102 protein-coding genes and 3 pseudogenes (2 of these 105 running past the window's edge) are annotated in these 115,343 nt (G+C 46.4%); 78 read left to right on the forward strand and 27 right to left on the reverse strand.

All coding sequences use genetic code 11. The annotated features are described in order from the left end of the window. The 9 genes from BHK98_RS10890 to BHK98_RS10930 all read left to right on the forward strand — a co-directional run. Positions 1-627: the 3' portion of a substrate-binding domain-containing protein gene (locus tag BHK98_RS10890; protein WP_245796876.1), read on the forward strand. 267 nt of this gene lie to the left of the window's left edge; 627 of the gene's 894 nt are visible here — the last part of the coding sequence; the start codon falls outside the window, past its left edge; its stop codon occupies positions 625-627. 27 nt (positions 628-654) lie between these two features. Next, positions 655-1,515: a phosphate ABC transporter permease subunit PstC gene (gene pstC, locus BHK98_RS10895; protein ID WP_075714205.1), complete on the forward strand. Its 861-nt coding sequence runs from the start codon at positions 655-657 to the stop codon at positions 1,513-1,515. Continuing rightward, positions 1,508-2,356, forward strand: coding sequence for a phosphate ABC transporter permease PstA (gene pstA, locus BHK98_RS10900; RefSeq protein WP_075714207.1), 849 nt, complete (start codon positions 1,508-1,510; stop codon positions 2,354-2,356). Before pstC ends, pstA begins: the two co-directional genes overlap by 8 nt. A 2-nt stretch (positions 2,357-2,358) precedes the next feature. Further along, the gene (pstB, locus tag BHK98_RS10905; protein WP_075714209.1) at positions 2,359-3,111 is read left to right on the forward strand and encodes a phosphate ABC transporter ATP-binding protein PstB; all 753 of its coding nucleotides are present in this window, start codon (positions 2,359-2,361) and stop codon (positions 3,109-3,111) included. Next, positions 3,111-3,797: a phosphate signaling complex protein PhoU gene (gene phoU, locus BHK98_RS10910; RefSeq protein WP_075714211.1), complete on the forward strand. Its 687-nt coding sequence runs from the start codon at positions 3,111-3,113 to the stop codon at positions 3,795-3,797. Before pstB ends, phoU begins: the two co-directional genes overlap by 1 nt. Positions 3,798-3,993: 196 nt before the next feature. After that, on the forward strand, positions 3,994-6,081 hold the full coding sequence (locus BHK98_RS13855) for a sigma-54 interaction domain-containing protein (protein ID WP_075714213.1): 2,088 nt from the start codon (positions 3,994-3,996) through the stop codon (positions 6,079-6,081). Positions 6,082-6,098: 17 nt separating this feature from the next. Beyond that, entirely contained in the window at positions 6,099-10,895 is a 4,797-nt protein-coding gene (locus BHK98_RS10920; protein ID WP_075714215.1) for a nicotinate-nicotinamide nucleotide adenylyltransferase, read from the forward strand. Then, a complete protein-coding gene (locus BHK98_RS10925; RefSeq protein WP_075714217.1) occupies positions 10,892-11,944 on the forward strand; it encodes a Rossmann-fold NAD(P)-binding domain-containing protein in 1,053 nt (350 codons plus the stop codon). Before BHK98_RS10920 ends, BHK98_RS10925 begins: the two co-directional genes overlap by 4 nt. Before the next feature lie 20 nt (positions 11,945-11,964). Next, positions 11,965-13,059 (forward strand): flavodoxin family protein, encoded by a 1,095-nt coding sequence (locus BHK98_RS10930; protein WP_075714219.1) that lies wholly within the window; start codon positions 11,965-11,967, stop codon positions 13,057-13,059. Here BHK98_RS10930 and BHK98_RS10935 read toward each other — a convergent pair. Continuing rightward, positions 13,041-13,613, reverse strand: coding sequence for a metallophosphoesterase family protein (locus BHK98_RS10935; RefSeq protein WP_075714221.1), 573 nt, complete (start codon positions 13,611-13,613; stop codon positions 13,041-13,043). The genes BHK98_RS10930 and BHK98_RS10935 overlap by 19 nt on opposite strands. 156 nt (positions 13,614-13,769) lie before the next feature. Between BHK98_RS10935 and BHK98_RS10940 the strand changes: the two genes are divergently transcribed. The 6 genes from BHK98_RS10940 to whiA all read left to right on the forward strand — a co-directional run bounded on the left by BHK98_RS10940 (position 13,770) and on the right by whiA (position 19,397). Beyond that, positions 13,770-15,005, forward strand: coding sequence for an AI-2E family transporter (locus tag BHK98_RS10940; RefSeq protein WP_075714223.1), 1,236 nt, complete (start codon positions 13,770-13,772; stop codon positions 15,003-15,005). After that, a complete protein-coding gene (gene murB / locus BHK98_RS10945; RefSeq protein WP_075714225.1) occupies positions 15,002-15,868 on the forward strand; it encodes a UDP-N-acetylmuramate dehydrogenase in 867 nt (288 codons plus the stop codon). Before BHK98_RS10940 ends, murB begins: the two co-directional genes overlap by 4 nt. Before the next feature lie 16 nt (positions 15,869-15,884). Beyond that, positions 15,885-16,622 (forward strand): PHP domain-containing protein, encoded by a 738-nt coding sequence (locus tag BHK98_RS10950; protein WP_075715164.1) that lies wholly within the window; start codon positions 15,885-15,887, stop codon positions 16,620-16,622. A 3-nt stretch (positions 16,623-16,625) separates the two neighbouring features. Further along, a complete protein-coding gene (rapZ, locus tag BHK98_RS10955; protein WP_245796878.1) occupies positions 16,626-17,498 on the forward strand; it encodes an RNase adapter RapZ in 873 nt (290 codons plus the stop codon). Positions 17,499-17,563: 65 nt separating this feature from the next. Continuing rightward, positions 17,564-18,394, forward strand: a complete 831-nt coding sequence (kce, locus tag BHK98_RS10960; protein WP_075714227.1) for a 3-keto-5-aminohexanoate cleavage enzyme — start codon at positions 17,564-17,566, stop codon at positions 18,392-18,394. Between the two features lie 61 nt (positions 18,395-18,455). Next, positions 18,456-19,397: a DNA-binding protein WhiA gene (gene whiA, locus BHK98_RS10965; protein ID WP_075714229.1), complete on the forward strand. Its 942-nt coding sequence runs from the start codon at positions 18,456-18,458 to the stop codon at positions 19,395-19,397. A gap of 124 nt (positions 19,398-19,521) precedes the next feature. Here whiA and BHK98_RS10970 read toward each other — a convergent pair whose 3' ends face one another. After that, positions 19,522-20,130 carry a TetR/AcrR family transcriptional regulator gene (locus BHK98_RS10970; RefSeq protein ID WP_075714231.1) on the reverse strand — a complete coding sequence of 203 codons (609 nt, stop codon included), beginning with the start codon at positions 20,128-20,130 and terminating at the stop codon, positions 19,522-19,524. 387 nt (positions 20,131-20,517) lie between these two features. Between BHK98_RS10970 and BHK98_RS10980 the strand changes: the two genes are divergently transcribed. The 26 genes and pseudogenes from BHK98_RS10980 to BHK98_RS11115 all read left to right on the forward strand — a co-directional run bounded on the left by BHK98_RS10980 (position 20,518) and on the right by BHK98_RS11115 (position 48,975). Beyond that, the gene (locus BHK98_RS10980) at positions 20,518-22,647 is read left to right on the forward strand and encodes an efflux RND transporter permease subunit (RefSeq protein WP_075714235.1); all 2,130 of its coding nucleotides are present in this window, start codon (positions 20,518-20,520) and stop codon (positions 22,645-22,647) included. Between the two features lie 118 nt (positions 22,648-22,765). Beyond that, entirely contained in the window at positions 22,766-24,823 is a 2,058-nt protein-coding gene (locus BHK98_RS10985; RefSeq protein WP_075714237.1) for a YhgE/Pip domain-containing protein, read from the forward strand. Positions 24,824-25,140: 317 nt separating this feature from the next. Continuing rightward, a complete protein-coding gene (locus BHK98_RS10990; RefSeq protein ID WP_075714239.1) occupies positions 25,141-25,416 on the forward strand; it encodes a hypothetical protein in 276 nt (91 codons plus the stop codon). Positions 25,417-26,502: 1,086 nt separating this feature from the next. Next, positions 26,503-26,829 carry a V-type ATPase subunit subunit G family protein gene (locus BHK98_RS11000; protein ID WP_075714243.1) on the forward strand — a complete coding sequence of 109 codons (327 nt, stop codon included), beginning with the start codon at positions 26,503-26,505 and terminating at the stop codon, positions 26,827-26,829. Next, positions 26,816-28,807, forward strand: a complete 1,992-nt coding sequence (locus BHK98_RS11005; RefSeq protein ID WP_075714244.1) for a V-type ATP synthase subunit I — start codon at positions 26,816-26,818, stop codon at positions 28,805-28,807. Before BHK98_RS11000 ends, BHK98_RS11005 begins: the two co-directional genes overlap by 14 nt. Further along, positions 28,804-29,274, forward strand: coding sequence for a V-type ATP synthase subunit K (locus BHK98_RS11010; protein WP_075714246.1), 471 nt, complete (start codon positions 28,804-28,806; stop codon positions 29,272-29,274). The genes BHK98_RS11005 and BHK98_RS11010 overlap by 4 nt, the downstream gene beginning before the upstream one ends. 21 nt (positions 29,275-29,295) lie before the next feature. Continuing rightward, positions 29,296-29,880 carry a V-type ATP synthase subunit E gene (locus BHK98_RS11015; protein WP_075714248.1) on the forward strand — a complete coding sequence of 195 codons (585 nt, stop codon included), beginning with the start codon at positions 29,296-29,298 and terminating at the stop codon, positions 29,878-29,880. Positions 29,881-29,892: 12 nt separating this feature from the next. After that, complete coding sequence (locus BHK98_RS11020) at positions 29,893-30,900, forward strand: V-type ATPase subunit (RefSeq protein ID WP_075714249.1); 1,008 nt, start codon at positions 29,893-29,895, stop codon at positions 30,898-30,900. Then, on the forward strand, positions 30,893-31,216 hold the full coding sequence (locus tag BHK98_RS11025) for a V-type ATP synthase subunit F (protein ID WP_075714251.1): 324 nt from the start codon (positions 30,893-30,895) through the stop codon (positions 31,214-31,216). Before BHK98_RS11020 ends, BHK98_RS11025 begins: the two co-directional genes overlap by 8 nt. Next, a complete protein-coding gene (locus tag BHK98_RS11030; protein WP_075714253.1) occupies positions 31,216-32,994 on the forward strand; it encodes a V-type ATP synthase subunit A in 1,779 nt (592 codons plus the stop codon). The genes BHK98_RS11025 and BHK98_RS11030 overlap by 1 nt, the downstream gene beginning before the upstream one ends. Then, positions 32,987-34,384 (forward strand): V-type ATP synthase subunit B, encoded by a 1,398-nt coding sequence (locus BHK98_RS11035; RefSeq protein WP_075714255.1) that lies wholly within the window; start codon positions 32,987-32,989, stop codon positions 34,382-34,384. The genes BHK98_RS11030 and BHK98_RS11035 overlap by 8 nt, the downstream gene beginning before the upstream one ends. 3 nt (positions 34,385-34,387) lie before the next feature. Next, positions 34,388-35,086, forward strand: coding sequence for a V-type ATP synthase subunit D (locus tag BHK98_RS11040; RefSeq protein WP_075714257.1), 699 nt, complete (start codon positions 34,388-34,390; stop codon positions 35,084-35,086). Positions 35,087-35,281: 195 nt separating this feature from the next. Next, complete coding sequence (gene rlmD / locus BHK98_RS11045; RefSeq protein WP_075715168.1) at positions 35,282-37,042, forward strand: 23S rRNA (uracil(1939)-C(5))-methyltransferase RlmD; 1,761 nt, start codon at positions 35,282-35,284, stop codon at positions 37,040-37,042. A 27-nt stretch (positions 37,043-37,069) separates the two neighbouring features. Beyond that, the gene (locus BHK98_RS11050; protein WP_245796920.1) at positions 37,070-37,342 is read left to right on the forward strand and encodes a CD1845 family protein; all 273 of its coding nucleotides are present in this window, start codon (positions 37,070-37,072) and stop codon (positions 37,340-37,342) included. Between the two features lie 128 nt (positions 37,343-37,470). After that, positions 37,471-39,078, forward strand: coding sequence for a hypothetical protein (locus BHK98_RS11055; protein ID WP_075714259.1), 1,608 nt, complete (start codon positions 37,471-37,473; stop codon positions 39,076-39,078). Positions 39,079-39,293: 215 nt separating this feature from the next. Continuing rightward, positions 39,294-40,073, forward strand: a complete 780-nt coding sequence (locus BHK98_RS11060) for a replication initiator protein A (RefSeq protein WP_075714261.1) — start codon at positions 39,294-39,296, stop codon at positions 40,071-40,073. Then, positions 40,070-40,921 carry an ATP-binding protein gene (locus tag BHK98_RS11065; RefSeq protein WP_075714264.1) on the forward strand — a complete coding sequence of 284 codons (852 nt, stop codon included), beginning with the start codon at positions 40,070-40,072 and terminating at the stop codon, positions 40,919-40,921. Before BHK98_RS11060 ends, BHK98_RS11065 begins: the two co-directional genes overlap by 4 nt. Next, positions 40,918-41,403: a PcfB family protein gene (locus BHK98_RS11070; protein WP_075714266.1), complete on the forward strand. Its 486-nt coding sequence runs from the start codon at positions 40,918-40,920 to the stop codon at positions 41,401-41,403. Before BHK98_RS11065 ends, BHK98_RS11070 begins: the two co-directional genes overlap by 4 nt. Then, positions 41,400-43,181: a VirD4-like conjugal transfer protein, CD1115 family gene (locus BHK98_RS11075; RefSeq protein ID WP_075714268.1), complete on the forward strand. Its 1,782-nt coding sequence runs from the start codon at positions 41,400-41,402 to the stop codon at positions 43,179-43,181. The genes BHK98_RS11070 and BHK98_RS11075 overlap by 4 nt, the downstream gene beginning before the upstream one ends. Positions 43,182-43,261: 80 nt before the next feature. Then, the gene (locus BHK98_RS11080; protein WP_001033924.1) at positions 43,262-43,690 is read left to right on the forward strand and encodes a VOC family protein; all 429 of its coding nucleotides are present in this window, start codon (positions 43,262-43,264) and stop codon (positions 43,688-43,690) included. A gap of 64 nt (positions 43,691-43,754) precedes the next feature. Further along, entirely contained in the window at positions 43,755-44,069 is a 315-nt protein-coding gene (locus BHK98_RS11085; protein WP_049476047.1) for a TfoX/Sxy family protein, read from the forward strand. A gap of 349 nt (positions 44,070-44,418) precedes the next feature. Continuing rightward, a complete protein-coding gene (locus BHK98_RS11095) occupies positions 44,419-44,730 on the forward strand; it encodes a single-stranded DNA-binding protein (protein ID WP_075714270.1) in 312 nt (103 codons plus the stop codon). A 3-nt stretch (positions 44,731-44,733) separates the two neighbouring features. Then, positions 44,734-44,862 (forward strand): annotated as a pseudogene (locus BHK98_RS11100) (Maff2 family mobile element protein); the annotation flags it as partial. A 657-nt stretch (positions 44,863-45,519) separates the two neighbouring features. Next, entirely contained in the window at positions 45,520-47,439 is a 1,920-nt protein-coding gene (gene tet(W) / locus BHK98_RS11105) for a tetracycline resistance ribosomal protection protein Tet(W) (protein WP_000691721.1), read from the forward strand. Positions 47,440-47,520: 81 nt separating this feature from the next. Then, on the forward strand, positions 47,521-47,976 hold the full coding sequence (locus BHK98_RS11110; protein WP_001071126.1) for an XRE family transcriptional regulator: 456 nt from the start codon (positions 47,521-47,523) through the stop codon (positions 47,974-47,976). A gap of 231 nt (positions 47,977-48,207) precedes the next feature. After that, positions 48,208-48,975: a class I SAM-dependent methyltransferase gene (locus tag BHK98_RS11115; RefSeq protein ID WP_000456787.1), complete on the forward strand. Its 768-nt coding sequence runs from the start codon at positions 48,208-48,210 to the stop codon at positions 48,973-48,975. A 41-nt stretch (positions 48,976-49,016) separates the two neighbouring features. Here the strand turns inward: BHK98_RS11115 and BHK98_RS14215 are convergent, their stop codons facing one another. Next, positions 49,017-49,478, reverse strand: a complete 462-nt coding sequence (locus tag BHK98_RS14215; protein ID WP_021659603.1) for a hypothetical protein — start codon at positions 49,476-49,478, stop codon at positions 49,017-49,019. A gap of 82 nt (positions 49,479-49,560) precedes the next feature. Between BHK98_RS14215 and BHK98_RS11125 the strand changes: the two genes are divergently transcribed. The 24 genes and pseudogenes from BHK98_RS11125 to BHK98_RS11240 all read left to right on the forward strand — a co-directional run bounded on the left by BHK98_RS11125 (position 49,561) and on the right by BHK98_RS11240 (position 82,055). Beyond that, positions 49,561-49,758 (forward strand): helix-turn-helix domain-containing protein, encoded by a 198-nt coding sequence (locus tag BHK98_RS11125; protein ID WP_001909500.1) that lies wholly within the window; start codon positions 49,561-49,563, stop codon positions 49,756-49,758. Between the two features lie 131 nt (positions 49,759-49,889). Next, entirely contained in the window at positions 49,890-50,081 is a 192-nt protein-coding gene (locus BHK98_RS13700; RefSeq protein ID WP_000841357.1) for a hypothetical protein, read from the forward strand. Positions 50,082-50,727: 646 nt separating this feature from the next. Next, positions 50,728-51,126 carry a plasmid mobilization protein gene (locus tag BHK98_RS11135; protein ID WP_001126628.1) on the forward strand — a complete coding sequence of 133 codons (399 nt, stop codon included), beginning with the start codon at positions 50,728-50,730 and terminating at the stop codon, positions 51,124-51,126. Then, entirely contained in the window at positions 51,089-52,765 is a 1,677-nt protein-coding gene (locus BHK98_RS11140) for a relaxase/mobilization nuclease domain-containing protein (protein WP_003695449.1), read from the forward strand. The genes BHK98_RS11135 and BHK98_RS11140 overlap by 38 nt, the downstream gene beginning before the upstream one ends. Next, positions 52,755-53,141 (forward strand): cysteine-rich VLP domain-containing protein, encoded by a 387-nt coding sequence (locus BHK98_RS11145; RefSeq protein WP_000998386.1) that lies wholly within the window; start codon positions 52,755-52,757, stop codon positions 53,139-53,141. Before BHK98_RS11140 ends, BHK98_RS11145 begins: the two co-directional genes overlap by 11 nt. A gap of 15 nt (positions 53,142-53,156) precedes the next feature. Then, the gene (locus tag BHK98_RS11150; protein ID WP_003695447.1) at positions 53,157-54,008 is read left to right on the forward strand and encodes a replication initiator protein A; all 852 of its coding nucleotides are present in this window, start codon (positions 53,157-53,159) and stop codon (positions 54,006-54,008) included. Beyond that, positions 54,005-54,844, forward strand: coding sequence for an ATP-binding protein (locus tag BHK98_RS11155; RefSeq protein WP_000200031.1), 840 nt, complete (start codon positions 54,005-54,007; stop codon positions 54,842-54,844). The genes BHK98_RS11150 and BHK98_RS11155 overlap by 4 nt, the downstream gene beginning before the upstream one ends. A gap of 14 nt (positions 54,845-54,858) precedes the next feature. Continuing rightward, positions 54,859-55,047, forward strand: coding sequence for a transposon-encoded TnpW family protein (locus tag BHK98_RS11160; protein WP_000427739.1), 189 nt, complete (start codon positions 54,859-54,861; stop codon positions 55,045-55,047). Positions 55,048-55,158: 111 nt separating this feature from the next. Then, entirely contained in the window at positions 55,159-56,778 is a 1,620-nt protein-coding gene (locus tag BHK98_RS11165) for a recombinase family protein (RefSeq protein ID WP_000945966.1), read from the forward strand. An 85-nt stretch (positions 56,779-56,863) separates the two neighbouring features. Then, positions 56,864-56,959 (forward strand): annotated as a pseudogene (locus tag BHK98_RS14015) (Maff2 family mobile element protein); the annotation flags it as partial. 19 nt (positions 56,960-56,978) lie between these two features. Further along, positions 56,979-57,845 (forward strand): VirB6/TrbL-like conjugal transfer protein, CD1112 family, encoded by an 867-nt coding sequence (locus tag BHK98_RS11175; protein WP_075714272.1) that lies wholly within the window; start codon positions 56,979-56,981, stop codon positions 57,843-57,845. A gap of 18 nt (positions 57,846-57,863) precedes the next feature. Continuing rightward, positions 57,864-58,127 carry a conjugal transfer protein gene (locus BHK98_RS11180; RefSeq protein WP_075714274.1) on the forward strand — a complete coding sequence of 88 codons (264 nt, stop codon included), beginning with the start codon at positions 57,864-57,866 and terminating at the stop codon, positions 58,125-58,127. Positions 58,128-58,130: 3 nt separating this feature from the next. Then, positions 58,131-58,520, forward strand: coding sequence for a PrgI family protein (locus BHK98_RS11185; protein WP_075714276.1), 390 nt, complete (start codon positions 58,131-58,133; stop codon positions 58,518-58,520). After that, complete coding sequence (locus tag BHK98_RS11190; RefSeq protein WP_075714278.1) at positions 58,432-60,861, forward strand: VirB4-like conjugal transfer ATPase, CD1110 family; 2,430 nt, start codon at positions 58,432-58,434, stop codon at positions 60,859-60,861. Before BHK98_RS11185 ends, BHK98_RS11190 begins: the two co-directional genes overlap by 89 nt. A gap of 3 nt (positions 60,862-60,864) precedes the next feature. Next, positions 60,865-62,987 (forward strand): annotated as a pseudogene (locus BHK98_RS11195) (CHAP domain-containing protein). 12 nt (positions 62,988-62,999) lie between these two features. After that, complete coding sequence (locus BHK98_RS11200) at positions 63,000-63,239, forward strand: conjugal transfer protein (RefSeq protein ID WP_075714280.1); 240 nt, start codon at positions 63,000-63,002, stop codon at positions 63,237-63,239. Further along, on the forward strand, positions 63,214-64,776 hold the full coding sequence (locus tag BHK98_RS11205; protein ID WP_075714282.1) for a CD1107 family mobile element protein: 1,563 nt from the start codon (positions 63,214-63,216) through the stop codon (positions 64,774-64,776). The genes BHK98_RS11200 and BHK98_RS11205 overlap by 26 nt, the downstream gene beginning before the upstream one ends. A 97-nt stretch (positions 64,777-64,873) precedes the next feature. Further along, the gene (locus tag BHK98_RS11210; RefSeq protein WP_075714284.1) at positions 64,874-66,580 is read left to right on the forward strand and encodes a DNA topoisomerase 3; all 1,707 of its coding nucleotides are present in this window, start codon (positions 64,874-64,876) and stop codon (positions 66,578-66,580) included. Positions 66,581-66,660: 80 nt separating this feature from the next. Continuing rightward, positions 66,661-68,196, forward strand: a complete 1,536-nt coding sequence (locus BHK98_RS11215; protein WP_075714286.1) for an AlbA family DNA-binding domain-containing protein — start codon at positions 66,661-66,663, stop codon at positions 68,194-68,196. Positions 68,197-68,272: 76 nt separating this feature from the next. Then, positions 68,273-77,023 carry a helicase-related protein gene (locus tag BHK98_RS11220; protein ID WP_075714288.1) on the forward strand — a complete coding sequence of 2,917 codons (8,751 nt, stop codon included), beginning with the start codon at positions 68,273-68,275 and terminating at the stop codon, positions 77,021-77,023. Between the two features lie 43 nt (positions 77,024-77,066). Next, positions 77,067-77,726, forward strand: a complete 660-nt coding sequence (locus tag BHK98_RS11225) for a DNA-binding protein (protein WP_075714290.1) — start codon at positions 77,067-77,069, stop codon at positions 77,724-77,726. Positions 77,727-77,867: 141 nt separating this feature from the next. Then, a complete protein-coding gene (locus BHK98_RS11230) occupies positions 77,868-78,074 on the forward strand; it encodes a helix-turn-helix domain-containing protein (protein WP_075714292.1) in 207 nt (68 codons plus the stop codon). Positions 78,075-78,093: 19 nt separating this feature from the next. Continuing rightward, positions 78,094-80,160, forward strand: coding sequence for an ATP-dependent nuclease (locus BHK98_RS11235; RefSeq protein WP_075714294.1), 2,067 nt, complete (start codon positions 78,094-78,096; stop codon positions 80,158-80,160). Beyond that, on the forward strand, positions 80,148-82,055 hold the full coding sequence (locus tag BHK98_RS11240) for a UvrD-helicase domain-containing protein (protein ID WP_075714296.1): 1,908 nt from the start codon (positions 80,148-80,150) through the stop codon (positions 82,053-82,055). Before BHK98_RS11235 ends, BHK98_RS11240 begins: the two co-directional genes overlap by 13 nt. A gap of 9 nt (positions 82,056-82,064) precedes the next feature. On the opposite strand, the gene BHK98_RS11245 is transcribed toward BHK98_RS11240, so the two are convergent. Both BHK98_RS11245 and BHK98_RS11250 read right to left on the reverse strand, forming a co-directional pair. Then, positions 82,065-83,396 (reverse strand): relaxase/mobilization nuclease domain-containing protein, encoded by a 1,332-nt coding sequence (locus BHK98_RS11245; RefSeq protein WP_075714298.1) that lies wholly within the window; start codon positions 83,394-83,396, stop codon positions 82,065-82,067. 5 nt (positions 83,397-83,401) lie between these two features. After that, a complete protein-coding gene (locus BHK98_RS11250; protein ID WP_075714300.1) occupies positions 83,402-83,752 on the reverse strand; it encodes a plasmid mobilization protein in 351 nt (116 codons plus the stop codon). 302 nt (positions 83,753-84,054) lie between these two features. Here BHK98_RS11250 and BHK98_RS11255 point away from each other — a divergent pair, with 302 nt between their 5' ends. The 9 genes from BHK98_RS11255 to BHK98_RS11300 all read left to right on the forward strand — a co-directional run bounded on the left by BHK98_RS11255 (position 84,055) and on the right by BHK98_RS11300 (position 90,911). Beyond that, positions 84,055-84,954 carry a helix-turn-helix transcriptional regulator gene (locus BHK98_RS11255; protein ID WP_012678199.1) on the forward strand — a complete coding sequence of 300 codons (900 nt, stop codon included), beginning with the start codon at positions 84,055-84,057 and terminating at the stop codon, positions 84,952-84,954. 61 nt (positions 84,955-85,015) lie between these two features. Next, positions 85,016-85,279 (forward strand): zinc ribbon domain-containing protein, encoded by a 264-nt coding sequence (locus BHK98_RS11260; RefSeq protein WP_075714301.1) that lies wholly within the window; start codon positions 85,016-85,018, stop codon positions 85,277-85,279. 6 nt (positions 85,280-85,285) lie between these two features. Continuing rightward, positions 85,286-85,828 (forward strand): ClbS/DfsB family four-helix bundle protein, encoded by a 543-nt coding sequence (locus BHK98_RS11265; protein ID WP_012678198.1) that lies wholly within the window; start codon positions 85,286-85,288, stop codon positions 85,826-85,828. An 18-nt stretch (positions 85,829-85,846) separates the two neighbouring features. Then, positions 85,847-86,725, forward strand: a complete 879-nt coding sequence (locus BHK98_RS11270) for an SPL family radical SAM protein (protein WP_012678197.1) — start codon at positions 85,847-85,849, stop codon at positions 86,723-86,725. Between the two features lie 242 nt (positions 86,726-86,967). After that, positions 86,968-87,378: a sigma-70 family RNA polymerase sigma factor gene (locus BHK98_RS11280; RefSeq protein WP_018365290.1), complete on the forward strand. Its 411-nt coding sequence runs from the start codon at positions 86,968-86,970 to the stop codon at positions 87,376-87,378. Between the two features lie 488 nt (positions 87,379-87,866). Then, positions 87,867-88,034 carry a hypothetical protein gene (locus tag BHK98_RS13650; RefSeq protein ID WP_018365289.1) on the forward strand — a complete coding sequence of 56 codons (168 nt, stop codon included), beginning with the start codon at positions 87,867-87,869 and terminating at the stop codon, positions 88,032-88,034. Between the two features lie 84 nt (positions 88,035-88,118). Beyond that, the gene (locus BHK98_RS11290; RefSeq protein ID WP_075714305.1) at positions 88,119-89,804 is read left to right on the forward strand and encodes a recombinase family protein; all 1,686 of its coding nucleotides are present in this window, start codon (positions 88,119-88,121) and stop codon (positions 89,802-89,804) included. A 209-nt stretch (positions 89,805-90,013) separates the two neighbouring features. Continuing rightward, positions 90,014-90,328: a TfoX/Sxy family protein gene (locus BHK98_RS11295; RefSeq protein WP_075714307.1), complete on the forward strand. Its 315-nt coding sequence runs from the start codon at positions 90,014-90,016 to the stop codon at positions 90,326-90,328. A gap of 70 nt (positions 90,329-90,398) precedes the next feature. Then, positions 90,399-90,911: a flavodoxin family protein gene (locus BHK98_RS11300; protein ID WP_075714309.1), complete on the forward strand. Its 513-nt coding sequence runs from the start codon at positions 90,399-90,401 to the stop codon at positions 90,909-90,911. 103 nt (positions 90,912-91,014) lie between these two features. Here the strand turns inward: BHK98_RS11300 and BHK98_RS11305 are convergent, their stop codons facing one another. From BHK98_RS11305 to BHK98_RS11320, 4 genes are read right to left on the reverse strand one after another with little or no spacing between them, the layout of a single operon-like run. Further along, complete coding sequence (locus tag BHK98_RS11305; protein WP_075714311.1) at positions 91,015-92,583, reverse strand: recombinase family protein; 1,569 nt, start codon at positions 92,581-92,583, stop codon at positions 91,015-91,017. Beyond that, a complete protein-coding gene (locus BHK98_RS11310; RefSeq protein WP_075714313.1) occupies positions 92,583-92,999 on the reverse strand; it encodes an integrase in 417 nt (138 codons plus the stop codon). Before BHK98_RS11310 ends, BHK98_RS11305 begins: the two co-directional genes overlap by 1 nt. A gap of 4 nt (positions 93,000-93,003) precedes the next feature. After that, positions 93,004-94,563, reverse strand: coding sequence for a recombinase family protein (locus tag BHK98_RS11315; protein ID WP_075714315.1), 1,560 nt, complete (start codon positions 94,561-94,563; stop codon positions 93,004-93,006). A 52-nt stretch (positions 94,564-94,615) separates the two neighbouring features. After that, entirely contained in the window at positions 94,616-94,822 is a 207-nt protein-coding gene (locus BHK98_RS11320) for an SHOCT domain-containing protein (protein ID WP_075714317.1), read from the reverse strand. 160 nt (positions 94,823-94,982) lie between these two features. Between BHK98_RS11320 and BHK98_RS11325 the strand changes: the two genes are divergently transcribed. The 4 genes from BHK98_RS11325 to BHK98_RS11340 are packed head-to-tail and all read left to right on the forward strand — an operon-like array spanning position 94,983 to position 97,861. Continuing rightward, positions 94,983-95,336 (forward strand): ArsR/SmtB family transcription factor, encoded by a 354-nt coding sequence (locus tag BHK98_RS11325; protein ID WP_075714319.1) that lies wholly within the window; start codon positions 94,983-94,985, stop codon positions 95,334-95,336. A 1-nt stretch (position 95,337) separates the two neighbouring features. After that, positions 95,338-96,150 (forward strand): MBL fold metallo-hydrolase, encoded by an 813-nt coding sequence (locus BHK98_RS11330; protein ID WP_075714321.1) that lies wholly within the window; start codon positions 95,338-95,340, stop codon positions 96,148-96,150. Further along, a complete protein-coding gene (locus tag BHK98_RS11335) occupies positions 96,140-97,189 on the forward strand; it encodes an NADH:flavin oxidoreductase (protein ID WP_206779522.1) in 1,050 nt (349 codons plus the stop codon). Before BHK98_RS11330 ends, BHK98_RS11335 begins: the two co-directional genes overlap by 11 nt. Positions 97,190-97,201: 12 nt before the next feature. After that, positions 97,202-97,861, forward strand: coding sequence for a nitroreductase family protein (locus tag BHK98_RS11340; protein ID WP_075714323.1), 660 nt, complete (start codon positions 97,202-97,204; stop codon positions 97,859-97,861). A gap of 47 nt (positions 97,862-97,908) precedes the next feature. Here the strand turns inward: BHK98_RS11340 and BHK98_RS14020 are convergent, their stop codons facing one another. The 18 genes from BHK98_RS14020 to BHK98_RS11430 all read right to left on the reverse strand — a co-directional run. After that, positions 97,909-99,396: a GH25 family lysozyme gene (locus tag BHK98_RS14020; RefSeq protein ID WP_075714325.1), complete on the reverse strand. Its 1,488-nt coding sequence runs from the start codon at positions 99,394-99,396 to the stop codon at positions 97,909-97,911. 1 nt (position 99,397) lies between these two features. Then, a complete protein-coding gene (locus tag BHK98_RS11350; RefSeq protein ID WP_075714327.1) occupies positions 99,398-99,811 on the reverse strand; it encodes a phage holin family protein in 414 nt (137 codons plus the stop codon). Between the two features lie 79 nt (positions 99,812-99,890). Then, positions 99,891-102,362, reverse strand: a complete 2,472-nt coding sequence (locus BHK98_RS11355; RefSeq protein ID WP_075714329.1) for a glycosyl hydrolase family 18 protein — start codon at positions 102,360-102,362, stop codon at positions 99,891-99,893. Next, positions 102,359-102,937 carry a hypothetical protein gene (locus BHK98_RS11360; RefSeq protein ID WP_075714331.1) on the reverse strand — a complete coding sequence of 193 codons (579 nt, stop codon included), beginning with the start codon at positions 102,935-102,937 and terminating at the stop codon, positions 102,359-102,361. Before BHK98_RS11360 ends, BHK98_RS11355 begins: the two co-directional genes overlap by 4 nt. Continuing rightward, positions 102,938-103,129, reverse strand: a complete 192-nt coding sequence (locus BHK98_RS11365; protein ID WP_022117855.1) for a hypothetical protein — start codon at positions 103,127-103,129, stop codon at positions 102,938-102,940. A 13-nt stretch (positions 103,130-103,142) separates the two neighbouring features. Next, positions 103,143-105,665, reverse strand: a complete 2,523-nt coding sequence (locus BHK98_RS11370; RefSeq protein ID WP_075714334.1) for a phage tail spike protein — start codon at positions 105,663-105,665, stop codon at positions 103,143-103,145. A 5-nt stretch (positions 105,666-105,670) separates the two neighbouring features. Beyond that, a complete protein-coding gene (locus BHK98_RS11375; protein ID WP_009242880.1) occupies positions 105,671-106,450 on the reverse strand; it encodes a distal tail protein Dit in 780 nt (259 codons plus the stop codon). Position 106,451: 1 nt separating this feature from the next. Next, positions 106,452-109,172 (reverse strand): phage tail tape measure protein, encoded by a 2,721-nt coding sequence (locus tag BHK98_RS11380; protein ID WP_075714336.1) that lies wholly within the window; start codon positions 109,170-109,172, stop codon positions 106,452-106,454. Between the two features lie 121 nt (positions 109,173-109,293). Next, on the reverse strand, positions 109,294-109,728 hold the full coding sequence (locus BHK98_RS11385; protein ID WP_245796883.1) for a hypothetical protein: 435 nt from the start codon (positions 109,726-109,728) through the stop codon (positions 109,294-109,296). A gap of 11 nt (positions 109,729-109,739) precedes the next feature. Next, on the reverse strand, positions 109,740-110,324 hold the full coding sequence (locus BHK98_RS11390; protein WP_075714338.1) for a major tail protein: 585 nt from the start codon (positions 110,322-110,324) through the stop codon (positions 109,740-109,742). Positions 110,325-110,330: 6 nt separating this feature from the next. Next, the gene (locus tag BHK98_RS11395; protein ID WP_075714340.1) at positions 110,331-110,657 is read right to left on the reverse strand and encodes a hypothetical protein; all 327 of its coding nucleotides are present in this window, start codon (positions 110,655-110,657) and stop codon (positions 110,331-110,333) included. Further along, entirely contained in the window at positions 110,654-111,040 is a 387-nt protein-coding gene (locus BHK98_RS11400) for an HK97 gp10 family phage protein (RefSeq protein ID WP_075714342.1), read from the reverse strand. Before BHK98_RS11400 ends, BHK98_RS11395 begins: the two co-directional genes overlap by 4 nt. Beyond that, positions 111,037-111,369, reverse strand: a complete 333-nt coding sequence (locus BHK98_RS11405; protein ID WP_075714344.1) for a phage head closure protein — start codon at positions 111,367-111,369, stop codon at positions 111,037-111,039. Before BHK98_RS11405 ends, BHK98_RS11400 begins: the two co-directional genes overlap by 4 nt. Further along, positions 111,366-111,701, reverse strand: coding sequence for a head-tail connector protein (locus tag BHK98_RS11410; RefSeq protein WP_009242872.1), 336 nt, complete (start codon positions 111,699-111,701; stop codon positions 111,366-111,368). Before BHK98_RS11410 ends, BHK98_RS11405 begins: the two co-directional genes overlap by 4 nt. Before the next feature lie 19 nt (positions 111,702-111,720). Beyond that, positions 111,721-112,956, reverse strand: coding sequence for a phage major capsid protein (locus BHK98_RS11415; RefSeq protein WP_075714346.1), 1,236 nt, complete (start codon positions 112,954-112,956; stop codon positions 111,721-111,723). A 15-nt stretch (positions 112,957-112,971) separates the two neighbouring features. Then, positions 112,972-113,700 carry a head maturation protease, ClpP-related gene (locus BHK98_RS11420; protein WP_031475236.1) on the reverse strand — a complete coding sequence of 243 codons (729 nt, stop codon included), beginning with the start codon at positions 113,698-113,700 and terminating at the stop codon, positions 112,972-112,974. Beyond that, entirely contained in the window at positions 113,697-115,070 is a 1,374-nt protein-coding gene (locus tag BHK98_RS11425; RefSeq protein WP_465250949.1) for a phage portal protein, read from the reverse strand. The genes BHK98_RS11420 and BHK98_RS11425 overlap by 4 nt, the downstream gene beginning before the upstream one ends. After that, positions 115,042-115,343, reverse strand: partial view of a terminase large subunit gene (locus BHK98_RS11430; RefSeq protein WP_075714350.1) — the 3' portion only. Its footprint extends 1,300 nt past the window's final position; the window shows 302 of its 1,602 coding nt (coding positions 1,301-1,602); its start codon lies off the right edge, out of view — the gene reads right to left on this strand; it ends in the stop codon at positions 115,042-115,044. Before BHK98_RS11430 ends, BHK98_RS11425 begins: the two co-directional genes overlap by 29 nt.

Below are 115,343 nucleotides of genomic sequence, written 5' to 3' on the forward strand. Positions count from 1 at the left end.
ATCCAGACTGTTCAGGGTAACAAATCCGCCATCGGTTACATCTCGCTGGGGTCTTTGGCAAGCTCTGTAAAGGCTCTGAAGGTTGACGGAAATGAGGCGTCTGTCGAGAACGTCAAGAAGGGGACCTACAAGGTATCGAGACCGTTCAACATCGTTATCGGAAAGAAGACCAACGCCGCTTCGAAGGACTTCATCAACTACATCATGAGCAAGGAAGGCCAGAAAATCGTTGAGAAGGAAGGCTACGTTCCGGAAGACACAAGCAAATCCTACACCAAGAGCGACGCGTCCGGAAAGATTTCAGTAGCGGGCTCCTCTTCCGTAACTCCGCTGATGGAGAAGCTGGCGGAAGCCTATCAGAAGGTGAACAGCGATGTCAAGGTCGAGGTACAGGAGTCTGACTCCACCACCGGCATCACCTCCGCGACCGAGGGTGTCTGCAACATCGGCATGGCGTCCAGAGACCTGGAGAAGGAAGAGACCGACAAGGGCGTCAAGTCCAAGGAAATTGCCAGAGACGGAATCGCGGTCATCGTCAACAAAGACAACAGCGTCTCGGAGATCACCAGCGAGCAGGTTCAGAAAATCTACACCGGTGAAATCACCAAATGGGACGAGCTGAAATAAGACGTGAAATAAGACGGAGTAACGTAAATGGACAATAGCTTGAAAGAAAGGGGCATGCGGCTGGTATTCCTACTGGCGGCATGCGCCTCTATTATAGCCGTCGCGCTGATCTGCATCTTTATCTTCGGAAACGGCGTGCCGGCTATTCATGAAATCGGATTTGTCCGGTTCCTGACCGGAGTCAACTGGGAACCGTCCCGGGATGTATACGAGATCCTACCGATGATTATCGGAAGTATCTACGTAACCGCAGGCGCGATTATCATCGGAGTGCCGGTGGGGATCCTCTGCGCCACCTTTATGGCCAGATTCTGCAATGACCGGCTGCATCGGCTTCTGAAACCGGCGATCGATCTGCTCGCGGGCATTCCGTCCATCGTCTACGGATTTTTCGGACTGACGGTGATCGTGCCTCTCATTCAGCAGATGTTCGGAACAAACGGAAAGGGCATCCTGACTGCCTCGCTGATGCTGGGCATGATGATCCTTCCGACGATTATCGCGGTTTCGGAATCCTCCATCCGGGCCGTGCCGGAAAGTTACTATGAGGGCTCCCTCGCACTGGGAGCGACCCATGAGAGAAGCGTGTTCTGCGCGGTTCTTCCGGCGGCGAAGTCGGGAATCGTGGCGGCGGTGATCCTCGGAATCGGACGCGCCATCGGAGAGACGCTGGCGGTGTCCATGGTAATCGGGAATCAGGCGCTGGTGCCGGACAGCGTGCTGGCCGGAGCCCGGACCATGACGACCAATATCGTACTGGAAATGGGCTACGCCACCGGTCTGCACAGGAGAGCGCTGATCGCCACGGCGGTGGTGCTGTTCACCTTCATTCTGATCATCAATCTGCTGTTTGCCATCGCGAAGGAAAGAGGTGAGAAGAATGACTGAGTATTACAGAAATCACAAAGGATCACTGGTGCTGCGGCTTCTGGTCTATCTTTCTGCGGTGCTGACAGTGCTGGTGCTGGCGGTTCTGATCGGATATATTCTGATTAAAGGAATCCCCAACATCACGCCGGAGCAGTTCCAGTGGAAGTACACGACCCAGAATGTCTCCATGATGCCGGCCATCTTCAATACATTGACAATTACCGTTCTGTCACTGCTGGTAGCCGTACCCTTCGGGGTGTTTTCCGCGGTTTACCTGGTAGAGTATGCGGAGCGGGGAAATAAACTGGTGCGGGTGATCCGTCTGACCACGGAAACCCTGTCCGGAATTCCATCCATCGTCTACGGACTGTTTGGATTCCTGTTCTTTGTCGTCGCCCTGGGATGGGGGCTTTCCATCCTGGCGGGAACCATGACGCTGGCAATTATGATTCTGCCGCTGATTATGAGAACGACAGAGGAAGCGCTGAAGTCTGTACCGGACAGTTACCGGGAGGGCAGCTTCGGCCTTGGTGCGGGAAAGCTGAGAACCGTTTTCCATATCGTACTGCCATCAGCAGTGCCGGGAATACTGGCCGGTGTTATACTTGGAATCGGCAGAATTGTTGGTGAAACGGCGGCTTTAATTTATACAGCAGGTACAGTTACAGGCGTTGCGACGGGTCTGCTCCATTCCGGAAGGACCTTGTCTGTTCACATGTACGCGCTCTTATCAGAGGGTCTTTACATGAAGCAGGCCTACGCAACGGCTGTGATTTTGCTGGTTATGGTAATTATTATCAATGCGGTCTCCGGTCTGATTGCCGGAAAGGTCGCCGGAAAGAATAAAAAGGAAAACTAGAAATGGACAAATTTACGATAAGGGATTTGAATCTGTATTACAGCAGCTTTCATGCGCTGAAGTCCATCAATCTGAACCTGCCGTCCAATGAGATCACAGCGTTTATCGGGCCCTCCGGCTGCGGGAAATCCACGCTGCTGAAGACACTGAACCGCATGAACGATCTGGTTGAGGGCTGCCGCATCGAGGGAGATGTGCTGCTGGACGGACAGGATATCTACGATTCACGGATGGACGTGAACCACCTGAGAAAGCGCGTCGGAATGGTGTTTCAGAAGGCGAATCCCTTTCCGATGAGTATTTATGACAATGTCGCCTACGGTCCCCGTACACATGGCGTCAAGAACAAAACACAGCTGGACGAGATTGTGGAATCCTCGCTGCGGGGAGCCGCCATCTGGGACGAGCTGAAGGACCGGCTGAAGAAAAACGCGATGGGACTGTCCGGAGGACAGCAGCAGCGGCTCTGTATCGCACGAGCCCTGGCCGTGCAGCCGGAGGTACTTCTGATGGACGAGGCGACCAGCGCCCTGGATCCGATCTCCACCTCCAAGATTGAAGATCTGGTTCTGGAACTGAAGAAGAAATACACGATCATCATGGTGACGCACAATATGCAGCAGGCGCTGCGTGTCGCGGACAACACGGCGTTCTTCCTGCTGGGCGAGATGATCGAATACGACCGGACGGAGAAGCTGTTCTCAGTACCGTCGAACAAGAAGACAGAAGAGTATATTACAGGGAGGTTTGGCTGATGAGAAACCGATTTGACGCTCAGCTCGCTCAGCTCAATGTGGAGCTGATCAAGATGGGAAGCCTTTGCGAGCTGGTGATCTCCAACTCGATGAACGGACTGCTGGAGGATAATGACGAGCTGCTGAAAATCGTCGAGGAGACGGATCCGGAAATTGATGAGAAGGAACGTGAAATCGAGACGATGTGTTTCAAGCTGATGCTTCAGCAGCAGCCGGTAGCGCGGGATCTCCGGACGATTTCCGCTGCGCTGAAGATGATTACGGACATGGAGCGGATCGGCGATCAGGCGTCGGATATCGCGGAGATCGCGAAATACATAGAGGGCGAGGATTCCAAGCATCATACTCACTTGAAGGCGATGGCGGAATCTGCTGCAGATATGGTCACCAGAGCGATCCGCTCCTTTGTGGAGAGGGATCTGGATCTGGCCTATGAGGTCATGAAATCGGACGATGTGGTAGACCGGCATTTCGATGAAATGCGGGAAGACCTCATCTCCATGATCCGCAGCGGGGAGGATTCTCCGGAGCTGTGTCTGGATCTGCTGATGATCGCCAAATACTGCGAGCGCATCGGAGACCATGCGGTCAACATTGCCGAATGGGTGGAATTCGCGATTACCGGCGTGCATATCAGCGAGGAGCTCAGAAACGAGAATGCGAATCCGGGGACTGAAACAAAATAATTCCGACCCGAAAATGGAACAAAAAACACAACACTCCTGTTATCTATGCTATAATAAACTGTGTCTGCCCGTTAAATCCCTGCCGGATTTAATGGCGCTGACGTCGGTTTATCGGCAGCTCTGCGGCGCACAATCCGCACAATACGGTGGAAGGGCGCGTGAATGACTGCATAGCTGAGGACAGGAGTGTTTTTTTATGGAACGGGAATTTGGACTGGGCAGAGTACTGGAGCCGAAGGGAGTCTTTCCGCCTATCGCCTGGAGACTGGATACGGACCGGAAAATCCGGCGGGGAGAGGCGCGGATCCGACTCGAACTGATAAACATAGAGTGGGACAGTTTTCAGCAGATCTGCAGCAGCAGCGGTTATGCGGAGGACAAAATCCGGGCGCGCATCTTCGACATCGTGGAGAAGAGGGGCAAGCTGCAGAATCCGTTTACCCGTTCCGGCGGCGTGCTGATGGGAACTGTAGAGGAGGTGTCGCCTGACTTCGACGCAGGCGTTGCGATTCAGCCGGGTGACCGGATCTACTGTCTGACCTCGCTGACATCTCTTCCCCTTCACATCGACGAAATTACAGAAATCGACTTCGACTACGGACAGATCCGCTGCTCCGGCTACGGAATCATCTTTGAAACCTCGCCGGTATACCGGCCGCACAGACTTCTGAATCTGAGCGACAAAGCCATGCTGGCGGCCTTTGACGAGTCAGGCAGCATTTACGGCTCCTACATCGCCGCACAGGAGCAGGACTGCCGTACGGTGGCGATTCTGGGGAACAATCTCCATACGATGCTGCTGTACGCGGCGTCCATGCGGGAGGCCATCGGACCGGAATATCAGGTCATCGGAATCGTGGACGATTATTATAACGACAACATTTCCAGAGAGGAGATCGTCCGCGTGCTGACGCCACTGATTAAGGAAATTCATTTTGTGAACTTCAGCGAGCCGGTGAAAACCTACGAAACTCTGAAACAGGATCTGAAGATACGCAGCCCGATCGACATGGTGATCGTCACTGACGATATCGCAGGAACGGAAACGATGGCCGTAGAGCTGGTGAAAAACCGGGGAGCCATTTACTTTACTTCCTTTGACAGCAATTACAACATCGCGGCGCTCTGTGCGGAGGCCCTCGGAAAGATGGTAATCAGCTACGCCTTCGACCAGTTCATTGACGGGTTTCTGGACTTTTCCCGGCAGATTCTGTATGTGCTGGCGCCCAAGCTGGAGGAAATCGACGGAATGTACCGGAGTTATTCCGGAAGCCGGCACCAGGTGCAGAGCAGGGCGAAGAGTCGGGCCGTGGAGAACGCGGGACGGGACGACGGCTTCATTTATCAGGACATTGTGACCCGCAATATGGTAGAGGACGTTCTGAATATCGCCCATTACGACTGTAACGTGATCATTCAGGGAGAGACCGGCGTCGGAAAAGAGAAGGTGCTGGAGCTGATTCATCAGAACAGCGAGCGCTGTGCCAAGCCCTGCGTCCGGATTAACTGCGCCACGATTCAGGAGAATCTGGCGGAATCCGAATTCTTCGGGTACGAGTCCGGCGCGTTCACCGGGGCGCAGGCCGGAGGAAAAGCCGGATACTTCGAGGCGGCCAACGAGGGTATTCTGTTCCTGGATGAGATCGGAACTCTTTCCATGAACATGCAGTCCAAGCTGCTGCGGGTGCTCCAGGAAAACCAGTTCTACCGGGTGGGCGGAACGAAACAGATCAGCGTGAACGTGCGTGTGATCTGCGCCAACAACGTGCCGCTGCGTCAACTGGTGGATCAGGGCAAATTCCGTGAAGACCTGTACTACCGGCTGAATATCTGCACCATCGAGGTTCCGCCGCTGCGGGAACGGCGGGCGGACATCCTCGTGATGGCGGAATTCTTTGTGGAGAAATGCAACAAGCGGTACGGAACGGCCAAGGAACTTTCCCCCGGGGCGCTGAACCGGCTGTACGACTACTACTGGCCCGGTAATGTCCGGGAACTGGAGAACGTGGTGCACCGTCTGGTGATCAGTACCAGAGGTAATGTCATCGGCGACGAGGATGTGGATGCGCTTCTGAATGAAAGCGCCTACGGCGATCTGGTCCGGAGTATCCGCAAGACCTACGACCGGAACGACCGGCTGGATTTCCATCAGATCATGGAGCAGCAGGAAAAGCGTTTAATCGAATACGCACTGAAGAAAGAGAAGACCACGCGCAAGGCGGCGGATCTGCTGGGACTTCCCCAGACGACGCTGGCGCGAAAGAAACTGAAATACGGGCTGTAGCAGGCCGGAGGAAATCGATGAGAAGAGAATCTCTGATTTACAGAGCATTGAACAAAGCCTTGCTGGATCGGGCGTTTCTGAAGGAGACAGGGATGACCCGCAGGGAGATGGAAAGAAAAATCGCGTCGGCAGGTCTGTGGGAGATGGCGCAGGAGCTGTCGGATCTTCTGCTGAAGAACCCGCGGTTTGACTCCCGGGAGGTGGTGAAGGTCGCCGCGGAATATTTCGGCACGCTGAACGAGGAGCCTCCCGAGGGATGGCTGTCCTGGTGCTTCAGGGATATCCTCCACCAGCTTTTCGAGACGATGCCGGAGCCGGAGCGCCGGATGGTTTATGAGGAGGGGAGCGTGCTGCTCCTCCAGATTCTGAGGGGTCTGTACGCCTATGAGGAGGAGAATCTTCCCTTTGATCCGACCCGCAGCATGGTGTTTCTGACAGACGACGAAATTGAAGAGGGCGGCTATACGCGGGAATACATCAAGCTTCATCATCTGGTGAAGCATCGCTATTTTTACGAGTTCATGCGTATCGGCACGGACATCACGCCGTTCAACACCCTGGGTCACATCGGCGGCGTGCACTATGTCGCAATGCATGTGGCCCGCCAGCTTGCGGAGGCCGGAGCCCCTGTGGATCTGGGCATCGTATCCGGCGCGGCGGCGGGGCACGATATCGGAAAATACGGCTGCCGCAAAAGCGAGGAACGGCGCATCCCGTATCTCCACTACTATTACACGGACCGGTGCTACGACCGGTTCGGAATGCCGACCATCGGCCATATCGCAGCCAATCATTCAACCTGGGATCTGGAGCTGGAGAATCTGTCCGCGGAATCCCTGATCCTGATTTATGCGGATTTCCGGGTAAAGAGCTGCCGGGACGGGAACGGCAGGGAGCGTGTCTGTTTCTATACGCTGGCGGACGCCTTCGATGTGATCCTGAACAAGCTGGATAATGTGGACGAGACAAAGAAACAGCGGTATCAGAGGGTGTACGACAAGCTGGCGGACTTCGAGGACTATATGAAGGAACGGGGAGTGGACGTTGTCCTGCCGGAGATCCCGTCCCGCTATCCTGCTCACTGCGGGAAACCCCGGAAACAGGAGATGGTGCTGCTGGAGGGCGAAGAGGTTATCGAGCAGCTCCGGTACAAGGCCATCGACCACAACATCCGTCTGATGAGCCGTTTTCATGTGGACGCTGAATTCGGAAACCTGATTGAGGCGGCCCGCAGCGAACAGAACTGGAAGAACATCCGGACCTACGTGAGCATTCTCGGAGAATACTCCACCTACATGACCGAGCGTCAGAAGCTGATGACCATCCGTTTTCTGTACGAGCTGCTGGCTCATAAGGAGGGTGATATCCGGAGCCAGGCGGCGGAGCTTCTGGGACAGATTGTAGGAACATTCAACGAGGAATACAAAAAAGAACTGCCGGAGGGTGAATCCCTCCCAGACAAGGCCGTGACGAACCTCACTTTGTTCGCGGAGTATCTCGAAAAGATCATCGAGCCTGACTATAAGCTGACGGATCAGCATAAGAAGTGGATCCGCAACAGCCTGAACAGCTTCGCGGCCTCGGTGCTCCGCTTCTGCAAGCCCAGCTGCCTGTACAACTACATGAACATCCTGATCGGCTATTACCGGAGAACGGATTATGATGAGGAAATCACCATGATCCTGCTGAAAACCGTTATGGAGCTGAGGGAGGAGGAGTGCTCCCGGCAGGAAATCGCGATTCTGGACGAGTTCATCCGCAGTGCCGGCGAGAGTGGAACGGAGAAGCTGGCTGTCGCCGCGGTTCATGCGGACAGCGCGCTGCACGGACGGGGTGTGGGCCGGGAGCATGTGGAGCATCTGAAAAGAGTCGTCGGGATCACCGAGGAGCAGTCCTTCACGGAGCGCATGAGCAATATGTTCCTGGATGACCTGAAGGCCGGAACGCCCTGGGTTGTCAAGGTGGCCAACATCGAGATGATGATCGATTACGTGATACGGCCGGAGAACAAAGGCGAAATTCTCCATGTGGCGACGCATCTCTCCAACCTGATTAAGGTCAGTGAGACGGTGACGGTGCGGAGGACCGCAGGGCGCGGGCTGCTCACGATTGTGGATCGGATGAGCCCGGAGCAGCGGAATGAGCTTTCGGTGGAGCTGTTCAACGGACTGGAAATCGGCGACTATCAGTTTTCCAAGTATATTCCGGATTATCTGGGAAATGTGGTGCTCCGCCTGCCGCCTCAGGAACTGGATGAGTTCATCAACACGCTGGAACGCGTCGTCGGAACGGGGAACGACAAGCTGATCTCTGCGACCATCAACACCATCGGAGTGATTCTGGAGAACTACAGGGAATACAGAGCCCGCTTCCGCGAGCCGGAGAAGGACTGGAACCGGCGGCGCATCCGTCTGCTGTACATGCTGATAAGAGGGTACGCCAACTACGATAAGCTGGCGAGCCGCGAGGCCTTCTGGGTCATGGGGAAATACCTCTTCGGGAGCACGGAGATGTCTCTCGACGAGAAGGACGAGCTGTTTCTGCACTGCCACAAAAAACTCCTGGCGCTGCTGCATGAGAAAACCGAGGACGCTCTGGAATTCTATAACAACGCAGCTGTGCTGAACAGCCTCTACCGGTACATCTGCGAGCACCGGGCGCAGAGGGGGGGATTCCGCTTCCCGGCCCGGCGGAAGGTCGCGTTTTATCCCGGCACCTTCGACCCGTTCAGTCTGGGACACAAGGCGGTGGCCAGAACTATTCGTGATATGGGGTTCGATGTGTACCTGGCGCTGGATGAGTTTTCCTGGTCCAAGAACACGCAGCCGCGGCTCCAGCGCCGCAAGATCATGAATATGTCGGTGGCGGATGAAGAGGGGATCTATCCGTTCCCGGACGATTTTTCCGTGAACATCGCGAACAATGACGATGTGCGGAGACTGAAGCAGGCCTTTGAGGGACGGGAGCTTTACATCGCGGTGGGATCCGACGTGGTCCGCCACGCCTCCTGCTACAGGAAGACGCCGGCGGAGGATTCCATCCACGGGATGAATCATATCGTCTTCGCCAGAGAATCCAAGGAGCAGGAACGCGGACCGCAGGACGCCAGGATCTATCCGATTACCGGAAAGGTGATCACGCTGACCCTGAAAAAGTATTACGAGGACATCAGCTCCACCAGGATTCGCGAGAATATTGACCTTAACCGGGATATTTCCAATCTCATCGATCCGGTGGCGCAGAACTATATCTATGAGAGAAGCCTGTATCTGCGGGAGCCTGCGTACAAGCACGTGCTGCAGGCCAGAGAAATCAGCATCAGCTCATATAACCGCCAGTCTCCGGAGACGCTTGAGCCGATCCGCAGAGATCTGGAGGGAATGGGATATGACTTCGGGAAAATCGCGGAATATCTGGAACGGGAGGAGACCCGGGGGCTTTATATCGAATCCGCGGGCCGCAGCAGGCGGTGTGTCGCGTATGCGGCGGCTCACCGGCTGGAAACCAATCAGCTGCTGAGGGAATTCGGCGACCTGAAGATCGCCTCGCATATCCGGGAGGCCGCGGCGGGCGGCATCGCAGCGATCGGGTTTTTGTACACAAAAAAGAGCCGGAGCATCTCCAACATCAGCCAGATTGTGCTGACGGAAATTCTGACGGAGCTGATCTCCCGGGATTTTGCCTATGCGGTATATCATCCTGTGGACGCCGCCGGGATGAACCCGAGAATCATCGACGCTCTGAAGAAGCAGGGGTTTGTGAACATCGCGGAGGGACGCGGCGGAAAGCCTGTCTATGCGGTGGACATGCGTTCCCCCATCGTGATTTTCCGGGATGTGGAGACGATGATCAAGAACCCTCTGAACAAGCGGTCTGCCGTGCTCCGGGCGATTGACGAGGCCCACGGAAATCTGCTGAGGGTGATGACGGAGATTCATCCGGGGCAGCTGGTGCTTTCCTTTAACACCAGCGCGGTGCACAACAAAATCATCCGGAGGGTGGCGGAGATTAACGGAGTCCCTCCGGTGCACGACAAGAGCGGGCTGCGGGGACCGTATATGACCGTACCCTTCGGAAAGGCGCTGGCTGACGTGCTTGTGCCGAACACTGTGACCAAGGTGCTGCACACGGAAAAGTATTTCAACTCGGATCTGGACGGCTTCACGATCCGGGAGTCCCGATATTACTCGCCGCTGGATTCTCAGGCGAGAGCCATCCGGTCCTTTGACCGGCCGGTGATTCTCATCGATGATCTCCTGCACAAAGGATACCGGATGAACATCATTGACCCGATTCTGAAGAAGAATGAGGTGGACGTCCGGAAGATCGTGGTGGGAGTCATGACCGGAAACGCAAGAGACGCCATGGAGGTGCGGGGACGCGAGGTGGAGAGCGCATATTTCCTGCCGACGCTGAAGATCTGGCTGAATGAGCGGGACTGCTATCCCTTTATCGGCGGGGACAGTCTGACGCCGGCGAACGACAAGGACGGGCTCAGGAGCGGTTCAATCAATCTGATCATGCCTTATACCACGCCGGTGTTTATCGCGGACGGAAATGTCAGCGAAATTTTCAGGTATTCCATGACGTGTCTGGAAAACGCCCGGAATATCTGGCAGGTCATTGAAAAGGAATATCAGTCAATTTATGAACGGAAGCTGACGCTGAAGAGAATCGGCGAGGTGATCACCTATCCGCGAATCCCGGAGATGGGAACCGGAATCGAACTGGACGGAAACCTGGCGCCGACCGCCTTTATCGATAACGCGATCGCCCGGCTGATCCGGCTGAAATGGGGGAAGAAAAAGGCATGAGAAAAATAAGCGAGATTCTGGGGGAGCAGGGACTGGACGCCGGCGCGGTTTCCGGTCTGGATCCCCGGAGAGGAAAGAAAAAGCTGCGGCTGAATATCATCGCCCTCGGCGATGTGGGAACCACCATGCTCATCGGGCTTCGTCTGCTGGGCGGAGATGTGCTGGAGAGCATCGGAATCTGCGATCTGAATGAAGCCAATCTGGCCCGTCTGGAGATGGAAATGAATCAGATCCGGTATCCGGGGCCGGAGGAAGCCCGCACCGCGGAGGAGACCGCGGAAGGAATCCGGGCGTCTGAGGAGCATGCTGAATCAGGGGCTGCTGCATACCCCACGCTCCCGCCGGTCCGGGTCGTTCCTCAGGAGCGGGTCTGTGACTGTGACGTTCTGGTCTTCTGTGCCAGCAGGGGAGTTCCGGCGATCGGCGCGGAGGGCGATGTGCGGATGGCGCAGCTTGAGGCGAACCGCACTCTGGTACGGCATTACGGAGCAATGGCCGGAGAAGTGGATTTTTCAGGGCTCGTAGCGGTGGTGTCGGATCCTGTGGATCCCCTCGCGAAGGTCTTTGTACGGAGCTCAGGCCTGGACGCCCGGCAGTTCCGCGGCTACGGCCTCGGCGTGATGAACGCCCGGGCGGCGTACTACGCGGAGCGGGACGACCGCTTTTCCGCCTATCTGACAGAGGGACGGGCCTTTGGTCCCCACGGACAGGATCTGGTCATCGCGAACAGCATCGAACACTATGACGACGGGCTGTCCCGGGAGCTGACCGATCTGACGGTGAACGCGAATCAGATTGTGCGGCGGATGGGATATAAACCGTACATTGCGCCGGCTCTCTCCTCGGCGGCGATTTCAATTCTGCTGACGCTGCGGGGACAGTGGCATTACAGCTCTCTCTGGTTCGGGAACAGAGACGGAGACGGCGCGTTCCTCGGAATTCGCAACCGGCTGACCGGCCGCGGAAATGAGTTCGAGGATCTTGCGGTAGAGGATGTTCTGTATGAACGGATCCGCAGCGCGTATATGCACCTGCGGGAACTGGAATAGGAAAGAAATGAGGCGAAGAGATGTTGACGGTTCTGAAGATCGGATGGGAGGAAGGCGGAAACACGCGGCGCATCGATTATGTGCTGAACCGCGCCCTGCGGGAAATCCCCGCGGAGGAATTTCGCGGATGCGAGGCGTTTACCGGAGCGCTTGAGAAGAAGCGCTGGCACGGCGGTCCCCTGCTCATCGCCGTATGTCTTCCGCATTGCGGCGTATGTCTGGACGCGCAGAGACTGATCGGCTGGCTGAATGAGAACCGGGACAGTCTGCGGGGGACGACGGCGGGTATCCTGATCGACGGAAAGGGCGAACTGTATACCAAGAATCTGGCGCGGCAGGTGGTGTTCTCTGCGAACAGGGCCGGCGCGGCGTTTCCCGGCAAAGCGCTGGTGGAAGCCACCGGAGACATGTATAATTTCAACGTGATAAGTAAAATCAGTCAGGTGGGGCACTATGAAGCCTACGCCCGCAGTGTGGAAAATCTGGTGCATAAGCTTCTGTCCTTCCGGATGCCGTTCGTTCCGCGGCCGGAGGTTCTGGCGGTACACGCCAGCAACAGCACCACCTCCAATTCCCTTCTTCTGTGGGAAATGATCCGGCAGGGCATCGGAGGCCGCTGCAATATCACGGAAATCTCTCTGCGCAACGGAACCGTGGTGGACTGCAGCGGATGCAGCTACGAGACCTGTGTCCACTTCGGCGAGCAGGGGGACTGCCTGTACGGCGGCGTCATGGTGGAGCAGGTGTATCCCGCCATCCTGCGCTGCGACACTCTGGTCATGATCTGCCCCAACTACAACGATGCGGTCAGCGCCAACATCACCGCCTTTATCAACCGGCTGACGGCACTGTTCCGCACCAACGACTTTTCCGGGAAAAAGGTGTATGCGCTGGTCGTTTCCGGATACAGCGGCGGCGACATCGTGGCGGAACAGATTATCGGCGCGATGTGCTTCAACAAAAGCTTTATTCTGCCCGGCAACTTCGCGCTGGTGGAGACTGCCAACGATCCCGGAAGCATTCTGGAGAGACTGCGCATCCAGAAGCGCGCGGCGGAGATGGCGGCCAGAATCTGCGGAAAAGAAAAAGCGGCAGATCAGAATCTGTCGCTGTAATTAATCATCCCCCGGAGGAACCCTCCCCGGGATTTTTTTCTGTCCTTTTCGCCGAAAAGGTTTTCGTAATAGTAAATGCCGCCGTCGAACCCGTTCTCCGTGGCGTTCAGCAGGGCGCAGGAGCCGGTGGTTCCGTCCCGGGGAAAGGTCAGGCTTCCCGGATTAACCATCAGAACGCCGCCGATATCCTCGAATACCGGAACGTGAGTATGCCCGCAGCACGCGGCTCGGCAGCCGTTTTCCTGCGCCAGATAGCGAAGAGCGGACATGTCGTAATCGACTCCTTCCATATGCCCGTGCGTAATCAGAATATTTCCGGCGGGAGACGGAACGACCCGGAAATCCCGCTTCCGGCAGCCGTCGCAGTTCCCGGCGACGGAAACCGCCGGCACGGCCAGCCGCTCTCCGATGATTTCTCCGTCCCGAAGGTGATCTCCGCAGTGGAGAATCATATCGATCGGCTTTCCGTCGGTGGTCATTTCAGACAGGCGGTCAAACATGTCGTAGACCCTTTCCAGATGTCCGTGTGTATCGCTTATTACAAAAAAATTCATAGTCTGCTCCTTTTCCGGTTTCTCATTGTATCACAAAAACGTGAAAAGTCATAGAGGGATATAAAAAGTCACTGCGGGGCCGGAAGGACTGTGGCAAAGACTGTTTTTTTGTGGTAGAATAACCGTGAATACATAATATTGAAGAGAGGTAGCAAATTGAAAGAGCGCTTCGACGAAAAAAATCTGAAGCTTGGGGCGACGCTGTTCCTGACGGCGGTGGCGATCATTCTGTTTTACTTTATACTGCAGAATATGTCCCACATCTCATCGGCCATCGGCACGCTGGTCAATATTCTGAAGCCGTTCATTTACGGCCTTGTCATGGCGTATCTTTTGTGCCCGGTATTCAATCTGGTCACCAGAAGAACCTACCACAGGCTGGAGAACCGATGCAAAAACAAAAGAAAAGCCTTCATCTTCGCGAAGGTCATGGGAACCACTGCGGCGCTGGCCGTTCTGATCGCCGTGTTCGCGGCGGTGGCGGCGCTTCTGGTTCCTCAGATTGTGAAGAGCATCGTGGCGCTGGTGACGGTGATGCCGGATCGGGTTCAGGATTTCAGCCAGTGGGTGACGAAGCTGCTGGCGGGAAGCCGATATGAAGCGCTGTCGGATTCCCTGACCAATACGGTGAACCATGCTTCTGAATATCTGATGAAATTCATCCAGAAGAGAGTTATGCCGAACGTGGGCGGATACGTGGAAATGATTTCCCAGGGACTGTATATGACAATCAAGACATTCCTGAACATCCTGATCGGAATCATCGTCGCCGTATACTTCCTGAACAGCAAAGAAAAATTCAAGGCGGAGGCCTGCAAAATCATCTACGCGGCGTTCCGGCGGGACAGAGCGGAGGAAATCTTTGAATTCGGCAACTTTACCAACAGAACCTTCGGCGGATTCATCAACGGCAAGATCATCGATTCACTGATTATCGGGATTATCTGCTTCGTGCTGATGGAGATTCTGGGGCTGCCTTATGTGGCGCTGTGCTCCACCATCGTGGGAGTGACGAACATCATTCCGTTCTTCGGTCCGTTTATCGGTGCGATTCCGTCGGCCATCATCATCTGCGTCATCGATCCGATCAAGGCCGGGGAATTTCTGATTATGATCTTCGCGCTGCAGCAGTTCGACGGAAACATTCTGGGACCGAAAATTCTGGGCGGAACCACGGGGCTGTCCAGCTTCTGGGTCATGTTCGCCATCATTCTGGGCGGCGGGCTGTTCGGATTCCTGGGGATGATTCTGGGCGTTCCGGTGTTCGCCATCATTTATCACTATTTCAAGCGCTATACGGAAAAACGGCTGAGACGGAAGGGGCTCGCTGCGGAAACAAAGGATTATCAGGAATTTAATAAATATGACATCGATCGAAGGGATATTTTATGAGAAAGCTTTATGATGTTGATATGAGAGAATATACGACGTTCCGGGCCGGGGGGAGAGCCGCGGAGCTTGTGATCTGCGATACAGCTGAGGAGCTCGCGGAGACGGTTCTGGCTCTGAAAAGGGAGCAGAAGCCCTGCGTCATGCTCGGAAACGGCTCGAACACGCTGTTCACGGACGGGGGGTACAAAGGAACCGTGATCCGCCTCGGCGGAGACTTCCGCAGTGTCGCTGTTCACGGGACCTCCGTGGTCTGTGGCGCCGACGTGCCGGTTTCCGCGGCGGCGAAGGCGGCCCTCGCGGCGGATCTGACAGGATTCGAGTTCGCCAGCGGGATTCCGGGAAGCATCGGCGGAGCGCTGTTCATGGACGCCGGCGCCTACGGCGGAGAAATGAAGGATGTGGTGACGGAGGCGCAGGTTCTGCGCGTCGAAACGGGACAGATTGACACCGTCGCCGTTTCAGAGATGGAGCTGTCCTATCGCCGCAGTATTTTTCAGACCTCCGGGGATATCATCCTTTCGGTGACGCTGGAACTGAAGCCGGGTGATCACGACGCCATCGCGGCAGAGATGAACGAGCTTACCCGCAGGCGGAACGCAAAGCAGCCGGTGCAGTATCCCAGTGCCGGAAGCTTCTTCAAGCGGCCGGAGGGCTATTTCGCCGGAAAACTGATTCAGGATGCGGGGCTCAAGGGACTGTCAGTGGGCGGAGCGCAGATTTCCGAGCAGCACTGCGGATTCATCATCAACAAAGGAGACGCCACGGCTGACGACATCATCCGTCTGATGCACCTGGTGCAGAACACGGTAAAGGATAAGTTCGGCGTCACACTGGAACCGGAGGTTCGCATCATTGGAGACTGATTTCAGCAGATACAGAATGACTTTTGATTTTCATACCCATACTGTGTACTCGCCCGGAACCTTCCGGCCGCACGGGAAGGGTACCATGGAGGAAAATGTGCGGGCGGCAGTGGAGAAGGGACTGGACGCCGTTGCGATTTCCGATCACGGTCCGGGTCACCTGTTCTACGGCGAGGACCGGAATAAGCTTCCGGAGATGCGGGAGGAGATCCGGCGCCTGCAGGAGAAATATCCTCAGATCCGCATCTTTCTCAGCGTCGAGGCGAATGTGATACAGAATCACGGAAACTGCCTGGACGTGCAGCCGGAGGAGTTCAGCCGGTATGACTTTGTTCTCGCGGGATATCATTTCGGCACACTTCATGCGCACATGCTGGGAAACTGGATGGACAGCCGCGGGATCCGGCTCCCGGGAACGCGGCGGGCTCTTACGCGGGCCAATACCGCCATGAACATCGCGGCGGTCCGCAGCAACAATCTCAGGATGCTGACACACCCGGGGGACAAAGGAAGGGTCGATATGGCCGCGCTGGCGCGGGCCTGTGCGGAGACGGACACCTGGATGGAGATCAGCACCTGGCACAGCCATCTGACGGTTGAGGAGATCCGGATCGCGATGAAGGAGGACGTGAAATTCGTCATCAGCAGCGACGCCCATACGCCGGACCGGGTCGGAAGCTTTGAGGGCGGACTGGCGAGAGCCTTCGAGGCGGGACTCCCGACGGAACGGATCGTGAACATAGAGGAGAGATAGCTCATGAGTAAAGAAGAGAAAATGAAGGTAGTCATCATATCCGGACTTTCCGGCGCGGGAAAGACCCACGCTGCGGACTGGTTTGAGGATCACGGATACTACTGTATTGACAATATGCCTCCGGCGCTGATCAAGAGCTTTCTGGATCTCGCCATGTTCCGGACAATCCGGATGACGAAGGCGGCCTTTGTTGTAGACATCCGCAGCGATGAATTCTTCAGCGGACTGAATGAAACCATCGACTATCTCAGGATGCGGGAGGACATCGAATTCAGCATTCTGTTCATCGAGGCCTCGGACTCCACGCTGATCCGGCGGTACAACGAGACACGGCGGAATCATCCTTTGTCCACGGGAAGGACAAGCAAGGAAGTGATTGAAAAGGAGCGGAGCATGCTGGCGGATCTCCGGGCAAGGGCCAATCATGTCCTGGACACCACCAACCTGAAGGTCGCGCAGTTCAATCTGGAGATGAGCAAACTCTACAATCCCGACGGCGACCTCAGCAGTGCCTTTGCGATTAACGTGATCTCCTTCGGCTTTAAATACGGCATCCCCCAGGAGACCGACATGGTGTTCGACGTGCGGTTCATCCCGAATCCCTATTATGTGGAGAGCCTGAAGCATCTCACCGGCAACAACAAAAAAGTGCAGCGTTACGTGCTGCGCCACGAGATCGCTCAGAAATTCATCGAGCAGCTCACCGTGATGATCGATACCATCGTTCCCTGCTACGTGAAGGAGGGGAAGAATCATCTGAATATCGCCTTCGGATGCACCGGAGGGCAGCACCGCTCGGTGACGCTCGCCAACGAGATGGCGAGAATCTTCCGTGAGGAAGGTTATCGTGTTACACTTGAACACCGGGAGCTTTAGTGATAGAATATGTGTGTAGAACCAATCAACCAAATCATATTTTATTGTTAAAGGAGTAATCAGTTATGGAAAAGTTAATCATCAGTGCCTGTATCTGCGGCGCGGAAGTTACGAAGGAACAGAATCCGAACGTGCCTTATACGGTGGAGGAGATCGTCAGAGAGGCCAAGTCGGCTTATGATGCCGGCGCTGCGCTGATTCATCTTCACGTCAGAGAGGATGACGGAACTCCGACGCAGAGCAAGGAGCGTTTCCAGGTCTGCGTGGACGCGATCCGCAAGGAATGTCCGGACGCTATCATTCAGCCGTCCACCGGCGGAGCGGTAGGCATGACCGACCTGGAGAGACTGGAATCCACTGAGATCACGCCGACGCCCGAGATGGCGACGCTGGACTGCGGCACATGCAACTTCGGCGGAGACGATATCTTCGTCAACACCAACACCACGATTGAAAACTTCGCGAAGATCCTGAAGGAGAGAGGGATCAAGCCGGAACTGGAGGTGTTCGACAAGGGCATGATCGACCTGGCGATGAAGGTTGCGGACCGCAAGGGACTTCTGGTTCACCCGCTGCACTGGGACTTCGTGCTGGGCGTGCAGATGAACGCGACCATTGAGGATCTGGTGATCATGAAGAATGCCATTCCGGCAGGATCCACCTGGACTGCGACCGGAATCGGCAAGACCGCGTGGGATATCGCGGCGGGGACCATCGCCATGGGCGGACACGTCAGAGTCGGATTCGAGGACAATCTGTACCTGGAGAAGGGCGTTCTGGCCAAGAGCAACGGCGAGATGGTCGCCAAGGCTGTGGAAATCGCGAAGCTTCTGGGAAGACCTATCGCGACGCCGGCAGAGGCAAGGGAGATCCTGAGCCTGCCGCCGCTGAAATAATCATAGCAGACACGAGGGCAGCCGGTTCGGCTGCCCGATTTTTTTTTCAGGAGAGCAGGAAATGTCGTTTTCATCGGAAACAAAGAATGAGCTGGCGCGTATAGAGCCGGAGCGCAAGTGCTGCCAGCTGGCGGAAATCGCGGGATTTCTCCGCGTGTCCGGCAGTATCCGGCTGACGGGCGGCGGGAAATTTCAGATTGTCGTCACCACTGACAGCCCGGCAGTAGCCCGGCACTATAAAAAAATGCTTCAGGAGTATTTCCGTATTGAGGCGGAGTTGCTGATCGGTGAAGCCGCGGCGCTGAAAAAGGGACACACCTATATGCTGACGATCGATCCTGAGATGCGCAGTGAATCGATTCTCCGCGAAACCGGAATCCTGCTGGTCCGCGAAGGGAACAACTATATCAGTGACGGGATCTATGACGGAATCGTGAAGACCCGGTGCTGCCGGAAGGCGTACCTGAGGGGGATCTTCCTGGGAACCGGAAGCGTGAATTCTCCGGAGAAGGGCTACCATCTGGAGTTTGTCTGCGGCAGTGAAAATCTCGCCAGGGATTTGCGGCGGCTGATTAACACCTTTGACGATCTGTCCGCCAAAATCACGCAGAGAAAGGACCGGTATGTGGTCTACATGAAAAACTCGCAGTACATCAGCGACACGTTGGCGATTATGGGCGCTCATTCCAAGGTTCTGGAATATGAGGATGTGAAGATAAAAAAGGAGCTGGTGAATCAGGCGGTGCGGATGACGAACTGCGACACGGCCAATACGGACCGGACGCTGGACGCCTCTCAGCGGCAGCTTGAAGCGATCCGCCGTATCGAGAGAACCGGCGGTCTGGACGCGCTGCCCCCCAAGCTGCGGGAACTGGCGCTTCTGCGGCAGTATAATCCGGAAGCGAGTCTGACCCAGCTGGGGGAAATGATGAGCCCGCCGCTGAAAAAATCCGGCGTGAATAACCGGATGAAGAGGATTCTCGATTTCGCCGCAAAGCTGTAGGCCGGCGTGCCGGCCCGGCGGTTTCTGCGGCCGGACTCGCACCGTGCAAACGGCCGGTGACGGCGCCTCGTGTTCGCACCGTGCAAATGGCCGGTGGCGGCCGGCCCGGGCTTACTGCCCGGCGCTACTCCGGGTCGAAAAGTCTGCGGATGCAGCGGAAAAGGTAGGGCTTGTATTCGCTCAGGGTTACAGGCTCACCGTTGAGGATCACGCTGTAGCAGGTGGAGCCGACCAGCTCTATGGTGGTGAAAATGGCGAGCTCCATCTCTCTGGTGGGCTGTACATTGTCCTCCTCCAGCAGCTGCCGGATGAAGTCCCGGAAGCTCAGCGGCGCGCTGTTCTCGCCCGCCGGCTGATAAAGATTCGAACGGGTGAAGAGCCCCCAGGACAGGTTCTTGGCGATGAAACGCAGCAGGGCGATATCACGGGACAGACAGGTGATCACATAATCCACGATGTAGATTAATTTGTCGAGGGGGGACATCTCCCGGGGCGCATGCTCCAGCTCCGCAAGCGCTGCAGTCAGAAGCTCCGAAGACTTCGCGATGATCAGAGCGTTGCGTATGTCCTCCTTGTCTCTGAACCACAGATAGAAGGTTCCTTTGGCAACTCCGGCGCGGAGAGCAATGGCCATGATGGTGGTCTTATGAAAGCCCACCGTGGTAAACAGATCATAGGCACTGTTCATCAGCGCCGTTTTTTTCTGCTGTTTTTTTTCTTCAACTCTGCCCATCTTATTTTCTCCTTATCCGAATGAGACGGCCGTCTGTAGCGATGCAGCGCGTTTTGCCGGAATCCGCCGACTGTATGCCGTGCGCCTCGGTTCTGCGTTTTTTGTCGACGACATGTGACCGGCCGTCTGCCTGCCGTCCGACGCGGCGCTTTTTTCGGATTCCGCCGCCTTCTCTTAATATGATAGTAACATCGAATTGACTTTTGGTCAAGTTAATCGAAGAAAACTCATGCGATGCGTATATACGCTGGAAACACAGCGCTACGACAGATTTGCGATATTGTATAAAAAAAGAATATGGACAATTATTGACTAACGGTCAATAATGTGGTAATGTGTTCTGTGAAATGAGGGAGAAGACCTTTGTAGTATTATTTGGAGGACAGAATGAAATTCGGACGTGGATTTGGCAAGAAAGTGGTAAAGTACAGGATCGTGATCCTGGTGGTGAGCCTGCTGCTTCTGATTCCGTCGGTGTTCGGGTATCTCAACACGCATATCAATTACGACATGCTGACATACCTTCCGGATACCATGGAAACCATGAAGGGACAGGATCTTCTGCTGAAGGACTTCCATAAAGGAGGTTTCACCATCGTCGTTACGGAGAACATGAGCAAGAGCGATGTGAGCCGTATGGCGAAAAAGTACAAGACAATCAAGCATGTGGATTCAGTGGTCAATCTGCAGGACGTTATCGATCCGTCGGTGCCCCGCAGTATGTATCCGAAACAGGTGAGAGAGAACTTTGACAACGAGGACGCTTCCATGATCGTGGTGTTCTTTAACCGCTCCACCTCGGACGAGGGCTCGCTGAACGCCATCAAGGAGATCCGGAAGGTCAGCACCAAGCAGTGCTACGTGTCCGGCATGAGCGCCTGCGTGCAGGATCTGAAGGCTCTGTGCGAGCAGGAGGAAGCCAAGTATGTGTTTATCGCGGTAATCCTTTCGCTGATCGCGATGATGCTTCTGCTGGATTCCTATCTGGCGCCGTTCCTGTTCCTGGCAAGCATCGGCATGGCGATCATGTACAACCTCGGGTCGAACATTTTCATGGGGGAGATATCCTATGTAACAAAGGCTATCGCGGCGGTGCTGCAGCTGGGCGTTACAATGGATTATTCCATTTTCCTCTGGCACAGCTATGAAGAACGGCTGGACAAGGGAGAAGAGGATCTGAAGGCTATGGCCAACGCCATCGACGATACGCTGGTTTCGGTGGCCGGAAGCTCCATCACCACCATCGCCGGATTCCTGGCACTGTGCTTCATGACTTATACGATGGGCCGGGATCTTGGAATCGTAATGGCGAAGGGCGTTATCTTCGGCGTGCTGGCCAGCGTTACGGTTCTGCCGTCTCTGATGATGCTTTTCAACAGACTGCTGAAAAAGACGAGGCACCGCGGACTGATTCCGAACACGGAGAAACTGGCCCACGGACTGACCGCCCGTTACGGGGTATATATCCTGATTTTCTGCATACTGCTGTTCCCGGCGATTTACGGCTACAATCATGACAATACCGTCTATGATTTCGCCAAGATCCTGAACGGAAGCCAGGGACTCTCGGAGAAACAGGCCCCCTTCCTGAAGGCGAATGACAAGCTGGAGGAGGATTTCCACATCGGCACGACGCACATGGTTATCGCGGACGCGAATCTCTCATCCGAGAAGGGCTATGCGATGAGCAAGGATATGGAGAATGTCAAGGGCGTTGAAAACGTACTGGGACTGGACGCCTTCACCGGCACCGCCGTTCCGAAGGAGATTCTGCCCAACGAGATTACCAATGCGATGATTGCCAAGGACCATCAGCTGATTATGGTCAACTCCAACTATAAAGTCTCGACGGATGCGTGTAATACACAGATCAAGACGCTGAAGAAGGTGGTCGCCAAGTACGATCCCACAGCCAAGGTCATCGGCGAGGGACCGGCGACCATGGATCTGATCAACCTGACCGCCAAGGATTTCCGTGTGGTGAACATCATATCCATCGCCGCGGTGTTCCTGATCATCCTCATCGTGTTGCGATCCGTGACCCTGCCGTTCATTCTGGTGGCGGTCATCGAGTTCGCGATTTACGTGAACCTGGGAATTTCAGGATTCACCGGCCTGGAGCTGGCGTTCATCGTTCCGGTCTGCATCAGCACGATTCAGCTGGGCTCTACGGTCGATTACGCGATTCTGACATCCACCCGGTACAAGACGGAGCGGCTGGCCGGCAAGGCCAAGCGGGACGCGATTATGATCGCCTCCTCCACGTCGATGCCGTCTGTAATCACCAGCGCGGTGGGATTCTTCACCGCAACCTTCGGCGTATCGCTGTATTCCGATATCGGCGTCATCAGCGTCCTCTGCGGACTGATGGCCCGGGGCGCGATTATCAGTATGCTGACCGTAATCTTCATCCTGCCGTCCATGCTCATGGCGTTTGACAAGCTCATCTGCAGGACGACCGGCGGGCTGAGAGATATTTACAAAAAAGAGAAGAAGCAGGCCGCTCAGGGGGCCTGAGCACAAAGAACAAGTACGGAGAGGTTTCCTCGCGGAGCCCGGCGGGTTTTCTTTGTAACCGCCGCCGCAGAGGAACTCAAAGGTATAAAAAGTAAGTATTATTGGAGGAGTAAGTAAAATGAAAGGGAAAGGAATCACAGAGAAAAGCAGGCTCACCGCCGCACTGGCGGTAACGCTGATCGTCGCAGTCGTCTGCTTCTTCAGCCTGAACAGTTTCTCCTTTGGCGCGACCTCGGAAAAGAGCGGCAAGAGCAGCTCGGACAAGGTTTCGACAACGGACAGTTCCGGCGGAAACGACGGAAAAGAGACGGTTTACATCATGCAGAAGGCTGACGGGAATGAGTATAAACGCGTGGTCAGCGACGAGGGCAACCTGAAGTACAAAGGCTATGACGACGCGCAGTTGCCGGTCACCATGAAGGTGTCCTACACGCTGGACGGCAAAGCCATCTCTCCTGCCGACCTTGCGGGGGAAAGCGGCCATGTGAAAATTCACATCACATATACGAATAACATCAAAAGGGATAATGTCTACGTGCCGTTCGCGGTCATGACGGCATTTATCTTTGACAACGATGATTTCTCCAATGTGTCCGTCGATAACGGCAAGGTGATCGACGACGGAACCAGAAACACGGTGGTCGGATACGCCCTTCCGGGGCTGAGCGAGAGCCTGAGCCTGAATCTGTCGGAGCTGGATTCCGGTGCGAAGGACATCGATATTCCGGAGAGCGTCACGATAGAGTGCGATACCACAAAGTATAATGTGGAGAATGCTTATTCTGTAGTCACTGATGAAATGTTCCAGGATATCGATATGTCCGACGTCAACAACGCTTCGGATCTGAAGGATAAAATGGACGAGGTGAAGAGTGCCGCGAAGAAACTGGCGAATGGAACGAGCCAGCTTTCGAACGGCGCGGACAAGGTCGCTTCAGGAGCAGGAAAGCTTTCTGCGGCCAGCAAGACCATCAGAAACGGCGCTAAGGGAGTGGCGAACGGAACAAAACAGCTCCAGTCCGGCACGCCGGCACTGACCGGCGGAATCAGCAAGCTGGCCGCCGGCTCCAAGAAGGTCTCGGACGGCAACGCGGCTCTGCTTGCAGGACTGCAGAAGATGTACGGCACCGCACCGAAAAAGGCGGATCTCAGCGACGGCAGCGGCACACTGAAGCTGGTCGCCGGAGCGAAGGTCCTGAATTCTGAGGTGCAGGCTCTGAACCTGTCGAAGGTTTCGCTGACCGAGGAGCAGAAGACGAAAATTCAGACTGCGGCAGCATCCTCGGCCAAGGATTCCGGAGCGGCGACGCAGCTGTCCTCCGGAATCGGAGCCGGCGTTGCAGGTAAGCTGAAGTCCACGATCAGTTCGGATTCTACGAAGTCCGCGACAGCGTCCAAGGTGCTTGCAGATGGGGACATTCAGAAGGCTGTCAAAGCACTTGAAGCAGCGGGATATACAGAAGACCAGGCGAAAGCTGTTTTCAGCGGTGTTGTTTCAACGACGCTGGACGGCGCGGCGTCACAGATAAGCGCTGACACAGTCACGAGCAGCATTTCAGGCAATGTGGAAACTGCTGTGCAGCAGGTGGCCGGAGCAGCGGCCGTCAGCGGCGCGCAGGGGGTTGTGGATGAGACGAATAAGACGATTGCGGGCTACTCCGGAAAGATCACCGCGTTGAAATCCGCAACCAAACAGTTGCAGGAAGGTACTGAGGAGGTCAATGTCGGTCTTGCCGGAAAAGACGGCAAGGGGGAAGGCGAAGACAATCTGATCGGCGCGGCCAAGGAACTGACTGCCGGATCCTCTAAGGTTTACAGCGGAATCACCGCTCTGCAGGGCGGAAGCACAGAGTTGGTCAGCGGCGTGAACAAGCTGGCGTCCGGCTCCATGCAGTTGTACAACGGCACAGTGACCTTCAGCAGCAAGGAGGCTGAGCTGGCCTCCGGTGCGGCAGCGCTGGCGAAAGGCGCGAAGACTCTGGATAAGAGCGTTGACAGTGCTATGAACAAAGCAAAGAGCGAGATTGACAAGCTGAGCGCCAGCAATCTGCTGGACGTGGTGGACAACGCCAAGGCCATCCAGAAGGCTGCGCAGAACTACAACAGCTTCGGCAATACAAAAACTTACAAATCAGTAACCTTCATCTACAAGATGGATGAAGTTTCTCCCAAATAATACTAACTAAATGGAAAATCTCCGGCGTTCAGTACGTCGGGGATTTTTCATTTGGTTGAGTTTCGCTTCTGAAGAAAGAGAGAGGCCGCAAAGCATCGGATTCAGGATTTCTTTGTGCCTTACCCCTGTGTTCCCCGACGCAGCGCAGACCGCGCAGAAATACAATGTGTAAAAGACAGGTTAAAATATTGTATAAATTTTTTAATTCACGTGTACAAAAACAGAGTTTGGTGTATATTATAAACAAGGAGAGGTGTACTAACAGTGTGAAGCAGAATATATTCGTTGTTTCGTGGAATTTGAACAGGAGGGTAGTTATGCAGCAGTTACCATTTAAATTCCGGATTGTAGAGTATGCCGTCAGTCTGGGCAGACCGCTGACATCCATCGATGTCTGCAGAGGTCTGAAGAATGAGTATCAGGAAAAACAGTGTAACGCGAGGAACATCGAGGACATCATGCAGACGCTGCAGAAGACCGGCATCCTGACGGGGGTGGATCAATATTTCGACAGAGAAGGACGGATCAGAACCCGGTATGCGGTTACTGATCAGGGCAGAGCCTATTACATGGGCACGCCGCAGGAGTCCTGAAAATTCAAGCTTTGTGAAGGGAACTGCTGAACGCCGGCAGTTCTCTTTTTTTTGTGCGCCAGACACCGGTGTCTTCTGAAAGGTGAAAACTGCACTTTTAAATAAAGCGAATGGTAAGCTGGAAACAACGAAGTTCAAGGCGGTAGAACGTCTACAAGTCAACAAGTATCTGGTTACACAAATGTTGATCCATGGTAGAAAAATTCCTCTTCGGCAATCCCGATAATAGAATTATTAAAAAAATAGAAATAAAGAAAAATTTCTTGGAATAATATTTTTGATATGATAGACTGCTGTTATAAGAGAATGTTGCTTGCAGAATAATGAGGATTGTGTAAAAGGTATCTTTGTTGAGTTATGTGAGGAGGGGGCGTGTTTTGGAATTTTCTTTTTCGCCGGGAATAGCAGATTTTGTTGCATTACTAATCGTCTTGATGCCGTCATTCGTAGGTGTTATGGCCGTGGTTTTTATCAGGAAAATATACAGGACATTGCAGATGATAGTTGAGAAAGAGGAGAAATTAAACTATGAAAACTTTAAAAAGATTTTTTGTTCAAAACTTCGCTAAACAGATGGCAGTCATGTGAAATTTATAAGCAGTAAGGGAATGATTTACAGAACAGGAAGGTGTCGGGATGCTGGCATATAATATTTATCTTTTTGTTATGCAGATGATTGTTCGTTTTGTGCCGTTGGTTTGCATCATCATCGTGTGCATTTATATCTATCGAATCATTCTGCTTTTAAGGAATAACAAAATTGACAGCAAAGATGATTTTTAATATCGCAGAAGCTTCCCTCACATTGTAATGCAAGGAACATTGAGGCTGTCATTAGGGAACTGCTGAACGCCGGCAGTTCTCTTTTTTTTGTTCCGGCCTCGCGGTTCCCGTACAGAATTGAAAAAATGTACATATATTTGTTGCTGAACAACAAATCACATGGGGTGATTTGTTCTTGACAAACTAATAACTATCGTTGATTCCTGGCGGGAAATAAAGTATACTATAGATTAAGAATTGTGCGCATTTTATTTTGTTAAAGGAAGACGTGTTAAAGAATTTTATGAAAGGGAGGTGAGCAGCGTGTTCGTCGAGGAACTCTCGAAGATAAAAGAGTGTGAAGACCGGGCGGATCAGGTGCAGCGGGACGCGCGCACGGAGGCTCGGAAACGAATCGAAGACGCAGAAGCGGAAGCCGGAAGGATCGCAGAGGAGGCGCAGACTAAAGCGAAGGATATCTACGACGCCTTTATGAAGGAAGGACAGGAGGAATCGGACCAGAAGTACGCCGCCGCCATGAAGCAGGCAGAAACGGACAGTACACGGCTGGTCGAAGCGGCGAAGAAGAATGAAGAAAAAGCTATCGGTCTGATAGTAGAAAGGATTGTGAGCACCAGTGTCAATCGCTAAAATGGAAAAAGTGGCTGTCATTGGCCTTGACACGGTGAAGGAAGAGCTGATTTCCAGACTGATGGATCTGGGAATGGTGGAGATAACGGATCAGTCGGCACGGCTGGCGGAGGAAGACTGGGTCGGTCTGGGTGTCCGGGACGGAAATGAAGATGAGGTCGCCGCACTGGACGCGGAGATCAACCGGGTCGATACAGCGATCGAGCTTCTTGAGAAGTACAGTACCGCCAGGTCACCTCTGTTCTTTACAAGAAAAGCCATGAAGAAGTCGGAGTTCGAAAGGATCATGAAGGACAAGGACCGGATCTCGCAGAATGTCGACTATATCATGGGACTGAACGAGAGGCTCCATTCCTGCAGGGAAATCATCAACAAGAGGAATTCAGAGCTCGCCTCATTAACGCCGTGGGTCAACTACGATCTGCCGCTGGAGATCAGCGAGACGCAGTGCACCAGAATCGATCTGGGCGTTGTGCCGTCTACCGTCGATATCGACGGACTCCGGAAGGCGATCGGGGAAGACAGCGAATACGTGTCCCTGCACGAAATCAACAGGGACAAGGATATGATCTACCTGGTAATCATATCGCTGAAGGAGGACCAGGACGCTATCATTGCGCGGCTCAAGCAATGGGGATATTCACCGGTGCCGTTCCGGGAATTCCGGGGTACGGTGACGGAAAACACAGAGCGGATCACCCGGGAGGTTGCCGAGACCAGAGGACAGGTCGCCGAGATTGAAGCGGAGATCACCGCCCACGACGATATGCGGTTCGGTATGCAGTGCCTGCAGGACCGGCTGGTCATGCAGCGCGATCATGAGAAGGTGAAATCCCGGCTGCTGAAGACAAAGCGGACCTTCAATCTGGAGGGATGGGTTCCCGCCGAATGCAGGAAATCCGTGGAGCGGGTCCTGGAAGAGAAGGGATGCTGCTACGAATACCGCGATCCGGAAGAGAACGAGGAGGTTCCGGTTCTGATCCACAACACCAGGTTCGGAACGCCCTTCTCCGCGATTACGGAAATGTATTCTCTGCCGGATTACAGAGGGTTCGATCCGACGGATATCTTTGCGATTTTTTACGCGCTGTTCTTCGGACTGATGCTGTCAGATGCGGGCTACGGCCTGGTCATGACCATCTTCTGCGCGGTGGTGCTGCACAAATATGATCTGGAGGGAATGACCCTCAGGATGATCAGGATGTTCTTATACTGCGGCATTGCAACCGTATTCTGGGGAGCGCTGTTCGGAGGATGGTTCGGAGATTTCCTGCCGACCTTCACGCAGACGGTGTTCGGTCATAAGGTCCCGCTGGATCCGATCTGGTTCAATCCTATCGAGGATCCGACGAAGCTGCTGATTTTCTCGCTGCTGTTCGGCGTGGTGCATCTGTTCATCGGTATGGGAATCAACGCGTACATGATGATACGGAGAGGTCACCTGTTCGACGCGTTCTGCGACGTGTTCGCCTGGTATATGATCATCGCCGGAGCCGGTTTCTGGCTGGCCGGAGGATCGATTTCCGCGGCGCTCGTCACTCCGGGGAAATGGGTGTTCATCGCAGGCTGTGTGATCGTTCTGCTGACCGGCGGCCGGGAGAAGAAGGGCGTCGGCAAGGTGATCGGAGGTCTGGGCGCGCTGTACGGCATCACCAGCTATATTTCCGATATCCTGTCCTACGCCAGACTTCTGGCACTGGGACTTGCCACCGGCGTAATCGCCAATGTGGTCAACCTGCTGGGCTCCATGCTGGGAACCGGCTTCAAGGGCTGCATCGCCATGATTATCGTCGGAGTCATCGGACACGTGTTCAATATGGCGATCAACGCTCTGGGATCCTTTGTACACGCCAGCAGACTGCAGTACATTGAGTTCTTTGGAAAATTCTATGAGGACGGCGGAGAACCCTTCGACCCGTTCCGTAAAAATACAAAATATGTCAGATTAGTAAATGATACAGACGGAGGTATGAAATGATTACAGGTAACGTATGGGCATTGATTGGTGCCGCAGTGGCAGCGCTGGCAGGTATCGGGAGCGCGATGGGTGTTGGTATCGCAGGACAGGCTGCGGCAGGAGTACTGGCGGAGGATCCGAAAAAATTCGGTAAGACGCTGATTCTGCAGGCGCTTCCGGGCACACAGGGAATCTACGGTCTGCTGATGGCCTTCCTGATTTTCATCCGCATCGGACTTCTGGGCGGTGGAATGCAGGATCTTTCGCTGTCTCAGGGACTCTTTGTATTCGCGTCCGCGCTTCCTGTAGGGCTGATCGGAATCTGGTCCGGTATCGCACAGGGCAAAGCCGCCGCGGCGGGCATCATGCTGCTGGGCAAGAGACCTGATCAGATGGCGAAGGGAATCATTTATGCCGCGATGGTGGAAACCTATGCGATTTTCGGATTGCTGGTATCCATCCTGATGCTGTTCAACCTTGGAATTTAGTGATTGACAGGAAGTGACAAAATGGGCATAGAGAAGATTACATCAAAGATCATGAGTGAAGCGGAAACCGTTGCGGGCTCCATTCTCAGCGAAGCCGATTCCGGCAGTGATGCAATCATCGCGGAGGCCAGGGAGAAGGCGGAGGCCGTCGTTTCCGAAGCGCGGGAACGGGGCGCTGCGGACAAAGTCAGGACGGTGAACCGCCGGGAGGCGGTGGCGGCCATAGACGGACGCAAGCTGATTCTGGCAAGGAAGCAGGAGATGATCGCGGGATGCTTCGACGGAGCCATCGGACAGCTCGCTTCCATGGACAAAGAAAAGTACGTGGAGTTTCTGGCCGGCATCGTGAAGAGCACCGGGAGCGCCGGCGGCGAGCTCGTCTTCAATGAGAAGGACGCCGCAGAGATCGGGCCGCTGCTTGCAGAGAAACTGAACCGTGAAACAGAGGGAGGCGCGTTTTCCGTGTCGGACGAAACGGAGTCGATCCGGGGCGGCGTGCTCCTGAAAAACGGACAGGTATACGTCAGCGGCAGCATCGAATCCCTGGTGGACGAGGTGAAGGGCGAGCTGACAGCGGAAGTTGCAAAGGTGCTGTTTGGCGAATAGGAGCGGAGGAACATGGCAAAAAGAAAAGAAAATGATTATATCTTTGCCGATGCGTTCATTGGCTGCTACGTCCGGAATCTGATGAAGCGTCAGGATCTCATGAGACTGGCGAACTGTACGGATTTTGACGCGGCAGAGGCCCTCCTTCAGGAATTTGGCTACGGGGAATCGCCGGAGGTCAAGGAAGGCGATGTGGAAGCGTTTATCAGAAGAGAACAGAACAAGCTGTTCGATATGATCTACAATACATTGCCGGAGCGCAAGGAGCTTGCGCTGTACCTGTACCCCTACGATTACCATAATGTGAAGGTCTGCCTGAAATCGGAGCTTCTCGGAATCACGCCGGACGACACGTTTCTGATGTCGACGGGCGATATCGAGTGGAACAAAATGATGGCGATGATCCGGGACCGGAACTATATGTTCATGCCCGTCAACATGAAGCACGCCATTGAAGAGGCGATGGACCTTTACAGCAGGGGACATGACCCCCAGATGATCGATATCATTATGGACAAAGCCTGCTACAGGGATATGCTGCAGGCGGCGGAAGAGAGCGAAGAGGAATTTCTGATCGGCATTGTGAAGCTGCAGATAGACCTGCTGAATCTCAAGGCGTTTGTTCGGCTCAGAGAAATCGGCAAGGCGTGGTCCTTCTTCCAGACGGTTTATCTGGACGGCGGCAATATTCAGGAACAGTTCTACATTCAGAGCTGGGAGGAGCCCTATTCCCAGGTGGCGGATAAGCTGATCCCCTACGGCCTGAAGGACATGATGGCCGAGGGCGGCCGGATGATCAAAGAAGAAGGGGACTTCACTTTGTTCGAGAAGATGCTGGAAGACGCGCTGATGGAATACAACAAGAAAGCCAAATATCTTTCCTTCGGCATTGTTCCCATCGCCGGCTACTGGCTGGCAAAGGAAGTCGAGATCGACAATCTGAGGATCGTCCTGACGGGGATCCTGGTCGGGGCGTCGCCGGAGGAGACAGGTGAAAGATTGAGGGAACCGTATGTATAAAATCGGAGTCATCGGCGACAGGGATTCTGTGCTTGGATTCAAAGCAGTCGGTCTGGACGTGTTTCCGGCCGAAAAGGCAGAGGAAGCGAAAGCGGTTCTGCGGAAATGGGCGGAAGGAGAGTACGCCATCATTTACATCACAGAAGGCCTTGCCGTACAGTTGGAAAAGGAAATTGATAAATACAAGGATTCAAGGCTGCCTGCCATCATACCGATCCCCAATAAGGACGGCCCGTCCGGCACGGGACTGAACAACGTCCGCAAATCGGTGGAGCGCGCAGTCGGCGCAGACATACTATTCGGAGGTGATAGATAATGAGTCAGGGAACAATCGTTAAAGTATCGGGGCCACTGGTAGTAGCGTCTGGTATGGAAGATGCGGATATGTACGACGTGGTCCGCGTAGGCGACCTTGGACTGATCGGAGAGATCATTGAGATGAGAGGCGACATGGCCTCCATTCAGGTATATGAAGAGACAGCGGGTATCGGACCGGGAGCACCGGTGGTTTCAACGGGAGCACAGCTTTCCGTCGAGCTGGGGCCCGGACTGATCGAGAGTATTTACGACGGCATCCAGCGTCCGCTGGAGGTCATGTTCGAGCAGCAGGGCGCGAACATCCAGAGAGGCATCCAGGTTCCTGCGCTGAACCGGGAAAAGAAATGGGACTTTGTGCCTGTCGCGAAGGCCGGCGACCGCGTCGAAGCGGGGGACATCATCGGAACCGTTAAGGAAACCGTTATCGTGGAACAGAAGATCATGGTTCCATGGGGAGTCAGCGGCACGGTGGAGTCCGTCGAAGGCGGAGCCTTTACTGTTGATGAGACAGTCTGCAGAATCAGAAAAGACGATGGGAGCATCGAAGAGCTGAGCCTGATGCAGAAATGGCCGGTGCGCCGGGGCAGACCGTACAAAGAGAAGATGGTGCCGGACATGCCGCTGGTAACAGGGCAGCGGGTCATTGACACGCTGTTCCCCATCGCCAAGGGCGGCGTTGCAGCAGTCCCCGGACCGTTCGGATCCGGAAAGACCGTGGTGCAGCACCAGCTGGCGAAATGGGCGGACGCCGATATCGTCGTCTACATCGGCTGCGGTGAGCGCGGAAACGAGATGACCGACGTACTGATGGAATTCCCTGAGTTGAAGGATCCGAGGAGCGGCGAATCGCTGATGAAGAGAACCGTGCTGATCGCGAATACGTCCGATATGCCGGTGGCCGCCCGAGAGGCGTCTATCTACACGGGAATTACCATCGCGGAATATTTCCGCGATATGGGATATTCGGTGGCGCTGATGGCGGATTCCACATCCCGCTGGGCGGAGGCTCTGCGAGAGATGTCCGGACGTCTTGAGGAAATGCCGGGTGAAGAGGGATATCCCGCTTATCTGGCGTCCCGTCTGGCGCAGTTCTATGAAAGAGCGGGACGCGTGGCCGCTCTCGGCAGCGACGGACGGGTCGGAGCACTTTCCGCGATCGGAGCGGTATCTCCTCCGGGCGGCGATATCTCGGAGCCTGTTTCCCAGGCAACGCTGCGTATCGTCAAGGTGTTCTGGTCTCTGGATGCGGGGCTGGCTCACGCCAGACATTTCCCGGCGATCAACTGGCTGTCCAGCTATTCGCTTTATGTGGACCGGCTGACGCCGTGGTTTGAGGAAAATGTGGCAAAGGACTTCCCGGCTCTTCGGAACCAGGCTATCCGCCTGCTGCAGGAGGAAGCGGAACTGAACGAAATCGTGCAGCTGGTCGGAGTGGACGCTCTGTCCTTTGAGGACCGTGTCAAGCTGGAGGCCTGTAAGTCCATTCGTGAGGACTACCTCCACCAGAACGCGTTCCACGATGTGGACACATATTCCTCGATGAACAAGCAGTATAAGCTGCTGAAGCTGATTCTGGGATATTATGATCAGTCGGTGGACGCCGTTTCCAAGGGAGCGCCATTTAACCAGCTGGCCGCTGTCCCGGTCAGAGAGACTATCGGCAGATTCAAGTATATTGAGGAGAAGGACATCGATTCGTCCTACGAGGAGATCTTGACCGAGATGAAGAAGGAAATCACTGATATAGTAAATAAGGGGGCGGAAGACGATGATTAAGGAATACAGAACGATATCTGAAGTTGCCGGACCTCTGATGATGGTACAGGACGTGGAAGGCGTCACCTATGACGAGCTGGGAGAGATCATTCTGCCCAGCGGAGAAACCCGGCTCTGCAAGGTGCTGGAAATCAACGGCGGGGATGCTACAGTTCAGCTGTTCGAAAGCTCTGCGGGAATCAACCTGAAGGAGAGCGCCGTAAAGTTCCTGGGACACGGAACACAGTTATCCGTTTCACCGGAGATGCTGGGGCGTGTATTCGACGGAATGGGACGGCCCAAGGACGGCGGGCCGGAGATTATCGCTGAGAAGCAGATGGATATCAACGGACTCCCGATGAACCCGGCGGCCAGAGATTACCCTGCGGAATTCATTCAGACCGGCGTATCCGCCATCGATGGTCTGAACACACTGGTCCGGGGGCAGAAGCTTCCGATTTTCTCCGGAAGCGGACTTCCCCATGCGGATCTGGCTGCGCAGATTGCCCGTCAGGCCAAGGTTCTCGGTGACGACGCCGGAAACTTCGCGGTTGTCTTCGCGGCGATCGGAATCACTTATGAGGAAGCGGACTTTTTCGCCTCCGACTTCCGCAGAACCGGGGCCATCGACAGAACAGTCATGTTCATGAATCTGGCCAATGACCCGGCTGTAGAGCGTATCGCCACGCCGCGTATGGCGCTGACCGCAGCTGAATATCTGGCTTTCGACCTGAACATGCATGTGCTGGTCATCCTGACGGATATCACCAATTACGCTGAGGCGCTCCGTGAGGTGTCCGCCGCCCGCAAGGAGGTTCCGGGCAGACGCGGCTACCCGGGCTATCTGTATACCGACCTCGCGACGATGTACGAGAGAGCCGGAAGGAAAAAGGGTTATCCCGGCTCCATTACAATGATCCCGATTCTGACGATGCCGGAGGATGATATCACCCATCCGATTCCGGATCTGACCGGATATATTACAGAGGGGCAGATCATCCTGTCACGCGAACTGGACCGGAAGGGAATCAAGCCGCCTATCGACGTTCTGCCGTCGCTGTCCCGTCTGAAGGACAAGGGAATCGGCGTCGGAAAAACCCGTGAGGATCATGCGGATACCATGAACCAGCTGTTTGCGGCTTATTCAAAGGGCAAGGAGAGTCTTGAACTGATGTCCATTCTGGGCGAAGCGGCTCTGACGGACGTCGACCTGATGTACGCGAAGTTCAGTGAGGAATTCGAGAAGCGCTATGTGTCCCAGGGATACGATACAGACCGCAGCATTGAGGACACGCTGAATCTCGGATGGGAGCTGCTGAGGCTTCTGCCGAAGGGAGAGCTGAAGCGGATCAAGGATGAATTAATCGAGAAATACCTGAAGGAGAACGAGGGAACGGAAACGAAGGAGTAAGCGATGGAACGAATGAATGTCAATCCTACAAGGATGATGCTGACTTCGTTGAAAAAGCGTCTGAAGACGGCCGTCCGCGGTCACAAGCTTCTGAAGGACAAGCGGGACGAGCTGATGAAGGAATTTCTGGATCTGGCCCGGGAAAACGGACGTCTCCGGGAGGATGTGGAGAAGCGCCTCGGGGAGGTTTACAAAAACTTCACGGTAGCGAGCTCCATCATGAGTCAGGAGGTTATGGAGGAATCCCTGATGTTCCCGAAACAGGGCGTTGAGCTTCAGGTCAGCAGCAGAAACATCATGAGTGTGGATGTGCCGGTCTTCGATTTCAGAACCACGGCGGAGGATCCTGCCGACATCTTTCCTTACGGATTCGCCAGGACCTCGGGAGAACTGGACAACGCGATTTCCGAGCTGTCGGACATCTTTCCGATACTTCTGGAGCTCGCGGCCAAGGAGAAGGAGACGGCTCTGCTTGCGGCTGAGCTGGAAAAGACGCGCCGGCGCGTGAATGCGCTGGAATACGTCATGATTCCCCGACTCCAGGTCACGATTAAATATATCCAGATGAAGCTGGACGAAAACGAACGAGGCAACCAGACGAGACTGATGAAGGTCAAGGATATGATGCTGGAGGAGGCCATCGCCGAGAAAAAGGCGAAGGACGAAGCCGCCATCGAGCGGATGGTGGAATCCCGGCAGTAGCGGCCGGCAGCGGAGCTCTTCAGCCGCGGAACCGCGACCTGCGTACCGAGACGCCGGGGCAGGTTCACGAGCGGTGATGCTGGCGCGAAGCCCTATACAAGCCGCGACGCCGGGGCAAAGCCGCACATACACTGAGATACGAAATGAGGAAAACCACCTGTTGGACGGGTGGTTTTTTCATGCTATAATAAAATCATGGATAAAGGACAGAAAATCAGATTGCAGATAAACGATATGACAACGGACGGAAGCGGAATCGGGCGCAGTGAAGACGGCCTGACCGTCTTTGTAAAAGGAGCGCTTCCGGGTGATACGGTGCAGGCGGAGATCTTCCGGGTGAAGAAACGTTATGCCCTTGCCCGGCTGCTCAGCATCGACGAGCCGTCGGAAGACAGGACGGAAGGCTTTTGTCCCCAAGACTCCCGCTGCGGAGGATGCCCCATGGGCAGACTCACCTATGATGCGCAGCTGAAGCTGAAGGAGCGGCACGTAAGAGACGCGCTGACCCGCATCGCAGGGCTGAAGGAACCGCTGATCCGGCCGGCTTTGGAGGCGGAGAACCCCTGGCGCTACCGGAACAAAGCGTCGATGGCGGTCTCAACCGGCGGGATTATCACACGGAAAGGCGGGATTGTTGAGAACCTTGGAGAACCGGCGGTTGGCTTTTACCGTGGGAAAAGCCGTGAGGTGACGGACTGCCCCGACTGTGCCCTGCAGACGGAACCGGCTGTCGCGGCGGCGGAAGCACTGCGGGAATTCATGCGGCAGGATCACATTACCGGCTACGATCCCCGCTGGGAAAAGGGTCTTATGCGGCATATGGTCGTCCGCACGGCGTTCGGCACCGGCGAGGTCATGGTGATTTTGGTGATCAACGGCAAGGGAATTCCCCACGCCGCCAAGCTTGTGGCGATGCTGGACGAGGCCGTTGAAGAGCCCTTCAGCCTGGAGAGCGTGATTCTGAACATAAACAAAGGGAAGCCCGGTGAAATTTTCGGTGACAGAACCGAGGTGCTTGCGGGCCGTCCGACTATTAATGAAGAGCTCGGCGGTATGCGGTATGAAATTTCTCCGCTGTCATTCTACCAGGTAAATCCTGCGCAGATGGTGAAGCTTTATAATAAGGCGGCAGAGTATGCAGCTCTGACCGGCGGTGAGACGATTCTAGATCTGTACTGCGGAGCCGGAACCATCGGCCTGTGGCTTTTGAACGAGCTGCGGAGCCGCGACAGGGAAGCTTTCGCGGGCACAAAGGTCATCGGTATTGAATCACAGAAAAGTGCCGTTCTGGACGCTAACCGCAATGCAGTAATCAATGGAATCGTAAATGCACGATATGTATGTGGAAAGGCAGAATATGAGCTTCCCAGACTGATGGACGCCTGCGTCGATACGGCTGATTCCCCAGCTTCGGCCCCGGTCGATGAGGACCTTCGTGTCACAAAGACCGATGTTGTGATCCTGGATCCTCCCCGCGCCGGCTGCGACGAACGCCTTCTGGACGCCGCGGCCGCGGCAGAGCCCTCTCGGATCGTCTATATATCCTGTGATCCGGCAACACTGGCCCGGGATGTGAAATACCTGAGCGGGAAGGGCTACCGGTTTATGGAAGCGACCCCGGCAGATCTTTTCTGCTGGACCGGCCACGTCGAGACGGTAGCATTATTATCCAAACTTGATGTCGATAAGCATATAAGTGTTAAAATTGAGCTGGATGAACTTGATTTGACAAGTGCTGAAAGTAAAGCTACTTATGTACAAATTAAGGAGTATATTTTAGAAAAATTTGATTTAAAGGTTTCGACACTCTATATTGCACAGATTAAAAAGAAATGTGGCATTGAATTAAGGGAGCATTACAATAAATCTAAAAAAGAGAAACAGATTATTCCACAATGCACACCGGAAAAAGAGGAAGCTATCATGAATGCTTTAAGGCATTTTAAAATGATTTAGTAGAAATGGAGGGTATTTATGAGATGAATATTAAAAATAATCTTATTTCCAATTAGCTTGATATTAAGTATCCTCACTGCATTTCTGACATTTTTACTTGCCATAGGAACAACAATACTGTATTTGCTTATGCTTATGTGTGTCGTTGTTGGGGTCGTATCATTGTTTCAAAAGGATTTTTCAATAGGCATAGAAGCATTGATAGTAGGATTCTTGTTAAGCCCATACGGAATACCGATGGTTGGAGCAGCAGTTATAGCTTTTTTACAAGGTATCAATGAAGCGATAAAATCAATCTAAATAAGAATATAGAAGAGCGATGGTAGATATAGAGAACATAGTAAAATCTAAATAATGGGTTTGGTTATTAACGTCTTACAACGTTGTTTATACTACCTAAAAATCAAATTATGTTAGGAGTTATTTTGATGGATGGAGTAAAAGAAATAATTTTGCAGACCAAGAATGTGGAATATATAAAGAGAAATTTAGGAAAAGAACAATGGATACAGGTATCCGGGCACAAAGATATGAATGGTGCAGATGCAGGATTTTGGTGTGGGTTAGTTTCGCTAAATCATATAGATGATGTGTATAATGATGTTGGGTGGGATGTTTCTGCTAACGAGCAAGGAAATCCCGGATTTGAAGGAAATGGATACGCATATGAGTATAAAGCGAATTTGCTAAAAGATGGTTTTGAGTCTATTTTATATTATCGTGATTTTTATGGTGTTGAGAAAGATTATATTGAGTTATCACAGGAGTTTATCTTATTAAACAATCTTCGATATAACAAAATTAGTAAATCATATTGGGCTATGTATGAAAATGGAGAGAGTGAAGAAGCGGTTAAATACATTGATGATACGACGATTCAAATTAAAATGAAGTTTTTACGTAATTATTCAGCAGCAAAACAGATGGCAATTCTACTTTTTTTTGATATTAGAACTAAGTTCGATGGAAAAATATCCGATTTTGGGATAGATGAGTTTAATTATGAATTTAAAGACAGTGGTCTGTTTTATGGATTATGGGGCGGTGATATGAGTTTTCCAACATATGTGTATAGTGTCTTAATGGGTAAAAAAATTCTTATGCCAGCGCCAATTGAGGAATGTGGTTACTGGCCATATGAAAAAGAAGAAAGCTACGAGGACTTTATAATTGGTGTTGACGAGTTTGGAAAAGAGATTTTTAACACGTGCAATCCGGATAAGCTGAATAATTATTTTGGGGCTAATCCAGATGCTCCTATGTATTTAACACCAGTATTTTTTAAGCGTGATGTGTTACAAAAATATGTAAATAAACCTGAGTTATATGAGATTAGAGATGGATATTTGAGTTGTCAATCATTATGGGGTATTGAAATAGATAATCATCATAAAAATTGCATAGCAGTTTATTTGGGCGATTTAGGAAGAGATTTACCTGAAAGTGAGCGTGTATACTGGAAAAGTTACAATATAGTAGGTGAAGAAGGAGTAAGCAGGGTCTCTTTCCAAAGAGATTTCTGTAATATATTTACGGCGTCAAATATGGAAGATCATAAATTTCAAGATCTGTATGGTTCTTTAATAAAGCAATGGAACGAAAAATATGGCTGGGATTTATATCTGCCATTATCTGCGGAAGATCAATATAATCTAACTCAAATTAGAATCCCGTTTGGGGAAAGTCAGCCAGAATTCGATCAATTAGTTTTGGCATTAGTTAAAGTTTTGATTGACTCACTTAACGAAAAGCAATTAATCATTCATGGAGATGCTCAAACTGATATTAAAGGAATAAGTAAACTTGAAAAATGGCTACAATCAAACGAGGCTGTTGGATATGAAAATCATATTAAGTTTTTAAGGGATTTACAGAAGTTAAGATCTACTGGATCTGGACACAGAAAAGGTAAGGAATATAGTAAGATTTCAAATGCATTTGGCTTATCAGAAAAAAGTAAAATAGATGTATTCGAGGAGGTTCTTCGAAAATCAAATGATTTCCTGAAATATATGAAAACTACGTTTTTAGATTAATTAGAAGCATGATGTAAAGAACAAGTATGGCAAGAATTCTTCGTATATAAATACTTTATATTATGCTTTAAACTAGGGATGGTAACGGTATTCACATCATTCATATAAATCCCAGTTTTGTAAAATAAAAAATTTCATAAAAATGGTTACCAAAGGCGATAGAGAAAAAACTATCGTCTTTTTTTCGCAAATTTTTAAGGAAGGGAGGTGAAGCGATGGACTTTGACTATTTCTATAATAGAGAAGCGGAAAGATTTAATTTCTTAAAAGTACCGGAGATATTGGTTGATGGAGAAGAATTTCGGGGATTATCAGCAGAAGCAATTATCCTCTATTCAATGCTTCTTAAACGGACAGGAATGTCTTTTAAGAATAACTGGATAGACAAGGAAGGCAGGGTATTTATATATTTCACAGTTGAAGAAATTATGAAAAGAAGAAATATCTCAAAGCCGACTGCCATAAAAACATTAGATGAGTTAGATAGTAAAAAAGGAATCGGATTGATTGAACGGGTAAGACTTGGACTTGGCAAACCGAATATCATTTATGTCAAAGATTTTATGAGCGTATTTCAGGTAAAAGAAAATGACTTACAGAAGTTAAAAAATTTTACTTCAGAAGTAAAAGATATTGACCTCAGAAGTAAAGAAAATGAACTTCAGGAAGTTAAAAATCTTGACTGTAACTATATAGAGAATAATAAGAGTAAGTATAGTAAGAGAGAATATAGTTTTAGTGAAAACGGGCTTGGAACATTTCAAAATGTGTTTTTAGCTGCTGAAGATATATCCGATTTACAAATCATAATGAACTCACAGCTTGAGAATTACATTGAAAGACTATCGGCATATATCAAAAGCACCGGAAAGACTTATAAAGACCATAAAGCGACAATCCTTTCTTGGTTCTATAAAGATCAGGGAAGAAGCAAAGAAGTGAAAATATCAAATATCCCTACATGGGAAGAATATGATAAAGGAGAACACCTATGATGAAAGAATTAGAAAAAGTAATGATAGAGGATGTAGAGTATTCTTACGATCCTGAAAAAGAATATATCAAAGACGGACACGCCTTTTGTAAAGTCTGCCATGAAAGAAAAGACGGAAAAGTGATGGCGTTCTTTGATAACAAGATGATATTTAAGATTTCTTGCAAATGCGATAGAGATAGGGAGGCAAGAGAAAAAGAAAGACAAAAGCAGATGGAAATTGAACGATTAAAGAGTAGTTGCTTTAACTCGATTATTCAGTGGTCATACACCTTTGAAAATTATCAGGGAGAAGAAAATCAAAGCCTTATCATTGCTAAAAACTTTGTCAAAGACTATGAGGAGATGAAAAAGGAAAATATCGGGCTTCTCTTTTATGGCTCGGTAGGAAGTGGAAAGACCTATCTTGCCTGCTCCATTGCAAATAGCCTTATTGAACAGTATCGAATAGGTGTTAAAATAAGAAATTTTGCACAGATTATCAATGAGCTGCAAAAGGGAGGATTTGATTTTGATAAGAACGCATATATTGAATCTCTTGTAAATACTTCTGTTCTTATCTTGGATGACTTGGGAATAGAAAGAGATACAAGCTATGCCAAAGAGCAGGTATATAATATTGTCAACAATAGATACTTAAAACAGAAACCGACTATCTTTACGACCAATCTTTCCTACGACACAATCCAAAACTGTAAAGACAGCGTGGAGTATCAAAGAATCTACTCAAGGATTATAGAGATGTGTATTCCTGTTATGGTTGTAGGAGAGGATTTTAGAAAGATTATTCAAAAGGGCAAACTGAATCGTAATAAGGACAGACTGCTGAATGGAGGTGAGAGAACTTGATCAATGAAGAAATAGCAAGAAAAACGCTGAATATGGAAGTTAAAGCTGCTAAAGTAACAGGAAAGCTAATTCTGAACTTATTAAAGAAATTGATGAAAGAAGCAGAAAAATTTGGAGGACTTGAAAAGCTGGTTAATGCTAACGGAAATGAAGTAAAGCTAAAAGATATGGTAAAAAAGGGACAGCTTGAAGAAATTCCGGTTGAAGAAGCGGAGCTTAAGGAACTGAAAAAAGAACTTAATCGGTATGGTGTTAAGTTTTCAGTGATGAAGGATAAGGAAACAGGTAAATATTCAGTATTTTTTCAAGCCAAAGATATGAAAGTGATGGATAAAGCCTTTAAGCACGCATTAGCACAGTCTGAAAAGAAAACGGAAAGGAAAGAATCTATTCACAAGAATATTGAGAAGTTTAAGGAAATGGCTAAGAACTCTGTTTCCAAAGATAAAGTCAAGAATAAACAAAAGGAGCAGAGCCTATGATAGATAAAATATTAAAAGACATCAAAGGCTTATTTAAGGTGCAGGATAAGGCAAAGTTTCTAAAGCAAAACATTCCCTATCTTGCATTTTTCTATTTAGGAAACATCTTTGCCCATCATGTGAGAAGCTATACCGGTGGTGATGTCATAGATAAAGTCTTTCAAGGGATATTGGAGATCAACACGATGAGTTTTCTTCCAAGTATTCATCCGGTGGATATTTTAATGGGCATAGGAGTGGCTGCTTTAATTAAATTTATTGTCTATACCAAAGGTAAAAATGCTAAAAAGTTTAGACAGGGGAAAGAGTATGGCTCAGCAAGATGGGGAAATAAGAAAGATATTGAGCCATACATGGATGAAAAGTTTCAAAACAATATCTTGCTTACCCAGACAGAACGCCTAACTATGAATGGTAGACCGGCTAATCCAAAGTATGCTCGTAACAAAAATGTACTTGTAATCGGTGGATCAGGAAGTGGTAAGACAAGATTTTATGTCAAACCTAACCTTATGCAGATGCACAGTAGCTATTGCGTAACTGATCCAAAAGGAACGATAGTCCTTGAATGTGGCAAGATGCTTGAAGACAATGGATATGAGATTAAAATCTTAAATACCATTAACTTCAAAAAGAGTATGAAATACAATCCTTTTGCCTATATTCGTTCTGAGAAAGATATTCTGAAATTGGTACAGACAATCATTGCAAATACGAAAGGAGAGGGAGAAAAAGCAGGTGAGGATTTTTGGGTGAAAGCCGAAAAACTCTACTACACAGCCCTTATAGGATACATCTTCTATGAAGCTCCAAGAGAAGAAAAGAACTTTGCAACGCTCCTTGATATGATAGACGCTTCCGAAGTCAGAGAAGATGACGAAACCTATATGAATCCGATAGATAGGCTCTTTGAAGCACTTGAAAAGAAAGAACCTACACACTTTGCAGTAAAGCAATACAAAAAATATAAATTGGCTGCGGGAAAAACGGCAAAATCTATTCTTATCTCTTGTGGTGCAAGGCTTGCTCCATTTGATATTAGGGAACTTAGGGACTTGATGAGTGAAGATGAACTTGAGCTTGATACACTCGGAGATAGAAAAACGGCACTCTTTGTTATTATCTCTGATACTGATGATACCTTTAACTTTGTAGTATCCATTATGTACTCACAACTTTTTAATCTCTTATGTGATAAGGCAGATGATGTATATGGCGGACGATTACCTGTCCATGTGAGATGCTTGCTTGATGAATTTGCAAACATCGGCTTAATTCCAAAGTTTGAGAAACTTATAGCAACAATCCGTTCCAGAGAAATATCAGCAAGTATCATACTTCAAGCACAATCTCAGTTAAAGGCAATCTATAAGGATAATGCCGATACAATCGTAGGTAACTGTGATAGTACCTTGTTCCTTGGTGGCAAGGAGAAAACTACACTAAAAGAATTGTCTGAAACACTGGGAAAAGAAACGATAGATTTATATAACACATCGGAAACAAGGTCAAATCAAAAGTCTTTCGGACTTAATTATCAAAAGACAGGTAAGGAACTGATGAGCCAAGATGAGATTACTGTAATGGACGGTGGTAAATGTATTTTTCAGCTTAGAGGTGTAAGACCTTTTCTTTCAGATAAATTCGACATCACAAAGCATAAGAACTATAAGTTCTTAGAAGATTATGACAAGAAGAATGTGTTTGATATTGAAGAATATATAAAGAGAAAAGGCAAGGTTAAGCTTAATAGAAATACGGTAATTACAAGATTGTAAGATTTACTGTTATAATTATATGGTCGAGGGTATATTTGATATAATAGAGCTAGATAAATTTGAATTCATAGGAGGTAACGATGAACAAGATTACTTGTATTTGTTTAGGTGTGAAAGATATGGAAAGGTCAATAAAGTTTTATAGAGATGGTTTAGGATATAAGACTGATTGCAGAGAAAATAATCCGTCAGTATGCTTTTTTGATACTCCGGGAACAAAGTTTGAACTATTTCCTTTGGAACAATTAGCAAAAGATATTGATGAAAATAATCCACCAAAAGGGAATGGATTTTCAGGAATTACATTAGCCTACAATGTTGAACATAAAGAAGATGTAGAGACTGTAATTGCATTAGTAAGAAAAGCAGGTGGAAAAATTGTAAAAGAGCCACAGGAAGTTTTTTGGGGTGGATATCACGCATATTTTTCGGATTTAGATGGATACTATTGGGAAGTTTCATGGGGACCGAATTTTCAATTTGATGAAAATGGATTGCTGAAATTTTGAGGATAAATAGGGAAAGAGTATGCCATAAAGTAAGGAATATTTGATTTGGAAGGAGGTAATCATGGTGAATGAATTTAATGAATTTGTTCGTGAGATTTTTTCCGCAGCAGGTGATATTGTCATAAGATCCATGATGGGCGGATACCTTATATATTTTAACGGTAAGCTAATAGGTGACATTTGCGATAATGAACTATTTTTAAAGAGAACGCCGACATCGGACAAACTTCTTGTAGACTCAGAATTGCGTTATCCGTATGAGGGTTCAAAGACATTGATGTATGCATTCGACAGATTTGAGGATATGGATTTGATTACTGAACTACTGAAAGGTATGTATGCGGAACTGCCAGAAAAGAAACCCAAGAAAGCTAAATGAGACAAACAAGCTTCAGTTTGTTGAACTGAAAAATTGAATACTAAATGCGTAAGACGATAGAAAAGAAAAAAATCTATCGTCTTTTTTCATGCCTATTTTCAATTTATATTGCGATCAATAAATAGGGGAAACTCGCTAATTAGCGAACTAGTATTTCAAGTACCTTTCACTAATATATACACGACAAAATGCTAATTCCCTTAAATATGTTAAAGACAATAAAGGAGATAAGATGATAAGGATCAGAAGTCCCACTAAGAAAAAACTAAATAGTAAGAGTATCAGCGATTGGAAAAGTAATACTTCTGGTCGCTTTTTTTATTGAAATGAAAAGGAGAAATTTAAAAAGATGAAACAAGAAATGATTAACATCAACGCCAACTTATTGGCGGAACCTACTTTCTCAAACTTTGAAAAAGACGGAGAAACGGTAGAAGTTGCAAATTTTACGCTTGTAAAAAAGTACGGTAAGGGTAAGGAGTATATCAACTGTGCAGCTTATGGAGAAAAGACAGAAATAGCAAAAGCCTTTGAGAAAGACGATTTGATTCATATCTTCGGCTACTTTAAGAAGCGTGAAAAAGAGGGAAAGACTTACAAAAACTTTGTAGTGAAGTCATATAACAAGATTGAAAAGAAAGAAGAAAACGAGGAGGAATAACTTATGGCATTTTTTACACAGGCAGTTAATGTATTAAAGATTTTGGTTATGGCAGTAGGTGCAGGACTTGGAGCATGGGGCGTTATCAACCTGATGGAAGGATATGGTAATGACAATCCCGGTGCTAATGCTCATGTACGGTAAAGAAGCAAGCAACCGAAAACAATAGATAGACCGCCAGCACTACACTATTCCGAACCAAAGACCAAAAGATAAGCATTTTGAGAAAATCTAAACTTTTGGATTTTCCTACAATGCCGACTACGGCGGAATCCCTCCCACTCCTTATATATTTCTTTCTGTATACATTGAATTTGTATTTAGTAAAATGCAGACAACACCACGGATCGGCTTTTGGCTGGACAATTCCAACCAAACACCGCAGCAGACAGTAGAAACCATTCTGAACGTTAGGAAGCCGGTATGATTGTTACATATAAGGGGAAGAAAAATTTCTTTTAGATACTTGTTTTCCTAAAACTGATGTGATATAATAATTCAATTCCAGAAAAGGAGTAAAAAATATGCGGCAAGGTATTCTTAAATAAAACTATAATCAAATAGTGGGAACAAAGGATTATGATAGTCCCTTTTGTAGGGGCTTAGTTTTTTGTACCCAATTTAAGAATACTTTTGCCTTATCAATTTTGACATATCCCCAAAAACAGCACTCACAAACAGGTGTATGCTGTATATGTGTATGTCCGCAAATTATCATCCCCAGTGGTAAAAGTATTTTACTGCTGGGGATTTTTATGCCCTTCGGGGCAGTAAAGGGAGGACAATCACATGAAAATAATCAATATTGGAATTCTTGCCCATGTAGACGCTGGAAAGACGACCTTGACGGAGAGCCTGCTATATGCCAGCGGAGCCATTTCAGAACCGGGGAGCGTCGAAAAAGGGACAACGAGGACGGACACCATGTTTTTGGAGCGGCAGCGTGGGATTACCATTCAAGCGGCAGTCACTTCCTTCCAGTGGCACAGATGTAAAGTCAACATTGTGGATACGCCCGGCCACATGGATTTTTTGGCGGAGGTGTACCGCTCTTTGGCTGTTTTAGATGGGGCCATCTTGGTGATCTCCGCTAAAGATGGCGTGCAGGCCCAGACCCGTATTCTGTTCCATGCCCTGCGGAAAATGAACATTCCCACCGTTATCTTTATCAACAAGATCGACCAGGCTGGCGTTGATTTGCAGAGCGTGGTTCAGTCTGTTCGGGATAAGCTCTCCGCCGATATTATCATCAAGCAGACGGTGTCGCTGTCCCCGGAAATAGTCCTGGAGGAAAATACCGACATAGAAGCATGGGATGCGGTCATCGAAAATAACGATAAATTATTGGAAAAGTATATCGCAGGAGAACCAATCAGCCGGGAAAAACTTGTGCGGGAGGAACAGCGGCGGGTTCAAGACGCCTCCCTGTTCCCGGTCTATTATGGCAGCGCCAAAAAGGGCCTTGGCATTCAACCGTTGATGGATGCGGTGACAGGGCTGTTCCAACCGATTGGGGAACAGGGGAGCGCCGCCCTATGCGGCAGCGTTTTCAAGGTGGAGTATACAGATTGCGGCCAGCGGCGTGTCTATCTACGGCTATACAGCGGAACGCTGCGCCTGCGGGATACGGTGGCCCTGGCCGGGAGAGAAAAGCTGAAAATCACAGAGATGCGTATTCCATCCAAAGGGGAAATTGTTCGGACAGACACCGCTTATCCGGGTGAAATTGTTATCCTTCCCAGCGACAGCGTGAGGTTAAACGATGTATTAGGGGACCCAACCCGGCTCCCTCGTAAAAGGTGGCGTGAGGACCCCCTCCCCATGCTGCGGACGTCGATTGCGCCGAAAACGGCAGCGCAAAGAGAACGGCTGCTGGACGCTCTTACGCAACTTGCGGATACTGACCCGCTTTTGCGCTGCGAGGTGGATTCCATCACCCATGAGATCATTCTTTCTTTTTTGGGCCGGGTGCAGTTGGAGGTTGTTTCCGCTTTGCTGTCGGAAAAATACAAGCTTGAAACAGTGGTAAAGGAACCCACCGTCATTTATATGGAGCGGCCGCTCAAAGCAGCCAGCCACACCATCCATATCGAGGTGCCGCCCAACCCGTTTTGGGCATCCATCGGACTGTCTGTTACACCACTCCCGCTTGGCTCCGGTGTACAATACGAGAGCCGGGTTTCGCTGGGATACTTGAACCAGAGTTTTCAAAACGCTGTCAGGGATGGTATCCGTTACGGGCTGGAGCAGGGCTTGTTCGGCTGGAACGTAACGGACTGTAAGATTTGCTTTGAATACGGGCTTTATTACAGTCCGGTCAGCACGCCGGCGGACTTCCGCTCATTGGCCCCGATTGTATTGGAACAGGCATTGAAGGAATCAGGGACGCAACTGCTGGAACCTTATCTCTCCTTCACCCTCTATGCGCCCCGGGAATATCTTTCCAGGGCTTATCATGATGCACCGAAATACTGTGCCACCATCGAAACGGTCCAGGTAAAAAAGGATGAAGTTGTCTTTACTGGCGAGATTCCCGCCCGCTGTATACAGGCATACCGTACTGATCTGGCCTTTTACACCAACGGGCAGAGCGTATGCCTTACAGAACTGAAAGGGTATCAGGCCGCTGTCGGCAAGCCAGTCATCCAGCCCCGCCGTCCAAACAGCCGCCTGGACAAGGTGCGCTATATGTTTCAGAAGATAATGTAACGTCTTGCGCAATGCAAGCGTTCATTGCTGGCTATTGCGAAATATCATTGATAAAATCAGTATCAGAGAGGAGAAACTATTTTGAACCAGGAACAGACGAATATTACAACAGGAAAGCAAATACGTCATCTGCGAACACAATTGGGAATGACACAGGAAGAACTAGCCGGGGAATTGAATGTTACCCGGCAGGCACTATCGAATTGGGAGAGAGATGTTAATGAACCCGATTTAAATATGTTGAAAAAAATTTGCTTTCTTTTTGGAGTCAACATGGACGATTTTGCGAAGGAGGTAATAACAAAGATGGAAACATATGAAAAAAAGGAGAAACGACAATTTAATAAGTACGATATGGCAATTGGACTTTTTTATGGTGTTGGTATATTTCTTGGCATTGGTATTTTCTTTGTTGGCGGTTTTATGACAATGTCAGGTGCAGGGTGGGGAGCATCACTATTTGGCGGTGGCTGTTTTTCTCTTGTATTTGGCTTGATATGCCATGCAGTTATTACATTGAGAAGAAATGACAAATGATGACATATCCTGCTTTCTATACTTTTCGGTAATACCGAGTAAAAAAAGCCGCTGCTTTTGGCTTTCCAATAGCGGCGGCTTAATGCAAGCGGCGGCAAAGGGAAATATCCTTTGAATACCTTACAGAAGAAAAGTTTTGCAGCATTACAAAAATAAAAGCCTATACCATTTTGGAAAGAAAAGATACATAATAGTCAAGACGACAACAATCAGAAGTTATGGAGGGTAACAATGGAATATAGTAAGGAAGATTTAATGGAAGCAAAAAAGCAAATTTTGGGAGTGGGAGAGAACATGGGAACAGAGGAAAGTAAAAAAATCTGGGAGGAGAACGCACAATTTTGGGATAATGCAATGGGTGACGAATCTAATGAATTTCACAGAGAGGTAGTGCGCCCCAAAGTAACGGAACTTCTATCTCCTAATCCTGCGGATTACATTTTGGATATTGCGTGTGGCAATGGAAATTATTCTTCGTATCTTGCACAAAGAGGTGCTTCGGTTGTCGCTTTTGATTACAGCAAAAAAATGATAGAATTGGCTAAAAGACGGCAATCACAATATGCAAAACAAATTGAATTTTGTGTGGCGGATGCGACCGATAGAAAAAGTATATTAGAATTAAAAAGAAATCGAGCCTTTACGAAAGCAGTTTCTAATATGGCAATTATGGATATTACGGACATTGAACCACTTCTTATGGCTGTTTATGAACTGTTGCAGGAAAGCGGAATTTTTGTCTTTGCAACGCAACACCCTTGTTTTGTCACGTTGACTGAAAAATATATGACACCGCACAGTTACTATGATATAGCGATTGAAGGGCAACCGAAAGAGCAGATTTATTATCATCGTTCCATACAAGATATTTTTAACCTTTGTTTTAGAGCTGGATTTGTCATTGATGGATTTTATGAAGAATGTTTCAAAACCAACAAAGAAATTCCTATGGTAATGATAGTAAGGCTTAAGAAGGTAAAACGTGATAGCTTAAAATAAATTCAAGTTTGTCGGGTAAATAGCAAACCCAGCCGAGCCAGTCAACGATAAAATGAACGCCGCTTCGCGCCGTCGTTGACAGCCCCGCCCGTCTTTGCTGGTAGGCAATCAAGGGGCGACAGCAAGGAGTACTGCCGCCCCGCACTATTATTCAGAGAGGGGGAATTTCCATGACCGAAGATGAAGCCTACAAGGTGCATATCCAGTACACATTCAATGCCTTTTGCAAGGTAGTCATTCGTCACGCAGCCATAGATAAAATCTTGAAGCTGCGCCGGAGGTGGGAACGGGAAGTTTCCCTTGATTATCTGATGAGTGAAAAGTTTGTCCAGCTTGCCGAGCCGGAGTAGCTTGAAGAATATCTTTTTACCGCCTGCGGCCAGACCGCCGTTCTGTATCATGCGGAGCTTGCCGCCGCCCTTGCCCTTTTGCCGGAGCAGACGCAGGAAGAAATTTTTCGTTACTATTTCCTGCGCCAGCCGCAGCGAGTGATCGGCGTACATATTGGCCGGACACGCAGCACAGCGGGGCGGCATATCCGGCTTGCCTTGCAGCGGTTAAGGCGGCTCATGGAGGGAAATGACTATGAGTAAACTTCTCCCCTATGAAACAATCGTCAAAGCCCATGAGGGCGACCCGGACGCAATCGACACCATTCTTTCCCACTATGCCGGATATATCCGCTACTGTTCCAAAGTACACGGGAAAGTCAACGCCGAAGTTGAGGAACATATAAAGCAACAGCTCATTGCCGCCCTGTTCAAATTTCGCTTTGACCGATAAACAAAGAACAAACACTGGCTGTCATTAGCGGTTTCACTCCAGCCAGTTTACAATTCATCTATTCCTAAAGGAAGCAGGTCATAGTATAATAGAACCAACGACAAATATACTTTTAGGGGAGATATAGCAATATGAAAAGTAATAAATACTTAACTATTGGCTTATTAACAGGATTTATTGTCGGTGGTTGCATAGGTGTGTTGGCATGGGCGTTTTTGCAAAATCTTTTTGCTATTTCTATTTGTGCAGGTATCGGAATGTTGATTGGAATTGTTATAGGTACATTGATTGATTATGAAAAAAATAATCATCAAGAGAAATAGAAAAAATGCACAATGCCTTAAAGGGAAAACAGGAATTTATTGTGCTATCCATCATCGGGCCAACCTGACCTGAACTTTCAAAACTGAATATCCACCGCCCATCGGCGGCCAGCGAAAGCAGTAAGTCTGAAAAAGATTTGCTGCTTTTTTCTTTATCCGTTTGGCAAAATCGCAAAGTCATCCGTAGTAGGTAGGTGAAGCCGGAAACAAAAAATTTTCTGCGGCGGTAGCCAAATCTGCATTTTCTGTATTTCTAAGGCAAAGGAAAATTTGAGAAAATTCCCGGCAAGCGGGTAGCTGGCGGCCTTTGAAATGTATCTTTAGCGGAAAGAAAGAACTGCGGGTAAAAATCGCCCCACGCCGTAAGATTTTTGCAGAAATCCGGCCAAAACAGGCGGCAGCTATACGAGTAGTAAGTGCAAGGGGAAATCTACGGCTTACTTAGAGCAAGTTTCTACCACGGTGCCAAAATCCGCAATTCTGCGGTTTTGCCCCTCGCGGGAAACTTGTTGGGGAGTGCCTTCCCCAAACCCTGCTATGCGGCTTACGCCGCAAAAATATTTCTGTCCGGCAGACAGGAAATGCCCCGAAAATAGCTAACAGACCAGCCCATTTTTTGTGATAAGTGAAAGGAGGTTTACAGCCCATGCCGAAGCGATACAACACCCCCCACCGCAGCCATGTTGTGAAAACCCGGCTGACCGATGAAGAATACGCCGACTTCACAGAACGGCTTGCGCCCTATGGTATCAGTCAGTCCGAATTTCTCCGGCAGGCCATCCGGCGCACTACCATACGCCCCGTACTCCATGTGTCGTCAGTCAATGACGAGCTGCTCTCCGCTGTCGGGAAGCTCACAGCCGAGTACGGCAGGATTGGCGGCAATCTCAACCAGATTGCCCGCACCCTCAACGAGTGGCATAGCCCCTACCCGGCTATGGCAAAGGAATTGCGGGAAGCGGCCGCCGACCTTGCCGCCCTCAAGTATGAAGTCCTAAAGAAAGTAGGTGACGCCGTTGGCAACACTCAAGCATTTAGGCTCTAAGAACGCCGACTACGGAGCCGCCGAACAATACCTGCTCTTTGAGCATGACGAATTTACTATGAAGCCCGTCCTTGATGAAAACGGCAGGCTTATCCCCCGTGAGGATTATCGCTTGTCCACGCTGAACTGCGGCGGCGAGGATTTTGCCGTTGCGTGTATGCGCTCCAATCTCCGCTATGAGAAAAATCAGCGGCGGGAGGATGTGAAAAGCCACCACTATATCATCAGCTTTGACCCACGGGACGGGCCGGACAACGGCCTGACCGTAGACCGGGCGCAGGCGTTGGGGGAGCAATTCTGTAAAGAGCATTTCCCCGGCCATCAGGCCCTTGTCTGCACCCACCCGGACGGGCATAACCACAGCGGCAACATCCATGTGCATATCGTCATTAACAGCCTGCGGATAGAGGAAGTGCCGTTCCTGCCCTACATGGACAGGCCAGCGGACACGAAAGCCGGGTGCAAGCACCGCTGCACCGACGCAGCCCTACGCTACTTCAAGTCCGAGGTCATGGAGATGTGCCACCGGGAAGGACTTTACCAAATCGACCTCTTGAACGGCAGCAAGAACCGTGTCACAGACCGGGAATATTGGGCGCAGAAAAAGGGACAGGCCGCACTGGACAAGCAGAACGCCCCCATGATTGCAGGCGGTATCACGCCCCGGCAGACCAAGTTTGAAACGAACAAGGAGAAGCTGCGGCAGACCCTACGGAAAGCCCTTGCCACCGCTGCCAGCTTTGACGAGTTTTCCTCTCTGCTGTTGCGGGAGGGTGTGACCGTCAAGGAGAGCCGGGGGCGGCTGTCCTACCTCACGCCAGACAGGACGAAGCCTATCACCGCCCGGAAGCTGGGCGGCGACTTTGACCGCACCGCCGTCCTTGCCGTTTTGGAGCAGAACGCCCAGAGGGGCGTAACGGTTCGCTACACCCCGCAGCACCAAGCCGCCAGAGCCGCCGAACAGACCGCAGCCATACCCGAATACCTACACGCCGGGAAAGGCCGCTTACAGGGCGAAAAGACAGGGAAAATCGACCCCAGACAGGACAGTGTGCAGCGGCTTGTGGACATTGAGCAGAAGATGGCCGAGGGCAAGGGCAAAGGCTATGAACGATGGGCGAAGATACACAATCTGAAACAGGCCGCCAAGACCCTGACCATCTACCAACAGTACGGCTTTTCTTCCCCGGAACAGCTTGAAGCCGCCGTTGCTACCGCCTATCAGGAAATGCGCCAGACCAGCGGCGAACTGAAAGCACTGGAAACGAAGCTGCAAGGGAAAAGGGAGTTGCGGCAACAGGTACTTGCCTATGCCAAGACCAAGCCCATCCGCGAGGGGCTGAAAGCGCAGAAATCCGAGAAAGCCCGCGCCGCATACCGCCAGGCAAACGAGAGCGATTTTATCATAGCCGAAGCCGCCGCCCGGTATTTCAAGGCACAGGGGCTTACCAAGCTGCCCGGCCGAAAAGCGTTGCAGGCCGAGATCGAGCAGCTTATCTCCGAGAAAGACGGCCTGTACAACACCTATCACGAACAGAAGCAGCGGTTCAGGGAGTTGCAGACCGTCAAGCGGAACATCGACCAGATTTTGCGCCGGGAAGAGCCGCACCGCAGAAAGGAGCAGAGCCATGAACGATAAGCCGTCCCGCATGGACTACCGCCAGCACCAGGCAGCCCGCCGCCTTGTGCATGAGTGCTGTAACTACGACGAGGGGAACTGCCTGCTGTTAGACGACGGGGAGCCTTGCGTGTGCGTCCAGAGCATTTCCTATTCCCTCATGTGCCGCTGGTTCCGTGTGGCTGTCCTGCCCCTTGACGGGGAGCTGGCCGCAGCCCTCTTGTACCGGGGGAGCCGGAAACGCTGCGCGGTCTGCGGGGCGGCCTTTGTCCCCAAATCCAACCGGGGGAAATACTGCCCCGGCTGCGCCGGGTGCATGAAGAAACGCAAAGCCGCCGAGAGAAAGCGGAAACAAAGGCAGAAATGTCACGCTTTAGAGCCTTTCAAACCCGCATAAATCAAGGCTTTTTTCGTGGGTGTCAAAGGGTATGCGATACATTTATCCTTTCCCCCCGGAAATGCCGTCCTAATGCGTGACAAAGCCCAAAAACGACACAACACAGAGGGAGGTGATACTATCGCTGATTATATCAGGGCAGACACCACGCTGCCCGCCTATCTTCCATACCCCCGTTTCCTGCTGAAAATGGAGATTTCACAGACCGCCAAGCTGCTGTATGCGCTTTTATTAGACCGCTCCACCCTGTCACAGAAGAACGGCTGGCAGGACGGCGAGGGCAGGATATTCATTGTCTACCCCGTTGCGGAGATAGCGGAAATGCTGGACAAGGGTTGTACCGCCATCAAGGGAGCCTTGAAAGAACTGGACGCAGCCGGGCTTTTAGAACGGGAACGGCGGGGCTTCTCCGCACCCAATCGGCTTTATGTGAAAGTGCCGCCTGTCCCAGTGGTACGGTTTTCCGACCAACTGATGGCCGGAAAAGCGACCCTCATACAGTCGGAAAAGCGACCTTATGACGGTCGGAAAACCGACCCTATGATGGTCGGAAAACCGACCCCTAACAAAACTAATATAAACAACTTAATAGAGAACCAAACAATGAGAGCGAGTGGGGAGCCGCCCACAGCTTATGGCCGATATGAGAATATTTTTCTGTCAAAGGACGAATATGACGAGTTACAGGCAGAATACCCGGACAGGCTGGAACGGCTGATTGAGGAAATGAGCCATTACCTTGCCGCCAGCGGGAAAGCCTACCAGAATTATGCCGCCGCCTTGCACAGATGGGCGGCCAATGACAAAAAGGGAGCCGTAAAACAGGGCATCCCCGACTATACCTGTATGGAGGGAGAAAGCTTATGACAAGTGAAATCAAAGATATTTTGGAGAACATGACAACCGCCGCCCCGGAGATGGAGGACTATATCGGCGAGGACGGACTGCTTTACTGCGGAAAGTGCCATACGCCGAAAGAAGCCTACTTCCCGGAGGGTAAGGAGCTGTTTGGCCGTGACCGCCACCCGGCAGAGTGCGACTGCCAGAGAGCCGCCCGTGAGCAGCGGCAGGCCGCCGAGGAACACCGCCGCCATGTGGAAGCCGTGGAAAATCTGAAACAGAGGGCTTTTGCCGACTCAGCCATGCAGCAATGGACATTCGAGAACGACAACGGCAGAAACCCGCAGACCGGGATTGCCCGGCGGTATGCGGAGCATTGGGAAGAAATGCAGGCCGAAAACATCGGCTGCCTGTTCTGGGGGAACGTCGGCAACGGGAAAAGCTACCTTGCGGGCTGTATCGCAAACGCCCTCATGGAGAAAGAAGTCCCCGTATATATGACGAACTTCGCCGTTATCCTGGGCGACCTCTCTCCCGGCTTTACAGGCCGGAATGAGTATATTTCCCGCCTTTGCCGCTATCCGCTGCTTATCATTGACGACTTCGGCATGGAGCGTGGCACCGACTATGGACTGGAACAGGTATTCCATGTGATTGATACCCGATACCGCAGCAACAAGCCGCTGATCGCCACCACCAACCGCCCGCTGGACGAGTTGAAAAAGCCGACAGACACGGCCCATTCCCGGATTTATGACCGACTGCTGTCCATGTGCGTCCCGATACGCTTTACTGGCGTCAACTTCCGGCAGGAAACCGCAAAGCGGAAAATGGAAACCATGAAGAAACTGCTGGCTGAATGAAAGGAGTATTGCCTATGGAGAATATCAAGCAGCACGACCACCGTACCACCCGCCGCCCCGACTGCGTGACGGAAATCCGCATGGGGAATACCGTTCTTGTCGTGTCCGGCTTTTTCAAGAAAGACACCACCAGCACCGCCGCCGACAAGATGGCGAGGGTACTGGAAGCGGAAGCCGCTGCTACACAAAAAAAGGCGATTTGACAAGCTGTAAAGAAGCAGATTTATCACTTTTACCGCTGTACAGCCGCCCCTGTTCCGTGGTACAATGAAACCACGGAATAGTGGGGCTGGCTGTCGGAAACGGAGGATTTTATGTTAAGACAAGCCACCCAAAACCTCATTACCGCCCTTTATCCGAGATTGTCCCATGAGGACGAATTGCAAGGCGAGAGCAATTCCATTTCCAACCAGAAACGGATTTTGGAAGCCTACGCCAAGCAGAACGGCTTTACCAATCTGCGCTGGTACACCGACGACGGCTACTCAGGTGCGAACTTCCAGCGGCCCGGATTTCAAGCCATGCTTGCAGACATTGAAGCCGGGAAAGTCGGCACCGTCATAGTCAAGGACATGAGCAGGCTGGGGCGTAATTACTTGCAGGTGGGATTTTACACGGAAATGCTGTTCCCTCAAAAGGGCGTGCGTTTTATCGCTGTCAATGACAACGTGGACAGCGCAAACGGCGGCATGGACAATGATTTTACCCCTCTGCGGAACTTATTTAACGAATGGCTGGTGAGAGATACGAGCAAGAAAATCAAGGCAGTAAAGAAAGCAAAAGGCATGAGCGGCAAGCCTGTAACCAGCAAGCCAGTCTATGGCTATCTCATGGACAAGGACGAGAACTATATCGTTGACGAGGAAGCCGCCCCGGTTGTCCGGCAGATTTACCAGCTTTGCCTTGCGGGAAATGGCCCGACCAAGATTGCCCGTATGCTGACGGAGCAGCAAATCCCCACGCCGGGGACGCTGGAATACCGCAGGACGGGCAGCACCCGACGCTACCACCCCGGCTATGAGTGCAAGTGGGCGACAAACACCGTCGTCCATCTGCTGGAAAACCGGGAGTACACTGGCTGTCTGGTAAACTTCAAGACGGAGAAGCCCTCTTACAAGGTCAAGCACAGCGTTGAGAACCCCATCGAGAAGCAGGCTATCTTCCCAAATCACCATGAGCCGATTATCGACACGGAAACATGGGAGCGTGTGCAGGAGTTACGCAAGCAGCGAAAACGCCCGAACCGCTATGATGAAGTGGGGCTGTTCTCTGGTATGCTGTTCTGCGCCGACTGCGGCCATGTGCTGTATCAGCAGCGGTATCAGAACAAGAACCGCAAGCAGGACTGTTATATCTGCGGCAGCTACAAGAAGCGTACCCGTGACTGTACGGCACACTTTATCCGCACCGACCTTTTGACGGCGGGCGTGCTTTCCAATCTCCGGCAAGTGACGGAATACGCCGCCAGGCATGAGAGCCGCTTTGTAAAGCTGCTCATCCAGCAGAACGAAATCGGCGGCAAGAGAAAGACCGCCGCAGCCACGAAGCAGCTTGAACAGGCCCAGACACGCATTGCCGAAGTGAACCGCATTATCAAGCGGCTGTATGAGGACAATGTAAGCGGCAAAATCAGCGACGAGCGTTTCATGGAGCTGTCGGCGGACTATGAGCAGGAGCAGCGGGAACTGAAAGACCGGGCTGCCGCTTTGCAGGAGGAACTTTCCAAGTCGCAGGCCGCCACCGTCAACGCCGAGAAATTCATGGGGATTGTGAGAAAGCACCTTGCTTTTGAAGAATTGACCCCCACCCTCTTGCGGGAAATGATTGAGAAAATCGTCGTGCATGAGTGCAGCTATGACGAGAACGGCACCCGCAGGCAGGACATTGAGATTTATTACAGCTTTGTCGGCAAGATAGACTTGCCGGAAGCCTAACGCCTGACCTATCCGACACAGCCCTAAGTGCCGGATAGGAACGGCAAAATTTTTTACACTTCTATTACTTCTTTATCGCACATTAGCAAAGAGCCAAGGTATTAAGCAGCTTATGGCTGGAGGAGGTATCGTTCTTATCGGACTTAAGCTCATTCCACTACTTGCTAATGTACTCAATTGAGAAGAAAAGGAGAGCTTAGATGTTTGGAATATTCGACAAGATAGAAGAATTCTTTAAGGAACTTCTACTGGGCGGTATCCAAGCAAACTTAGAGTCCATGTTTCTTGACATCAACGACAAAGTTGGTGCGGTTGCAACAGATGTAGGTAAAACGCCTATGGGGTGGAACGGAGATGTGTTTGCATTTATCAAAAGTATTAACGATTCCGTCATTATTCCCATAGCGGGACTAATTATCACAGCAGTCCTTTGTATCGAGCTTATCAATATGGTTATACAGAAAAATAACCTACATGATAATACGGATACATTTGAATTTTTCAAGTACATCATCAAGATGTGGATTGCTGTATGGTTGGTATCTCACGCTTTTGAATTTTCAATGGCGGTCTTTGATGTGGCACAGCATATGGTAAATAAGGCGGCAGGGGTGATAAACACCTCTGCCACCGTTTCCGGGGATCAGATAGTGGCGATGATGGATACCCTAAAAGAAAAGGGATTTGGAGAGCTTGTCATGATTCTCTTTGAAACCTCCATCATCAAGGTTGCAATACAGGCAATTTCCATAGTGATTATGCTTGTGGTTTATGGAAGAATGTTTGAGATTTATGTTTACTCATCGGTTTCAGCCATTCCATTTGCCACAATGGGAAACAAAGAATGGGGGCAGATTGGAACAAATTACATCAAGGGACTATTTGCACTTGGACTACAAGGACTCTTTTTAATGGTTTGTCTTGGAATATACGCAGTATTAGTTAAGACGATTGAAATAACAGATATACACACAAGTACCATGACGATACTTGGATATGCGGTTTTGCTGGGGTTAATGATGCTAAAGAGCGGAACACTGGCCAAAAGCGTATTAAATGCACACTAAAAAGAAAGGAAAGATAGTATGAATAAAAGAAAAACAGTAATTACAGCAGTAGTAATTGGAGCAGGCGTTATGGCGGTAGTTGATAGAATCAGACTTTATAACAAGGTAGAAGAATTGGAAGAAAGGACACAGGACATTGGTCGCTGCCACAATGATTTTTGCTTAATGCAGCAAAGATATAACAAGAATACAGATGAACAGCTTGCAATTATTCAGGATGAAATCGGCTCTGTATATGAACACTTTGAGGAGCTTTCAAAGGATAAAGAAGATGGGAGGTAAGCTATGGCGTATGTACCAATTCCAAAAGACTTAAAGAAGGTAAAGACAAAGGTGGCTTTTAACTTAACGAAAAGGCAGCTCATAGGATTTACCATTGCAGGACTTGTTGGAATACCTGTCTATTTATTTATGAGAAAGGTAGTACCAAACGATATAGCCGTTATATTTCTCATTGTGTCCACACTTCCAATCTTTTTTATCACACTTTTTGAAAAGAACGGACTGACCTTTGAGAAATATTTTAAGCATATCTATTTGCATAAATTCTATCAACCACAAAAGAGAGTGAGAAAGGAGGTTTACCTTGAACAAGAAAAGAAAAATTCAGCAAATAAAGTTAGAAGAAAACAAAAAGGCATTAAGAAATCAAAAACAGGACTTAAAGAAAAGTAAGGTTAAGTCAAAAAAAGATAAGGGAGGAATCCTTGATCTTATCTTTAAGAAAGAACAGAAAAGGTATACGGTAGAAGATACCATTCCCTATCTTAGACTCTTAAAAAGTGGGATATGCCAGCTTGATGAAAAGCACTTCAGTAAAAGCATAGCCTTTCAGGACATTAACTATCAGCTTGCTTTAGACGAAGATAGGGACTTAATTTTTAATCAGTTTGCAAACTTTCTAAATTCCTTTGATCCAAGTGTCAGCATTGAGTTTTCCTACATCAATCAGCTTGGGCGAAATGAAGAAATGAAATCGGCAATTCAGATACCGGATAAAGGGGACGGCTTTGATGATATACGACTTGAGTTTAGAGAGATGCTAAAAAGCCAGATTGTAAAGGGAAATAACGGACTTAAAAAATCAAAGTATGTAACCTTTACAGTGGAAGCAGACAATTTAGCGCAGGCAACATCAAAACTTGAAAGACTGGAGATAGATATATTATCTAATCTTAAAAGTATGGGGGTTCGTGCTGAAAGTCTTACCGGAGAAGAAAGGCTAAAGATACTTCACGATATATTAAATCCGAATAAGACCTTTGAGTTTTCATACAAAGACTTAAAGAAAAGAGAAAGCACCAAGACATATATTGTGCCTGATGAATTTAACTTTATGCCAAGCAGATATTTTAAGTTTGGGAAATTTATCGGTGCAGTCAGCTACTTTCAAATCCTTGCAAGTGAACTATCTGACCGTATGCTATCTGAGTTTTTGGATATTGATGATAACATCAATATCTCTTTTCATATTAAGGCAATTGATCAGTCAGAAGCCATTAAGATGGTAAAAAGAAAAAATACCGATATTGATAAGATGCGAATTGAGGAAAACAAGAAGGCGGTAAGGTCAGGCTATGATATGGACATTCTTCCAAGTGATTTAATTACCTATGGAGAAGATGTAAAGAGCCTATTAAAAGATTTGCAGACAAGAGATGAGAGGATGTTTGTTGTAAGTATCGTCTTTATGAACTTTGCAAGGACAATTCAAAAGCTCGATAACACCATCGCTCAGATAAGCTCCATTGCCAATAAGCATAACTGTAAATTGAAAAGACTTGACCATACGCAGGAGCAAGGCTTAGTGAGTGTGCTCCCTCTTGGGGTGAATAAGATTGAAATAGATAGAGGGCTAACCTCATCATCCACAGCAGTCTTTATGCCCTTTACCACAGAGGAGCTTTTCATCAATTCAAGTAACAGTCTTTACTACGGTCTAAATGCCCTGAGTCATAACCTGATTATGGCGGACAGGAAGAAATTAAAGAACCCAAATGGGTTAATTCTTGGAACTCCCGGAAGCGGTAAATCCTTTTCAGCAAAGCGTGAAATGGCAAATGCCATCTTGGTAACTGACGATGATATTATCATCTGTGATCCGGAAGGAGAGTATGGAAACCTTGTTCGCCAGTTTAAGGGAGAAGTCATTAAAGTCAGCAGTAAGTCAAAAGACTACTTAAATCCCCTTGATATAAACATGAACTATGGCGATGGAGATGCACCTCTTAAAGACAAAGCAAATTTCATTATGTCTATGCTTGAACTTGTAGTTGGCGGTAGCGGACTTACGGCAGAAGAAAAGTCGGTTATAGATAGGTGCTTACCTAAGATTTATGAAAAGTATTTTGAAAATCCTACTCCTGAAAATATGCCTATACTTGGAGATCTATACGATATGTTAAAAGGGCAGGAAGAAAAGGTAGGGAAGAAGCTGGCAACGGAGATGGAAATCTATGTATCAGGTTCTCTTAATGTCTTTAATCACAGGTCAAATGTGGACTTAAATAAGAAGCTGCTTTGCTTTGATATTAAGGAGCTTGGAAGTCAGTTAAAGAAAATCGGTATGCTCGTTATTCAGGATCAGGTGTGGAATAAGGTATCCCAAAACAGAGGAAACAAGGCTACAAGGTACTATATAGATGAGTTTCATTTGCTATTAAAAGATGAACAGACAGCTTCCTATTCCGTTGAAATATGGAAGCGTTTTAGAAAGTGGGGAGGTATTCCAACAGGTATTACTCAAAATGTCAAAGACCTACTTATGAGTAAGGAGATAGAAAATATCTTTGATAATACGGACTTTGTCTTAATGCTAAATCAGGCTTCGGGAGATAGAGAAATTTTAGCAAGAAAACTTAAAATCTCACTTCCACAGCTTCGGTATGTAACCAACTCTAATGAGGGTGAGGGACTTTTGTTCTTTGGAAATACCATTGTGCCTTTCCTTGATAAGTTTCCGAAAGACACCATTCTTTATCAAAAGATGACTACCAAGCCTGAAGAAGTGAGGTAGCTTATGGATGGGAAGCTGAAAAAAGATTTTAGGGAAAGACATAAGGCAAGTCTTGAAAGAGAAATGCTTAAAGCTGAAACAAACTTTATACCTGAAGAAAGTAAGTTAAAGCATAGCGATGATTACAGAGGAAAAATCGTTCATGATAAAGAAAGATTTCAGGATAAGGTACACGAAAAGATAAGTAAGGTAAGTTCTGATAATGAGAAGATACAGGGGACTTCCAAAAGAAATGCAAAGTATAGGGCTTCTGATAAGGGAAGTGTAAATGAAGCAGGAAAGGCTGACTATGATACTGAGGTAAAGAACGGGAAAGTGTATGATCCTTTAGGACAAGACCTTGATAACGACGGAATCATAGACAGATACGACAATGATTTCAGGGACAGCGACTACTTTGAGTCGACCTATGATGTAGATGACAATTTACCTCAGAAAGAAAAACCATTGGAAAATTCCTCTAAAAATCACAAGACTCAAAAAGTAAGTATAAAAGGAAAAACTATTCCGAAAGCCTCTATACAAGAAAAAAGGAAGATGTGCCAAAAGAAAATAAATATGAAGGTAAAAGGACAGGGAAAGATGTTTCAGGCGAAAAAGAGTATAGCAATCTTTCAAAAGACCAAAAGAAAAAGCTAAAGAAAGATATGGTAAAAGTATCTGCCCTGTCGGGGCTTGCCAAAGGAAGTGAAACCGTAAGAGATTACCTTTCTCATGGAAGTGATGAAAATAAAGGCGTAGAAGCAGGAGAAAAGACGGCGGACGCAAGTTCCAAACTCATTCATGGCATTAAGAGATACTCAGATAAGAAAAGAGCTAAAAAAGGATATGAGCTTACAAAGAAGGACTATAAAATCAGAAAGCGTAAGTCAAAGTTAGAGTTTCGTGATGCCAAAGAGGAGCTGAAAAAGACAGATGAGTATAAAAGAGCAAGTGCCTATAAAAGATTTCAAAAGAAAAATCAGGTAAAGGCAGCGATTTCTCGTGAGAATAAGTCAAGGCTTAGAGATCGAATCAAAGAAGGTCTAATTGGAACACTGAAAAGCTCAAAGGATATGATTATCCGAAAAGCAAAAGGACTTATGCTAATTTTCGTAGGTATAATTATCTTAGGAACTTTTGTGATTAACTTTGCAGGAACGGGAATGACAGGCTTTATGAATTCTACAAGCTCTATCCTTACAACAAGCTATTTATCAAATCCAAATGTCCTAAGTGAAATCAATCAGAAGTTTTCTGCTATGGAGAGTGAGCTTCAAAGTGAAGTTGACCATGTAGAAGAAAATTATCCCGGATATGATGAGTATATCTTAAACAACACAGAGTACATCGGTCATAATGTCCATGAGCTTTTATCCTACATTACATCAAGGTGCGGAGAGGTAAAGAGTGTATCGGAAGTAGAAACCATATTAAAAGAATTGTTTGAGTCCATGTATGACCTTGAATACAGGGAAGAAATTGAAATCAGGTATAGGACTGTTACAGAAACCTATACCGATGAAGATGACAATGAATATACCGAAAGCCACGAAGAACCTTATGAGTATAAAAAGCTCATTGTAACGCTTCATAAAAAAGAAATGGACAGCATTATCCGAAGGGTCTTTGCAGACTATCCCGATAATTTAAAGCACTATGAAGCCCTATTCCTTGCTCAAGGAAATATGGGAGAAGCCTTTGGAAATTCTGACCTTATCAGTGCTAATGGCGGTGTAGGTGGTGGGAAAGAGTATGAGGCATCTTCGGAAGTACAAAAGAAGATTGTTAATGCTGCATACATCACACCATCTCCGGGTGCAGGCTGGTGTGCCATGTGGGTATCACAGGTCTACCAAAATGCGGGACTTGGATATATCGGAGGAAACGCTAATGATATGTATAGAAACTATACCTTTACATCAGACAGGTCAAAGCTAAAGGTGGGAATGCTTGTGGCAGTGGAAAGCAGCAGTAGCGGAAGTACAGCAGGACTTACCTATGGTCATGTAGGTATTTATATTGGGGACGGAAAGGTTATTGATAATATCGGTTATATAAGAGTAACTACCTTAGATGATTGGATTGCGACTTTTTGTAAACACCATCCGGTAGGCTTTGGTTTTCCGCCAAATGTAAACAGATAAGGAGGGAACAATGTGAAAAAAGAACTGACAACAGTAAAAAATAGAATAAAGAAGTTAAAGGACAAAAAGGCTCTGATTGATGAAGAATTGGAGCCTTTATTTATTCGTGAGGAAGAACTTGAAAATGAGGAAATCATCACGATTTGTAGAAAGAACAATATCACTATCAGTGATTTGATGGCAAAGGTAAACAGAGAAAAAGCAGAACTGAAAAAGGAGAGGGCAAATGAAAACCAGTTTGAAAAAGAATAATAAATTTTGGACAACAGCACTTGCAGTGATTGTAAGTATTAGCTGCATTTTAGGTCTTTGGACAGTTGTTTATGCTAAAGAGCAAAAAGGGGCGGATACGCCTACAAGTGATAAGGCTGTCCAAACGGAAGTTGAAGTTAATGTAAAGTACATCTTTGAAGATGAAAAGGTCTTTAAGGAAGAAAAGATTAAGGCAGAGAAAGGACAGTTTCTTGATAGCGGGGATCTTCCAATGCTCCCTGATAATATGAAATTCATTGATGAATTTCTATTCTATGAAGTAAAGGGCGATGGTAATGATGAAATTATCCGTAAGGTAGCAAAGACTGAGGTTAAGGACAAACAAACGCAAACGGAAGAAGAAAAACCAAAGCAGGACGAAGGCACGCAGACAGAAAATTCGAAGACTGAAGATAAAGGCACACAGACAGAGCTTTCTAAAGACGATATTTCTAAGATGGAAAAAGAGGCTAAAGAGCTTCAGGAAAAATTTGATAAGTTAAATGGTGAGCTTAAAGACAAGGATAAGTTGAGTGATAAGCAGAAAGAAAAAATCAAAGACCTTGAAGATGAGATTGAAAGACTGAAAGAGAAAATGAAAAAAGATAAGGGAAATAAAGACTTATCAGAAGATATGAAAAAGGAAATAGATAAGCTGACGGAAAAGGTGAAAGAGCTTGAGAAAAATGCGGCTGAAACAAATAAAGCTCCTGTAACACCGCAGTCAATTACACCGATTAGTCCTATTTCAGGGATTAAAACAAGCTCAGGTATTTCTCCTCAAACACCACAAACTTCTGTAAGTAGTTCCGGTAAAGGCTCATCGGATATAGTAAGCTCAGGTGGTGTTACAAAGGATACAGGTAAAACAGAAGTAAAGGAGAAAGAAAAGGAAGTTCGTTATCCCAATAAGCTGACAGCAAAAGCACCTGCTAATAACAGCGGTCAGGATTCATCTATGGACGGTACAAGTACAAGCGTAAATACCAATAAGGGAATAGCTTCCGCTCCGTCAAAGGCAAGAGGAACTGTTACAGAAAATAAGGATAATGCGAATAATGATTATCCAATTCATCATGGAGATAGCAGCGATAACAAAGAAACGGATATGTATTCAGCAGATGCAAGGCAGTTTATTACCTTTCAAACGAAAAACGGTAAGACATTTCATTTAATTATCAATCATGATGAAGATAGTGAAAATGTCATGCTTCTTACAGAAGTATCCGAAGATGACCTGCTTAATATGGTAGAGAAAAAAGAAGCTCCAAAGCAGGAAATTGTAAAAGAAGAACCTGTTAAGGAAGAAGTAAAGCCTGAGGAAAAAGAAGAAAAGAGCAGTTTAGGGACATATATAATTCTTTTACTTGTAGTAGGCGGGGCATTGGGAGCAGGATACTACTTTAAGGTTGTAAAAAAGAAAGAAGATAGGGAGCTTGAAGCCTTAGAGGAAGAAGATGATGATTTCTTTTCTGAAGCTGAAAGCGAAGAAGAAACAAATGATGTAGATGAAGTAGAAGCAGAAGATGAGCAGTAATGCTGCACCGAAAATAATACAGTATTTGGTGCAAATGCAGGGCGGGAGAGTAATATCTTTCGCCCTTTTCATATTGAAAACAGGAGGAAGTACAGAAATGAAGTTAGTCATTGCAGAAAAGCCAAGTGTTGCAATCTCTATTGCAAAGGTTATTGGAGCAAAAGATAAAAAGGATGGATATTATGAGGGAAACGGCTACAAAGTATCCTGGTGCGTAGGACACCTGATTCAGATGGCAAATCCGGACAGCTATGATGAAAAGTATGCAAAATGGAATATGGCTGATTTACCAATTATTCCAAAGGACTATAAGTATGAAGTGGCAAAGTCAACCAAGAAACAGTTTGCTATCCTTAAAAAGCTGATGAATGATAAAGAGAGTGATACGGTTATCAATGCTTGTGATGCAGGAAGAGAAGGAGAGAGTATTTTTAGACTTGTATATAATCAGGCAAATTGTAAAAAGAAGATGAAACGCCTTTGGATTTCATCTATGGAGGATAGTGCCATTAAAGAGGGTTTTGATAATCTAAAAGACGGAGAGGACTATGACAATCTCTTTGAATCGGCACAGGCAAGAGCCATTGCGGATTGGTTAGTCGGAATGAACATCAGTAGGCTCTATTCTTGCCTATATAAGCAAAATTATTCGGTTGGCAGAGTGCAGACACCGACTCTTGCCATGATTGTAAAAAGAGATGATGAGATAGCTAATTTCAGGAAAGAGAAATACTATACAGTGGAGCTATCTATGGGTGATTTTACACTATCAACGGATAGAATTGATGATGAAATCGCAGCAGAGCAGCTCTTAAATTTAGTAGGCGATAAGATTGAAATCACTGATGTTATTCAAAAAGAAAAGATTACTAAACCTGATTTACCTTTTGACCTTACAACACTTCAAAGGGAGTGCAATAAATATTTTGGATATAGTGCCAAGCAGACACTTGACTATGCACAAAGCCTTTATGAAAAGAAACTGATTACTTATCCAAGAACAGACAGCAGATGTTTAACGGAAGATATGATTACAAGTACCATCAATAACATTTTGGGCAAAAATGACTTTGACACAGAACGTATAAAGACGGTATTTAACTCTAAAAAGGTTACGGATCATCATGCGATTATTCCGACAATCAGTTCATTAAAGAAAGATGTTTCTAAGCTTCCTCTAAGCGAAGCTAAAGTTTACTTCCTTATATCCGATAAATTTCACGCAAGTTTAGGTTATCCACTCATTGAAAATACAACAAAGATTGTAGCTTCATTTGATGGCTTTGTGTTTACAAGTTCAGGAAAGGTAATTAAAGATGAAGGCTTTAGCAAATACCTTAAAGAATACAAATCAAAAAAGAATGAAGATGCTGTACTGCCTGATGTAAGTGTTGGTGATGTTTTAAGCATTGAAAATAAAGAGATTAAAGAGAAATTTACCCAACCTCCGAAATACTTTACTGAAGATACGCTCTTAAAGTCTATGGAGATTGCAGGAAATGAAGCCTTGGAAAAAGGTGTAGAGGTGGAAAGAAAAGGACTTGGCACTCCGGCAACAAGGGCAGGAATTATCGAAAATCTAATCTTTAAAGGATTTGTAGAAAGAGATAAGAAAAATCTTATAGCCACTCATAAAGGAATTAGCCTTGTAACGATTGTATCCGATACATTTAAGTCGGCAGAAACGACAGCAAAATGGGAAATGGAATTATCCGATATTGCTCAAGGGAAATCTTCAAAGGAAGAATTTTTAGAAGCGATTGAAAATGAGATAAAAGAAGCGGTTTCAACTTATAGTAAGTAAGATGACACTAATTTCAGAGTGGAAAAAATATCCTAAAAGTGCTATAATATATTGAAATATTTTTTGGAAAAGGAGGTATTATGCAGCTTTTAGACATAAAGAGAATGGCTCACAGCATTCTTGAAAATCAAAACATAGAAAGCAGTTTTATCGAATATAAAAAGTCGGCAAATTTTAAAGATAAAATTCTAAAAACTGCTTGTGCCTTTGCCAATAACTATATGAACAATGAGATTGGATTGTTGTTTGTTGGAATTGAAGAAGTTGACGATAAAGAAACGGGAGAAAAGGCAATTCCCAAAAGACCGATAGAGGGGATAAAAGAGTCCAAAGTTGAAGGGATTGAAAATGAATTAAAATCTCTGCTTTCCAATATCCATCCTAGAATAAACTACCATATTATTACGGATAAAATTGATGATGAATACTATATTATCGTTGCGGTAGAGAGTGGTAGTAACGGTCCGTTTGAAACAAGTGAAAGAGCGGAAAGGGATAAAGATATTAGGCTAAAGGCAGGAAGATATATCAGAGTCGGTAGAGATTCAAGACTGCCAAATCCAACTGAAGAATTTGAGCTTTTGAAGAAATTTGCAAATTTTTCTTTTAGCTCTAATTTGAACGATACAGCTACCATAGATGATTTAAGCTATGAATACATGAAAGAATATCTGCTTCAGACAGGAGCAAAGAAAGATATTAGAGAAATGTCTAAGTTGGATATGGCAAAGAGTATGGGACTTGTCAGTGAAAGCGAGTATGGTGGTTATAGAGCTAAAAATTTTGCTGTATTGATGTTTGCAGAAACACCGAATAAATTTATTCCAAATGCCCATGTTGAAATCATAAGAGAAATTGACGGAACGGATAAAATGGAATCAAAAAGATTTGATGGGCCGGTTTGGATACAGGCAAAACAAGTCAGCAAATATTTTGAAGATAATATTATGGCTTCGTATACCATAAGGGAAGCTGATAAAATTGAGCATAAGATTATCTATAACTATCCTCTTACGGCATTTGAGGAACTTGCTACTAATGCTATTTTGCATAAAGAATATGATACACCTGAATATGTAGGAATATATATTTACAAGGATAGAATTTCTTTTGTAAACCATAACAGACCACTTCCTCCTGTAACTATTGAAGCTCTTAATAGAGATAGAAGTTTTGATAGAAGGCAGTATCTGAATAAAGAACTTAAAGATATGTTCTTTTCTCTTAATCTGATAGAGTCATACGGATCCGGGATAAGGCGTGCAAAAGATGCACTATTAGAAAATGGTTCTCCTGAGCTTAAGTTTTATCCGGACAATGAAGAAGATAACTATACTAATGCAGTTATGGGTGTGAACAAAGAATTTTTGAAAGAGTTTAATGGTAGTACTACCAAAGAAACTACCAAAGAAACTACCAAAGAAATAAGTAGTATCCAAGAACAAATAGTTCTTCTTATGAAAAGTAATCCAAGCATTACTGCGGAACAGATAGCAAATGAGATTAAAGAAATAACAGCAGATGGGGTACGATACCATATAAGGAATCTTAAATCTTATGGAGTTATTAAAAGAGAAGGCTCTACCAAATCAGGTAAATGGGTAGTGATGAAATAAACAAAATTACAGAATCAAAAGGTGATTAGAGTAAAATCTAACCGCCTTTTTTGTTTGAAAAAAGAAGGAGGTAAAAATGCGAATAAATGATTTTCATAACATTTTGGAGCTTGTAAAACAAGATGTGCTTCATAGTGAAGCAGAATACCTGAAGCTCCTAAAGGTTGTAGGAAACAATCAGAGATACGACTTTAGAAGTCAGTTAAGTATCTATGATAGAAATCCTGAAGCGACAGCCTGTGCCAAGTTTGATTATTGGAGGGAACGATTTAACCGTACCGTTATGAGAGGTCAAAAGGGTATCCCCATTTTAGAGGACTATGGCACATACAAAAAAGTGGACTATATCTTTGATATAAGCCAGACAGTTTCAAGAAATAGAGATGTCAATGAGGTCAATCTTTGGCGATTTGATAAGGAAGCTCATAGGGATGTCTTAAAGGAAATGATAGCAAGTGAAGGATATGAGGAAAGTGAAAGTACCTTAGAAAATATCTTTTCTTTGAGCAGACTTTACGGCGATGAAAAGATAGACAGTCTTATGAATGAGCTTAGAATAGCTGATGAAGATAGAATATCCTTTACTAAATTTGTGAGGGACTCAGTGAGTTATGCAGTGGCATCAAGATTTAAGGTAGATTATCCTATGGCTAATGAGCTTCTAAAGGAAAACTTTGCAATGCTTGATAGCATTTCCCTTATGAGCTTGGGAGAAACCGTATCAGACATTAGCGGAAATATAATTGATGCGACCATTCAAAAGAGTAAAGAGATTGAGCTTCAAAAAGAAGTGTTAAGAGGTAAAGAAGCAGGATATAATAAAATTAGAGAAGAATTAGAGGAGGTAGAAGAAAATGTACTTCGACGAGATGATCAGGAAAGAATTAGTGAAACCGAGCGAATTTTCCGAAATGGAGAGTACGTACGAGATAATAGAGAAAATCAGAGAGAACACACTAAACAGTTTGGAGGAACAGACGGACTTTATAAGGGAGTATCCGAATCCGACCTACGCAGTGATGAGGCTCACTTACCTTTCAGAGAGCGAGGAGCAGAGCCACTTCGAGATGTTGGTGGATCTATACAAGGAGAGGAAGCTAACAGGACACCTGATGGATATTCAGAAACAGGCTATAGAGTTTATGAGGACAGAGAAACCGAAATTGATGGCAGCTTGGAAGATAAAGGACGAGATAGATCCACAGTATGGGGCGATGATTTCAGCTCTGAAGGAAATGACAATCAAGGAAGTAGTGGAAATTTAAAAGATAATACTAATGTAGAGTTAAAAGAAGCTGATAAGGCTTCTTTTTCTTTACCTGAAAATTCTTACGGACAGATGAGGCTCACAATTCCGCTTAATGAAAAGGATATAGATACTATCCTTATTAACGGAGGAAATCATGATGGAAGTAGACTTCCCCTTATCGCTGAGTTTTCCAAAGGAAAAACGGCAGAAGAATTAGGAGAATACCTAAAAGAAACATTTAGAGGCGGGAATGGATTTTACATTGATGAAAGAGAGGTATCTTCCTGGTATTCGGATAAAGGCATTCATTTAGCCTACGGGACATCTGCAAGAGAAGATGATACGCAAATTTTAAGCTGGAGTGATGCTGCAAAGAGGATAAATGAGCTTCTTGATAGTGGTGAGTTTGCCACAAATGTGGAGCTTTCTGAAGCCTTAGATTACGAAAGGGATAGAATTTCAGAGTCATTATGGTATCTATACCATGATTTAAGCGAAGAAGGAAAAGCACAGGGTTATTTTGACTTTATAGAAAGAGGTGGTGGCTTTCCGGAAGAAACGAAAAGATTGTCTGAAGCATTAAAAAATCCCGAATACCTAAAGGAAACGATCAAAGAATACAGCAGATTTTTAGAGGGATACAAAGAAAACAGAAATGTGTTAAGGTTTCACTATCATAAGGTAGATAGCCTTTATCAAAAGTTGCAAGAACTTGAGCTGCCACGAAAGGAATACAGTACCAATCTGACGGAGCTTCCGAAAGTAAAGTCCTTTATCACAGAAGATGAAGTCCTTGAAAGTCTTTCAAGAGGAAGTGGCGTCGATAGAGGAAAAGAGCGAATTACAAAGTTTTTCAAAGAAAATCATACCTTGCAGGAAAAAGCTGGCTTTCTAAAAGACGAGTATGGAATCGGCGGAAGAAGTCATGCAGTATCGGGGGCAATGGGAAGTGATGAATGGCATGATGCAAAGGGACTTAAATTACAGAAGAATAATTGTAATGATGTTTTTCTTACTTGGTCAAATGTCGTAAAGCATATTGATGAGCTGCTTTCTAAAAATCTGTATGAAGAAAAGAAAATAGAAAGTAAGTCAGAGATAGAAGAAGCAAAAGCACCACAATATTACTCTAAAGATGATCCTGAAAACCTAATGACCGATGAAATGCTTGAAAGAGTGCCTGAGCTTTACGCACAGGAAGATGTAGCTTTAGCGGATAAAGAGGTTCATGCAGCATATATTATTCCTTTCCGTTCTAATTGGACTTGGTATATGACGGAATATGACAGGGAAAGCGGTGATGCCTTTGGACTTGTTCTTGGGATAGAGCCTGAATGGGGATATTTCAATCTTGAAGAATTGAAAGAATTAAATGCTCAAAGGCTTATTTTAGAGGATTTTCCAAAGACTTTTAGAGAGCTTAAAGATACAGAACTTGCAAAGCAGATGGATGAACAGGAGTTTCAATCAGTCTTTAACGGAGAACTTAGCTTTGAAGATAAAGAAGAACTTGAAATATCTGAAGAAGCAGAAGAAAGATTACCTGCAACACCTGTTCAGGAAACACTATTTGATTATCTGAAGGAAAAGGAAGAGGTAGAGCTTAACGAAGAAAAGGGAAGGCTTTCAGATGAATTTGCAGTTAAAGAGGGCGATACCGTCTATTTTAATCATGAAGAATATACTGTAAGGGAGATTGCTGAAAACCAAATCACAGGAAGATATGACTTATGGCTTGATCCTGTAAGAAGTGGAAACCATCAAATCCCTATTGTAGCCTTTACGGATAATGAAGATTTATTAAGACAGGTAAGCCCTGAAAGACCTGCGTTTATCATTGGAGATGAAATTAAATACAAGGATAAAGGCTATACCATCACACGCTTTGACGATATGGGAAATAACCTAAAGACGGTAACGGTTAAGGACAATACCGAATATCTTGGTGGTATGATAACAGGCTCCGATGTAATTCCTTATCATCTTGAAAGCGACCTTGAGAGAGTATTTGAAAATCTGACATATAAAAAGCCTGAAACTATTGCTAAAGAAAGTGAAATAAAGAAAGCAGAAGCTCATAACTTTAAAATTACAGAAGAAACATTACCTGAAAAGTTATCTCCAAGTGAAAGACTAAATAATAATCTTGAAGCCATCTCTATGCTGAGTCGCATCGAAAGTGGACAAAGAGAGCTTGACAGTACAGCTCAGGAAGTTTTAGCAAGGTATGTAGGCTGGGGAGGACTTGCTGATGTATTCGATGAAGAAAAAGGCGGACAGTGGAAAGAAGCGAGGAGCTTTCTAAAGGAAAACTTATCTCAGGCAGAATATGAAGCTGCAAGAGAATCAACTTTGACGAGCTTTTACACACCGAAAACGGTTATTGACGGCGTATATAAGACACTTTCCGATATGGGATTTAAGAGCGGAAATATCCTTGAGCCATCAATGGGCATCGGAAACTTTATCGGTAATCTTCCTGATGAAATGCGTAGGTCAAAGTTTTATGGTGTAGAGCTTGACAGTATAAGCGGTCGAATCGGAAAGCTGTTATATCCTGAAAGTGATATACAGATTAAAGGACTTGAAGAAACTTCCTTTTCCAATAACTTTTTTGATGCAGTTATCGGTAATGTTCCCTTTGGAGAATACAAAGTAAATGACAGGGAATACAATCGTAATAACTTCCTTATTCATGACTATTTCTTTGCCAAGTCCATTGATAAGGTTAGAAACGGCGGGGTTATCGCCTTTATTACATCAAGTGGAACAATGGATAAAAAGGATGAAAGTGTAAGACGCTATCTTGCAGCAAGAGCAGAGTTTTTAGGAGCTATCAGACTTCCGAATGACACCTTTAAGGGTATTGCCGGCACAGAAGTAATCTCAGATATTATCTTCTTAAAGAAAAGAGATAGCGTATTAGAGCGTGATGAAGATTGGATACACCTTGCGGAAGATGAAAACGGTCTTGTATATAACAAATACTTTGTTGATCATCCTGAACAGATACTTGGCTCAATGCGTGAAGTAAGCGGAAGATTTGGAAAAACTCTAACTTGTGAGCCGATAGCTTATTTAGGCACAGAGCTAAATATGGCTTCATTGAAGGATAGTATCGAGATTGCAGGAGAAAGAATTTCAAAAGATGCCAAGTATGAAGAAATAGAGCTTTTAGATGATGAAATCACTTCAATCCCGGCAACGGATGATGTAAAGAACTTCTCTTATACCTTAATTGATGATGAGGTATATTACAGAGAAAACTCACTGTTTATCAAAAAGGAAGTAACCGATAAAAACAAAGAAAAAATCAAGGATTATCTTGAGCTGAATGCTGCCTTAAAAGATGTGATTTACAAGCAGAAAGAAGATTTTAGTGAGGAAGAAATCAAGGCTTCACAGAAAAAATTAAATGAAATCTATGACAGCTTCTCTAAAAAGCATGGATATGTCAATAACCTTTCTAATACCAGAGCCTTAAAAGAAGATAGCAACTTTCCTTTGGTATCGTCCATTGAAATCCTTGATGAAGAAGAAAACTTCAAAGCAAAGGGCGATATTTTCAGTAAAAGAACAATCACAAAGGCAAAGACAATCGATCATGTAGATACTTCCCTTGAAGCCCTTGTTTTATCGGTATCTGAAAAAGGATATGTGGACTTTGACTATATGGAAGGTCTTACAGGAAAAGACAGACCGACTTTGATTGAGGAGCTTCGAGGGGAAATCTACTTAAATATTAGGGAAGAACAAAACTTTTATAGACCTCTATCCTTTAACCCCGAAGATGGAGATTTGCCTTTTGCCTGTGCCAATGGAAGCAATTCCTATAAATACGGTTATATAACAAAGGATGAATACCTAAGCGGAAACATCAGGGACAAGATTGCCATAGTTGATAGCTACTTATCAAAGCTCAGACAGACGGAAAGAGAACTCCCTCATCTTGGCTATGCAGAAGATGGTAAAGAAAAAGAGCTGATAAGCTATGAAATGAACCGTTTGGAATACCAAAAAGCAGAGCTTACAAAAGTTCTTCCAAAGGAGCTTGAAGCAAGTGAAATCAATGTAAGGCTTGGTGCAACTTGGATACCGATTAAAGACATTGAAAAATTTATCTTTGAAACTCTTAAAACTCCGGGATATGCAAGATGGGATATTAAGGTTAAGTTTTCAAATCTGACAAGTGAATGGAATGTAGAGGGCAAAAGCAGGGATAGAGGAAATGACCTTGCTGAAATGACTTACGGTACATCAAGGGTAAGTGCGTATAAGCTGATTGAAGATGCCTTAAACCTGAAAGAAACAAAGGTATTTGACCAGATTGTAAATCCGGACGGCTCTAAAACTTCTGTACTAAATAAAAAAGAAACCATGCTTGCAGGGCAAAAGCAGGAACTACTAAAAGAAGAATTTAAGAACTGGATATTTAATGATCAGGAGAGAAGAAACCGTCTTGTAAAACTGTATAATGAGCGTTTTAACTCTATCCGAAACAGAGAATATGACGGAAGTAATCTTTCCTTTGAGGGAATGAATACTAAAATAGATTTAAGACCTCATCAGAGAAATGCTATCGCACGAAGTCTTTACGGAGGAAATACTCTGCTTGCCCATGTGGTAGGTAGTGGAAAGACCTTTGAAATGGTGGCTTCTGCAATGGAAAGTAAAAGGCTTGGAATGTGTAGTAAGTCCTTGTTTGTTGTACCCAATCACTTAACAGGACAAATCGGTCGTGAGTTTATGCAGCTATATCCGTCAGCGAGCATTATGGTGGCGGATAAGAAAGACTTTGAGCCAAAAAACAGAAAGAGATTTATCGGAAAGATTGCAACAGGGGAATACGATGCAGTTGTTATCGGTCATACGCAGTTTGAAAAAATCCCTATGTCTAAGGAATATCAGGAGAAACACATTCAAGATCAGATTGATGAAATTGTAAACTATGTTGAGGAATATAAGCATGACAGAAATCAGAACTTTACGGTAAAACAGCTTGAAAAGACAAAGAAAAAACTGGAAACAAGGCTTGAGAAGTTAAATGATGATTTTAAGAAAGATGATGTGATTACTTTTGAAGAATTGGGTGTTGATAAGCTCTTTGTTGACGAAGCACACGGCTACAAAAACCTTTATCTTTATACAAAAATGCGTAATGTTGCAGGTATTGGGCAAAGTGAAGCCTTTAAATCTTCCGATATGTTTATGAAGTGTCGTTATATGGATGAAATGACGGGTGGAAAAGGTATCGTATTTGCCACAGGAACGCCTGTAAGCAACTCTATGACAGAGCTTTATACCATGCAGCGTTACCTTCAGTATGAAAGTCTAAAGAAAAACAACTTGGAGCATTTTGACTCTTGGGCTTCTACATTTGGAGAAACACAGTCTGCCTTTGAATTATCTCCGGAGGGGACAGGGTACAGAGTTAAGACAAGATTTTCAAAGTTCTATAATCTTCCGGAGCTTATGAGTATGTTTAAGGAAGTAGCGGATATTCAGACAGCGGATATGCTAAATCTTCCAACACCAGAAGCACACTATGAAGTCATTAAGACTTTGCCAAGTGAGGAACAAAAAGAAATCCTAAAGAGCCTTTCTGAAAGAGCTGATGATGTCAGAAATAGGGTGGTAGAGCCTGATGAAGATAATATGTTGAAAATTACGAATGACGGCAAGAAACTTGCATTGGATCAGAGGTTAATCAATCCTATGCTCCCTGATAATCCTGACAGTAAGGTCAATGTCTGTGTGAAAAATGTATTTAGTATATGGGATAAGACAAAAGATGATAGGTTAACACAGCTTCTATTTTCTGATATGTCCACACCAAAAGGCGATGGGGAGTTTAATATCTATGATGATATTAGAGAAAAACTTGTAGTAATGGGAATACCAAAAGAAGAGATTGCTTTTATCCATGAAGCCAACTCAGACAAGCAAAAGGATGAACTCTTTGCAAAGGTAAGAAAGGGAGATGTGAGGATATTACTTGGTTCTACTCAGAAAATGGGAGCCGGCACGAATGTACAAAACAAACTGATTGCCCTTCATGACCTTGATGTTCCTTGGCGTCCTGCCGACCTTGAGCAGAGAGCCGGAAGAATTGTAAGACAAGGAAATGAAAATGAGAAAGTAAATATCTATCGTTATGTTACAGAGAACACCTTTGATGCCTACCTTTGGCAGACGATAGAGAATAAGCAGAAATTTATTTCACAGATTATGACTTCAAAGACTCCTGTTCGTGTGGCGGAAGATGTGGACGAAAGTTCCCTTAACTATGCAGAGATTAAAGCACTTGCCACTGGTGATCCGAAGATTAAAGAAAAGATGGATTTGGACAATGAGGTTACGAAACTTAAAATGCTTGAAGCAAACTATAAGTCCAACCGTTACAGATTAGAGGATAAGGTAGCTAAAAACTACCCGGAAGAAATCGCAAGAACGGAAAAACTCATAGAAGCTGTCAAAAGAGATATATCCGATGTAGAGCCAAAAGCGGAAGGAGAAGAAAAGTTCACTTCCATTACCATTTTAGGCGAGAAGATTATCGACAAGAAATTAGCCGGAGAAAGACTGCTTGAAGCTATTTCAAAGGTTAAAATCAATGAAAGTAAGGTAATCGGTAAGTATAGAAATATGGATTTAGAGGTAAGTTACAACTTCTTTACCAATTCACATAACTTCAGCTTAAATGGTGCTGCAAAGCATTTAGGAGAGCTTGGAACAAGTGCTGACGGTAATATTACAAGACTGGATAACGCCCTTGAGAAAATGCCTGAGAAATTAAACAGGCTTGAAGAAAAACTTATCGGCATAAAAGAGCAGCTTGAAAATGCCAAAGAAGAACTTGAAAAGCCGTTTGAAAAAGCAGATGAATTAAAGAGTAAGGTGCTTCGCTTGGCAGAACTGAATAAGCTCCTTGATATGGGTGATGTTGAAGAAAAAAGAAATGATAATCCCCTTGTGGAAGATGTAAAAAGGGCAATCATTGATTTCTGCAACAGAGAATATGAGGAAAATCATAGTTATGATGAGTTTGATACTCTATATCCTGACTTAAAGCATATAGGAATTGCCTATACCAACACGCCGGATGAAAGACACAGCATTCAATATGAGCTTAATTTAGAGGATAAGATATGGACACAGTATATTAATGATATATCTATAAAAACTGAGAGCTTTGACTATGCGAACAAAGGAGAGAATGAAGCTCTAAGAAATATGAAAAATGAGATTGAGCTATCCTATTTTGAAGATCTGGTTTATGTGGATTCAGAAGATTTGAAAGCAGCAACGGGACTTGAAATTGATGATGAAGGTAACTTCTATGATCCACTTTCTAAAGACCTTGATAATGACGGAATTACTGACCGTTACGATAATGACTTTAAGGATAGTGACTATTTTGAATCAACATATGATGTGGAGGACAATCTTCATAGCAAAGAAGAAAGTTCACAAAAATCAGAGGATAAGCCGTCTATTTTAGGACAGATTAGAGCATATCAAAATGAAAGTAAAACAGAAGAAAAACAAACAACAAAAGAACAGGAGTATGTACGATAAGGGAGCGAAAAGCTCCCTTTTACTATGAAAGGAGATAAAAAACATGGATTACAAAACAATGAGAGATAGAATTGAAGATATGGTCAATGATAATCACAAGGACTTTGTTAAGGCGGTTATCAGTATGGAAAAAGGCATTAATGATGAAAGTGCATTAGACAAGCTATATGATGCTTATATGGATAATGACAGTCTGAATTTACTGCATGAGGAATTTGACTACATGATTGAAGATTTACGAGAACAGGGGCAAATAAAAGACCTGCCCTATGTTCAGGAAGAGAAAGATAATCTTATCAATATCGTTGGAAATATTGTAGGAAAGGTTGATGTAGTTGAAAGGGAAAACAAGAACGGAGAAGTCTTTAAGGTGGCAAATTTCTCTGTTGTATCTAAAGATGATGAGGGGAATAAGGTGTATCATAATTGCTCCGCTTATGGAGAAAAGAGTGATATTCCAAAAGACTTTAAGCAGGGAGATTTTGTAAAGCTCTTTGGACAAATCAGAACTTCCATTGATGATAATGGTAAGGAACATACTAACATCAGGATACTTTCTTCAAAACTGTTAAAGGCAAAGGAACAAATGAAAGGACAAGAAGAAAAGAAAGAATCTGTTCTTGGAGCTATCAAAAAGTATCAGGCTGAAGATAAGGAAAAGCCTAAAGAAAAGAAAGAAGCAAGCAAAGAAGCTGAGAGATAAGCTTATGGTCGGTGTGGTCTTAGGACTGCACCGACTCTTTTTTTATTTGCAAGAGTTCGAATAAAGAGAATATATTTATGAAAAAAATACATTTTATGGTATAATACAATAAATAAAGTTTTCTTGAACGGAGGTACAAGAATGAGAGTTTTTAGTTATAAAAGATTGTTCAAAAAACTAATTGATTTAGATATGACAAATAATGAATTGATGGAAAAGGCAAAAGTTAGTAAAAGCACATTCTATAAAATGAAAAATGGACAGAATGTAACTACGGATGTTTTGCTTAGAATTTGCAATGCTTTAGATTGTGATATTGACGAAATAATTGAGTGTATAAAGCAATAATAAAAAAGGAGAATGGAGAATGATTTTAAAAAAGATGAAAGTTAAAAATTTTAGGTTATTAAAAAATTTTGAATTGGATTTTAAAGATGAATTGTCGTTAGTTATAGGTAAAAATAATTGTGGAAAAACATCAGCTCTTATTATTTTGGATAAGATGTTAAATTCATCTAAAGTGATGTGGGAAGATATAAATTTGGAATGTCAGAAAGAATTTTATGAAAAAATAATTTATTTTGATATATCTGAGCAAGAGAAAGTTACATCATTAGAAACTGTTAATCTGCAATTATTTATTGAGTATGATGATAATGATTCATATGCAAATATTCAAAAATTCATGATGGATTTAAATCCGGAAAATAACATTATAGTGTTAGAATTTATTTCGTTAATATCTTTAAAAAAAATTATCGAATTAAAAAACATTATTAGTGAAAAAAATATTGAAGATTTTAAATCATTTTCCAAATTTATGAGTAAGAATTTTGCAAACTTCGTTGAAACGAAAAGATATTCAAGAGGGTTTGATATTGAATCAAACCAAATAACGCAAGATAGATCAGAAGAAATTGATAATAAGGATATTCAAAAAGTCATTAAAGTGGCAGGAATAAGAGCTGATCGAGCGGTTTCTAATGATGATCGTAATCATGTTTTATCAGGTTTAACTGGTAAATATTTCAGTTCTTATAAAGCTGCAAAAGATGAAAGTGAGTTGGTATTTACAAAACTTGAAGAAAAATTGGAGCAAGCCGATAAAGAATTATATAAGATTTACAATGGAGAAAAAAGTGAAAGTGGAGAAGATATTGATGGCATTTTTAGTGATGTTATAGATGTTATAAAAACTTATGGTGGTGTAGAAAACGGAATTGATATAGCAATAGAGTCATCTATTTCAGAGAAAAATTTATTGTCAGATAATACAAACTTAAGTTATAGACAAGGGGGAGATTGTTCACTTCCAGAAACATATAATGGGTTGGGATATTTGAATTTAATTGGTATTTTATTTGAGATTGAAACCAAGATACAGGAATTATTTGAACAACCAGCAGATATAAATCTCTTATATATTGAAGAGCCTGAAGCACATACACACCCTCAGTTACAGTATATATTTATAAGGAATATTAAATCTCATATCAAAGCACATAGAAAAAAGTTGTTGGAAGACAAGAATAAACAGTTGCAGATTTTAATCACTTCGCATTCATCACATATAGTTTCTGAATGTAACTTTGATGACATTATATATTTAAAGAAAAACGGGAATACAGTTATAGCTAAGAGTTTTAATTCTTTAAAAAAAGAGTATGGTGGAGATGAACAGAAAGGATTTAAGTTTGTAAAACAATATCTGACAATAAATAGAAGTGAACTTTTTTTTGCTGACAAAGCTATTTGTATAGAAGGAGATACCGAACGAATCTTAATGCCAATGATGATGCATAAGATTGATAATAAAGAAAATCCAGAAGGAGATATTATCCCACTATTATCACAAAATATTTCTGTAATAGAAGTTGGGGCACATTCACATATCTTTATTCCACTATTTGAGTTTTTAGGTATTAAGGCTTTAATATTAACAGATATAGATGCCGCTAATAAAAATGACAATGGGAAATATGTAAAATCACACCCTAAGGAAGCAAAGTATACAAGCAACGCTTCCATAAAAGATTTTTTCAAAGATACTGGTCTTGATGAATTAAATGATCAATTTGGAGAACTTGTAGAAAAAAGACCCGAGGATAAAATTAAAAATAATATTCGAATAGCATATCAAATACCGGAAACTGATGGTGAGTATCAAGCAAGTAGTTTTGAAGATGCATTTATAGCATTAAATAAAGATTTTATTATAAAGAATAAAGAAGGGCTTTGTGAATATGGAGCTTTAAAAGATTTTTCGAATGATGAAATAGAAAATGGTGATTATTATAATTTTGCTTTGAATAATGTGAAAAAGAAATCTTCATTTGCATCAAGCTTATTGTATTTTGATGATGAGAATGGCGAAGAAGATGAAAAATGGGCAGTTCCAAATTATATTGAGGAGGGCTTATTATGGATACGCTAACATTGGAAAAAGAAGTATTAGAAGCTCTTCAATGTATAAAAAATGGTGAAAATTTTATTTTAGAAGGTGGAGCAGGAAGTGGAAAAACATACTCCTTAATTTCCTTAATAAATGCACTTACAGAGGAATTACCAGATATTAAGATAGTATGTATTACATATACAAATAACGCAGTTGCAGAAATTTTATCAAGAATAGAAAATGAGAACCTTTGTGTTTCAACAATACATGAGTTTATATGGGCTCTTATCAGAAAATATCAGAATGAAATAAAAGATATTTTAGTTGGGCTTATTAATGATGATAATGAAAAGAACTTTAAAAAGCCAAAAAATTTTTCTGAGGATTTAATTTCTAAAGAATATTTCGAAAATCTTTATGTGGATTATGACGAGTATTATTCTGTAACGCCAAATGATGAAAATAGAGTGAAAATCAGCCATGATCACATTTTGATTGTTGCAGAGAAAATGTTTGAGAAATATAAAAAAATAGCAGACATTTTAAAGGATATTGCAGATTGTATTTTTGTTGATGAATATCAGGATACAAGTCCTTTAGTTGCGGATATTTTACTAAAGCATCTTGAACAAAGCAATAAGAAAAATGTAATTGGTTTTTTTGGAGATTCAATGCAGTCTATATATGACGACGGAGTTGGTAATTTAAATCAATATAATTTAACTAAAATAGTAAAGACGCAAAACCGAAGAAATCCAAGAGTTGTAATCGAAGTAGCCAATAAGTTTAGAGATGATGATATTGAGCAAAGACCTTCAGAAGATACAAATGCACCTAATATGGAGAATGGTATTATTAGAGAAGGTAGTATTAAATTTTTATATGGAAATGAAGCAGATGATTTTATAAGCATAAAGGAAAAGAGTATTTTTGAATCTTGGAATTTCTCGGATGGAAAACAAACAAAAGAGTTAAGGTTAACACATAAATATAATGCTGAAATGGCTGGATTTAAAGGCTTATATGATCTATATAATGCTGATTTGATAATTACGCTTATAAGCAAGATAAAGGAAAAAATTGATAAGGGAAATTTAGACAGTGATAAGACTTTGGGAGAATTGGCGTTAGAGGTAAAACCGATATATAAGAAAGTAGAGTTGCTGGATCAAATTAACGGAAACGAAATTTATCAGTCAATATACAGTGTTTTAGAAGGTATGTCATGGGAAGAAGCTTGCGAAAAATGTAAAGTTACTAAGGAATCACTTATGTCATATAAATTAAATGGGATGAGTGGTAGATATGAAGCTAATTCTTATAGAGATAGGATTTTACGCAGATTAGATATATTAGAGGAAATTATTGAATTATATGAGGCTAATAAATTTAATGATTTTCTACGAATAACAAAATTTTCTATTCATGATAGGAATGATAAGATTTGCCTTAAGCAAGCAATTGATTATCTTGTAAGTGAAGATAATCAAACGATAGAAGATGTTTTAAAATTTGCAGAAGTAAAAGGGTTACTCAAAGAAGATGAATTATTCAATGATTATATTTTAAATAAAGGGTTTTATTTATGGGAGAGAATAAAAAAGATAACATTTAATCAATACAGAAAAAGTGTCTTATATTTAAAAGAATTTTCGCCAATTTGCACTCAACATAGTGTTAAGGGTAGTGAATATGATAATGTACTTCTTGTATTAGAGTCTGATTGGAATAAATACGATTTTAATACATTATTTGGAAAGGGGTCTTCAAATTCTAATGTTCAACTAAGAACGAAAAAATTATTTTATGTATGTATAACGAGAGCAAAAAAGAATTTAATAATATATATGCCTACTAATGATTCTGACATATTGGGGAAAGCAAAAGATTTTTTTGGAGAAGAAAATGTTATAGATATTTCTTCGATTGAATAGAGGAGATGGTTATCTTTCCATCTCCTTACCCATATAAATTCCATAATTTTTTCGTATCTTGTAAAGCTCGTTCATAGTAGATTTTGATGAAGAATACTCTTGCATTAGGGTATTCTTTTTTTCTTGTAATTTATCAAGTTTATCTAAAATATCCTTAGAATTTGGGAGCTTGGAATAGGATTTTTTAAGCTCTGAAAGGGCATTTTCATATAGGGTAATTTGAGCTTTGTATTCTTCAAAAAATGCCTTATCAAACGGATTTGCTTTATATTCCTTATAGTATTGTCTGTATTTTTTTACTGTATGAACTTGTTCCATAGTGGCAGAAAGCTCCTGTATTTCCTTATCAATAGCCTTGATTTTATCCTGTAAATTTTGCCTTTCATCAGCTGCTTTTTGGATATACTCGTCAAGCTGCTTAACAGATTTAATTCCTTGTTCTCGAAGAAAGATGACAGACTCAGCCATTGTATTAAGGTTATGTTTGGTTGCCCAATATTCATAGCCTTTGCTTTCTTTTACTTTTATATTGGTGTTCATATCAATAACATTGCCGATGCGTTTTTTGACGGTAGGAGTCTTGATAAACTCTCTTTCTGCAATGCGTTCTTTTAATCTTTCTTCGGTGTAATCTTCTCCGATAGTTTTAGCCCTTGTAAATCTCGCCTTATCTTTTGGCTTAAAAGCAATGTGTTTGCCATATTTAATTTCACAGCCAAGATCAGCCATCTTTTTTAGAAACTCATCCCAATCCTTAGACTGTTTTATCATTCTGTCAATGTCAAATTGAAGCCTGCTTTTCCAAGAAGTACCACGCTTTACCTGTTCGTTTTCATACCAAGACTTACCGTTAGTCTTATATTTTTTCTTATAGCTTTCGTAAAACTCGTCAATGACGGATAGGTTATTTTCTTTGCAAAGTTTATCGCTGTGATACCTGATTTGATGATAAATTCTTCTGTTGGACTGGTAGCACCTACCTGTTACCATATTTACATTATTAAAGATGATGTGATTATGAATATGCCCCTTATCTATGTGAGTAGATAAGACAAATTCATACTCATCTTTTAATATCTTTTTGCATAACTCCATACCGATTTGGTGTGCCATTTCAGCCGTAGTTTCGCCCGGTAAAAAGGATTGAATGAGATGTCTTGCAAGAACAGTTCCCTTTGTTCCTGCATCATTTCGTGTCCTTAAAAATTGAGTATGAGCAGTTGACTCATGGCATTTATGCGTGCTGACTAAAATCTGCTCGTCTGTTTTATCTCCATTTACAATGTATTCGATAGCAAGATTAAGAGTCGATTTGATAGGGTGTATTTTTGTAATAGCCATAAAAACTAATCACCTCCGGAAGTCCTGTTAAGCAGCAGGGAATGAATTTGCCATAGCTCTTTTGAGAAATGTTTAATCTCTTTTTTCATATCATTAATGTCCTCTTTGTAAATTACACCTGTTGAATTTACTCGCTTTGCAATCTGATTGATGTTATTTGTGGCATTTGAAAGCAAGCCTTGTAAATCTCGGAAAGGCTCTAAATCCACTTGATAAATTTCCTTTTCTAAAACGCATTTGCGGATAAAATGGCTCATATTTCTGCACTTTGCAAGTTTTCTTTTATCTTCAAAAAGAGCCTTTTCTTCTTCTGTTAGTTTAATTTCAAGTCTTTCATTTCGTATTCTATTTGCCATAGGTAGTTCCTCCTTTGAATGTATTTCGGGGTCTTAGGGTTCTCCCTAACAAGCTAAAAATTGATAAAAAAAGAAGCAGTTCCCAGAGGGCTGCTTCATCAATTTTTTCGTAAGTGTCCGTACACTTACTGTGCTTGCTACAAAAGAATGATTATGGTAGCAAGCATTAAGCAAGTTTTAAATGTATATCTTATATTATACCAAATGAGATAAGTAATGTCATCAGAATTGAAAAAATGCTTTTAATATGACAACATATGTCAAGTTAATATGGTATAATAAATATAGGAGATGTTAAGACGATGAAAGATAATAGGCTATTTAGGATACTATATTATATTTTAGAAAAGGGAAAAGTTACAGCAAGCGAACTTGCTGATAAATTTGAGGTATCAGTCAGAACAATTTATAGAGATATTGACTCTATCAGTAGTGCAGGTATTCCCATTTATGCGTTGCAAGGAAAGGGTGGTGGAATAGAAATTGCTGAGGATTTTGTTCTTAGTAAATCACTACTGTCTGAAAACGAGAAACAACAAATTATGTCAGCTCTTCAGGGATTGGAGAATACAACAATACAACATGAGAATGAGCTTCTAACAAAACTATCCGCACTCTTTAAAATAAAAAATACCAGTTGGATAGAAGTTGATTTTAATAATTGGCAAAACAATAAGATGTATGAAAAAACATTTAATGATATTAAGTCCGCAATTTTAAGTAAGAACATTGTTTCATTCACATATTTTAGCAGTAATGAAAAAGAAACAAGCAGAAGAGTTAAACCTGTGAGATTGCTTTTCAAGAGTCAGGATTGGTATCTATATGCCCTATGTTTACTCAGAAATGATTTCAGATATTTCAAATTGTCCAGGATAAAGAATTTAGAAATCCATACTGAAAAGTTTGATGACAACTTTGAAGATGTAATACTCAAAAAAGAAACGCCACATGAGAATACAGTGAATATAAAAGTTAAGTTTGATCGAAAAGTTGCTTTCAGGGTATATGATGAACTAAACGGAGAAATTACAGAAGATAATGACGGAAATTTATATACTGAAATAGAAATACCGAATGACTATAACTTATATAATTATATTTTTTCATTTGGAGATGAAGCAGAAGTATTGGAACCTGAAGAAGTTAGAATGCAAATTAAAAAAATGATAAATAAAATGGCAGAAAAATATATAATATGACAGATGGTGTCAAGTATGGTGAGATATAATTATCTTAAATAAAGATAAGGAGGAATAAAAAATGGGTACGAAATATTGTCAATGTTGTGGCATGCCTATGGGAGAGGGAACAGAGCTTTATGGTACAAATTCAGATGGAAGCGTAAATGAAGATTATTGTAAGTATTGCTTTGAGAAAGGCGAATTTACTTTTAAGGGAACAATGGAGGAAATGATTGAGATATGCGTTCCTCATGTAGTCGAAGCCAATAAAGATATGAATGAAGATAGTGCAAGAAAAATGATGATGGAGTTTTTCCCAACTCTAAAGAGATGGAAGGAGTAAAAAATTATGCCAAGACCAACGACAAAAAATGATTTAATGATTGCTGCTAAGGAAAACTATGAAAAGTTAAATTTATTTATCTCAAAGATGACTGAGGAAGAGTTAAATACACCATTTGACTTTTCAAAAGATGAAAAGAAAAAAGAAGCCCACTGGAAAAGAGATAAGAATCTAAGAGATGTTTTAATCCATCTCTATGAGTGGCATCAGCTTATTTTGAATTGGGTACATTCCAATCAAAAGGGAGAAGAAAAACCGTTTTTGCCTGAGCCGTACAATTGGAAAACTTATGGAGATATGAATGTAGAATTTTGGAAGAAACATCAAAATACTTCTCTTGAAGACGCAACTAAAATGTTTCATAAATCCCATAGAGATGTTTTAGAGTTGGCTGAAAAATTTACAAGTGAAGAATTGTTTTCCAAAGGCGTCTACAAGTGGACAGGGGGGAGTACACTGGGTTCCTATTTTGTAAGTACCACTGCAAGCCATTATGATTGGGCAATGAAAAAATTAAAAGCCCATCAGAAAAAATGCAAATCAAAATAATTGGAACAGGATAGTAAAGTGCATTTTACAAAGGTAAAAGGAATATTATCTTCAAAAAATGGAATGAATTTGTTCAGAGGCTGCACTCACGGTTGTATTTATTGCGACTCAAGAAGCAACTGCTACCGGATGAACCATAAATTTGAAGATGTAGAAGTAAAGGAAAATGGAATCAGTCTTTTGGAAGAGAACCTAAAACGAAAGCGGAAAAAATGTATGATTGGTTTAGGTTCTATGACTGATCCATACATTAAAGAGGAACTTGGACTAAATTATACAAGACAGGCACTTGAGATAATAAATAAATTTGGCTTCGGTGTAACGCTTATAACAAAGTCAGCTAATGTTTTAAGGGATTTAGACTTATTGAAAGAAATAAATTCAAAAACAAAATGTGTAATTCAAATGACACTAACGACTTATGATGAAGAACTTTGTAAAAAGATAGAGCCTAATGTTTCAACGACAAAAGAAAGGGTTGAAGCATTAAAAATATTGCGTGATGAGGGAATACCAACAGTAGTTTGGTTAACACCGATATTACCATTTATTAACGATACGGAAGAAAATATTCTTGGGATTTTAAACTGCTGCAAGGAAGCAAAAGTGTTTGGAATAGTATGCTTTGGTATGGGAGTTACACTCAGAGAGGGAAATAGAGAATATTTTTATTCGCAGTTAGATAAAAAGTTTCCAAAGCTGAAAGAACAATACATCAGAGAATATGGCAATAGTTATGTGGCAAACAGCGTAAACAATAAAAAACTAATGGGTGTATTTCACGAATTCTGTGAGCGGAACGGTATCGTTCATGATAATGAAGCAATATTTAACTATTTGGGACTATTTGAGGGAAAGGACATCTCAAAGCAGCTTAGTTTTTTTGACTTAATCTGACTAAGGGGGGTGAAATATTTATAAAATTATAATTAAGGAGGGATTTATTAATGAAAGTGTTAATTTTTAACATATACGATACAAATATAATAATGTCCCTTTTTTACAACCTTTTTTTCATTATTTAATCATGATAATTTAGTATTTTTCTTCCATTACGGAGGACTCGGTATGTTCAAATGCCGAAGTCCTCCTTTTTTGTCTGAAAAACAAACAGACAAAAAAGAAATGGAGGAAACTTTATGGCAAAAGAGTATTACCTTTATGTCAGCGGACAAAAGGTGAAAGTCAGTGAAGATATTTATAAAGTCTACTGGCGAGAAAAAGAACACGAAAAGTATTTGGAGCAGGTGGACAGAAAAAACCACTTGCTCTTTTTTTCGTCATTAGATCATGATGGACATTATGTTGATAACATCATAGATGAAAATGTTGATGTAGCAAAGATTGTGGAAACACAAATGATGATTGAATCATTGAGATATGCTATATCAAAGCTGAACGATGAAGAAAGAGACATCATAGAGCGTTTGTACTTTAATGACGAAACGCTTCGTTCAGTAGCAAGATTAAAAAGTATTACACATCCGGCTTTAATCAAGAGAAGAAATAAAATCCTTGAGAAACTGAAAAAGTTTATTGAGGATCTATAAACTTCGGTAACCAAAGGGGTCAAACTTTCCTTATATAAAGTGAAGGGGAGTTTGATCTCCTTTACTTTTATAAGAGATATAGCCTATTTATGGCAAACAGGAAGATGTAAAGAAAATCCCTTTCAAATAATTGTTCTTTGACAACTGAATAGACCATGACGGGACTTTTAATTACTTAGTGAGCGAAAGAAATTTTACGCCATAACTTTCCTGCTGAAGAAATTCGGTTTAAATGAATACTGTCAAAGACAAGGATATAAGGAAACGAGCGATAAATAAATTTTCTTAAAGCAAAGAGCGAGGATAACTTTGCAAGTGATGACCTAAGTAATGATAATGATACTTCTTTAGTGAAAGCCGGCTCATCTTAACAGGGGCGGTGGTGAGATTCCAATGTTGCTGATCCTAAGCACCCGTCAATGTCATTAAACTTGGTTAGATGAGAAAATTATATATTGATTATAGAGGAATTAGAGGGAGGTGTACGGGTGGACAATGACTGGAATGGATTGGCTGATTTGATAGCAAATCTTATTACAAAGTATGCTGGTGTTTTAGATTTGGATAATCTACCAGATCCAATGCCAGTAAATAATAACAGTGAAAATGAAAATATCTTTGACATGGTAAAAACACAGATTGAGAAAATGAAATAAAAGTGCTATAATATACTTGAGATATAAGTCCAAACTTTTTGGAAGTATGAAAAAGATATAGAGAAATATATTGAGGTTAATGCTATGTCAAAAGAGAAAATAAAAGTATACCTCTACACAAGAGTATCTACATCAATACAGATAGATGGTTATTCTTTAGAGGCACAAAAATCAAGAATGAAGGCTTTTGCCCTTTATAATGACTATGAAATTGTTGGTGAGTATGAAGACGCAGGTAAGTCTGGAAAATCTATTGAGGGAAGGATACAGTTTAATCGAATGATGGAAGATATAAAATCTGGCAAAGATGGAGTATCTTTTGTTCTTGTGTTTAAGCTATCAAGATTTGCAAGAAATGCTGCGGATGTTTTATCAACATTACAAACAATGCAAGATTTTGGAGTCAATTTGATTTGCGTTGAGGATGGGATTGATTCATCCAAAGATGCAGGTAAATTGATGATTTCTGTTTTATCAGCTGTGGCTGAAATTGAAAGAGAAAATATTCGTGTTCAAACAATGGAAGGGCGTATTCAAAAGGCAAGAGAAGGGAAATGGAATGGAGGTTTTGCTCCTTATGGGTATCAGCTTGTCGATGGTAAACTGTTTATCAATGAAGAAGAAGCTGTCGCAATAAGAACTATTTTTGATCAATATGTTAATACAACCATTGGAGCTAATGGACTTTCAAAATACTTAGAAAATCATGGAATAAGAAAAATTCCAAGACAGAATGGAAAAAATCCATTGTTCGATGCAGGTCTTATAAGAAAGATATTAAAGAATCCTGTATATAACGGGAAGATAGCTTTTGGAAGAAGAACTTTAGAAAAAGTTCATGGTACAAGAAATGAATATAAACAAGTAGAACAAGATGAATATTTAATAGCTGAAGGAATTCATGAAGCTATAATTTCTGATGAGTTATGGCAGGCTGCTCAGGTTAAGCTAAAATCTCAAGCAAAGAAATATGAGCATGTGAATAAAGGAAAAGATATACGTACACACTTACTTTCAGGAATTGTAAAATGCCCGGTATGTGGAGTGGGAATGTTTGGCAACAAGTGTATCAAGAAAAGGAAAGATGGTACAAAGTATAAAGATTTTTATTACTATGGCTGTAAACATAGGCAGATGATGAGAGGTCATAAGTGTACTTTCAGTAAGCAAATTAGAGAGGAATTGTTAGATGATGCAGTTGCTGAGGTAATTATAAAGATAGTAAGCAATCCCAAATTTGCTTCTATGATGCAAGAAAAAATCAATATGAAAGTGGATACCTCTGAAATAGAAAAGGAAATAGATAATTATCAAAAAGAACTGCGGAAAAGTCATTCCACAAAGTTTAAGCTAATTGAGGAAATAGATAATTTAGATGCTGATGATAAGCACTACAAACGAAGAAAACAGGACTTAGACGATAGACTTTATCGTATGTACGATAAAATTGAAGAATTAGAATCATTCTTAATTGATGCGAAAGCAAAAAAACAAACTATTGAAGCTGAAAAACTTACAGGAGATAATATATATAAAGTTCTGATCTATTTTGATAAACTCTACAAGGTAATGAATGATGTGGAGCGTAGACAGTTAATTACAGCTTTGATTTCTGAAATTCAAATTTACGAAGAAAAGCAACCGAATGGACAATGGCTAAAATCAATTACTTTTAAACTTCCTATCATCGATGAAGATTTAAATATAGGTTTGGACAATGATGAACAAGTTGAGACGGTAGTATTGATGTCAAAGGTAGGAGTGGAATAAGCTCGAAAGCCCGTGATTTTAGGCACTTTTCGGCTTTAGGTAGTTTCGAACAGGCGGAGACGGTAATCGCTCTGCGGTAACTTATCTATGGCAGCACAGACAAAAAAGTGTGAGAGTTGAGTTGCCGGATTAGATGTCACATAGTTGAAGCTGTGGATTAGATGTCTGGGGTGTTGAGTGTTCGATATAGATGTTGGAGGAATTGTTATATGGCATCGAGCAAAGAATACTTGGATTTCATATTAGAGCAGCTGTCAGATTTGGATGAGGTGTCACATCGTGCGATGATGGGAGAATACATCATCTATTATCGCGGCAAGGTGGTCGGTGGCATCTACGATGACCGTTTTCTTGTGAAGCCCACGAAGTCTGCCGTGGCTATGATGCCGGACGCAAATAGAGAACTGCCTTATGACGGAGCAAAAGAAATGTTGCTCGTTGATGACGTTGACAATAAGAAGTTTCTGACAGAACTGCTTGAAGCGATGTATCTGGAACTACCTGCAGCGAAGAAAAAGAAATAAAAGAAAACAGACCAAGGCTCCAATACTGTCATCATCGGCGCGGGCAGCACGATAAAGGAGATGCAATTTTATGAAAATACTCGTGTTAAACGGTAGTCCCAGACCGAACGGGAATACAGCCGGAATGGTAAATATATTTCAGCGGGCAGCTGAAGAACACGGACATCAGGTAAAAGTGTTCAATGTATGCAAAATGAACATCAATGGATGTCTTGCATGTGAGTACTGTCACGGAAAAGGACACGGCCAGTGTGTCCAGAAGGATGATATGCAGGAGATCTATGCGGAACTGAGCGATACGGAAATGCTGGTACTTGCCGCACCGATTTATTACCACGGAATATCAGGACAGCTGAAATGCGTGATAGACCGGTTCTATTCGGCACTTTATCCGACTGCACCTACTACATTGAAGAAGGTCGCCATGTTCCTTAGCTCCGGAGATGACAACATGTACGATGGAGCCAAGTTTTCATACGATGGCGATTTCCTCGGTTACCTTGGTCTGGAGGGAATGGGCATCTTCACAAATCACGACAGGAATGTGATGAGCAGAATAAAAGATATGGCAGCATCTCTATAAAGCTGCTATCAGCGATAATAGAGGACAATCCAAACAAATGTTGAAAGAATTGTAAAAAACAGTGGCTCCGACACTGCCATCAGCGGCGGTGAAGGAGCCTTTCTTATGCTTCGATTTCGATTGCGAGCCCGGATTTGAATTCCACGGTGAAGCGGTCGGCAAAGACGGTGATCTTCTCGATGAGCTTTTTAACCAGAGCTTCATCGAACTCTGTGATGTCTGTTCTCTGTTTGGAGATAAAGTCCTGCAGCTCTTTGATCCGGTTCATGGTCTCTTCCCGGTGGTGGCTGTCGACCTCGGACTGTTCCTTCTGTTCCCTGAGTCTGAGGATTTCGTCAGCGATGGCATCGTAATCCTGTTTGTTGTTTGCCTTCTTGATGAGCTCTTTTTGCAGTTCTTCCAGCCGAGCTTGGATGCCGTCCGGCGAGAGGGTGTCAGCGCTGACTACAGCCTTGGCGATATTGGCTTGCAACTGTTTTAGGAAGGTATCGCTCTCAGTCAGAATCTGATTGATGGCTTTGACCGTGACTTCCTGAAGCAGGAGCTCATTTACTGTCCGGTTGGTGCAGTTCATTTCTGCCGAGCTCGGCTCCAAGCGGCTGATGCAGCGCCAGACGATAGACTTGCAGCCGTGATTGTTCCAGTGGACACGTCGGTAAAGCTCACCGCAGTCACCGCAGAAAATCATCTGGGCAAAACAGTGATTGCAGGAGAAGCCTCGTTTCTTTCCGGTCGGGCTGATGTGAACTGCCCGGCGACGGACAAGCTCGGCCTGCACCTGCATGAAGAGGTCTTTCGGAATGATCGCTTCGTGGTCGCCTTCAACGTAGTATTGAGGTACGGTGCCGTTGTTCTTGATGCGCTTCTTCGTCAGGAAGTCTGTGGTGTAGGTCTTTTGAAGCAGCGCGTCACCCATATACTTCTCGTTTCGGAGAATCTTGTTGATGGTGCTTGTGTGCCATTTTTCTTTTCCTGCGCCGGTTAAAATGCCGTCAGCCATAAGACCGGAAGCAATCTTGTCCATGCTGGAGCCTTCGAGGTATTCCCGGTAGATGCGTTTTACGATCTCGGCCTGTTCCGGATCAATGACAAGGTTGCCGTTCTCATCCTTGGTATAGCCGAGGAAGCGGTTGTGGTTAACCTGAACCTTGCCCTGCTGATAGCGGTATTGAAGGCCGAGCTTTATGTTCTCGCTCATTGATTGGCTTTCCTGCTGAGCAAGGCTCGCCATGATCGTAAGGAGCACCTCGCCTTTGGCATCCAGCGTGTTTATGGATTCCTTCTCGAAATAGACCGGAATGTTCTTGTCCTTGAGCTGCCGGATGTATTGGAGGCAGTCGAGAGTGTTTCGGGCAAATCGGCTGATGGACTTGGTGATGATCATGTCAATGTTTCCGGACATGCACTCGTCAATCATGCGGTTGAACTCGTCACGCTTTTTGGTGTTGGTACCGGATATGCCATCGTCCGCAAATATGCCTGCCAGTTCCCAGTCGGGATTCTTCTGGATGTACTCCGTGTAATGCGTGACCTGCGCCTCATAGCTGGTTTCCTGTTCGTCGGAATCCGTGCTGACGCGGCAATAGGCTGCGACGCGGAGCTTTTTCTGCTCGGATTGTTTTACCGTGTTCCCGACCTGCCTTTTGGCCGGGATGACCATAACATTTCCCATTAGATCGCCTCGCTTTCAATGAGGCTGTACAGATACTCTGCCTGTAGCCTCGGATCTTCGTATTCTTTCTCCGCTTCTGCAAACCAGAAGTGTGTCGGAACCTTTATAGGCTTTGAGCTTTTCAGAAGGTTCAGCCTTCCGAGCTTACCGGCACGTTCCAGACGAATCGCTTCTGCCTTGTCGAAGGTCTCCTGATCGATGATTGCCGGGTAGAAGTCATCGCCGAGGTAGTGCCTGTTTTGCATCAGACGCTTTGCTGAGCTGTGGTAGGCCTCGATACCTGCCTCGATGGCAGCTTTTGACTGTGCCATTCCGGCGAGGTAATTCTCGTATAGGTTCCTGATTTTGGCGGCTTCATCTTCGTTAATCACAGCGCAGCCGTTTTCAATTCTGTATCCGTATGGTGTATGTCCCATGCCCTCACTTCCTTTCCCTGAGCGTTAGACCGCACTTCAGTTCAAACCGGATATCGTTTCTGGAATGAACGATGATGCGTTTTACATATCTGTCAAATAAGTCTTTGTCGAACTCCTGAAGCATGGCGCTCTTTTCTGCGAAATGAATCAGTGCTGTGGTTTCGGTGACTTTGTTTACATCTCCGGAGACTTCATTCTTCAGGGCTTCAATCTCATCCCGGAAGCTGTCCGCCTGAGAAAGCAGTTCGTTTGTTTCCTGACTGTAGAGCACCGGATCAATGATGCCCTGCGTCATGAGCATTGTAAGAGTCTCGCGCTTTTCGGTATTTTGCGCCAGAAGGGTTTGAATCTGCTGAATACGATGAAGAGAATCATCTGGCGATGATGTTTTCAATGATTCTAAGTAAGGCTTCAGGATTTGACGGTGCGAAAAAATCAGCTTGTTCAGCATCGTGGTGAATGACTGCTTCAGCGCATCGTCTCTTACAAAAAGCATGTGGCACCTATCCTTGTCTTTGATATGGGTGTTGCAGCACCACGCGATGTATTTGTGATCGGTGCAGCTATGAATCCGGCGCTTGAAGGTGTCGCCGCACTCACCGCAGATGATCTTGCCGGAGAAAGCATATCGGTTTTGGTATTTATCGGTGCCTTTTGTCACGCCTTTTTCGGAAGCCCGCTGACTTATAAAAATCCTTGCAGCTTCAAAATCCTCACGACTGATGATCGGTTCGTGATGATCCGTGACCATGTATTGCGTCTGCTCACCGTGGTTGTTGTGTCGGACAAATTGTGAATCAGAATAGGTTTTCTGGAAAAGGCAGTCGCCGACGTATTTCTCATTTGAAAGCATGCCGCGTATAGTTGTGGCCGTCCAGCGTCCGCCTCGCTTGGAAGAAACGCCGCGACGGTTCAAGTCATCCGCGATGGCGTGTGTGCCTTTGCCGGAGAGCAGAGCTGCGAAGATTTCTTTTACCACAGCTGCCTGCTCAGGGTTGATTACCATCTGTTCGCCGTCCCAATCATATCCGTAGGGTGGGTAGCTGCATTTGAAGGTTCCGTTTTCGAAGCGTTTCTGAATTGACCACTTGCTGTTTTCTGATATGGAAACAGATTCACTTTCGGCCATGCCGGAGAGGATTGCCAGAAAAAGCTCGCTCTCCATCGAGCCGGTGTTGATGTTCTCCTTCTCGAAGAAGATCGGAATGTTCAGATCAAGCAGATTCCTGACCAGCTCTAAGCAGTCCGTTGTATTTCTGCTGAAGCGGCTGATAGACTTCGTAACAATGAAATCAATCCTACCGGCTTTGCAGTCACCGATGAGCCGCATGAGCTCCGGACGCTTATCTTTCTTAGTACCGGTGATACCCTCGTCGTAGTAGAGGCCTGCGAACTCCCAGTCATCACGGGAAGTGATGTAATTTTCGTAGTGGGTTTTCTGTGCCTCAAGACTTTCAAGCTGTGCATCGGAATCCGTAGAGACGCGGCAGTAGGCGGCTACCCTGACCTTTTTGAGCTTGACCTTCGAGTTCGCTGTTTCCGCGATTTTCGTTACTTTTTTCAAGGGAAGTCCCTCCTTTCCGTACGTCTATACATCACTCTAAAGCGACTACATATCAAGGTATTTCTGGCATTATTTCCGCGAACAAGGGAGAGAAAGTTTCTCGATTGATGGCGGTTAATTTGTTGAATTCAGCCACAGAGATCAGGCCGTCATCGAGCATCTTTTTTGCGATGCCCTGTGCCCGGCGATAGTCAAGATCGCCCTGAATCCGCTCCTGTGTAAAATATTCAGATTGAACATTCTTGTTTTCGTTTGGCATAACTTATCCACCTCCAGTTTCCACTGGAGATTCAGAGCCGATTTGAGCGGAGGATTTTTAACACGCATGAAAAATATTCGTCTCGATTTTCTTTACCAATGATCTTTTCTTATAAATTCATGGTATAATGGTTCAAACGCTTAAACAAAGGAGATGGATTATGAAGGATAAAAACGAGGTAGAACAGCTCGCCGCTGAATTTGAATCCTGTCAGAAGATACTGACCGCTCTTGGAGATGAAGTACGGCAGCATCTGATCCTTCAGATGATGTTACATGGCAAGGACTGCAACGGCATGCGTGTCCCGGAGATCACAGAGCTGACGCACCTGTCGAGACCTGCCGTGTCCCATCACTTACAAATTCTTAAAGATGCAGGGATCGTCAAGGTCAGGAAAGAGGGCACGATGAACTACTATTATTTCGCGTCAGATAATGCGATACAGAGATTGATTGATGCCCTGATCCATGCGAACAGCATCATTCAAGCTCTCCCGGACAGGAGTGGTGAATGATATGGCGGTGATTCATGTTATTCAGACCGGTAGCACACTGGTCTCCTCTGCCGTGCCTGACAGGAGTACGCAGAAAAGTGAGATTGCATATACCGGTCTGTTTCAGAGTAGAAAGAAAAGGATCAAGGTGCCGGTCAAGGCTTTTCTTGTGGAAGTATCCGGACACAGGATACTGATCGACACAGGCTGGAGCGCGGAATGCGCAAGTCATCCTCTGCGGCATCTGGGATTTGGTCTCTGGTTTGCCAGCGAACCGGTCATGACAGAAGAGGAAGCGGTGGATCATCAGCTTGCAAAAATGGGAATGGAGCCTTCGGATATTGACGCAATCCTGCTGACGCATCTGGACTGCGACCATGCCAGCGGGCTGATTCCGCTGAAAGCGGCCAAAGCGATTTATGCCGCCGCAGAGGAACTGGATGAGAAGAACCTGAAAGATGTCCGGTACAACAAGAATTTCTGGAAAGGGATTGACTTTACCGCTTATCCCATGTTGCCGGATGAAAATGCTCCGTTCGGTAAATCCTGCGATTTATATGGTGACGGTACGGTAATAGTTTACTATACGCCATCCCACTCAGCCGGGTCTGTGGCCATCACCGTATCCGATCACGGCAGGTTTGCGCTGTTCACCGGAGACAATGGGTACAACCGCCACTCATGGGAGGATATCGCACTACCGGGGCCGATTTATGATAAGGACAATATGCGAAAGGCTCTGGAATGGGTACAGCAAATGAGCAGGAAAGAAAACTGTGCTGGAATCTATGCTGCGCATGATCCTGAAGTCCCGCAGGGGAAATATGAGATATAGAGGTGTGATGACAATGGAGAAGAAATTGTTCGAGCCCGCAAAGCTCGGAAATCTGACATTAAAGAATCGTCTTGTCCGTTCTGCGCTATATGACGGTGCAGCACGATTGGACGGAGGACTAAAGGACGAAGCCTATACGCTCTACAGCAAACTGGCCAAGGGCGGCGTAGGAATGATCATCGCGGGCTTTACCAGTGTTTCTGATAATGACCGGTATCCCGGCGGTATGCTGCCGCCGAGCCGTGACGAGACAATTCCGCAGTATCAAAAGCTGGTGGATATCGTTCATCGGGAAAACTGCCCGATTATTACACAGCTTGCACTGACTGGATATTATCGGGGAAATACGCAGCTTGACCCTACAGATATGACGCTCGATGAGGTGCATTCGGTGATTCAGATGTTCATTGATGCAGCCCGTCGTGCTAAATGTGCCGGATTTGATGGAGTTCAGATCCATGCGGCGCATTTCCTGTTCCTGAGCCAATTCATTAGTCCTGCTGTCAACAGACGTTCGGACAGCTATGGCGGTTCCACGGAGAATCGGATGCGGATTCTTCTTGAGATCATGACCGGAATCCGGGAAAAGGCACCAAACCTGCATTTGACGGTCAAGATCAACAGCAGCGATTTTGTCAGAAACGGATTGGATGCAGCGGAGAGCCTTGAAATCTGCAAGGCATTGGCAAAGGCGGGGATCGACTCGATTGAGGTCAGCGGCAACAGCCCTTCTGTGCCGCGTATACGCGCAGGCGTCAATGAGGGCTATTTCGCGCCGTTCGCAGCCGCGCTCGCCGAGCAGGTGGATGTTCCTGTGATTGCGGTAGGTGGTTGGCGGAGCAAGGACACGATGGAAGATGTGTTAAAGAATACCAAGATCGAATTTCTGTCACTCTCGCGTCCGTTGCTGCGGGAACCGGATCTGCCAAACAAGCTGCAAAGCGGAGCTTGTACAGTAGCTGAATGCGTTTCCTGCAATGCGTGCTACTCTTTGCAGGGACACTGCGTATATCGAATTCGTGGTAAACGGATATTTTAGGAGGAAAATACCATGACACTGATGGAAGCAATTGAGCAGAGGCATTCGGTACGTCAGTTTGAGGACAAGCTGATCGATGCGGAGACCGCAGCAAAACTGAAGGCTGAAATTGATACGGTCAATCATGATAGTGGTCTGCATATTCAGCTTTTTACCGACGAGTCGGAAGCCTTCAAGGGGAATGAGCCTCATTACGGGCAGTTCTCCGGCTGCAAGAACTATTTCGCTCTTGTCGGTAAGAAAGGAATGGATGAGAAGATCGGATACTACGGACAGCGGCTTGTCCTGTATGCACAGCAACTCGGACTCAACACCTGCTGGGTTGCGCTGACATACAAAAAGGGCAAAGTGGTCGTAGACACCGCCAGCGGTGAGAAGCTTTATATCGTGATCGCACTCGGCTACGGGAAAACACAAGGCGCAGCTCATAAGGTGAAGGAAGAAACTGCCGTAAGCGACATCGCACCTGACAGTCCGGACTGGTACAGGAACGGCGTCAAAGCAGCACTGCTTGCGCCGACAGCTATGAACCAGCAGAAATTCAAGTTCTCCAGAGCCGGAGACAAAGTCAATGCAAAGGCCGGTATGGGCTTTTATACCAAGATTGATCTCGGTATCGTAAAATACAACTTTGAGATCGGTGCCGGAAAAGACAGCTTTAACTGGGCATAAAAAAACAGGGTGCGCTACCATCACAATTGATGATAACGCACCCATTTTTATTTCACTCTGATCTTCCAGCCGGTCAGGATCAGGTTCACATTCTTGATGAGCGTGGGATTGAGCTTCTGGATCGCGGAAACGCTGGTGCCGTACCTCGCAGCAATCCCGGAGAGGGTATCGCCGCTTTTTACGGTGTAGTAGACCGGATCGGCATCCTGCTTTTTCACCAGAGCGTTGACCTTGGCCTGTACGGCAGAATAGTCATATCCGGCAGCGGTGAGGCGCTCCTTGCGGTCGGTACCGTTTCCCCATTTGCCGTCCAGCACTTCCTTGGCAAGCTCGTCCACGGTCTTTGCAGGCGTAGTAGGAGTTGCCGTTGCAGGAGCAGCAGAGCCGGTGCTGTATTTCGGCACGCCATAACCACGGATGTATTTGCCGTTTACCTGCAGCGTGCGCCTGCCGACCGCGTTGCTCTTGTTGCCTTCAATGTCGGTGATGGTGATGCCGGAGATAGCTTCCACGATACCGACGTGATCTGGCCAGCCGGTATTGTCGCCGGAGCCGGAGTCCTGCCAGTCGTAGAAAATCACATCACCCGGAGCCGGAACATAAGCGTCGTTTTCAATCCACTCGCCGAGCTTCTGGAAAAGCTGGATCATCTGACCGCAGCCGCACTCGGTCGGGATAATATCCGTCAGGTCGCACTTGATGGCGACCGCAGAAACGAAGGTGGCGCACCATGCGTCCGTGTAAGTGACCGCATAGCCTCTGGCGAGAGGTTTATGGCTGTTATAGACATCGATGATCTCTTTGTGGCTGCCATCGGATTCCTTCTTCCCAAGCCACGCTCTGGCCTGAGCGACTACCTTGTCGCGCTGGGAGCTTGCTGCAGGAGCAGGCGTGCTGTCCTCAGATGCAGCCTTCGTATAGCCGTTGAATCCGCCATTCTTGATGATAGACGGATAATCCACATAGGCGTAGTCCAGATCCACATTCCCGCTGATGCCGTCCACAGAGCCCTTGGAGGAATACTGCCAGATGCCATAGTCGCCCTTATAGGAACACTTACTGGCATACTGCGCTACCCAGTGGGCGTAGGGCGTGAGCTTTGTATCATCCATCCGCTCTTTGAAACCGGAAACAGCGGAGCCGTAAATGCCGACGAAGTATCCGGCAGCCTCCATAGTCTTGCAGAAAGCAATGGTGGCCTCCGTGATACCGGCCTTAGCAGAGGCGGGCTGTGCCTCGTTATCCATATAGACCGGATATTCCAGCTGCTTGCCCTTCAGGATTTGCAGGAAGCGCTCAGCGTCTGCTTTTCCGGCAGCAGCAGTCACGCAGTCCTTTCCGACAAAGTAATAAGCGCCGATGGGGATACCGGCAGCCTTCGCACCTTTGTAATTTGCTTCCCATTTGCTGTCCGTATAAAAACCGGCATCGGAGCCGCCAGCTTTGATGATGGCAAACTCGATACCGGCCTTTTTGACCTTATTCCAGTCAATGGTTCCCTGCCAATGACTGACGTCGATTCCTTTTCTCGTCATGTTATTTTTCCTCCTCATCGTGACGGTCATGGAGCTGCTCCAAGACCTCCTTTAATTTCTCTGGTACCGGCAGGCCGAGGTGTGCTGCGTTCTCCGTCAGCGACAGACCTTCATTGGACAGGTAGAAGAAGATGATCGCCGTGCGGAGCACTCCCGGATGGTCGAGTACCTGAACATCAATGACGTTTCCGATGCCTACCAGCAGGAAGATCAGCACCTTGCGGCAGATTCCCTTAAAGCCGACCTCGCTTGAGAGCTTTTTGTCTGCGATGGCACACATGATGCCGGTAAGGTAGTCGCAGGTCACAAAGATCACCAGAGCAATCAAGAGTCCGTCACAGCCGCCAAGGAAATAGCCAAGCCAGCCTCCGACAGCGGCAAATACCAGTTGGATCGTGTTCCAGAATTCTTTCATGAGAAAATCCCTCCTTTGTGCAAAATAAAAGCCGCCTGCATTTTGCAGACAGCCTCGTGAACTGTATCCGTGTATAAAGTTATATCTGTTTTGGCAGCGCTTCCCAGAGCCGCATATCTTCCTGTCCCAGCGACCACATGGCAAAGCCTCTCACTCCCCAGCGGTAGGCCGCTTCGTTTGCCCAGTAAACGAGCGAGTCCACATCCTGATAGTAGAGGATGGAAAAGCCGTCTGCGTCTCCGAGAAAGAGCCTTGCTATCCAGATGTCGATATCCTTTGGCGTGATGGTCACCGTATAATCGTTGCCACAGGTCAGGGCAAGCTCATGGGAGTGGTAGAACTCATAATCCAGAGAAATGCTCTCGCTGCGTGTCGCATCCTCCTCGATATCCGAGGTCAGCGTAAACACCTGAAATTCCGTATCCCACGTGGCGTTCGACCGGCTGATCCTGCCATACTGCGTAACTGTGCCGTCCGGGAAGGTAACATCAAAGCGTTCGTATGGCTCGTAAGTCCACGCATCGCCAAGGCGGAGCAGCTCGCAGACCGTCCGGTTATCTGATCGGTATCCGGCATAGCCTCCGGAAAAGCCGCTGACCGTAGCAGTGAAGCGAAGCGTATAGGAAGAACCGGAATAAACACGCACCTTATTCCCACGGATACGCATCTCGACCGTGTACATGGATGGATCGGTACGAAGGTCGGCGTTTGCTGTCCGCTCTATGGTCTGGCTGTAGCTGCCAAGGAGCGTGCTGCCGTTATAAAGCTCCACAGCCTGAGAATCATAATTCAGGCAGCAGAACAGATCCCCGCAGAATACTCCGGCCTTGCCACTTCCTGTCGCAGGAAAAGCCAGCCTTGCCCGCAGGTGAATATCGGAAAAACCATCGTATTGCCATGCGAGCTTTCCGGAGCCGTCAAGCTGGGAGTAAACGCGACTTTCGGAATATTCATCTTCACGCCATACCGTCCAAGAGCCTGAAAGCGTCGTCCAGTAGTTTGTTTGCAGCACACCGTAGTCCCGGAAATCCTCATACCAGATGAGGGCAGAGTCCGGCTTTCGTCTCAGCATTTCGCAGGTGAGTTTGAAAGCTCTATCCGGCTGACACTCATTGCCGTCCACGTCGATAAAGTGGCGTGGAGAGAGCGTAAAGGTCGCAGTGCCTGCGGAGGGAGCCTCCGAAAAGCTGCTGCAAACACGGTAGCCATAAAACTGTACGCCTTTTACATCCACGGATATCACGATGGTGTGCGTACCGGCAGAGAGTGAAATGCTGCTGGCGAGCGTCGTCCAGAAGGTGCTTCTCCAATATGGCCACCAGAGCCTGCTTTCCGTAAAATGCGTCGTGTTGCCGTCAATCGAAACATAGATGCCATTTTTATCCCAGAAGGGATAGCAGAGGCGGATGGCGATGTCGTAGGTTCCGGCGCTTGATACGGAAAAGGTATATGTGGCAGAGCCAGCGTCACCGAGAGTGGCCACACCATTTTCAAAGGATACAATGCCGGAGTAGGAGCTTGTCGTTCCATCCGCATCCACATAAATGGTGCCGAACTCTGTGTGTTGCTCTTTGCTGTAAGCCGTCAGGTAATGCCTCCTGTTATAGGTTCCGTTCATCAGAGGATACTCATAGCTTTTGGCATCTCTGCCTTCCATGAAGTCGTAGACTTGCGGAAGCGCCCAAGGCACCATATCGTAGTCATCCCAATATGCGAGGATCGGGATGAAGGGCTGCGGAGGAGCATCGTCCGTGAAGTTGTATTGCCCGGTCATCCAGTTCTTTGCCGCGTAATAGGTATTTGATGTGCCGCGATAGGTTTTACCGAGGTTTGCAGGAAGGTCATAAATCTGCCAGTTCCAGCCGTATGCAGGAAGGCCGAAGAATATCTTCTCCGGGTTCATGACTGTGACTGCATAGTCGTAAATGCCCTCCAGCCAGTCCCTTGGAGAGACGGCTCCGGGAGCAGAGCCCGCCCATGCCATACCATAGCTCATGATGGCCGCCGTATCGCAGTAAGCGTTGAGATCGCCGTAAACGCACCAGTTTTCACCTCCGACCGAGCCGTTGATGGAATTCATGCCCGGCAGGCAGATGTTCATGAGTTTGCTGCTGTCATAGCCTTTTACTGTGTTATAGATATTCCGAAACATCGCCGTAGAGGCAGCATGCGTGGAATATCCGTCGCCTTTCTCAAGGTCGATGTCGATGCCGTCGCACCACGGGTATTTTTCCATAATGCGGACGATCTCCGAAAGGAAGGTATCCTGAGCGCCGTCGGTGTTATCTCGGAGAGCTGCAAAGATACTGTTCGTGCCATCGTTGGATATCGTCAGCAGCCATTTGATGTGCGGCCATCGGTTGATGTAGGTCAGCATGTTGGAGATGGCCACGCCGCTTTCCGAGATGACACCGGTGCGCGATACCTTAAAAGAAAAGAGACCTACCTGCGAGAGGCGGTCTCCATATGCGGCAAGTGCCTGATACATTCTGGAATTGCCCATGAATGTCCAGACCATGCACTTGCGGCCTTTCAAATAATCATAGCTCACAGGGCATCACCTCCGTCCTGCATTTCCTGAAACTCAACATAGATGCGTGCAGACTTTTTATCTGCCACTGTAATCGGGTGCTTGCTGTCACCGGCAGCGGAATATTGGAAAAAGCCGTCCTTGGATGTTGCAGCACCGTTTTTCAGGCACTCCCTCTTAGAAGCAAAAAGGTCAAATTCATCACCGGCAGCAGCCGCTGCTTTGAAAGTTGCCTTATGAGCACCTTTACCCAGCGCAAGCGATATACTCCCGGCATCCATCGCCTGAATCGGATAGACCTTGTAGTCAAGACCGGCAGCAGTGGTACCGAGATTGAAGATGACACAGGTTGCAGCGGAGCGGACGATGCCGTTATAAAACCTCTTTCCGTCTGTAGCATCATCGCCATCGTATTTTTCCAGAAACGTTTCGGTGTTGATGACAAAGCCTGTGACTTTATCGCCTTCCTGCAGCATCAAGTCGGTAAACCAGACCGAACCGGTGCAATCTATGACGGTGGGCTTTACCGTGATGTTTACGACGCGCTTATCCTGCTTTTTTGTAATTGTCTCTGTAAAGCGTGTAAACTCCGGCATTTATCCGTCCTCCGTCCATTGAATTTCTGATACATGGCCTACCCAGCCGGTGGCGATGGAGCCGCCCTGCAGGAGCATATCTGTTATATATACAGTTCCAGTGCAGTCGGTCACGCATACCCGGATGGTGATCTTTGTGACGCGGCCATACTGAGGAGAGACATCCTGTGCCACGTGTGTAAATGAAGCCATAGAAATCCCTCCTTCAGATCAGGTCTATAAATCGTGTTTCCGTTGTTCCGTCCTCGTATTCAAAGGTCACCTCAATGCCCACCTGTCCATTCGTACCTTTTGAGAGATTCTCAGAGGCAATCTGCGCCGAAAAGGTATAGCACTGCCGGTTGGCGGGCGTTATGGTCTGTGAAAGACTCTTTGTGGTATTCAGCGCACCTTCGCATTTGAAGGAAGCCGTGCCGGATACGCCACTATCTGCATCCACGGTAAATCCGGAGTTTTGCCAGTAGGTAAGACCGGAATCTGCTCTGGAATTACGCAGGTGATTAAACGGCACCAGATCCTTCATTTCCTGACTGTCTATCAGATCGGTAGACTCCAGCGTATCGGCTGCGCTATCCCAGCGTGAGGAGGAATCGCCCAGCTCCCGGAGGGTAGTGGAAAGCTCCAGCACCGTATTCCAAGGCTCCTGCAGGTTGTATTCCCTGCGGACGATTCTGGTCTTTACAGACAGGTTCAGGTCATCATCCTTCACCATGACCGTATCGCCCAGCGCCCATGTTTCATGTTCATAGCCGGTCAATACTGACAGATCCATCGCCTTTAGCACATAGGAGATACGCGGAGAGGCATAGTCTGCAAGTCGCATGTTGGCATATTCCAGCATCTGATATGGATTGGTGAAGTTCGAGCAATCCAGCGTAGCAATTCGTATTTCGGAAGTATAGGTCGTGTCCTGCACATATTCGTTGCCGCCATTGATCGAAGCAAAGGTCATGCCGTCCTTGCCATAGGCGTAAAGCCTTGTAATCAGGCTGGTCGTATCAATGACGCGTTGGATGGATTTCATATTTTTCTTGTAGCAGAACAGTACGCCGGAATCCTCACCGGAGAAGGTTAGGAGCTTCACGATCCTGTTTGCGTTATCAAAAATCAGGTCGCCGCCGTGAATGTTCTGTACTGCACGCAAAATTGCCAGCGCGTTTTTCTCAGAGCAAGTCCAAGTACGCTTTGTGGAGACATTAACTGTGCCCACATCCCAGTCGGTACCCTGCAGGGCATAAGCCATCGGCACATCAGCCGTGTCTGCGTTAAAGGTAATCTCGTCCTTTTTTACGGAGTAGGCAAGGTCATAGAATGCCGCTTCCGCATAGACCGTTGTGATGGCCTTGCCGCTTTCTTCCTTGTCGTCCGTAATCGTGCGGATGCGATAGGTGTCGCTGACAATACGCACGGTCTTTTCGTTATCAATATAGGCGCGTTTGCTGTCCTGAAACGGCAGCTTAAATTCCAGCTCATCCACGCCGTTGATCTCACTGGTCACTATGATGTCATAGGCGTTATCCAACACAGCTTCCACATTCCCGTCTGAGTCCAGAATGACCGGTCTTGCATAGCCAAGTTTGGTATAGAGAGGCTTTGGATTATCGTACAGACTGATAGATGTCAGCGTAGGAGTCCTTGCTGTATTTGTGGTAGAAAGCGTGACGCGGTACTTGATGTATTTCTTTGCAGGAGATTCCAGCTCGCCGTTTGCACCGACAGCCTGCCACTCAGTCCAAGTGGAGAGGTCATCTGAGGTGGCTGTTTCCACAAGCGAGATAGAGGTCTCTCCCGGAGAGTAATCTGCCTTCACAGAAACTCTGCCGTTGCCAGTCACGCCACAGTCCCTTGCTGCAGTAATGAGCTGTCCGCTTGACGGATAGACAGAGTCTGTAGCTCGAAGCGTAACGACATCTGGTGTCGTCAGTGCGTCCACATCACCGGTCAGATCTGCACCGTTTGCGGAGAGCGATTCCAGAAAATATTCTGCAAGGTCATCGGCGGTTAGATCAGAATCGCAGTCGAGGAACCAGTCATCAAAGCCGCCCGCATACCAGTAGGAGTCCGCGTGCATTCCCCAGATGAGGTCTGCCACACAGCTACGGTTCAGCTCTCCGGTAAAGGTCAGCACGCTTGACTGCCAAACTGTGCCGGAGCTTTTATCGCCAAGGATATACTGTGCTGTCTTGGCATTAGGCTTGATCACACAGGCGATAAAATACCAGTAGCCGTTTAGCAAAGAGAATGATGGCGTTACCGATGTATCGAGGATCAGGGAACCGGAGGAGTTATACAGCATAATTCTCGGTTTTCCTCTGATCAGCGACAGATAGAAAATCGGCTGCCCGGAACCGTAGCGGGTATTCAAGATCGGAGTATAGGTGTTGCCGACTGAATATGTCGTAGGCTTCATCCAGCCGCCGACCACGATGGTTTCACCGAGGCTTGAGAAGATGCTGCCGTCGTTTTCTACCTTCAGGTAGGTTTTCTCAGATGAAGGATTATTGATGTTCATCTGAAAATAGCGACCGAAATTGCCCGTTTTCATATCTGCGGTTGTTCCGCTCCAGTTATGAATATATGCCTTGTGATCCTTCCCGGAGGAATCCGCCAGATAATTATCTGCATCCGGTTCGGACTCGTTAAAGCGCCAGAGACCGTCTGGAGCCCATGCAGCCGGAAATTCACCGGTGAAGGCATCTTGGGTATTCAATATATTTTTAAGAGCCATGCAAATCACCTCCAGCGGCTTCGGGCTTGAATGTTCAGTTCCGTAAATGTTGTACTTGTACCGACCGCAGCAATCACGATGGTGTTATCTCCCGTATTTAAGACCGGGAAATTCAGCTCCGACAAAAGCGGGAGACCGTTTCGGAGGGTTTCTCCGTTAGAATCAACTACTTTTGCCGTCATCAGATCGGAGTCAATAATCAATGTTTCTCCGGCGGCAAGCCGTCCAATGATCTGAAGCTCGCTACCGTTTGTGGTTATGGAGATATACGAGTCCGTCCCGGAAGGAATTACACCCGTTAAGGAGTAGACCGGGTAGGACTCGATATTCCCAAGAGCGCGAGACGCGGTAAAGGTTCCGGTTTCCGCAAAATCAAAGGTCTCGTCTGATATGGCATAGCCATAAGGGTCTGGGCAGAAAAATTCCAGATCAAAGGTGCAGGAATTACGGACTGCCCGGTCAAAGGAGAATCCTGACGTAAGCCTTGCTTCATACACTCGTCCCGGTTCCTTGTCCAGAATGAGCTGGCAGAGGCCGTTGTCCGGATTCAGCCATTCGATAATATCGTCCTTTTTTGAAAGAAACTGCTCGTCTGTCTTTCCCGGAGGAATGAAGCAGGAAATCAGTATCTTTCGCTCGGATACCGTTTCTCCAAAATCAAATACACCGTGCCGTCCGGGCATGGTGATCGTGTTGTTTCTAAGATCCGGCATACGGTATTCGTTTGTAATTCTTGTCGCAAGTCCCATAGACTGGGAGGTTGTTCCGTTAAATGAAAATCCCATGTTACACCAGTCCTTTCGCCCTGCGCCCGGCAGTCAGCAGAGTATTGAGCTGCTGAGAAATCTTCCGGATATCGTCGTCGCTTCTGACACTCATTTCCTCGATATTGATGAGAGGCTGGTCGCCTGAAACACTGAGGGTAGCGCTGCTTACTGCATCCTGAATCATGGAGCGCAGCGAGCTCACACCGACCACAGCTTCATCACCGGCCTCACCGCCGCCAAGAAGCGTGCCGCCGCTCTGGCCGAAGATGGTCGCATCCTTTAAGATCATGCCGCCGGACATCGCCTTCTTATACCAGTCCACTGAAAAGTGCGGTATGGATGGCGGGTTCAGCGAAAAGCTGCCTGTGATGGAGAAATGCGGCAGCTTGATCTTCGGCAGGCTCCAGCTGAAATTGAATACGCTCTTTAGCTTGTTTACGATGCCGGATACCGTGCTCCAGATGGTATTGAACACATTCGAGATGGTACTCTTGATTCCATTTACGATATTGGACACCGTGCTCTTGATCGCATTGAAGCCGTTGCTGATGCCGGATTTCATGGTATTCACCACATTCATGACCGCGCTCTTTATGTCGTTCCAAACGGAAGTGACCACGCTCTTTACGGCATTGAAAATCGTAGAGGTCGTAGTCTTGATGGCATTCCATGCGGTGGTGATGACCGTCTTTATGGCATTTACGACAGTTTCAACAGCTGTTTTTATCGCGTTCCAAACAGTAGTAACCACGGTTTTTATCACGTTCAGGACGGTTTCGATGATCGTCTTGTAGATATTGAAGTAAGTAGTCACCACAGTTTTGATTGCATTGAAAATGGTTTCAAAGAAGCTCTTGATGCCATTCCAGATCGTAGAGATAACCGTCTTTATGGCATTCATCACGGCTTCGACCGTGCTTTTTATCGTATTCCAAGCTGTGGTAAGAAAACTGCTGATTGCATTTACCACAGTGGTGAAGGTGTTCTTTATTGCCTCCCAGACACTGACGAAGAAGTCCTTGATCGCCGTCCATACAGTAATGGCGATCTCCTTGACCTTTTCCCAGAGGTTGATCCAGAATTCTCTGAAGCCCTCACAGTTGTTCCACAGGTAGATAAATGCAGCTACCAGTAGGCCGATGGCCGTAATGATCAGGCCTATCGGATTTGCCGCCATGACAGCATTCAGACCAGCCATCGCCGTCTTTACTCCGGCCATAGCAGTGGTAACAGTAGGAATAATCGTCATAATGGTACCAACAGCGGAGATTACCTTACCGACGATTACAAGTACCGGCCCGATTGCAGCAGCCACGAGCGCAATTTTCACGATCATCTGCTGCATAGGCTCTCCGAGGTTGTTCCACCATTCGGCGAGGGATTTTAGCTTGTCAGAGAGCTCTTTAAGGACAGGAGCGAGAACTGACATCAGGGAGTTGCCGACCTCTGCACCGGTTTCCTTCAGAGAGTTCATGGTCATCTGGAACTGGTCAATCGGGTCGAGTGTCTCATTGAAGGTGTTCTCGACACTGCCTTCAAAATCTCCGAGGAAGCCGGAGAAATCCGACAGGTTGAGCTTTCCGGTCTGCACGGCATTATAAATGGAGGCACCGGCCTTACTTCCGAAAAGGTCATAGGCCGCCTGCAGTTTTTCTGCATCGCTGCCGCTTCCCTGCATGGTAGCAGAAAATTCGGCAAGCACCTGATCCAGTGTTTTACCGTCTGCCGTTGCATTTTTCATGGCGGTCTTTAAGCCCATCATGGCGGCAGAGGTATCAAGACCTGACATTTCCACCATGCCCATAAAGCCAGCGGCCTGTTGGGCGGTGAGTCCCATTTCCTTCAGCTGCGCGGCATTAGAGGAGAGGGCGTTTGCCAGTGTATCCATATCAATGCCGGTGGCCTGACCGGTGGCATTTAAAGCATCCAGAAGATTATCTGCCTCGGAAGCGTCCATGCCGAAGGCGTTCATGACGGAGGATACATTGTCGATAGATGTCGAAACATCGGTATCATTGAGCTGGGCAAACTTGATGAATTTTGCCGAGAGGTCATCCAGCGCCTGCCCGGTCAGGCCGAAACGGGTGTTGACCTCGCCGACAGCAGCACCGGCAGTTTCGAAGTCCGTCGGCATCTCCGTGGCGAGGTCTTTTACGATCTGGCACATATCCTCCAGCTCATCACCTGTAGCGCCGGTTTTCTGTGCAACGATGTCGAGGCCAGCATCCACCTCGTTAAAGGCGGCAATGGAGGCAGCGCCGATGGCGACAATGGGAGCCGTGACATGTGTCGAGAGGCTTGTGCCGACATCGGATATTTTCCCGCCGACCTCCTGCAGCTTGGAGCCGGTCGCCTTGAGCGTTGCGGTGATTGAAGTATCGGTATTTTTGCACTGCTGTTCGAGGTTTTTGAGCTCGTTTTCGGTCTCTATGATCTCACGCTGCCATGCATCATATTGCTGCTGGGTGACGGTACCGTTTTTTAGTCCAGCATCCATCTGGTCTTGCACGGACTTCAGCTGTGTGAGCTTTTCCTTCGTTTCGGAGACTGCCTGTTGTAAGAGCTTCTGTTTCTGTTCGAGCAGCGTGGTATTTGTCGGGTCGAGCTTCAAGAGCTTGTTGACGTCCTTCAGCTGCGACTGCGTTGATTTGATTTCTTTGTTTACGCCGGAGAGGGCTTTGGAAAGGCCGGTCGTATCGCCGCCGATTTCCACGGTTATGCCTTTTATTCTGTCAGCCATGCGATGACCTCCTTCCTGTTAAAATCGATCCATCTGCTCCTGTGTCGCGAGCGCAGGATAGTTGTAATCGTCGTTGCTCATTTCTGCGTACATGTCATTGACAGTCCCGATGGTGAGCAGGTCAAGCTCCGAGATGGAAAGCCCGATCTGCACGCACCGGAGTAAAAAGAGCGGGGTTGTCATTTCCCGCTCTGTCGGATAATGTTTTTTTAGATTCCACCTGCTGTTCCACATTCAGTCCCCACAGCTCGATGATCTGCGGCAGGATTTCATAGATAGAGAAGGTGTTAAACTGATCGAGCCAGTCCTCCGGAGTGTCCGGGACATCAGGATTCTGGTGCTTTGCCATCAGCCATGCGATGTTCTCAAAAAGCTCCAGAGAAAAGGTGTCGAGACTTGAGCTTTCTGCGTCGCTTTCGTCGATGCCTTTCTGCAGCTCGTTTAAGTCCTTGTAAATGTCCCTGTGAAACTTATTTCTGTAAAGGCGAGGAATGGCGGCAGAGGCGCGGAACTGCACCTCTTTGCCATCAACCTCGATTGTTTTTGTTACAGCCATATTGCGCCTCCTTATTCACCGCCGCTTACCGATGCACTCGGCTCATATACAGCGTTGTACCAAGCGTCGTAAACAGCGCTTGTAGTGTTCGTGCCCGTTTTGACCTTCACGATACCGGAAGGCAGCGGAGAGGCCGTAATGGAAAGCGTCTCTGTCTGCACCTCGGTAGAGTCCTCCTTGGTGCTGCCGGTGACGGAAGGGCGGGTCGCGCTGCAGTAATACATGCAGTGACGAATCTTCCTCTGGTCGCCGGAGAATTCGAAAAGCAGCGCAAAATGCTCCGGCTCCACATCCTTGTTCTCCACAATGACACCGTTGGCATCCTCAGTCTCGTGCATGACATCCGTGAGAAAGCTCTCCGGAATCAGCGCCAGCTCAAAGTCGCCGGAATAGCCGTTATTATTGGAGACCATATAATATACGGAGTCGTCCGCATAGAACGGATCATTATCTCCCTCGGCATCCAGCGAAAGGGATACGGCACCGGGCATTGCTACAGGCGTGCCAAAGGTAACAGTACCATCAGCGGCAAGCGTAGCAATGGCGTAGTGGCAGTTTTTCAGGCCGAACTTGACCTTGTTACTTGTGTTAGCCATAGTCGTTTATCCTCCTATAATCTGTGTTTGATATAAGACCTCGTACAGCTTCTCCGACTCGATCCACACCTCTGATTTTTCATAAGGCAGGTCGTGCCGGATCAAGATGTCCTCAATCTGGGTTTCTGTTTCCGGGTCTTTTATGTCCGTGTATAATTCGATGTTCAGCTCATCAATTTTCTGGAACACCGTGTCATCTGCGAACATATTGTCAGAGCCCGGATATAGAAAAACGAGGAAGGGCGGGTCTGGCGACTCACCTTCGGCAAAGTGGTCGTAGGCGAGCGGGAGTCCGGCTTCCTCTAACATGGTGATTACATCGTCGTATGTCATGATCCACCTCCCAGCTTCTGCTTGATGGTATCGACGAGTTTTTCGTTTCCGCGCTCCTCGGCTGATGCGATATGCGGCTGTGCCGGAACACGTCCGCCGCCACGCTTTACATGCCCATGCTCCAGAAGGTGCGCAAGCTGATAGCGGTTCCTCGAATGCACCACGAGGTCAATGCTCTGTGAATCCTCGTGCATATTCTTGACCGACCAGCTTTTCTTGTATTTGCCGGTATCGACCGGAGCACCTGCCTGAATATCCTTGCGGACAGAAGCAGCAGTCTCTTTCACAGCAGCCTTCAGGTCATCCGTGGCGAGCTTTGAATATTTTTCGAGCTCCTCCATAATGGCGTCGCCCATCTCGCTTATTGATACAGTTCTACTCATGCGTTTTTCTCCAGCTTGCAGTTGAATTTCAGGCTGTTATGCTTATAGCCCATCGGGTTCACATAGGTGATGTTGTAGGTGCGGCCTTCCGCGATGATCCGGTATTTTGTCGATTCCACAGCCGCAAGCTCAGAGCAGTAGCGGCAGGTGAAGTCCAGCGATTCCTCCGGATTGAAGACGACACCGGAGCTTTCCGAACCGGAGCTTGTGCCAACAGTCGCCCAGCATGAGAAGTAATCCGTCCAGCCGGTTTTGTGGTTTCCGTATTTGTCGACGATGACCGTATTTTTCTGGAAAGTGACGCGCACCCTCATAGCTGCTATATTCATGAAAACGCTCCTTCCCGTATTGCAAAAAGAAGTGAGCGTAGTGTCATGGTAAGAGCATGGTGGTCGGCTTCCTCCCTGTGCTCAAAGAGATAGGCACAGGTATAGAGGATAGCGACCTTCATGGTTTCCCGGATTGCAGACAGCTCCGCTTCGGTATATTCATCAGAAGAAGCAGCATCGGAGTCGATCACTTCCCACTGATCATCCGTAAGTCTTGCAATATCAATACATAAGCGAATTGCGGAGGCCAAGAGGATACCGACCGTGGCATCCTCATCCGACGAATCTACGCGCAGATAGGCCTTCGCATCTTCAGTTGAAATCAAAGCCACGGTCGTTCACCTCCTTGCCTTAAGAACCGGAAGTTGCCTTCATGTCAAGAATCTTGATGCCTTCGGAAAGGATCAGCTTGCCGTCAACACGTTCCGTGCAGGTAAAGCCGACCTGACCGTTGGTAGCGTAAAGCTCGTTGAGGCGCTTGATTGTGCGACCGGCTCTATCAGCGATCCAGTAGCAGGAGAAGTCGCCGAATGCGATGGCTCTTGCACCTGCGGCCATTGTAGGTACCTTCGGAGAGGTGTAGAGCGGATAGCCAAGCAGTCTATCAGGCTCTCCGGCAGTAAGAGCAGGCTGCCATACATAGACGCCGTTCAGATCCTTGAGCTTTCTGATAGCTGCGACAGTGGCATCATTCATGAGGAACTTCGCCTTGCTGCGATACGGTGCCTTGAGAGAGTACACAAGGCTGATCAGCTCATCGGCGGTAATTGCCGTAGCGGAAGCTGCGGTTACGCCGGAAGGAGCACCACCAGCGGCAGAAGGAATGAACAGGCCAGTAGGTCTGTCGATAGCCGTCTGGCCGGTCTGCACAGCACCGTTGATGAAGGCATCTTCTTCAGCTTCACCGAAGGCGCGACCGAATTCCTCAGAGATGTAGCCTTCGATATCAAAGAAGCTGTCGGAAAGCAGCTCGTCGGACACCTTGATGAGGTCAGTCAGCTTAAAAGCGTCAATGCTGGTCTGCGCGAAGGTCGGATTGCTCTCGGTGTAGGCACCGTTCTCGGCAGTCCACACCGCCTGCGTGTGACCATTTGCCACAGGGATCTTGCGTTCGTTCTGTGTGGTGATGACCTTGCAGCCGATAGTACGCATGATGTTGTTTTCATTGAGCGCCTGAACAAGGGTGTGCTCGAATTCAATCGGAACAAGGTATCCGCCGTTTGCATCGGTTCCTTCCTCAAGTACATCACGGATTGCGGGATTGCCGGGATGACGGATGTTGTCCCAGAAGGCCTTTTTATAGGCAGCAGAAGCTCTGCCGGGCTTATCCTCCGGTTCATCCTTTACACCGGGCTTTCCGGTGAGCGGAGTAGAAGTCGGTGCGCTCATCATCTTGTCAATCTGCTCCTGACGCTGCAGGCGCTCGATATCCTTGGTGAGGTCGGTGACTTCCTTTTCCATCTTGTCGTAGGTTGCAGCATCCTCCGCAGAAACCATGCCGCCGTTCTGAGAGTGGCTATTAAGAAACGCCTTAGCGGCCTCCCATGCCTTCGCTCTCTTGTCCATGAGTTCCATAATCTGAGTCATAATAAAAATCCTCCTTTAATGTGCGAGAAGCGAAAGGCGCTTCTCAAGATCGGTTACTGGTACCATGTGTTTATTTGCTTCCGGCTTTTTCTTAGGAATCAGTCGGGAAAGCAGTGAATCAGTGACGGCCTTGCGGGAGAAAAGCATCTCCGCGTCAGCCGTATCCTCAGGGACGGATTTTTCTCCATCCCTGAACAGAATCTCGTCAGCGAAGCCGAGCTTCACGGCTTCTTTGGCGTTCATCCATGTCTCGGCATCCATGAGCTGTGAAATCTTGTGACGGGAGAGCCCGGACTTGATTTCGTAGGCATTCATAATGGATTCCTTGACCTCGTTTAACATGTCGATGGCTTTCTGCATTTCCTCGGTATCACCGATGGCGATGGTTGCAGGGTTGTGTACCATCATCATGGCCACGGGACTCATGCAGACCTTTGTTCCAGCCATAGCGATAACCGATGCCGCCGAAGCAGCAAGAGCATCAATCTTGACCGTCACATCATGCGGGTAATCCATCAGCATGTTGTAGATCTGCGCAGCAGCAAAAACATCACCTCCCGGAGAGTTGATCCAGAGGGTGATGTTTCCATCGCCTGCATGCAGTTCATCACTAAATAGCTTGGGTGTTACTTCGTCGCCGAACCACGTTTCATCGGAAATTTCCCCGTCGAGGTAGAGCGTTCGGTCGGAGCCAAAGCTGTCCGGCTCCTCGTTTCGCACCCAGTTCCAAAACTTTCTGGTCATAGTGCCTCCTTCTTTCTGAACCGGGTGCGCCCGTCTTCGGGTTCCGGTTCGGTTTGTGTTTCCTTCGTTTCATCAGCTTCCTCCTGCGTCTGTGCTGAGGCCGCAAAAATACCTGCGTCCTTGAGCTTGGTCATATTGCCATTGATCAGGTACAGGTCGCCGCCTTCCTCCTCCGGAATACGGTCGAGGTTTTCAAGCTCCCTGATATCGTTAGCGGACATCCAGCCATTTTGGCGTCCGACCGCATAGCCGTTCATGCGGCTCTGGTAGTCGCCTCTGAGCAGACCGTCCACGTTGAATTTGAAGAAGTAGTCCTTCTTTTCATCCGGAGAGAGCAGGGCTCTCTGCATGGACTGTTCCCAGCGGCATACCCACGGGTCGAGCGTGTATTTCACAAATTCCAGCGACTGTTGCTCGATATTTGAGAAACTCGATTTCTCAAGGTCTCCGATCATGTGAGGCGGGATGCGGAAGATACGTGCGATTTCATTAATCTGGAACTTACGTGTCTCCAAAAACTGCGCCTGTTCCGGTGAGATGGAGATAGGCGTATATTTCATGCCTTCCTCCAGCACAGCCACCTTGTTTGCATTAGAGCTGCCGCCGAAAGCAGAGTTCCAGCTTTCTCTAACACGCTCCGGATCTTTTACCACACCGGGATGCTCCAAGATACCGCCGGGAGTCGCGCCGTTTGCAAAAAACTTAGCGCCGTATTCTTCGCAGGCTATTGCCATGCCGATGGCATTTTTAGCCATTGCAATCGGGCTGTAGCCCACAAGGCCGTCAAAGCCAAGACCGGGAACGTGCAGTACGTCGGACGGCTGAAGTCTTACTCGGCTTCCATTCATCGTGTGCGCCTCATCCTGTGATGTTTGGTATTCGTAATAAAGCTCTCCGTTTTCATCACGGTTGACCGTCATACGATTTGGCATCAAAGGATAGAGCGCGACCACTTCACCTTTGCCGTTCCGAATGATCTGCGCGTAGGCGTTTCCCCACAGGAGTAGGTGCGTCATCAATGTTTCCCGGAATACAAAGGATGTCATTTCCGGATTTGGCTCATCGTGAAGCAGGAAGTATAGCGGATGATTTATCGCTTTTTCCTTGCTGCCGCCTTCGCCGTATCGATAGAGGTGCATCGGCAGGCCTGCAATTGCCTCGGACAGAATCCTCACGCAGGAGTAGACCGCCGTCATCTGCATGGCGGAGCGCTCCGTTACAGCCTTGCCGGAGGTTGTCCCGCCGAAGAAGAAGCGGTAGGAGCTTCCGGTTGTTGAATTGGTAGGCTTATCTCTTGAACGAAACAGTCCTGAAAATATGCTCATATTGATCACCTGCCTTTCAGATAAATAAAATGCCTCTGTCGTCATAGACAGAAGCACCGTTGTCATTGCCGCAGCGGATCGCACGGTCAAGCGCCATGATGGTGGCGATGGCTCCGTCGATCTTCTCTGTAGATTTTTCCTTGTCAGCCTTGATATTTCCGGCTGGGTCAGTACGGATGAAGATGTTATCCATATTCCAGCGGAGCACCGGGTGGCCGCCGTGGGCGAGCTTTTGCTCAAGTGTCAGCTTCATGAGCTCCTTTGTGGGCGGGCTCATATCCTTAAAGCCCTGTCCGAAGGGCACGACAGTAAAGCCCA

Source organism: Hornefia porci (assembly GCF_001940235.1).
Taxonomy (GTDB): domain Bacteria; phylum Bacillota; class Clostridia; order Peptostreptococcales; family Anaerovoracaceae; genus Aminicella; species Aminicella porci.

Excerpts from the sequence above, each read along its gene's own strand:
- pstC (WP_075714205.1), top strand. The coding sequence starts at position 655 with ATGGACAATAGCTTGAAAGAAAGGGGCATGCGGCTGGTATTCCTACTG.
- pstA (WP_075714207.1), top strand. The coding sequence starts at position 1,508 with ATGACTGAGTATTACAGAAATCACAAAGGATCACTGGTGCTGCGGCTT.
- pstB (WP_075714209.1), top strand. The coding sequence starts at position 2,359 with ATGGACAAATTTACGATAAGGGATTTGAATCTGTATTACAGCAGCTTT.
- phoU (WP_075714211.1), top strand. The coding sequence starts at position 3,111 with ATGAGAAACCGATTTGACGCTCAGCTCGCTCAGCTCAATGTGGAGCTG.
- BHK98_RS13855 (WP_075714213.1), top strand. The coding sequence starts at position 3,994 with ATGGAACGGGAATTTGGACTGGGCAGAGTACTGGAGCCGAAGGGAGTC.
- BHK98_RS10920 (WP_075714215.1), top strand. The coding sequence starts at position 6,099 with ATGAGAAGAGAATCTCTGATTTACAGAGCATTGAACAAAGCCTTGCTG.
- BHK98_RS10925 (WP_075714217.1), top strand. The coding sequence starts at position 10,892 with ATGAGAAAAATAAGCGAGATTCTGGGGGAGCAGGGACTGGACGCCGGC.
- BHK98_RS10930 (WP_075714219.1), top strand. The coding sequence starts at position 11,965 with ATGTTGACGGTTCTGAAGATCGGATGGGAGGAAGGCGGAAACACGCGG.
- BHK98_RS10935 (WP_075714221.1), bottom strand. The coding sequence starts at position 13,613 with ATGAATTTTTTTGTAATAAGCGATACACACGGACATCTGGAAAGGGTC.
- murB (WP_075714225.1), top strand. The coding sequence starts at position 15,002 with ATGAGAAAGCTTTATGATGTTGATATGAGAGAATATACGACGTTCCGG.
- BHK98_RS10950 (WP_075715164.1), top strand. The coding sequence starts at position 15,885 with ATGACTTTTGATTTTCATACCCATACTGTGTACTCGCCCGGAACCTTC.
- rapZ (WP_245796878.1), top strand. The coding sequence starts at position 16,626 with ATGAGTAAAGAAGAGAAAATGAAGGTAGTCATCATATCCGGACTTTCC.
- kce (WP_075714227.1), top strand. The coding sequence starts at position 17,564 with ATGGAAAAGTTAATCATCAGTGCCTGTATCTGCGGCGCGGAAGTTACG.
- whiA (WP_075714229.1), top strand. The coding sequence starts at position 18,456 with ATGTCGTTTTCATCGGAAACAAAGAATGAGCTGGCGCGTATAGAGCCG.
- BHK98_RS10970 (WP_075714231.1), bottom strand. The coding sequence starts at position 20,130 with ATGGGCAGAGTTGAAGAAAAAAAACAGCAGAAAAAAACGGCGCTGATG.
- BHK98_RS10980 (WP_075714235.1), top strand. The coding sequence starts at position 20,518 with ATGAAATTCGGACGTGGATTTGGCAAGAAAGTGGTAAAGTACAGGATC.
- BHK98_RS10985 (WP_075714237.1), top strand. The coding sequence starts at position 22,766 with ATGAAAGGGAAAGGAATCACAGAGAAAAGCAGGCTCACCGCCGCACTG.
- BHK98_RS10990 (WP_075714239.1), top strand. The coding sequence starts at position 25,141 with ATGCAGCAGTTACCATTTAAATTCCGGATTGTAGAGTATGCCGTCAGT.
- BHK98_RS11010 (WP_075714246.1), top strand. The coding sequence starts at position 28,804 with ATGATTACAGGTAACGTATGGGCATTGATTGGTGCCGCAGTGGCAGCG.
- BHK98_RS11015 (WP_075714248.1), top strand. The coding sequence starts at position 29,296 with ATGGGCATAGAGAAGATTACATCAAAGATCATGAGTGAAGCGGAAACC.
- BHK98_RS11020 (WP_075714249.1), top strand. The coding sequence starts at position 29,893 with ATGGCAAAAAGAAAAGAAAATGATTATATCTTTGCCGATGCGTTCATT.
- BHK98_RS11025 (WP_075714251.1), top strand. The coding sequence starts at position 30,893 with ATGTATAAAATCGGAGTCATCGGCGACAGGGATTCTGTGCTTGGATTC.
- BHK98_RS11030 (WP_075714253.1), top strand. The coding sequence starts at position 31,216 with ATGAGTCAGGGAACAATCGTTAAAGTATCGGGGCCACTGGTAGTAGCG.
- BHK98_RS11035 (WP_075714255.1), top strand. The coding sequence starts at position 32,987 with ATGATTAAGGAATACAGAACGATATCTGAAGTTGCCGGACCTCTGATG.
- BHK98_RS11040 (WP_075714257.1), top strand. The coding sequence starts at position 34,388 with ATGGAACGAATGAATGTCAATCCTACAAGGATGATGCTGACTTCGTTG.
- rlmD (WP_075715168.1), top strand. The coding sequence starts at position 35,282 with ATGGATAAAGGACAGAAAATCAGATTGCAGATAAACGATATGACAACG.
- BHK98_RS11055 (WP_075714259.1), top strand. The coding sequence starts at position 37,471 with ATGGATGGAGTAAAAGAAATAATTTTGCAGACCAAGAATGTGGAATAT.
- BHK98_RS11060 (WP_075714261.1), top strand. The coding sequence starts at position 39,294 with ATGGACTTTGACTATTTCTATAATAGAGAAGCGGAAAGATTTAATTTC.
- BHK98_RS11065 (WP_075714264.1), top strand. The coding sequence starts at position 40,070 with ATGATGAAAGAATTAGAAAAAGTAATGATAGAGGATGTAGAGTATTCT.
- BHK98_RS11075 (WP_075714268.1), top strand. The coding sequence starts at position 41,400 with ATGATAGATAAAATATTAAAAGACATCAAAGGCTTATTTAAGGTGCAG.
- BHK98_RS11080 (WP_001033924.1), top strand. The coding sequence starts at position 43,262 with ATGAACAAGATTACTTGTATTTGTTTAGGTGTGAAAGATATGGAAAGG.
- BHK98_RS11095 (WP_075714270.1), top strand. The coding sequence starts at position 44,419 with ATGAAACAAGAAATGATTAACATCAACGCCAACTTATTGGCGGAACCT.
- BHK98_RS11115 (WP_000456787.1), top strand. The coding sequence starts at position 48,208 with ATGGAATATAGTAAGGAAGATTTAATGGAAGCAAAAAAGCAAATTTTG.
- BHK98_RS14215 (WP_021659603.1), bottom strand. The coding sequence starts at position 49,478 with ATGTACGCCGATCACTCGCTGCGGCTGGCGCAGGAAATAGTAACGAAA.
- BHK98_RS11125 (WP_001909500.1), top strand. The coding sequence starts at position 49,561 with ATGAGTAAACTTCTCCCCTATGAAACAATCGTCAAAGCCCATGAGGGC.
- BHK98_RS13700 (WP_000841357.1), top strand. The coding sequence starts at position 49,890 with ATGAAAAGTAATAAATACTTAACTATTGGCTTATTAACAGGATTTATT.
- BHK98_RS11135 (WP_001126628.1), top strand. The coding sequence starts at position 50,728 with ATGCCGAAGCGATACAACACCCCCCACCGCAGCCATGTTGTGAAAACC.
- BHK98_RS11145 (WP_000998386.1), top strand. The coding sequence starts at position 52,755 with ATGAACGATAAGCCGTCCCGCATGGACTACCGCCAGCACCAGGCAGCC.
- BHK98_RS11155 (WP_000200031.1), top strand. The coding sequence starts at position 54,005 with ATGACAAGTGAAATCAAAGATATTTTGGAGAACATGACAACCGCCGCC.
- BHK98_RS11160 (WP_000427739.1), top strand. The coding sequence starts at position 54,859 with ATGGAGAATATCAAGCAGCACGACCACCGTACCACCCGCCGCCCCGAC.
- BHK98_RS11165 (WP_000945966.1), top strand. The coding sequence starts at position 55,159 with ATGTTAAGACAAGCCACCCAAAACCTCATTACCGCCCTTTATCCGAGA.
- BHK98_RS11175 (WP_075714272.1), top strand. The coding sequence starts at position 56,979 with ATGTTTGGAATATTCGACAAGATAGAAGAATTCTTTAAGGAACTTCTA.
- BHK98_RS11180 (WP_075714274.1), top strand. The coding sequence starts at position 57,864 with ATGAATAAAAGAAAAACAGTAATTACAGCAGTAGTAATTGGAGCAGGC.
- BHK98_RS11185 (WP_075714276.1), top strand. The coding sequence starts at position 58,131 with ATGGCGTATGTACCAATTCCAAAAGACTTAAAGAAGGTAAAGACAAAG.
- BHK98_RS11205 (WP_075714282.1), top strand. The coding sequence starts at position 63,214 with ATGAAAACCAGTTTGAAAAAGAATAATAAATTTTGGACAACAGCACTT.
- BHK98_RS11210 (WP_075714284.1), top strand. The coding sequence starts at position 64,874 with ATGAAGTTAGTCATTGCAGAAAAGCCAAGTGTTGCAATCTCTATTGCA.
- BHK98_RS11215 (WP_075714286.1), top strand. The coding sequence starts at position 66,661 with ATGCAGCTTTTAGACATAAAGAGAATGGCTCACAGCATTCTTGAAAAT.
- BHK98_RS11220 (WP_075714288.1), top strand. The coding sequence starts at position 68,273 with ATGCGAATAAATGATTTTCATAACATTTTGGAGCTTGTAAAACAAGAT.
- BHK98_RS11225 (WP_075714290.1), top strand. The coding sequence starts at position 77,067 with ATGGATTACAAAACAATGAGAGATAGAATTGAAGATATGGTCAATGAT.
- BHK98_RS11230 (WP_075714292.1), top strand. The coding sequence starts at position 77,868 with ATGAGAGTTTTTAGTTATAAAAGATTGTTCAAAAAACTAATTGATTTA.
- BHK98_RS11235 (WP_075714294.1), top strand. The coding sequence starts at position 78,094 with ATGATTTTAAAAAAGATGAAAGTTAAAAATTTTAGGTTATTAAAAAAT.
- BHK98_RS11240 (WP_075714296.1), top strand. The coding sequence starts at position 80,148 with ATGGATACGCTAACATTGGAAAAAGAAGTATTAGAAGCTCTTCAATGT.
- BHK98_RS11245 (WP_075714298.1), bottom strand. The coding sequence starts at position 83,396 with ATGGCTATTACAAAAATACACCCTATCAAATCGACTCTTAATCTTGCT.
- BHK98_RS11250 (WP_075714300.1), bottom strand. The coding sequence starts at position 83,752 with ATGGCAAATAGAATACGAAATGAAAGACTTGAAATTAAACTAACAGAA.
- BHK98_RS11255 (WP_012678199.1), top strand. The coding sequence starts at position 84,055 with ATGAAAGATAATAGGCTATTTAGGATACTATATTATATTTTAGAAAAG.
- BHK98_RS11260 (WP_075714301.1), top strand. The coding sequence starts at position 85,016 with ATGGGTACGAAATATTGTCAATGTTGTGGCATGCCTATGGGAGAGGGA.
- BHK98_RS11265 (WP_012678198.1), top strand. The coding sequence starts at position 85,286 with ATGCCAAGACCAACGACAAAAAATGATTTAATGATTGCTGCTAAGGAA.
- BHK98_RS11280 (WP_018365290.1), top strand. The coding sequence starts at position 86,968 with ATGGCAAAAGAGTATTACCTTTATGTCAGCGGACAAAAGGTGAAAGTC.
- BHK98_RS11290 (WP_075714305.1), top strand. The coding sequence starts at position 88,119 with ATGTCAAAAGAGAAAATAAAAGTATACCTCTACACAAGAGTATCTACA.
- BHK98_RS11295 (WP_075714307.1), top strand. The coding sequence starts at position 90,014 with ATGGCATCGAGCAAAGAATACTTGGATTTCATATTAGAGCAGCTGTCA.
- BHK98_RS11300 (WP_075714309.1), top strand. The coding sequence starts at position 90,399 with ATGAAAATACTCGTGTTAAACGGTAGTCCCAGACCGAACGGGAATACA.
- BHK98_RS11305 (WP_075714311.1), bottom strand. The coding sequence starts at position 92,583 with ATGGGAAATGTTATGGTCATCCCGGCCAAAAGGCAGGTCGGGAACACG.
- BHK98_RS11310 (WP_075714313.1), bottom strand. The coding sequence starts at position 92,999 with ATGGGACATACACCATACGGATACAGAATTGAAAACGGCTGCGCTGTG.
- BHK98_RS11320 (WP_075714317.1), bottom strand. The coding sequence starts at position 94,822 with ATGCCAAACGAAAACAAGAATGTTCAATCTGAATATTTTACACAGGAG.
- BHK98_RS11325 (WP_075714319.1), top strand. The coding sequence starts at position 94,983 with ATGAAGGATAAAAACGAGGTAGAACAGCTCGCCGCTGAATTTGAATCC.
- BHK98_RS11330 (WP_075714321.1), top strand. The coding sequence starts at position 95,338 with ATGGCGGTGATTCATGTTATTCAGACCGGTAGCACACTGGTCTCCTCT.
- BHK98_RS11335 (WP_206779522.1), top strand. The coding sequence starts at position 96,140 with ATGAGATATAGAGGTGTGATGACAATGGAGAAGAAATTGTTCGAGCCC.
- BHK98_RS11340 (WP_075714323.1), top strand. The coding sequence starts at position 97,202 with ATGACACTGATGGAAGCAATTGAGCAGAGGCATTCGGTACGTCAGTTT.
- BHK98_RS14020 (WP_075714325.1), bottom strand. The coding sequence starts at position 99,396 with ATGACGAGAAAAGGAATCGACGTCAGTCATTGGCAGGGAACCATTGAC.
- BHK98_RS11350 (WP_075714327.1), bottom strand. The coding sequence starts at position 99,811 with ATGAAAGAATTCTGGAACACGATCCAACTGGTATTTGCCGCTGTCGGA.
- BHK98_RS11360 (WP_075714331.1), bottom strand. The coding sequence starts at position 102,937 with ATGCCGGAGTTTACACGCTTTACAGAGACAATTACAAAAAAGCAGGAT.
- BHK98_RS11365 (WP_022117855.1), bottom strand. The coding sequence starts at position 103,129 with ATGGCTTCATTTACACACGTGGCACAGGATGTCTCTCCTCAGTATGGC.
- BHK98_RS11370 (WP_075714334.1), bottom strand. The coding sequence starts at position 105,665 with ATGGCTCTTAAAAATATATTGAATACCCAAGATGCCTTCACCGGTGAA.
- BHK98_RS11375 (WP_009242880.1), bottom strand. The coding sequence starts at position 106,450 with ATGGGATTTTCATTTAACGGAACAACCTCCCAGTCTATGGGACTTGCG.
- BHK98_RS11380 (WP_075714336.1), bottom strand. The coding sequence starts at position 109,172 with ATGGCTGACAGAATAAAAGGCATAACCGTGGAAATCGGCGGCGATACG.
- BHK98_RS11385 (WP_245796883.1), bottom strand. The coding sequence starts at position 109,728 with ATGGCTGTAACAAAAACAATCGAGGTTGATGGCAAAGAGGTGCAGTTC.
- BHK98_RS11390 (WP_075714338.1), bottom strand. The coding sequence starts at position 110,324 with ATGGCTAACACAAGTAACAAGGTCAAGTTCGGCCTGAAAAACTGCCAC.
- BHK98_RS11395 (WP_075714340.1), bottom strand. The coding sequence starts at position 110,657 with ATGACATACGACGATGTAATCACCATGTTAGAGGAAGCCGGACTCCCG.
- BHK98_RS11400 (WP_075714342.1), bottom strand. The coding sequence starts at position 111,040 with ATGAGTAGAACTGTATCAATAAGCGAGATGGGCGACGCCATTATGGAG.
- BHK98_RS11405 (WP_075714344.1), bottom strand. The coding sequence starts at position 111,369 with ATGAATATAGCAGCTATGAGGGTGCGCGTCACTTTCCAGAAAAATACG.
- BHK98_RS11415 (WP_075714346.1), bottom strand. The coding sequence starts at position 112,956 with ATGACTCAGATTATGGAACTCATGGACAAGAGAGCGAAGGCATGGGAG.
- BHK98_RS11420 (WP_031475236.1), bottom strand. The coding sequence starts at position 113,700 with ATGACCAGAAAGTTTTGGAACTGGGTGCGAAACGAGGAGCCGGACAGC.
- BHK98_RS11425 (WP_465250949.1), bottom strand. The coding sequence starts at position 115,070 with ATGACGACAGAGGCATTTTATTTATCTGAAAGGCAGGTGATCAATATG.